Here is a 114,579-nt window from a genome sequence, read left to right on the forward strand (position 1 = left end):
AGCCGCGTACGTCCCTGGCCCGGGCGGCCGGGCTGCCGCTGGGCGAGTCCGGGGGCCTGCTGACGGACCTGTCGATGCGGGTCCGGGGGCACGAGGACATCTGGGCGGGCGGTGACTGCGTGGAGGTGCTGGACCTGGTGGCGGGCCGGCTGCGGCACATCCCGCTGGGCACGCACGCCAACAAGCACGGCCAGGTCATCGGCTCGGGGGCGGGCGGCGGCTACGCGACCTTCCCGGGGGTCGTCGGCACGGCGGTCAGCAAGGTCTGCGACCTGGAGATCGCCCGTACCGGACTGCGCGAGAAGGACGCGCGGGAGGCGGGCTTGCGGTTCGTGACGGCCGCCGTCCGCTCGACGAACACGGCGGGCTACTACCCGGGCGCGGCGCAGATGACGGTCAAGATGCTCGCGGAGCAGCGCACGGGCCGCCTGCTCGGCGTCCAGATCGTCGGCGGGGCGGGCTCGGCGAAGCGGGTGGACATCGCGGCCGTCGCCCTGACGGCGGGCATGACGGTGGAGCAGGTCGTCTCCCTGGACCTGGGCTACGCCCCGCCGTTCTCCCCGGTGTGGGACCCGGTGCTGGTCGCCGCCCGCAAGGCGGTGACCGCGGTGCGGGCGGCGGGCGCCTGAGCCCTGCGGGGCGGGTCCCCTACCCGCCCTTCCACCGTTCCCCGGGGCTGCGCCCCGGACCCCGTTGCGCTCAAACGCCGCGCGGGGGTCTGGCGGCGGAGCCCCCGGGAAACGGCGAGGGCTAGCGCTGCGTCCGGGTGTGGACGTAGTCCACCAGGCGGGTCAGGGCGTCCGGGTCGGTGGTCGGCAGGACGCCGTGGCCGAGGTTGAAGACGTGGCCCTCCAGGCCCGCCGCGGCGGCCAGGACCTCGTCCGCCTTGGCCTGGACGGCCTCGGGGGTGGAGAAGAGGACGGCCGGGTCCAGGTTGCCCTGGAGCGCCTTGCCGGGGCCGACCCGGCGCACGGCCTCGTCCAGCGAGACCCGGTAGTCGACGCCCATGACGTCGGCGCCGGCCTCGCCCATCAGGCCCAGCAGCTCGCCGGTGCCCACGCCGAAGTGGATGCGCGGGACCCCGTAGTGCTCGACGGCGGAGAAGACCTTCGCGGAGGCGGGCATGACCGAGCGGCGGTAGTCCGCCGGGGCGAGCGCGCCGACCCAGGAGTCGAAGAGCTGGACGGCGGAGACGCCGGCCTCGATCTGGACCTTGAGGAAGGCGGAGGTGATCTCGGCGAGGCGGTCGAGCAGCTCGGCCCACAGGCCGGGGTCCCCGTACATGAGGGCCTTGGTGTGCTCGTGGTTCTTGGACGGACCGCCCTCGACGAGGTAGCTCGCGAGGGTGAAGGGCGCGCCGGCGAAGCCGATCAACGGCGTGCCGCCCAGTTCACCCGTGAGCATGCCGATCGCCTCGGTGACGTACGTGACGTCCTCCGGGGTGAGGTCGCGCAGCTGTGCGAGGTCCTCGCGGCGGCGGATCGGCTGGGCGACGACCGGGCCGATGCCCGGCTTGATGTCCAGGTCGACGCCGATGGCCTTCAGCGGGACGACGATGTCCGAGAAGAAGATCGCCGCGTCGACGTTGTGGCGCCGTACGGGCTGCATGGTGATCTCGGTGACCAGGTCGGGGCGCATGCAGGACTCCAGCATGGCCGTGCCCTCGCGCACCTTGCGGTACTCGGGGAGTGAGCGCCCGGCCTGCCTCATGAACCACACGGGGGTGTGGGGTACCGGCTCTCGCCTGCACGCCTTCAGGAAGGCGGAATCGTACGTCTGACTCGGCGGGCCCTGGGGGCGTTCGTTGGCGCTCACGACCCGAATCTTCGCACGTATGAAGAAGTGTCCGGCCCGGCGCGGGTGTCCCTGCGCCGTACGGGCGCTCGTTCCGCCTAGTCTTCCCGGCATGGCTGCGGCTCAGGGACGATTTTCAGATGGCGCCGAGGGTACGGGCGGCGCGAAGGAGAGCTCCGTCCCGCTCCCGTTCCGGCGGGCGGTCGAGGGCTTGCGCAAGGCGCGGCTGCGGCCGGGGATCGAGATCGACCCGACGAAGCCGCCCCAGCGCCTGGCGCCCCACGCCTACGCGCTGGAGGCGGCGGTCGTGGACGGCGAGGACGATCTGGCCGACGGCCGGCTCATCCTGCTCCACGACCCGGCCGGGCACGAGGCCTGGCAGGGCACCTTCCGGCTGGTGACGCTCGTACGGGCGGAGCTGGAGCCGGAGATGGCCGCGGACCCGCTCCTGCCGGAGGTGTGCTGGTCCTGGCTGACGGGGGCGCTGGAGGCGCGCGGGCTGGGGTACGGGGAGGCGAGCGGGACGGTGACCATGGCCGCCTCGCACTACTTCGGCGGGCTCGCGGAGCGCCGTCCGGCCACCCAGATCGAGATCAGGGCCTCGTGGACCCCCCGGGAGGGGGCGGGCGGGGTGCCGGACACCACGGCGCACCTGGCGGCGTGGTGCGAGCTGCTGTGCCAGATCGCCGGGCTGCCGCCGGTGGGGCCGACGGACAACGCGACCGGCGTGGTGTCCCTGCCACAGCGGCGCGGTCCGCACCACCCGTAGCCCCGCCGCCGCTCGGGGCCGTCCGGCCCCCTCGCGCGCGCCCGGATCGGACGCCCGATGTCGTAACGGGGTGTCAGAACGGTGCGCGCCGGGCGGCCTTCTGATCATCGCTTGATCGATCGTGCGTCCGAATTGCCCGAATTGTTACTCACCAAATCGTGATCATTCCCTAAAGCCGGGTGGGTGACGTGCCGAAGGAGTCAGTGACCATCCGAACGGTGCGAACCGGCTTCCCTTCCCCGAGCCGGCCCGTCCCGCCACTCCCCCAGGAGGCCTAGGTGTCCGTTCTTCTCGAGCAGCCCGCAAGCCTGGTCGCCTACCGCCCGAACAAGCCGACGGCCATGGTCGTCGTGGCCGACCCGCGCGTCCGTTCCACGGTGACCCGCCATCTGTGGGCCCTCGGAGTCCGTGACGTGATCGAGGCTTCGTCCATCGCGGAGGCCCGCCCCCGCGTCGGCAGCCCGCGCGACATCTGCGTGGCCGACGTACACCTGCCCGACGGTTCCGGTCTCACCCTGCTCTCCGAGACCCGCGCCGCCGGCTGGCCGAACGGCCTGGCCCTGTCGGCCGCCGATGACATCGGCGCCGTCCGCAACGCCCTCGCGGGCGGAGTGAAGGGCTACGTCGTCACCGGCACCCGGACCAACATCGGACTCCCCACCCGGCCCGGCGCCGCCCCCATCGGCGCCGCCGCCGCCCGTATGCACCGCCGCCCCCCGGGTGCCCCGAGCCACCCGGGCGGCTACCGAGAGCTCTCCGGCCGCGAGGTCGAGGTCCTGCGCCTCGTCGCCGAGGGCCAGTCCAACAAGGCCATCGGCGTCTCGATGGGCCTGTCCGCCCTGACCGTCAAGTCGCACCTCGCCCGGATCGCCCGCAAGCTGGGCACCGGCGACCGGGCCGGAATGGTCGCCGTCGCTCTGCGGACGGGGATCATCCACTGATCCGCCCCGCGGCTCCGGGCGACCCGCCGGGAGCCCCCGGGAACCGGCCGCCCCGCTCCCCCTCGCGCCCGTCGACGGAACGTTCCGGCGACGGGCGCGTCACATACCCGGATACCCTTGACCGGTGACCGACGCCCAAGAGACCGCAGCACACCTGCGCACCACCACCGGGGGCGGCCCCCCGGACGCCGAGGTTCCGTCCGATGGGCAGCCGACGCCGATTCCCTTGCTCGAGCCCCGTGAGGGCATTCCGCCCGTCGTCGCCGACGCCGAGGCCCTCGCCCGGGTCGTCGCGGCCTTCGCCGCCGGCACCGGGCCCGTGGCCGTGGACGCCGAGCGCGCCTCCGGCTACCGCTACGGGCAGCGCGCCTACCTGGTGCAGCTGCGCCGCGAGGGTGCGGGCTCCGCACTGATCGACCCGGTCGGCTGCCCCGACCTGTCGGCGCTGGGCGAAGCCCTCTCCGGGACCGAGTGGATCCTGCACGCCGCCACCCAGGACCTGCCGTGCCTGCGGGACATAGGCATGGTGCCGACCTCGCTGTTCGACACCGAGCTGGCCGGCCGCCTGGCTGGCTTCCCCCGCGTCGGCCTCGGCGCCATGGTCGAGAGCGTGCTCGGCTACGCCCTGGAGAAGGGGCACTCCGCCGTCGACTGGTCGACCCGCCCGCTCCCCGAGCCGTGGCTGCGCTACGCCGCGCTCGACGTGGAGCTGCTGGTGGACCTGCGGGACGCGCTGGAGAAGGAGCTGGACCGGCAGGGCAAGCTGGAGTGGGCCCGCCAGGAATTCGACGCCATCGCCTCGGCCCCGCCCGCCCCGCCCCGCAAGGACCCCTGGCGCCGCACCTCCGGCATGCACAAGGTGCGCCGCCGCCGGCAGATGGCCGTCGTCCGGGAGCTGTGGGAGTCCCGCGACCGCATCGCGCAGCGCCGGGACGTCTCCCCCGGCAAGGTGCTGGGCGACGCGGCGATCGTCGAGGCGGCCCTGGCCCTGCCTTCGAACGTGCACGCCCTGTCGGCGCTTCCCGGGTACGGGCAGCGGATGGGCCGGCGCCAGCTGGACCAGTGGATGGCCGCCGTGGACCGGGCGAAGGCCCTGCCCGAGAGCGAGCTGCCGCAGCCGGGTGCGTCCCCGGCGGGCCCGCCGCCGCCGCGTTCCTGGGCGGACAAGGACCCGGCCGCCGCGGCGCGGCTGTCGGCGGCCCGTGCGGCCGTGTCGGCGCTGGCCGAGCAGCTGAACCTGCCGCAGGAGAACCTGATCACCCCGGACACGGTGCGCCGGCTGTGCTGGGAGCCCCCGCAGCGGCTGGGGCCGGACACGGTCGCCCAGGCCCTCGCGGACCACGGCGCCCGCCCCTGGCAGATCGAGCAGGTCACGCCCGTGCTGGTGACCGCTCTGGCGGCGACCGCCTGATCCCGCTCCACCCCGCGCAGGCCCCCGGCTCCCGAAGCCGGGGGCCTGCGCGTGTTACGGCGCGGGGGTGTAGTCGCCGTCCTCGTCCATCACGAAGCTGCCGCCGGTGTGTCCGTCGATCGCGGTGTGCTTGAGCCACTGGCGGGACAGGTGGTGGACGTGCTTGGACGGTAGTTCCCAGGGGATCTGGTGACCGGCGCAGGCCACCTTGAACATCAGCTTCCGCGGGCCCGGGATGGCTTGGTAGAGCTCGGGTACCGAAAGGAAGGGCACCGTCCCCGGCGGGCTGTTGACCGTCTTGTCGTGCTCCCCGACCGCGATGAGCACCGGCACCTGGTCGCCGAGGATCCCGCGCAGCTTGGCCCCCGTCTTGTTCCAGCCCCACCAGTACGGGTTGCGGTAGCGCAGCACCCCGAGCGGAAGCCCTGCTTCAGGCTGTCCCCAGGTGCTGCCCAGCGGGTCGTTCGCCATGCACGCCGCCCACACCCTCTCGATCATGCCCTCCTCCCGCTGCCTTTCCGCGCAGCCCAGCTCCCTGTCCCATCCGTCCTCGAAGCCGGCCTTCCCGGTGAGGTTCATCGGGAAGCCCCACGTGCCCGCCGGGGTGGACACCGGCATGGGGTACGGCGGGTCCCAGTCGGTTCCGCTCAGGGAGGGCTGGCCTTCCGGCGGGAAGACCGGTGCCAGCAGGAACAGGCTCTGCACGTTCTCCGGATGCTGGATGGCGTACGGGCCGAACACCTGCGCCGCCGCGGACCAGCCCAGCAGGGCGACCTTCTGCAGGTTGTGCCGGTCCTTGATGAACTCGACGACGGTGTGCACCTCGGACCAGTCGCTGCGGGAGTCCCCCAGCTGGTTGGCGTACGTCGCGGGGCAGGTGCTCTGCCCCGGCAGGGGATTGCCGCCGAAGAGGAGCTTCTGGTGCTTGGGATTGGCGTTGCAGGGTTCGTTCATCACCGAGGGCCGGGGTGAGCGGCCGTAACCCTGGAGGTCCATGGCGAAGACGTCGAAGCCCGCGTCGGCCAGGAACAGCATCCAGTTGTACTTGTCGGTGCCCAGGTCGAAGCCGGGCAGCACCGGGACGCTGCGGCCGTGCAGCATCAGCACGGCCTTGCGCTCGGTGCCGGATCTGGTGCCGTCGCGCTCCCGTACGAAGAGGTTGACGGTCTCGCCCTTGTTGAGGGGGAGCTGGGACTCGTGGGGTACCGCGTGGTCGGTGGTGACGACGGCCATGTTCGAACCCTTCCGGTCGGCCCGGCCCGGGAGGACGCCCCGGACCCCGCCAGGATCGGCGGGCCGCCCCGGGGTGTCCGCACGCAGCGCCGCCCGGGGCCCCCAACACCCCGATCGGGTAACCGCCGCCGCTCCAGTCGGACGGGCGCGCGGAAGGGGCGCGCGGGTTCGGGAGTGTGACCTTCGCCGCTGTTCGGGGAGGGGGTGTGCACGCCGGTTACCGGCAAGTAGCATGGCCGGGTGAGCGGGCGCTCAGCCAGTCGGCCGGGCCGCCCCCGCGCAGCAGCGCCATCCCGTACCTGGAGGAGAGCCAACGTGCCTCGTACCGTCAGGGACGTCGTCTTCGTCGACGGCGTCCGCACCCCGTTCGGCAAGGCGGGCCCGAAGGGCATCTACCACGAGACCCGCGCCGACGACCTCGTCGTGAAGGCGATCCGGGAGCTGCTGCGCCGCAACCCGGACCTCGACCCCAAGAAGATCGACGAGGTCGCCATCGCGGCGACCACCCAGATCGGCGACCAGGGCCTGACGCTGGGCCGCACCGCCGGCATCCTCGCGGGCCTGCCGCAGTCCGTCCCGGGCTACTCCATCGACCGCATGTGCGCCGGCGCGCTGACCGCCGTGACCGCCGTCGCGGGCGGTGTGGCCTTCGGTGCGTACGACGTCGCCCTCGCCGGCGGTGTCGAGCACATGGGCCGCCACCCCATGGGCGAGGGCGTCGACCCGAACCCGCGCTTCGTCTCCGAGAAGCTGGTCGACGAGTCCGCCCTGTTCATGGGCATGACCGCCGAGAACCTGCACGACCGGTACCCGACGATCACCAAGCTCCGCGCCGACGAGTACGCCGTGCGCTCGCAGGAGAAGGCCGCCAAGGCGTACGCCGACGGCAAGATCCAGCAGGACCTGGTCCCGATCTCGGTGCGCAACACCAACGAGGCCGCGGGCGAGACCGGCTGGGGCCTGGTCACCTCCGACGAGCCGATGCGCCCGGGCACCACGCTGGAGAACCTGGCCGGCCTGAAGACCCCGTTCCGCACGCACGGCCGGGTCACCGCGGGCAACGCCGCCGGTCTCAACGACGGTGCCACCGCCGCGATCATCGCGTCCGAGGACTTCGCCCGCGAGAACAACCTCCCGGTCAAGATGCGCCTCGTCTCCTACTCCTTCGCGGGTGTCGAGCCGGAGGTCATGGGCTACGGCCCGATCCCGGCCACCGAGAAGGCCCTCGCGCAGGCCGGTCTGACGATCGACGACATCGGCCTGTTCGAGATCAACGAGGCCTTCGCCGTGCAGGTGCTGGCCTTCCTGGAGCACTACGGCATCGCCGACGACGACGCCCGCGTCAACCAGTACGGCGGCGCCATCGCCTTCGGCCACCCGCTGGCCTCCTCCGGCGTCCGCCTGATGACGCAGCTGGCCCGCCAGTTCGAGGAGCAGCCGCACGTCCGTTACGGCCTGACCACCATGTGCGTCGGCTTCGGCATGGGCGCCACGGTCATCTGGGAGAACCCGAACTTCAACGCCGAGGGAGACTCCAAGTGAGCACCACCGCTGAGCTCCTGAAGGGCGCGGCCGAGCTGTTCCCGGACGAGGTCGTCACGTCCGCGCACGTCCGCCACCTGGACCTGCCGTTCGGCGCCGGGCGCTTCGCGCTCGTCACGCTGGACAACGGCTTCGACCACACCAAGCCGACCACCTTCGGCCCGCAGTCCCTCGCCAACCTCAACGCGGCGATCGACCAGGTCGAGCAGGAGGCCCTCGCGGGCTCCATCGTCGGCGCGGGCGTCACCGGCAAGCCGTTCATCTTCGCGGTCGGCGCCGACCTCAAGGGCGTCGAGCTGCTGAAGAAGCACGACGAGGCGCTCGCCATCGGCAAGGGCGGCCACGACGTCTTCAAGCGCCTGTCCGCGCTGGCCGTCCCGACCTTCGCCTACTACAACGGCGCGGCGATGGGCGGCGGTGTCGAGGTCGGTCTGCACTGCTCCTACCGCACCGTCTCGAAGGCCATCCCGGCCTTCTCGCTGCCCGAGGTCTTCCTCGGCCTGGTTCCGGGCTGGGGCGGCTGCGCCATCCTCCCGAACCTGATCGGCGCGGAGCGCGCGGTCTCGGTCATCATCGAGAACTCGCTCAACCAGAACCGCCAGCTGAAGGGCAAGCAGGTCTTCGAGCTCGGCATCGCCGACGCGATCTTCGAGGGCGCCGACTTCCTGGAGCAGTCCCTCATCTGGACCGCGAAGGTCCTGAAGGGCGAGACCGAGGTCGTACGCGCCGAGGTCGACCGCGGCGAGGCCTGGGACGCGGCCGTCGCCAAGGGCCGCTTCGTCGCGGACTCCAAGGTGCACGGCGCCGCTCCGGCCGCCTACCGCGCGCTGGACATCATCGCCGCGGCCAAGGACGGCGACCTCCAGGCCGGCTTCGACGCCGAGGACCAGGCCCTCGCGGACCTGATCATGGGCGGCGAGCTGCGCTCGGGCATCTACGCCTTCAACCTGGTCCAGAAGCGCGCCAAGCGCCCGGCCGGTGCCCCGGACAAGTCGCTGGCCCGTCCGGTCACCAAGGTGGGCGTCGTCGGCGCGGGCCTGATGGCCTCGCAGCTGGCGCTGCTCTTCCTGCGCCGCCTGGAGGTGCCGGTGGTCCTCACCGACATCGACCAGGAGCGTGTGGACAAGGGCGTGGGCTACGTCCACGCCGAGATCCAGAAGCTGCTCGGCAAGGGCCGCATCAACCAGGACAAGGCCAACCGCCTGACCGGCCTGGTGAGCGGCGTCCTGGACAAGGCCGAGGGCTTCGCGGACGCGGACTTCATCATCGAGGCCGTGTTCGAGGAGATGTCCGTCAAGCAGAAGGTGTTCGCGGAGGTCGAGGCGGTCGCCCCGGCACACGCGATCCTCGCCACCAACACCTCCTCGCTGTCGGTGTCGGAGATGGCCTCCAAGCTCCGGCACCCGGAGCGCGTGGTCGGCTTCCACTTCTTCAACCCGGTCGCGATCCTCCCGCTGCTGGAGATCGTCCGCGGTGAGCAGACCGACGACGCCTCGCTGGCCACGGCCTTCGGTGTCGCCAAGAAGCTGAAGAAGACCGCGGTCCTCACCAAGGACGCCCCGGCGTTCGTGGTGAACCGCATCCTGACCCGCTTCATGGGCGAGATCCAGAACGTCATCGACGAGGGCACCCCGGTCGTCACGGCGGAGAAGGCCATCGAGCCGCTCGGCCTGCCGATGTCCCCGCTGGTGCTGCTGGAGCTCGTCGGCCCGGCGATCGGTCTGCACGTCTCCGAGACCCTGAACCGCGCCTTCCCGGAGCGCTTCACCGTCTCCCCGAACCTCGCTGCGGTCGTCAAGGCGGGCAAGCGCGGCTTCTACGTCTACGACTCCGGCAAGCCGGAGCTGGACCCCGAGGTCGCCGCCCTCCTGGTGCAGGGCGAGTCGGTCCTGACCGAGGAGCAGGTCCGCGACCGCGTCCTGGACGCGGTGGCGCAGGAGATCGGTCTGATGCTGGAGGAGGGTGTCGTGGCCGAGGCCCAGGACATCGACCTCTGCCTCATCACCGGTGCAGGCTGGCCCTTCCACCTGGGCGGCATCACCCCGTACCTGGACCGTGAGGGCGTCTCCGAGCGGGTGAACGGCAAGAAGTTCCTCGCGCAGGGTGTCGCCAGCGTCCCGGCGTAACACCTCAGGCAGTACGCAGAACGGCCCGTCCGCACCCCGTGCGGACGGGCCGTTCCCGTTCCCCCCGGCTACCTGCGGCCCAGCCGGCCGGACTTGACCAGGCGCTGGGCGGCCGGCGAGTCCGGGTTGATGCTCAGCGCCCGCTGCGCGGCCTGGCGGCGCAGGTCGTCGCCGGCCTTGCCCAGTTTCGCGGCGGTCTCCGCGATCCGCAGCCACACCAGGGCCCGCCCGCTGTCCGCGGAGATCTCGAAGGCCCGCTTGATCCGCCGCTTGGCCTGGTCGGTCTCCTTGCGGCGGATGTGCGCCTGAGCCATGCCGAGGAGCAGGTCGAGGTTCTCGTGCTCGGCGAGCAGCCGCGCGCCCACCTCCAGGACGCCCCGGTCGTCCTTGGCCTCGACGAGCGAGGCGAAGCCGCTGAGGGTGATGTCGGTGAAGGGCGCGTCGTCCGCGGCGCGTTCCCTGGCGGCGAGGAAGGTCCAGCCCCCACCGCGGCGCCACTTCCAGGTGCGCGGGCCCGGCAGGTCGAGGCGGGTCCGGGTGCGCTCGTTGAAGTGCATGGACAGCTCGGGCCGGCCCTCCCACTGGTCGACGGCGGCGGCCACGTACTCCTCGGCCACCGGACGCAGGAACGCGTACCGCTTGGGCTGCATGCAGTAGCCGACGGCCTGGACGTACGGGGTGACCTCGCCCCGGACGTGCCCGACGTCCAGCACCCGGTCGGCCGGGGCGCCGGTGGGCGCCTCCAGGTCGGGCAGCAGGGCGTGGGTGAGGGTGGCGGGGATGCGGTTGCTGTTGGCGTACGGCCGCATCCGCCGGATGACCTCCAGGGCGCCGATCTGGGCGACGGGGATCCCGTACAGGGCGCGGGCGGTGAACAGGCCGGTGGAGAAGCAGCCGATCACGCGGTGGGGGCGCAGGTACGCGAAGACGGTCTCGGCGAGGACGGGGACGTCGAGCACGAGGAAGGCGACCCCGGCCTCGCGGGCCGCCTCACCGAGGGCGTCGGCGAGGGTGGAGGGCGCGCTGGGGTGGGGTTTGAAGACGACGGAGGTGTGTCCGAGCCGCAGCGCGCTGCGGAACATGCGCAGGTGCAGCTCCTCCTCTTCCTCCTCGGTGAGGATGCCGAGGGGGGAGAGGTACTGGCCCAGCAGGACGGCGGCGTCCGGCCCGGTCCGGGCGAGCTGCGCCGGGATCACCCGGTCGAGGATCGGGCGGCACGCGTGGGTGACCTCGGCCATCAGTTTGAGGACGGCGTCGGTGTGCACGGGCTGCGAGGGGATCCCGTACTCGGTGAGCAGCATCGGCAGCAGGGTGGGGACCAGGTCGAGGTAGAGGACCCGGTCGATCCGGCCGTGGATGCTGCGGGGCAGGTCGTTGCGGGTGGGGCCGTAGCTCATGAGGCCGTCGGCGTACACGGCGAGCGTGGCGTCCGAGAAGATCTTGCAGAGCGTCTGGGCGGGCTTGACCTGGATCGACTCGACGACGAGTTCCAGGGGGCCCGGCCGGATGCCGATCTTCTCCGCCATGACGGTGCGCCACAGGGGGGCGTCCTCGTCGCGGGGGGACCACAGCGCCGGGTGGAACGGGTAGATGAGGTCGTTCCAGTAGACGACGCGGTGGAAGCGCGCGAGGACGGGGGCGGCGCCGGGCATGTGGTGCAGCGGCGTCGCGACCTCGGGGATGTCGACGTTGTTGCACACGAGCAGGATGCGCTCGCGGTCGTCGTGGCCGAGCTGGCCGGCGTCGATGGCGGCGGCCACCGTCATGGCGCCGTAGAGGGTGGAGGCGGCGAATATCCGGGTCATCGGGCGGCGGCGCCCGGGTGCCGGGACATCAGTGCTCTGAGCTTCTTCACGCGTGGGGAGTCCATTCCTTCCAGGGTCCCTTCCAGGACGTCCTGGGGGAGGTCGAAGAGGATCTGCGCGCTCCGTTCCAGCAGCAGACCCCGGGTGAGTTCCTCGTACGACTCGGCGCGGTCCATGTGAATGACGATGAGCGCGCAGAGAGTTCGCATCGCCTTGAAGGAGAGTTCATATCCGCGCGGGTGTCCGGCGAGCTCCTCGAAAATGAGGCGGAAGGCCGGAAGGAAGTCCAGCTGCCGCTCGTCGGGGACCTTGGTGAGGGAAGTGGCCACATCGCGGCGGTAGAAGATGCCGTGGAGGTCGACGACTCCGAAGGACCGGGTCCGCAGGTGCAGCTTGTAGAACCAGGGCCGGTCCTCGGCGGTGCGCAGGCTCTCGTCGAAGAAGAGCGCGCCGGCCTCCAGGAGCCGTTCGCGGTCGTAGATGCCGGCCCAGGACTGCGGGTAGTCCATGAAGGTGGAGGCGTCGACGGGCCCGATGTAGTCCGCGGGATTCAGCGGGAGGGCCCTCGGGGCGAGCGGCGCCGGCACGATCTTGCGTTTCCTGCCGTACACGCGGACGTGGCCGGTGCGCAGGAAATCGACGCCCGACTGACTCATCCAGCCGACCAGCTGCGCCAGATATCCAGGGGCGTACCAGTCGTCGCCGTCGAGGAAGGTGAAGAAGCGTCCGCGGGCCGCGGACAGGCCTATGTTGCGCGTGGCCGAAATTCCCAGGTTGCGCTCGTTGCGGATCAACACGGCGCCGGGAATCGAGGGAACCATCTCCGCCAGGATTTCTGACGTCCCGTCGACGGACCCGTCGTCCACGACGATGAACTCGAAATCCTCCCGGGCGTTGAGCGCCAAGGACTTGAGCGCCGTCCGACAGAACTCCCGGACGTCACACATCGCGACGATTACCGAAAGGGTCACCACCGGAAGCACTCACCTTCTCCCCATTGCCCACACATCCGCCGAAGCCGTGCGGACGGACCGGACATCATGATAGGAGTGCGCGGAGAGGCTCCAGGATCCCCCGGGTGTGACGTACAACTCCCTTGGCCGTCGAAGCCTTTTCGTGACACATAAGGCTCAGGTGAGCATGTAGGGTCTATCGGGCCCGGCGACGATCCCGCCCCTGCCCGCGGCCCGCCGCGGGTACGCCGACGGCAGTTGGGCTCCGCCGACCGACCCGGGAATCACCAAGTGCGCATCCACGTGCTCGCCGACTCCGACACCCGCTGGAAATGGGGCGCGGGGCTGGCGGTGGGCCTGGCACCGGGCAGCGAGGTGCACGCCCACATGCTGCGCGGCCGCAGCACCCCGACGGCGCGCCAGCTGGCGGAGGTCGGCATCACCCCCGCCTCGATCACCGAGGCCACGCTCGCCGCTTTCGCGGCGGCGCCGGAACTCGACGGAGCGGACCTGATCATCCTGGGCACGGTCGGCGGCGCCACCCACGCGGCCCTGCACGCGCTCGCCCACCGGTTCGCCGGGGCGCCCCGGCGGCCGATCCTGATGACCGGTTACGTCGGCGTCGTGTACGAGAAAATGGCCGACGGGCTGCTGCTGCGGGCGGGCGCCGACATCGTCCTCGCCAACAGTCCTTTCGACCGGCGCCGGTTCACCGAGGTGTACGAGCCCCTCGGAATTCCGGTTTCCTGCATCGTGCAGACGGCGCTCCCCTTTCTCGACCAGCGGCCTTACGACCCTAACCGGACCCACGCCGCCCACCCCTATACGGTGTGTTTCGCGGTCCAGCCCTCGGTGCCCGCCGACCGCAGCGGCCGCCTTTACATGCTGCGCCGCGCGATATCCCACGCGAGGCTCCGCCCGGGACGGGACGTACTCGTCAAACTCCGCAGCAAGCCGGGTGAGGCGACCACCCATGTGGAGGCCTACCACTACCAGGTGCTCGCGGAACAGCTGGAAGAACCGCTGCCGCCCAATCTGCATTTCGTGTACGGCAACATGTCGGACACCCTCGACCGTACCGACCTGCTGGTCACGGTCAGTTCCACGGCCGCGCTCGAATCGATGCACCGAGGAATGCCGACCGCCATCCTCAGCGATCTCGGCGTACGGGAGATCCACGGCAACCACTATTTCACCGGTTCCGGCTGCGTCACCGACTGGACCGCGATAGACGAGGGCGCCGCCCCGATCGCGGACGAATCCTGGACGGCCGACCAGGGAATCCGCGCGGTGGACCCGTACGGGGAACTGCGCCGCCGGATCGACGGGTTGCGCGGGCTTCCGCTGCCCCCGATATCCCCCTATTACACGGCCGCGAGCGCCCCCGAGTACGTCGGTACGCTGCTGCGCCGGCGGGGGCTGAACCCGGACGGCTCCCCCGGCGCGGGCGCCGTCGCCGGGCGGGCCGGCGGCCCGATGCGGCGCACCTCGCGCCGCGTGCTGAAGGTCGCCTACCAGTTCGGGGTCCAGCGCGTGGCCCCGAAGATCCAGCAGTGGGGCGGCGTGTGACCGCCCCCGTCATCCCGGCACCCCAGGGGAGAGCCTCGTGAACGTCACCGCCGTCATACCCGCCCGGGGCGGCTCCAAGGGCATCCCGGGCAAGAACACCGCCGAGGTCGGCGGGGTCCCCCTCGTCGCCCGGGCGGTCCTGGCCTGCCGCGGCGCCGCCCACGTGACCCGGGTCGTGGTCTCCACCGACGACGCGGCGATCGCCCGCGCCGCCCGCGCGGCCGGCGCCGAGGTCGTCGACCGTCCCGCGGAGCTGGGCTCGGACCGGGCCTCCAGCGAGTCCGCGCTGCTGCACGCGCTGGACACCCTGGAGGAACGGCACGGAGAGGCGGTGGACGTCCTCGTCTTCGTCCAGTGCACGAGCCCCTTCACCACCCCGCGCGAGGTCGACGAGACCGTGCTGGCCGTCGTCCGCGACGGCGCCGACTCGGCGTTCACCGCCGTGCCCTTCCACGGCTTCCTGTGGGCCACCGAGCCCGCGGACGCCGGGCCCGGACACCGGGCGCACGGGGTGAACCACGACAGCGCGGTGCGGCTGCGCCGCCAGGACCGCACCCCCGAATACCTGGAGTCGGGGGCCGTGTACGCCATGCGCGCCGACGGCTTCCGCCGGCACGGCCACCGCTTCTTCGGCCGGACCCAGCTCGTCCCCACGGCCCCGGAGCGGGCCATCGAGATCGACGAACCGGGCGACCTCGACCGGGCCCGGGCCCTGGCCCCGCTCCTCGACCCGCAGCAGACCCCGGCGGCCCCCTCGTCGCCGACCCCCTCGCAGTACACCGGAAAGGAACTCTGAACAGTGGTGCACAGCAACCGAATCCGCCGCATCGGGAACAAGGAGGTCGGCCCCGGCCGCCCGACCTATGTGATCGGCGAGATCGGCATCAACCACAACGGCGACCTCGAGAAGGCCCTCGCGCTCGTCGACGCGGCCGCCGACGCGGGCTGTGACGCGGTGAAGTTCCAGAAGCGCACCCCCGAGATATGCACCCCGCGCGACCAGTGGGACATCGAGCGGGACACCCCCTGGGGCCGGATGACCTACATCGACTACCGCCACCGGGTCGAGTTCGGGGAGGACGAGTACCGGGCCATCGGCGAGCACTGCGCCGAGCGCGGCATCGACTGGTTCGCCTCCCCCTGGGACACCGAGGCCGTCACCTTCCTGGAGAAGTTCGGCGTGCCGGCCCACAAGGTGGCCTCCGCCTCCCTGACCGACGACGAGCTGCTCCTGGCCCTGCGCGCCACGGGCAAGACGGTCATCCTGTCCACCGGCATGTCCACGCCCCAGCAGATCCGCCACGCGGTGGAGGTGCTGGGCAGCGCGAACGTCGTCCTGCTGCACGCCACCTCGACCTACCCGGCCAAGGCCGAGGAGCTCAACCTGCGCGTGATCAACACGCTCCAGGAGGAGTACCCGAACGTCCCGATCGGCTACTCGGGCCACGAGACGGGCCTGCAGACCACCCTCGCCGCCGTCGCCCTCGGCGCGTGCGCCGTCGAGCGGCACATCACCCTCGACCGCGCCATGTGGGGCTCCGACCAGGCCGCCTCCGTCGAGCCCGGCGGCCTGGCCCGCCTGGTCCGCGACATCCGCACCATCGAGACCGCCCTCGGCGACGGCGTCAAGCGCGTCTACGCCTCCGAACTCGGCCCGATGAAGAAGCTCCGCCGCGTCCAGGGCACCCTGCCCGCCGAGGGCGTGACGGCCTCGGCATGAGCGAAACCCTCGCCCTGGTGGAGAGCCCGGCTCAACTACTGAACGTCCTGGAGTGGGCGTACGTCCACCCGGGCGAGGCAGCGTCCCTCACCATCGCCGTCCTCCAGCCGACGGACCCGCGCTCGCGCGCGCAGGTCCGCCGGCTGTGCCGGTTCGCCTCGCAGTCCAAGGTGGTGTGGCGGCGGTACGAGGTCCGCGCGGGGTACCTGGGGCGGGCCGGCGAGCTGGTCCGGCTCGGCCGGGCCGTCGCGGCCGCCCGCCGGCTGGTGATCGGGGACCTCTTCTCCCGTACGATCCAGCTGCTGCTGCCCCGTTCCAAGGCCCGCGAGGTGGTCGTCGTGGACGACGGGACCGCCACCACGGAGCTGGTCAGCCTGCTGACGTACGGCCGGCAGCTGACGCGCTGGCACCAGGGCGAGCTGAAGCCGTCCGCCAAGGGCGGCGGGCCGGTGAACCGCTGGCTGGCCCGGGAGGACCTGGAGCGCACCACCTTCTTCACGTGCATGCCGGTGGCCGCGCCGCCGGGCACCGAGGTCCGCCCCAACGACTACGCCTGGAGCCGGGCGACCTTCGGCCCCGTGCGCGTGCGGTCCGGCGCCGACCTGGCGGGCAGCTCCCTCGTGGAGACCGGGGTCATCGACGAGGACCGCTACGTCGACGCGGTCGGCTGGATCGCCCGCAGCCGGGCGGCCGGGCGCTACCTGGCGCACCGCAGGGAGAGCCGGCCCAAGCTGGAGCGGATCGCCGGGCTCACCGGCATGGAGATCGTCCACCCCGACCTGCCGCTCGAACTGACCGCGCTGACCGAGCCCATCGGCGAGTCCGTGCTGACCTTCGCGTCCACCGTCGCCTACACCCTGCCCATCGTGCTGGGCGGCTCGCCCGTGCGGGTGGAGCTGTGCGAGATCGACGACGCCTGGATCACCCCCGACACCGCCGAGCGGTCGGTGGACTTCCTGCGCCGGATATCGGCGCTGGCGGTGGACCGCCACCAGCTGTCCAGGATCCCGCCGCAGGCGCGGCGCCGCCCCGACCCCGTCAGAAGCGCTGCCAGCGGCCCAGTGACAGGCCCGAGCTGTCCTTCTGCCGGTTGACCAGCAGTTCGCCCCGGGCGCTGACGCAGGCGATGACGAGCAGGCCCCGGGCGTCCACGGCCAGCGCCGGGGAGTCCAGGCACTCCTCGCCGATCTCGGTCCACCAGAGCCCGGCCGCCTCGTGTTCCGTGGGGTACGCCGCCAGGGCGGTACGGCCGTTGACGGCCCGGTGGGCCAGCACCGTGCAGTCGTAGCCGTCGACCAGCGCGCGGACGGCCGCCACCGCTCCGAGCGCCGGCCCGCCGCCCAGTGCCAGGACCCCGGCGCCCGCGCGGCAGGCGAACACCCCGCTGCCGTCGGCCGCGTGCCAGAAGTGGGTGACGCGGCCCGGCGCCGTCTCCAGCGTGCGCACCGAACCGTCCTGGGCGAGGTACGGGACGTCCTCGCCCCGCTGCAGGGGGCCGCCGGGTGCGCTCTGGGCCCACAGGGAGAGCCCCTTCTCCCCGGGCGCGGCGAGCCAGACCCGGCCCTCGGCGGTCGAGTCGGCGCCGGCGCCCTCGAAGGTCTTGCTGCCCCGCAGGTCCTCCCATGCCGACCAGGTGCCCTTGTGGTCCTGGCGTTTGACGTGGACCCCGCGCCCGGCGTTGCGTACGAAGACGTGGGGGGCGCCGTGGGCGTCCACCGCCACCGCGGGCGGGCCGCCGCGGTGCTCCATCCCGGGCCGCTGGTAGAGGGTGCCGAGGGATTGCCACGGGCCCACGGGGCGGCCGCTCTGGTACTGGACCGCGTGGTGGTAGGTGACGCTCTCGCCGTCCTCGGTCCGGGTGCGGCGCCGGCCGGCGAAGTGGGCGTAGCCGTCCGGGCCCTGGCCGACGGCGAGGTCGGTGAGCCCGTCGGCGGGGAAGAGGTCGGGGCCGCTCCACCCGGGGCCGCCGGGGGCGCGTTCGGTCCAGCGCAGCAGGCCGGCCTCGGCGCGCGCGTAGGCGGTGAGCCGTCCGTCCTTGCCGGCGAGGACCCAACGTCCCGTCAGGGGGCCGAGTGCCACGGTGTTCCAGTCGCGTACGGGGGCCTGACCCGGTCCGGAGGCGTCGCCGAGGGGCTTGGCCGGGCTGCGTCGGGATCGCGTCGCCATGAACCGCAAGCAACCCTTCCGCTTCACCATTCGAACAGAATCAGGATACCCCGGGGCTCCGGGGCGGGTCCCTGCGTCTATCTTGTAGCCCGCGAGATCACCGCGAGATCCCCACCGGATCTCCCCCCACCCGTTCGGAAGGACCGGTCCCCGGGCATGACTTCAGACCCCAGCGCCACGACGACGCCCCGTTCGCGCGCGAGCCGGATCCGGCGCGGGCTCGCCTGGACGGCGGCCGTGCTGGTCCTCGGCGCGGCGGGGTCCGGCTGGTGGGTCTACAGCCACCTCAGCGGGAACATCGACAGCGTCGACCTGGACCGGGCGATCGGTACCGACAACCGGCCCCCGAAGGTGGTGGAGAACGCCCAGAACGTCCTGGTGCTCGGCTCGGACTCGCGGGCCGGGGCCAACGGGGAGCTCGACCACGGTGATGTCAGCGGGGCTCGCTCCGACACCGCGATGCTGGTGCACATACCCGCGGGCCGGGCCCGGGCCACCGCGGTGAGCATCCCGCGCGACACGCTCATCACCCGGCCCGAGTGCAGGGACAAGGACGGCGGGACCGTCCCGGAGGCGAGCCGGGTCATGTTCAACTCCGTCTACGCGCTGGCCGGCCCGGCCTGTGTGGTCAAGACGGTGGAACAGCTCTCCGGCATCCGCGTGGACCATTTCGTCGAGGTGGACTTCGCCGGCTTCAAGGGGCTGGTGGACGCCCTCGGCGGGGTCACGGTCACCCTCGACCAGCCGATGACCGGCGCGAAGGGCGGCCTCAAGCTGGACGCGGGAACGCACCGGCTGAACGGCGCCGACTCGCTGAAGTTCGTACGGACCCGCTACGGCTACGGCGACGGCAGCGACCTCGGACGCATAGGGCTCCAGCAGCAGTTCCTGCTCGCGATGCTGTCCGAGATCAAGAAGCAGGACGCCCTCGGCAATCCGGCGCGGCTCTACAAGCTCGCCGACGCCGGCACCAAGTCACTGACCACCGACTCCGATCTGGCCTCGCTCACCGCGCTGTCGGACTTCGCGCGGAGCATGCAGGGCGTGGACCCGTCCACCATGGAGACCATCATGCTGCCGGTGGCCTACGACAAGGTGGACCGGAACCGGGTCGTCGTCGCGCAGGAGCAGGCCTCCCGGTTGTGGGAGGCCCTGCGCACCGACCAGAAGGTGCCCGCCTCGGCGAAGGACTCCCCCGCCAAGGGCGGCCCGGGCGCCAAGTCCCCGGCGCCCGGGCCGTCCCCCTCGACGGAGTCCTAGGACCGTTCCCTAGGGCCGTGTGCCGGGCCGTGCGGTCTCCCGGGCCGCCTGGCCCAGGCGGCTCATGCGCCTGCCGTACAGGAAGTAGACGACGAAGCCGACGACCATCCAGATGCCGAACCGCAGCCAGGTCTCGGCCGGCAGGTTGAGCATCAGCCAGAGCGAGGCCGCCATGGACAGGATCGGGATCACCGGCACCCAGGGGGTGCGGAAGGCCCGGTGCAGGTCGGGGCGGGTGCGGCGCAGGATGATCACGCCGAGGGCCACCACGACGAAGGCGAACAGGGTGCCGATGTTCACCAGTTCCGCGAGCTTCTCGAGGCTGGTGAACCCCGCGACGACGGCGATGATCACACCCAGCAGCACGGTGGCCCGGTAAGGGGTGCGGTACTTGGGGTGGGTGACCGAGAAGACCCGCGGCAGCAGGCCGTCCCGGCTCATCGCGAAGAACACCCGGGTCTGGCCCAGCAGCAGGATCATGCAGACCGTGATGAGGCCGACGGCGGCGCCGAGGCTGATGGCGCCGGAGAAGAAGGGCTGGTCGACGGCCTTGAAGGCGGCGGCGAGCGGAGCGGTCGGCGACATCTCCCGGTAGTACTGCATCCCGGTGACGACGACCGTCACTGCGACGTAGAGCAGCGTGCAGATGAGCAGCGAGCCCAGGATGCCGCGGGGCATGTCCCGTTGGGGGTTCCTGGTCTCCTCGGCCGCGGTGGCCACGACGTCGAAGCCGATGAAGGCGAAGAAGACGAGGGAGGCCGCGGTGAAGATGCCCATGACGCCGAAGTTGGTGGGCTCGTAGCCGAACAGCAGCTGGACCAGTGGGGCCTTCCAGCCGCTTCCTCCGGGCTGTGGCTCGGCCGGAGGGATGAACGGCGAGTAGTTGTCCGCCTTGATGAAGAACAGGCCGGCGATGATGACCAGCAGCACCACGGTGACCTTGATGGCGACGACGATCGCGGTGATCCGGGCCGACAGCTTCGTCCCGACGACCAGGACCGCGGTCAGCGCCAGGACCAGCAGGAAGGCCAGCAGGTCGAAGGTGCCGCCCCCGTCGGGCCCGGACAGCGCGACGGGCATGTCCCAGCCGAGGTTCGTGTGCATGAGGTGGCGCACGTATCCGGACCAGCCGACCGCCACGACGGCGGTGCCGAGCGCGAATTCGAGCACCAGGTCCCAGCCGATGATCCAGGCGGGCAGTTCGCCGATCGACGCGTACGCGAAGGTGTACGCCGAGCCGGCCACCGGGACGGTGGAGGCGAACTCGGCGTAGCAGAGGGCCGCGAGGGCACAGACGACGCCCGATGCCACGAAGGAGAGGGCGGTGGCGGGTCCGGCGTTGTTGCGGGCCGCGATGCCCGTGAGGACGAAGATGCCGGTACCGATGATGACGCCGACGCCGAAGACCGTCAGGTCCCAGGCGGAGAGCGATTTGCGGAGCGCGTGTTCCGGCTCCTCCGTGTCACGGATGGACTGTTCCACCGTCTTGGTGCGGAAGGGGCTGTTCAGATCCCTGCTCACCGACGCACCTCCCAAGAAGTACGCGAAACGGGCCGGGAGGCCCACCCTTCAAGGGTGATCTCCCGACCCGTGACGTGCAACCGCGCTGCGCGATCCGGACGGACGCGGACTAGTCGACGGCGGCGGCCTGCTCGCTCTCGTAACGGCCGTCCAGCTTCGCGACCAGGCCCGTCACCTGACGGGCGATGTCCGGGGCGGTCAGGCCGATCTCGGCCATGATCTCCTTGCGCAGCGCGTGGTCGAGGAAGCGCTGCGGGATGCCGAAGTCGCGCAGCGGCACGTCGACGCCCGCGTCGCGCAGGGCCTGCGAGACCGCGGCGCCCACTCCGCCGGTGCGGCCGTTGTCCTCGACGGTGACGACGACCCGGTGGCGGTCGGCGAGCGGGGCGAGGGCCTCGTCCACGGGCTTGACCCAGCGGGGGTCGACCACGGTCGAGGAGATGCCCTGCTTGTCGAGCAGGTCGGCGATCTCCAGGCACATCGGCGCGAGCGCTCCGACCGAGACGATGAGTACGTCCGGCCGGGTGACGTCGGGGGCCGGGGTGCGCAGGAGGTCCATGCCGCCGATCCGGCCGACGGCCGGGACGGCCGGGCCGACGACGCCCTTGGAGTAGCGCACGACGGTCGGGGCGTCCTTGACCTCGACGGCCTCCCGCAGCTGGGCGCGCAGCTGTTCGGCGTCGCGCGGGGCGGCCAGGCGCAGGCCGGGGACGACCTGGAGGATGGACATGTCCCACATGCCGTTGTGGGAGGCGCCGTCGTCACCGGTGACGCCGGCCCGGTCCAGGACGAAGGTGACCCCGCACTTGTGCAGGGCGACGTCCATGAGGACCTGGTCGAAGGCGCGGTTGAGGAAGGTGGCGTAGACGGCGAAGACGGGGTGGACGCCGCCGGTGGCGAGGCCCGCGGCCGACGTGGCGCCGTGCTGCTCGGCGATGCCGACGTCGTAGATCCGGTCCGGGAAGGCCTCGGCGAACTTGTGGAGGCCGACCGGGTGGAGCATGGCGGCGGTGATGCCGACGATGTCCTCGCGCTCGTGGCCGAGCTTGACCATCTCGTCGGCGAAGACGGAGGTCCAGCTGGCGGCGGCGGTCTTGACCGGCAGGCCGGTGTCGGGGTGGATGACGCCGACCGCGTGGAAGCGGTCCGCCTCGTGCTCCAGCGCCGGGGTGTAGCCGCGGCCCTTCTGGGTGAGGCAGTGCACGATGACCGGTCCGCTGAACCGCTTGGCCCGCTGGAGGGCGGACTCCAGGGCCTCGATGTCGTGGCCGTCGATGGGGCCGATGTACTTCAGGCCCAGGTCCTCGAACATGCCCTGCGGGGCGATGAAGTCCTTGAGGCCCTTCTTGGCGCCGTGCAGCGTCTCGAAGAGCGGCTTGCCCACGACCGGGGTGCGCTCCAGGAGTTCCTTGCCGCGGGCCAGGAAGCGCTCGTAGCCGTCCGTGGTGCGCAGGGTCGCGAGGTGGTTGGCGAGGCCGCCGATGGTGGGGCCGTAGGAGCGCTCGTTGTCGTTGACGACGATGACGAGCGGCCGGTCCTTCGCGGCGGCGATGTTGTTCAGCGCCTCCCAGGCCATGCCGCCGGTGAGCGCGCCGTCGCCGATGACGGCGGCGACGTGGTGGTCCTCGCGGCGGAGCACCTCGTTGGCCTTGGCGAGGCCGTCGGCCCAGCCCAGCACCGTGGAGGCGTGGGAGTTCTCGATCACGTCGTGGTCGGACTCGGCGCGCGAGGGGTAGCCGGACAGGCCGCCCTTGGAGCGCAGGTTCCCGAAGTCCTGGCGGCCGGTGAGCAGCTTGTGGACGTAGGCCTGGTGGCCGGTGTCGAAGAGGACCTTGTCCTTGGGCGATTCGAAGACCCGGTGCAGGGCGATCGTCAGTTCGACCACGCCGAGGTTGGGGCCGAGGTGCCCGCCGGTCTTGGAGACGGCGTCGACCAGGAAGGACCTGATCTCGGCGGCGAGCTGGTTGAGCTCCTCCTGGCTGAGCCGGTCCAGATCGCGCGGTCCCTTGATGCGGGTCAGCAGCACCCGTGCCTCCTTGCAGTTGCTTGCTGGTCTGTCGAGTCTAATGTTCCGCTCGCGAGGGCGGTCATCGGGCGGTGCCTGGCGGGTCACGCCTTTGTCATACCTGCACCCCCCGCCGCGCAATCACACATCCCAAACGGGCGTATACCAGCACATCCGTACGCGCATACGCACGCACGCGTGCCCGGTGCCACTCGTGGTGGCACCGGGCACTGTGACGGTTCTTACCGCCCGGGGACGGCCCGGGTCGCGCGGTCAGGCGCGGCCGGCCGTCTTCTGGGTCTTGCGGGTGACCGAGTCGATGACCACCGTGGCCAGCAGTACGGCACCGGTGATCATGTACTGGATCGGAGTCGCGATCCCCTCCAGGGCCAGACCGTACTGGATGGAGGTGATGACCATCACGCCGAGGAGGGCGTTCCAGGTCCGGCCGCGGCCGCCGAAGAGGCTGGTGCCGCCGATGACGGCCGCCGCGATGACGTTCATCAGCAGGTCGCCGGCGCCGGCGCTCTGGTTGGCGGCCGCGATCTTGGAGGCCCAGAAGAGGCCGCCGACGGCCGCGAAGGTGCCCGCGATGGCGAAGACCGCGATGCGGATCCCGTTGACGTTGATGCCCGCGCGGCGGGAGGCCTCGACGCTGCCGCCCAGGGCGAAGACGTTGCGGCCGAAGGTGGTGCGGCGCAGGAGGAAGTCCGTGCCGACCAGGGCCACCACGAAGAGCACCAGGGCGAGCGGCAGGCCCTTGTACTGGTTGAACACCACGGCGGGGCCGAACGTGAACAGGGCCAGCAGGCCGGTGCGCAGCAGGATCTCGCTCAGCGGCCGGGAGGGCACCCCGGCGGCTTCGCGGCGGCGGTTGTCGAAGAAGGTGGCGAGGAAGTACGCCACCGTGGCGAGCGCCGCGAGGCCGTAGCCGGCGGCCACGTCCGAGAAGTAGTACGTGGTGAGCTGCCCGACCACGCCCTCGGAGTCGAGGTTGATGGTGCCGTTGCTGCCGAGGATCTGCAGCATCGCGCCGGACCAGAACAGCAGGCCGGACAGGGTGACGGCGAAGGCGGGCGCGCCGATCTTGGCGAAGAAGAAGCCGTGGACCGCGCCGATGAGGGCGCCCCCGCCGACGGCGGCGAGGATCGCGACCCACTCGTTGACGCCGTGGGTGACGGCGAGGACGGCGACGATGGCGCCCGAGACACCGCTGACCGAGCCGACCGAGAGGTCGATCTCGCCGAGCAGCAGCACGAAGATGATGCCGACGGCCATCATGCCGGTGGCGACCATCGTGATCGCGATGTTGGAGAGGTTCTCCGGGGAGAGGAAGTTCGAGTTCAGGCCCTGGAAGATGCTCCAGATGATGATCAGGCCGAGGACGACCGGGATGGAGCCCAGGTCGCCGGCCTTCATCTTGCGGCCGAACTCGCTCAGGTAGCCGGACAGGCCCTGCTCGCGCACGAGCAGGCGCGGGTCGACCACCGGAATGGCGTCCGCCGGGGCGGCGGGGTTGGCCAGCCGGGCCACCTCTTCCGCCGCGGTGTGGTGTTCGGTGCTCACTTGCGGGCCTCCCCGGTGCGGGCCGCCCGGCGGGTCACGGCGTTGTCCGTGGCCCCGGTGATGGCGGAGATGATCTCTTCCTGCGAGGTGTCGGCGACGTTGAAGACACCGTTGTTGCGGCCCAGCCGCAGCACCGCGACCTTGTCGGCGACGGCCTTCACATCGGCCATGTTGTGGCTGATGAGGATGACGGCGTGGCCGCGCTCGCGCAGCCGCTCCACGAGGTCGAGCACCTGTGCGGTCTGCTCGACGCCGAGGGCGGCGGTGGGCTCGTCGAGGATGACGAGCCGGGGCTCGCCCAGCATCGAGCGGGCGATCGCCACGGTCTGGCGCTGGCCGCCGGAGAGCGAGGCGATGGGGATCCGGACACTGGGGATCCGGATGGACAGGGTGGTCAGGAGCTCGCGGGCGCGGCGCTCCATCTCCACCTCGTCGAGGACGCCGAACCGCTTGAGCTCGCGCCCGAGGAAGAGGTTGCCGACGACGTCGATGTTGTCGCACAGCGCGAGGTCCTGGTAGACGGTCGCGATGCCGAGGTTCTGGGCGTCGTGGGGCTTGCCGATGGAGACCGGGCGGCCTTCCCACTCGATGACTCCGTCATCGATGGGGTGCACGCCGGCGATCGTCTTGACCAGCGTGGACTTGCCGGCGCCGTTGTCGCCCACCAGGGCGACGACCTCACCGGAGTGGATCTCGAGTTCTACGTCGGTCAGGGCCTGGACGGCGCCGAACCGCTTCGAGACCCCTCGCAACGCCAGCACGGGCGCAGCGGACACATGAACCATCTCCTTCGCCGCCTGACCGGCGGGGATGTCGTGCAAAAGAGCAGGAGCGGGGCGGATGGGGGGGTAACTGCGAGCGAAAGGGTGAAACGTTTCTGCCCGGCGCCCCGCGGATGGCGGGGTATGAGGGGCGGGGCGCCGGGCAGGGCACGTGGGCCGCCGCGCCGCGGGGGCGGCGGCGGGGCCTTACTTGAGGCCGATGGTGGCGCAGGCGGTCGCGAACTTCTCGGTGCAGATCTCGTCGACCGTGTAGACGCCGTCCTTGACGACGGTGTCCTTGATGTTGGCCTTGGTGAGCGAGACGACCGGGATCAGCACGGACGGAACGCCCTTGGAGGTCGGGCTGTCGATCTTGTTGTTGATGATCCCGTCGATCTTCTCGCCCTTGGCGAGGGCGACGGCCATCTCGGCGGCGGCCGCGGCCTCGGGGGCGTACGGCTTGTAGACGCTCATGAACTGCTCGCCCGCCACGATCCGCTGCACACCGGCGAGCTCGGCGTCCTGGCCGGTGACCGGGGGCAGGGGGGACAGGCCGGCGGCCTTGAGGGCGGTGATGATGCCGCCGGCCATGCCGTCGTTCGCGGAGTAGACGCCGATCACCTTGTCCTTGCCGAGCGCGGTCAGCGCGCCCGCCATGTTGGTGTTGGCGTTCTCCGGCTTCCACTCCTTGGTGTCGTACTCCTTGCCGATGTTCACCTTGCCGTCGAGGACGGAGTGGGCGCCCTTTTTGAACAGCGCGGCGTTCGGGTCGGTGACGGAGCCGTTCATCATGACGATCTGGCCGTCCTTGGCCTTGTCGCCCAGGGCCTCCAGCAGCGCCTTGCCCTGGACCTTGCCGACCTCTTCGTTGTCGAAGGAGGTGTAGGCGTCGATCGGGCCCTCGGCCAGGCGGTCGTAGGCGACGACCGGGATGCCGGCGTCCTTGGCCTTCTTGACCGAGCCCGCGATGGCCTTGGCGTCGACCGCGTCGACGATCAGGACGTTCACCTTGTTGGTGATCATCGTGTCGACCTGCGAGTTCTGCGTGGTCGCGTCCTGCTTGGCGTTGGCGTAGACGACCTCGGCCTTGCCGCCGGTGAGGTCGGCGATCTTCTTCTCGATCAGCGGCTTGTCGAACTTCTCGTAGCGCGCGGTCTGGTTCTCCGGCAGGAGCAGACCGATCTTGACGGCGTCACCGGCCGCGGCGGAGCCGGAGGGCTTCTTCTCGCCGCCCGCTTCCTTGGCGCTGCCACAAGCGGCCAGCGAGACGGCCATGGCGCCGGCGGCGACGGCTACGGCGGCTCTACGCATACGCGTGTTCATTCGTTGAACCTCCCTGACGAGGCCGCAACGTTGCGGCCGAGGTGGATGTGAGTCAACCCCGGCCGCAAGTTTGTCGTCAAGGAGTGAATCCTTAACGAGATGACAACGGTGCCATCCGTTATCTAACTGAAGACATGACGGCGGGGGCTCGCATCCCAAAGCCATTTTCCGTCAAAAGTGTCGAATCGCCCATCTCACTGAGTACGAGGGCCAGCGCGCCGAGTACTTCCGCCCGGCCGCCCAGCGACCCCGTGAGGACCGACAGCTGGCGGGCCGCGCTCGGGATCGCGTACCGGCCCACGGACTCGCGGATCGGCGTCAGGACCAGCTCGCCGGCCTCCGCCAGCGAGCCGCCGAGCACCACCCGGCTCGGGTTCAGGAGGTTGCACAGGCTGGCCACGCCGCTGCCGATGTGCCGGCCCACGTCGGTGATGACCCGGCGGCAGCCCGGGTCCCCGCCGCGGGCCAGCTCGACCACCTTCTCCATCGTCAGGTCGAGCCCGTGGGTGCCCTGGAGCAGGGGCAGGACGTAGCGCGCGGCGGCGAAGGTCTCCAGGCAGCCCCGGTTGCCGCAGCGGCAGACGGGGCCCGACTCGTCGAGGGTGATGTGCCCGATCTCCCCGGCCGTGCCGCCGGGCCCCCGGTAGATCTGGCCGTTGATCACCAGGCCGGCGCCGACACCGCTCGCGACCTTGATGTACGCCAGGTCGCGCACCCCCCGGCCGCTCCCCCAGACGAGCTCCCCCAGCGCGCCGAGGTTCGCGTCGTTGTCCACGTAGACCGGCACGCCCAGGCGCTGTGCGAGCTCCTGGCGCGGGTTGATCCCGGCCCAGCCCGGCAGGATCGCGGTCGAGCCCAGGGTGCCGGACTCCACGTCGATGGGCCCGGGGACGCCGAGGCCGACGCCGATGACCTTGTCCCGGGACACGCCGATGCCCTGGACCAGCCGTCCGACCAGGGACTCCGCCCGGTCGAAGCCGTCCACCCAGGAGGCGTCCACGTCCAGCGGCTCGGCCTCCTCGGCCAGCACCTGGTGCGCGAGGTTGCCCACGGCCACCCGCAGGTGGGTGTGGCCGAAGTCCACGCCGATCACGATGCCCGCGTCCCCGCTGAGCGAGACGCTGCGGGCCCGGCGGCCGCCGGCCGAGGTGTCGGTGACCTCGACGGTCCCGCTCTCCTTCAGCTCACGGACGATGTTGGAGACCGTGGCCGCCGACAGTCCGGTGGTGCGGGCGATCTCCGCCTGGGTCAGCGAGCCGGCGAGGCGCACGGCCCGCACGACCCTCTCCAGGTTCGCGCGGTGCAGCGAGGACTGCGATCCGGGAGTCTGCACGACTCATCCACTCCTGCCTTTAGCGGCGGCGGTGCGCCGCCCCCCGGCCGGTCGTCGCGGCTGCGTGCTCCGAGACCCCGGCGTCTCTCCAACTTGTGAACCTTAAGTCGATCCTTTAGGTATCCAGTCGTCAAGAGCCTGAGGCGGAGCGAACCCGATGATCCTCCCTTTCCCCTCCCCCCGCACGCCGTGACTCTCCTGTCAGGCATACGTCATCCCGTCGGCAGCGGCTACTTGAGCGTCGCGGAGGTCAGCCCGGCCTGGATCTGGCGCTGGAAGGACAGGTAGACCACCAGCATGGGGATCATCGCGATGGTCACGCCGGCGAAGAGGACCGGCAGGTCCGTCTCGTATCCCATCTGGTACTGGAGCTGGATCAGACCCTGGGTGAGCATGTAGCGCTCGGGGTCGGAGCCGCTCTGGGGCTGCATCAGCACGGAGGGCAGGATGTACTGGTTCCACTGGCCCAGGACATTGAATATCCCCACGCTGATCAGGCCGGGCTTGGCCATCGGCAGCATCACCTGGAAGAAGATCCGGGTGTCGGAGGCCCCGTCGATCACCGCCGCCTCGTACACCGCCGTCGGCAGGGTCCGGAAGAAGGAGTGCATGAAGAAGACGGTGAAGGGCATCGAGTAGGCGATGTAGACCAGGATCAGCCCCTGGTACGTGTTGAGCATGTCCAGGCGCTTGACCATGAAGAACAGCGGCACGAGCGCCAGGAAGACGGGGAACATCGCCCCGCTGACGAAGAAGTAGTAGATGATCCGGTTCCCCCGGAAGGGGTAGCGGGCCAGTACGTACGCGGCCATGGAACCGAGCAGCATGGTCAGCGGGACCGAGAAGGCCATCACGATCAGCGTGTGTCCGAAGTAGCCGCCGATGCCCTTGTCCCAGGCCCGGCCGAAGGCGTCGAAGTGCCAATTGGAAGGCCAGCCGAGGGCCGAGGCGCCGATCTGGCTGTCGGTCTTGAACGAGCCGAGGGCCAGCCAGACCAGCGGCAGGACGATCAGGAGCGCCCAGACGGCGAGGAAGCCGTGCGAGAAGACGTTCAGCACCATGCCGTCGGAACGGTGCCTCCCGCCGTCCCGGGCGCGGCCGCCGGCGCCGCCGGACCGCTCGGGCGAGGGCTCGCCCGGCGCCTTGATCACAGTGGACTCTGCGGTCATCGGGGATCTCCTCTCAGAACTCGATGCGCTCGCGGCGGGTGGCGCGCAGCGTGACGATGGAGAGGATCATGGTCAGGGCGAGCATGACCACGCCCATGGCGCAGGCGTATCCGCTCTTGCCGAAGTACAGGAAGTTGCGCATCAGCACCGTCGCCATGACCTCGCTGTGGTGGTCGGGTCCGCCGCCGAACTGGCCCGAGGTCATGGTCGACACCAGGACGAACATGTCCATCGCGGCGATGCCCAGGTAGACCGCGGAGGTCTGCACAGAGTCCCACAGCAGGGGCAGCGTGACCCTGAAGAAGGTCTGGGCGCGCCCCGCGCCGTCGAGCAGGGCGGCCTCGTAGATGTCCTTGGGCACGGACTGCATGGCCGCCGAGAAGAGGACGAGGTAGAAGCCGACGCCGTGCCAGACCACCACCAGCAGCAGGCACCACAGGACGAGGCCGGGCCGGTTGAGCCATTCGACGGGGTCGGCCGGGTCGACGAGCCCGATCCGGGCGAGGAGCCCGTTCAGCAGGCCGCCCTCGTCGCTGCGGTACACCGCTCCGAAGAGCACCGCGAGGATGGCCAGGGAGAGGACCTGCGGGAAGAAGTAGACGATCTTGTAGAAGCCCGATCCCCGCACGCCCCGCACCCCGCCGGCCCCGCTGCGCCCTCCCGCGTTCACCATGAAGGCGAAGAAGAGGGCGAGCAGGATGGTGATGACGGGGACGAACACCAGGAGCAGCAGGTTGTGCCACAGGGCGTCGCGGAAGACCTCGTCCTCCATCAGGGTGGAGTAGTTCTCCAGGCCGACGAAGTCGAAGGTCGGCGACTGCCCCGACCAGTTGGTGAAGGAATAGCCGAACGTCTGGACGTACGGCCAGATGACGAAGGTCAGGTACAGCGCGAGCGGCAGGAGGAGGAAGCCGGCGATGAAGCCGGCCCTTCCCCTGCGCCGGGCTAGGTGGCTCATGGTGTCCGTCCCTGGTGACGCTGCTGGTGGACGCGGGGTCAGCTGCGGTGGTTGTTCTTGGCGTTGGGGTCCTTGGCAGCCTTGTCTACCGCAGCCTGGGCCCGCCTGATCCACTCCTTCGGCTGGATCCGCTGGGCCATCAGCTCATTGGACGCGTTCTGGATGTCGGCGTCCATCTCGCTGTACCAGTCGGGGTAGAGGTAGTTGAAGGTGTTCTCCCCGGCCGCCTTGACCGCGGCGACGGCCGACTGGGTGCCCGGGCGGAGCTTGACGCCCGGGTCGACCCCGTCCTTGACGACGGTGAGCGAGTTGGCCTGCTGGGCGAAGACCGTCGACCATTCGCGGGAGAGCATGGTGCGCAGGAACTCCAGGCCGCCGGCCTTGTTGGCGGCCTTCTCCGGGACGACGAAGGCCTCGTTGGCGCCGGCGCGGATGGCGGTGAAGGGCAGCTTGCTGTCGGCGAGCAGCGGTACCGGCAGGAACTTCATGTCGAAGTCCTCCGGGGTCTGCTTGAGCTGCTCGTTCTCCAGCCAGGAGCCGGAGGGGATGAAGGCCGCCTTGTACTGGTTCCAGGCGGTCTGGGACTCCGTGTGGGTGAGGCCGTTGGTGCCGGGCATGAGGTAGCCCTTCTCGACCACCTCGTAGACCGCCTCGACGGCGGCCAGGGCGGCGGGGTTGCCCTCGAAGGCGTTCGGCTCCAGGTTGTCGATGGCCTTCATGGCCTCCAGACCGCCCTTCTTGGCGATCAGGTCCATGATGACGACATTGATGTAGTACGGGTACTTGCCCTGGTGGGCCAGGCCGCCGATGCCGGCCTCCTTGGCCTTGGCGCAGACGGCCAGGAACTCGTCCCAGGTCTTCGGCTCGGTCCAGCCCTTCTCCTTGAAGAGCTTGCCGGAGTACCAGAGGCCGAAGACGGTGTAGACGTAGTTGAGGGCGACGAACGTGCCGCCCTGGGTGCCCTGTTGGACCGTGCCGGCGATCAGGGTGTCGCGGACCTTCTTGGCCGGGTCGTCGAGCGAGGGGGCGTCGAGGAGCGCGCTCAGGTCGGCGAGCTGGCCGCCCTTGGCGAGGACGTCGATCTTGATCATCTGGGCGCCGGAGTCGTTGAGGACGTCCGGCGGGGTGCCGCCGTTGAAGCGGGGCTGGAGCTTGGCCGCGATCTCCTGGGTGCCCAGGTGGGAGCTGGTGGTGCCCCACTTCTTGTCGAAGGCGGCCTCCCAGGCCTTCGCGTAGTCGTCGCCGAAACCGCCCTTGAAGATGACCACGTCGAGCTTGCCGCCCTTGGCGAGGCCGAACGGGTTCTCCTTGGACACGGCCCCCTTGTCGGGGCCCTTCGTCGTGCCCTCGCCGCCGGAGGCGCAGGCGGACAGGAAGCTCATCGTCGGCACGCTGATCAGTCCGAGCGCTGCGGAACGCTTGATCAGATCACGGCGGCCGAGGCCCTCACCGGTGGATCCCATGCTCATGTCCTCGCCTTCGTCAGGAGGGTGAAGGAGGCCGGAAATCACGGCAGTTGCCGTCCATGCGGGCATCACCGCAGGTCCCCCGGCATCCCCCGGCCCGGGGCCGCTCGTCGCGCGGCGGCCCGGACGCGCACAGGTATAGTCCACTTCCGCTCGGCTGAGCAAGATCGTGCACAAGGATCGTTCCCGGCTTTTCCGAGTTGAGACCTGTCCGTCACCTGGGACCACCCGCCACGAAAAGCGGAAGGGCCGCACCCCCTTGACGGGGGTACGGCCCTATGGTGCCGACAGACGGCGGATCGCTCCGCCTGGCGCGCCCTTAGCCGCGGATGAGGTTCCGCAGGACGTACTGCATGATGCCGCCGTTGCGGTAGTAGTCGGCCTCACCCGGCGTGTCGATGCGGACGACCGCGTCGAAGGAGACACCGGTGTCGGTGGTGACCTTCACCGTGCGCGGGGTGGTGCCGTTGTTCAGCTCCTCCACACCGGTGAAGGAGAAGGTCTCCTCGCCGGTGAGGCCCAGGGAGGCCGCGGTGGCGCCCTCGGGGAACTGCAGGGGCAGGACGCCCATGCCGATCAGGTTCGAGCGGTGGATGCGCTCGTAGGACTCGGCGATGACGGCCTTGACGCCGAGCAGCGCGGTGCCCTTGGCCGCCCAGTCGCGGGACGAGCCGGAGCCGTACTCCTTGCCCGCCAGGATGACCAGCGGGATGCCGGCGGCCTGGTAGTTCTGGGAGGCGTCGTAGATGAAGGAGACCGGCGCGCCCTCGACGGTGAAGTCGCGGGTGAAGCCGCCCTCGGTGCCCGGCGCGATCTGGTTGCGCAGGCGGATGTTGGCGAAGGTGCCGCGGATCATGACCTCGTGGTTGCCGCGGCGGGAACCGTACGAGTTGAAGTCGCGGCGCTCGACGCCGTGCTCGGTGAGGTACTTGCCGGCCGGGGTGTCGGCCTTGATCGCACCGGCCGGGGAGATGTGGTCGGTGGTGACCGAGTCGCCCAGCTTCGCCAGCACGCGGGCGCCGGCGATGTCGGAGACCGGGGTGGTCTCCATCGTCATGCCCTCGAAGTAGGGGGGCTTGCGCACGTAGGTGGACTGCGGGTCCCACTCGAAGGTGTTGCCGGTCGGGATCGACAGCGCCTGCCACTGGACGTCGCCCGCGAAGACGTCCTGGTAGGACTTGTTGAACATGTCCTCGCCGATGGCGTTCGCCACGACGTCGTTGACCTCGGCCTCGGACGGCCAGATGTCCTGGAGGAAGACCGGCTTGCCCTCGGTGTCGGTGCCGATGGCGTCCTTGGTGATGTCCACCTTCATGGAGCCCGCGATGGCGTACGCGACGACCAGCGGCGGGGAGGCCAGGTAGTTCATCTTGACGTCGGGGTTGATGCGGCCCTCGAAGTTGCGGTTGCCCGAGAGCACCGAGGTGACCGCGAGGTCGGCCTCGTTGATCGCCTTCGAGATCTCCTCGTCCAGCGGACCGGAGTTGCCGATGCAGGTGGTGCAGCCGTACCCGACGAGGTTGAAGCCCATCTTGTCGAGGTACGGGGTCAGGCCGGCCTTGTCGAAGTAGTCGGTGACGACCTTCGAACCGGGGGCCAGGGTGGTCTTGACCCACGGCTTGCGGGTCAGGCCCTTCTCGACCGCCTTCTTGGCCACGAGCGCCGCGGCGACCATGACGTAGGGGTTCGAGGTGTTGGTGCAGGAGGTGATCGCGGCGACGGTGACGGCGCCGTGGTCGATCTCGAAGGAGGAGCCGTCGGCCAGGGTCACCAGGGTGGGCTTGGACGGGGCACCGTTCGGGTGGTTCGCCGGGGAGTCGGAGGCCGGGAAGGACTCCTTGCCCGCCTCGTCCACGTCGTCGACGTAGTTGCGCACGTCCAGGGCGAACTGCTCGGCGGCGTTCGCGAGGACGATGCGGTCCTGCGGGCGCTTCGGGCCGGCGATGGAGGGGACGACCGTGGAGAGGTCGAGCTCCAGCTTCTCGGAGAAGTCCGGCTCGGCGGCCGGGTCCAGCCACAGGCCCTGCTCCTTGGCGTACGCCTCGACCAGCGCGACCTGCTGGGCGTCGCGGCCCGTCAGGCGCAGGTACTTCAGCGTCTCGTCGTCGATCGGGAAGATCGCGGCGGTGGAGCCGAACTCCGGCGACATGTTGCCGATGGTGGCGCGGTTCGCGAGGGAGGTGGCGGCGACGCCCTCACCGTAGAACTCGACGAACTTGCCGACGACGCCGTGCTTGCGCAGCATCTCGGTGATGGTCAGCACCAGGTCGGTGGCGGTGGTGCCGGTCGGCAGCTCGCCGGTCAGCTTGAAGCCCACGACGCGCGGGATCAGCATGGAGACCGGCTGGCCGAGCATCGCGGCCTCGGCCTCGATGCCGCCGACGCCCCAGCCCAGCACGCCCAGGCCGTTGACCATGGTGGTGTGCGAGTCGGTGCCGACGAGGGTGTCGGGGTAGGCCTGGCCGTTACGCACCATGACCGTGCGGGCCAGGTGCTCGATGTTGACCTGGTGGACGATGCCGGTGCCCGGGGGGACGACCTTGAACTCGTCGAAGGCGGTCTGGCCCCAGCGCAGGAACTGGTAGCGCTCCTTGTTGCGGCCGTACTCCAGCTCCACGTTCTGGGAGAACGCTTCCTTGGTGCCGAACTTGTCGGCGATGACCGAGTGGTCGATGACCAGCTCGGCCGGGGCCAGCGGGTTGATCTTGGACGGGTCGCCGCCGAGCTCCTTCACGGCCTCACGCATGGTGGCGAGGTCCACGACACAGGGAACGCCGGTGAAGTCCTGCATGATCACGCGGGCCGGCGTGAACTGGATCTCCTGGCTGGGCTGCGCCTGGGAGTCCCAGCCGCCGAGCGCCCGGATGTGGTCGGCGGTGATGTTCGCGCCGTCCTCGGTGCGGAGCAGGTTCTCCAGCAGGACCTTCAGGCTGTAGGGAAGGCGCGCGGCGCCCTCGACCTTGTCCAGCCGGAAGATCTCGTACGACTCGTCGCCCACCTGCAGCGTGCTGCGGGCGTCGAAGCTGTTCGCCGACACGACAGTCTCCTTCATGCATGATTTCGCGCGTATAACCGCAATCCTGCCGCCACGCCCTGGGGCCAATCCGCTAAGGTAGGGCTAAGTTAGGTAACCCTTATCAGCGGGGGCGGCTGCGGAACGCCTTCGGCAGATATCTCGATGTCGAGATAACTCTAGTACATGGCCGCGGCTGGTGGTCAGCACGCCTCCCTCTCGTCACGTCGCGCTGTCCGCTCCCTCGCGCCGGACGGTCCACTCTCGCCATGCCGCGCTCAACGAACGGACGAGATCCGCTGGAGCAGGGCCGCCGGGACGGTGACCGGGGCGGCCGGGGCGGAGGGGCCGCCCGAGCGCACCGGGGCGGCCGGCTCCAGCAGCGCCACGAGGGCCGACACCGCCGCCCCGGCGAGGGCCTCCGGGTGGAGGGTCACGGTGGTCACCGGGGGCCGGGCGTGCGCGTACGCCGGGTCCTCGCTGGCGCAGACCAGCAGCAGGTCCGCCGGCACCGCCAGGCCGTGCCGCGCGGCGGCGGCCAGCACCTGGCGGCCGCCGGGGTCGTACAGGGAGTACACGGCGTCGGCCGCTCCCTCGGCGAAGGCCCGGTCGAAGGCGTGGCCGGGGCCGTCGTGCGGGTCGAAGCGGATCAGCAGCGGCGGCCGGCCCCGCCGCGCGCACCAGTGCTCGTACGCCTCGGTGACGGCACGGGTGTAGTGCTCGTCGCCGAAGCCGCCGTGCAGCGCGATGCGGCGGGCGCCGGACGCCGCGAGGTGGTCGAGGACCTCGCGGGTGGTGGCGGCGTGGTCGTTGTCGACCCAGACGTCGCCGGGACGCGGGTCGGCGGGCCGCCCGTCGAAGACGAGCGGGATGCCCCGGGCGCGCAGGGCGCGCAGCACCGGGTCGTCGCAGGGGCTGTCGAGCAGCAGCATGCCGTCAACGGCGAGGTGGTGCCACGGGGTCCCGGCCCCGCGGTCGGCCGGGAGGGTGGTCAGGGCGTAGCCGCGGGCGTGGGCGGCGGAGGTGGCGGCGGTCAGCCAGCGGGAGAAGTAGGCGACGGCCACGAAGTTCCACGCGGCCCCGGCGAAGGTGGTCACGGCCAGGCCGAGGGTGCGGGTCCGGGGGGCGCGCGGGGCGCCATACCCCAGGCCGGTCGCGACCTCGCGGACCCGGCGGCGGGTGCTCTCGCCGAGGCGGCCGGTGCCGTTGAGGGCGTGCGAGACCGTGGCGGTGGACACCTCCGCGGCGCGGGCGATGTCGGCGAGGGTCGGTCCGGGCGGCACGCGGGCCATCGTACGGAGTGCCGCGGGGCGCGGTGAGGGGGCGGCGCGGGCGGAACGCGGGTGCGGCTCCGAGGTGCGGATTCCGTCGCCGCGGGCGGGTTCTGGTTAAGGGGTTAATCACCCAGTGTCCTGGCCACAGCCAACGGTTTGGAGTGGTCATGACGTCTTCTGTTTCCCGGCGCGGGCTCCTCGCGGCGGCCGGTGCCGCCGGGGCGGGGGGTCTGCTCGGTGCCGGGGCCGGCACCGCCTCGGCGGCGTCCGCAGGACCGGCACGCGGCTCGGCGGCCCTGGTGGTGCGCGGGGCGCGGGTGTTCACGGGCACGCCGGGTAGCGCACCGGTGACGGCGGTGGCGGTCGGCCGCGACGGGCGGATCCTGGCCGCGGGCGGGGACGCCGAGGTACGCCGCCTGGCCGGCCGGGACACCGAGGTCGTCGACGCGCGCGGCGCCACCCTGATGAGCGGGATCCACGACGGGCACGTCCACCCGCTCGGGGCCGGCGACCGCTCGCTGCGGCCGTCACTGGAGGGCGCGCTGACGACGGCGGCCCAGCTGACGGAGATCCTCACGGGCTTCCTCGCCGACACCGGCGGCGCGGGCGCCGAGCCCGACACCTGGCTGGTGGTGGAGGACTGGAACCCGGTCGGGCTGCTGCCCGCCGGCACCCTCCCGCACCACGCGCTGCTGGACGCGCTGCCGACCCGGCGGCCGGTCGTCCTCGTCGGCGGCGACGGGCACAACCTGTGGGCGTCCCAGCGGGCCCTGGACGTCGCGGGCATCACCGCCGCCACGCCCGACCCGCCCGGCGGCCGGATCGTCAAGGGCCCGGACGGGCAGCCGAGCGGCGTACTCAAGGACGACGCGCAGGAGCTGGTGAAGCGGCACGTCCCGGCGCCCACCCGGGCCGAACTGGTCGAGGCCTGCGCGAAGGTGCTGGGACGGGCGGCGGCCTCCGGGGTGACCACGATGATGGACGCGCTCGTGGGGCGGCACGAACTGGAGCTCTACCGGGCGCTCTCCGCCGCCGGCCGGCTGCCGCAGCGGATCGTCCCGGCGATCCGGCTGGACGTGGAGCAGACGAGGGACCCGGCCGGCTCGGTGGCGTACGCGCGGGACCTGGAGCGGGAGTTCCGCGAGGTGGCGGGGCTGCGCTTCGGCACCGTGAAGGTGTTCCTCGACGGGGTCATCGAGTACCCGGCGCAGACGGCCGCGCTGCTGGAGCCGTACCTCGACGGACAGGGCCGCCCCACGGCCAACCGGGGCGAGCTGTACACCTCGGCCGCCGACTACGGGCGGCTGACCGCCGCGTTCAACGGGATCGGCTGGCAGATGCACGCCCACGGCCTGGGCGACCGGGCGGTGCGCACCGCCCTGGACGGATACGAGGCCGCGCGCCGGATCACGGGACGGCGCGACCCCCGCAACGCGATCGCGCACCTCCAGCTCGTCCACCCCGCCGACCTGCGGCGGTTCGCCGAACTCGGGGTGGCCGCCTGCATGCAGCTCCAGTGGGCCGCCGAGGACACCTGGACGATGGAGGCGCTGCTGCCGTACATCGGGCCGGAGCGGCACCGCCGGCTGTACCCGGCACGCAGCCTCGAGCGCGCCGGCGCCCGGCTGACCGGCGGGTCCGACTGGCCGGTGGACGCGCTCCAGGTGTGGAACCAGCTCCGCACCGCGATCGACCGCCAGGGTGATGCCGGCACGGGCGCGCTCCACCCGGAGCTGGAGGCCCTGAGCCGCACCTCCGTCCTGCGGATGCACACCCTGGGCACGGCCTGGCAGCTGCGGCAGGAGGGGCTGACCGGCACGGTGGAGCGGGGCAAGGCGGCGGATCTGGTGCTGCTGGACCGGGATGTGACGCGGTGCCCGGTGGCCGACATCAGCGGGACGCGGGTGCGGATGACGCTGGTCGGCGGCCGGGTGGTGCACGACGCCGACTCGGCGGCGGGCCGGGCGGCGGCGGCCGGACTGGCACGCGCGGCGGCGGGGCCGCGCCCGGCCTCGTACGCCGCGGTGCACGGCGGCCGGCACCGGGCCTGCGGCTGCACGGAGCGCTGAGCGGCGAGGGGGGCCTGCGCGGGGCGTCGAAGGGGCCGCGCCGCGGCCCCCTCACCCCCCGCACCCGCAACCCGGACATAGGCCGCAGAAGGCCATCTGACGTCGAATAACACCCGTTTGGCCCTACCCAATTCGATCACCATCTCATATCTGAGATACGGTGCACCCATGGCAGACGACTACCTCGTACGCATCGGCAAGCTCATCCGTGACGCCCGGCAGCACCGTGGCTGGACACAGAGTCAGCTCGCCGACGCCCTGGGCACCAGCCAGAGTGCCGTCAACCGCATCGAGCGCGGCAACCAGAACATCAGCCTTGAGATGATCGCCCGAATCGGTGAAGCGCTCGACAGCGAGATCGTCTCCCTGGGCTACGCCGGCCCGATGCACCTGCGCGTCGTCGGCGGCCGCCGCCTCTCCGGCGCCATCGACGTCAAGACGAGCAAGAACGCGTGCGTGGCGCTGCTGTGCGCCTCACTGCTCAACAAGGGCCGCACCGTCCTGCGCCGGGTGGCCCGCATCGAAGAGGTCTACCGCCTCCTGGAGGTCCTCAACTCCATCGGCGTCCGCACCCGGTGGATCAACGACGGCGTGGACCTGGAGATCGTCCCGCCGGCCCGCCTCGACATGGACGCCATCGACGCCGACGCGGCCCGCCGCACCCGCAGCATCATCATGTTCCTGGGCCCGCTGCTGCACCGCATGGACCAGTTCCGCCTGCCGTACGCCGGCGGCTGCGACCTCGGCACCCGCACCATCGAGCCCCACATGATCGCCCTGCGCCGCTTCGGCCTGGACATCACCGCGACCGAGGGCATCTACCACGCGAAGGTCGCGGCGGGCGTCTCCCCCGGCCGTCCGATCGTCCTGACCGAGCGCGGGGACACGGTCACCGAGAACGCCCTGCTGGCCGCGGCGCGCCACGACGGCGTCACCGTCATCCGCAACGCCTCCTCGAACTACATGGTCCAGGACCTGTGCTTCTTCCTGGAGGCGCTGGGCGTGAAGGTCGAGGGCATCGGCACCACCACGCTGACCGTCCACGGCGTTCCGGTCATCGACGCCGACGTCGACTACTCCCCCTCCGAGGACCCGGTCGAGGCGATGAGCCTGGTGGCGGCGGCCGTCGTCACCGAGTCGGAGCTGACGATCCGCCGGGTCCCGATCGAGTTCATGGAGATCGAGCTCGCGGTCCTGGAGGAGATGGGCCTCGACCACGACCGCTCGGCGGAGTACGTCGCGGACAACGGCCGCACCCGCCTGGTCGACCTCACGGTCCGCCCCTCCAAGCTCGAAGCCCCGATCGACAAGATCCACCCCATGCCGTTCCCGGGGCTGAACATCGACAACGTCCCGTTCTTCGCCGCCATCGCCGCGGCCGCCCAGGGCCAGACCCTGATCCACGACTGGGTGTACGACAACCGGGCCATCTACCTGACCGACCTCAACCGCCTCGGCGGCCGCCTCCAGCTCCTGGACCCCCACCGCGTCCTGGTCGAGGGCCCCACGCGCTGGCGCGCGGCGGAGATGATGTGCCCGCCGGCCCTGCGCCCGGCGGTGGTCGTGCTCCTGGCCATGATGGCCGCCGAGGGCACCTCGGTGCTGCGCAACGTCTACGTCATCAACCGCGGCTACGAGGAACTGGCGGAACGCCTCAACTCGGTCGGCGCCCAGATCGAGATCTTCCGGGACATCTAAGGAGTCGGAGCCGAGGTGACCGAGCAGGCATTGCGGACACCTCCTCAAGAGTGGCCGCTGACCTGCGAAACACCCGTGTCATACCCGTCGACACCTTCCACCGTCTTCCGTCGGCGCAACTCCCACGATGGCGACGAAGCCCCCGCCCCGGCATACGGTCGGCAAGCGGGGGCGTCGTTTCCGAGATCAGCCGAGGAAGGTCTGACGCCACTCCAGCGGCGACATCGTGAGTGCGGCCTCGGCCAGCTCACGGGCGGACGCCGTCTTGAGGCTGTTCAAGGAGGTGTCGATCCAGTCCTGTACCAGCGTGTTGCCCTGGGCCCGGTATTCCACCGCCTGCACGAGGCACTCCAGCTTGTCCGCGTCCTTGGCCACGATCGCCTCGGGGCTGTCGTTGGCCTCGTACTCCGCTACCACTCGCTGCACCCCGGCCTTGACCGCCGGGTGCGCGCGAGCGACCTGATCGGCGGTTACGGTCTCGTTCGACGCGGCGTCGATGTAGCGGCGGCCGATGTGCGGGATGTCCCCGATCCGGGTCTCTTGGGTGTCGTGGAAGAGGCACATCAGGGCGACCTTCGCCGGGTCGACGCCCTCCATCATGGCCAGGACGGCGCCGACGATGCCCACGCGGAACGAGTGGTCGGCGATCGACTCGGGGTTGTTGTTGCCGGTGAACCACCACCCCGTCCGCTTGGCCTGCTTCATGACGCCCATCTCGAAGATGAACCCGGCCGTGCCCTGGGCGTGCGCCGTCTCGTCTGCCATGTGGTGACCTCCGGTCTCTCAGGTTCGATCACGCAAAACGTAATGCACCGCGCTCAGTTCGTGCCGTGACCTTTCGGAGATCCCCCGCCCGTCCAGTAACCGCCCGGTACGCTCCTCCAGCTCCCGCACGAGCACCCCCGAGGCTCGAGGCAGCCACGGGTGGGCCGTCAGGAGGCCCCAGAGGGTGTGGGCGTACAGGTCCGCGTACCCGGGGGCGTAGTGCAGCCCGTAGGTCAACCCCCGCAGCAGCGTTACCGGGTCCCAGCCGGTCAGGTTCCGGTCGCGCATGAAACCGTCGTCGGCCTGCGGAAGCCGGACGCCACCGAGCCAGTACGCCCAGTAGTTCAGGTTCGCCGCCTCCGCCGTGTCGTCGCCGACCAGCGAGCGCTCGATGAAATCGAGCAGCGGCTGCGGGTCGCCCAGACGGGCCAATGCCGTTGCCGTGGACCGGGCTTCCGCCCAGTGCTCCGACCATCCCCGCCGGCCCAGCCCTCCCCGACGCGCATGCAGGGCGTGCGCCGTCCACGAGACCGCCTCCGGTCCCCGATCGTACGACGCCAGATACAGGGCCTGCCGGTGCAGTAGCACCCCACCCCCCTCGCCGCGCCGGGCCGACTCGGCGGTGTCCCGCAGGTGTTCGAAGAACTGGCCGCGTTCGCCCGCACCCAACAGCGGAGCCGAAGCAGAGGGGCCACGGCGAGGGGCCGGAATCCGCCCCGCCAGGGCGGGCGGCGGCGTACCGGTCAAGGCCCACGCCAACATGTGCGCGGTCTCCCTGGTGTGCACCCAGGACGCCAGCGGATGAAGCCCTGTCCCCTCCGGCGGATCGAGCGCGGCCCCGATGATCTGGTCCGCGTCCATCGCCGGATCCAACAGCCCCACCATGCCCGCGTCCGCGCCCAGAGCCCCGAGACGTCGCCGCAGATTCAGCAGCGCCCCGGCCTTCATGTTCGCCAGTGGGCGCCGGCCGGACTCCCAGCCCTGCAAGGTGCCCAGGTCCACGCCCACGGCCTCCGCCATGGCCGCCTGTGTACGTGGGATGGACTCCCGCGCCAGCCTCAGCACGAAGCCCGCAACCGCTCCTGTGGCCGCACGTCCCCGTGCGGGCGGTGTACCCGCCATGCCCAGCTCCCCGACGACGCTCCGTCCCGCAACACGTACTGCCAGTCAGTCCTATCGCGTCTCCGGCGACCGTACGTTCAAGATGCGGAAACGGACAGCACCCGGAAGGGGGAAAGCCGTTGACGTCCCCCACGCAGCGGGCCGCGGGTCCCGTCCTCGCGCCGTCCTGCGGCCCGCTGCGCCCCCGTCGGAGAGGAGCAAGGCCATGAGCACCACCTCCCTGCCGCGCCGGAAGCCCGGAGCCAGCGGACGCGCCGCCGCCCTACAGGAACCCGCCCCCGGCGCGCCGAGCCGGGCCCTGCGCATCCGCGCGGCCGGCGGCTGGGAGAAGTTCATGCGCCGCACCGCCTTCGAGGGTGGTGACCGTGTCCCGCCCCGAACGTGAGCTCCCGGCCCACGGCGGCGGCAAGGAATGGATCGTCAAAGACCCCTCCCGCCTCGAACGGGGCTGACACCCGCAGGCTCCCGCCCCGCACTCCTACGGCCCGGGGCGGCCAGACTCCCACCTCGACCGGATGCCGCACAGCGGAGCTACGGCAGGTGGGGCACGACCCCGCACCGCAGCGGTGCGGGCTGACCCTTCGTGAAAGGGACGATCTCCCATGACCAACGCACCCCAGGTCAGCAACCTCACGCGACGTTTGGACCACTCGGTCCCGGACGGTGACTTCGCGCCGGAGGTGGCCGTCGAGTCCCTGACCCGGCGCCTGGACCACTCCGTCCCGGACGGGGTGTTCGAGCAGCCGGCGCCCGCCGTCTGACCCCCGACTCGAACCTGATGCCGCCTGAGTGACGGCACGGCGGGCCGGCTCGGAGCCGACAACCGGGCCGGCCCGCATCCTTTCCGCACCCCGGCCAAGGAGAGTCCGCCGTGCAGATCACCGCCACCGTTGAACCCGGCTCGTTCTTCGACCTCGGCCGCCAGGACCCCGCGCTGATCCGGCTGCGGGAGAACGGCGCTGTGAGGGCCCTGCCATTCGCCCTGATGGAACGCCTCATGAAGTCCGGTGTCCCCTACGCCGAGCACGCCCGCGCCCTCGGCAGCGACATCGTCCACGTCTCCGGCAGCGCTTTCGACTGGTTCGACGCCGACCTACCCGGGCAGATCGCCGCCGAGATCAACCTGAGCAACTACGAAATCGTCGAGCACACCGCAGAGCGCCACGCGGCCCTCACCCACGCCCTGGAGCGCCTGGCCACTGTCCACCCCGACGGCTTCGCCCGCGTCCGTGAGTTCGTCCGGGGCCTGCTGTGGGTGGGCCTCAAGCCGGACGTCCGCACCTCCTCGCTGACCAGCTCCAGCGACCCTGTGCTCCCCTACGTCATCGTCTTCTCCGACAAGGCGCGGCACCACATCCCGCCCAACACCGTGAGCGACGAGCCGTCCAGCCTCTTCCTCGCGGAGAACATCCTGCACGAGGGCGTGCACCAGTCCGTCAGCTTCCACGTCCTCCAACACCAGGTCTTCGCCGACGGCTACGACTCCAAGAACTCCCCCAAGATCGAGATCGCCTGGCGCGCGACGCAGGGCGAGGCCCGGAACCAGTTCTGGGAGGTGGACCGGGCCTTCCACGCGACGTGCGTCTACAACCAGCTCCTGCGGTTCCGCCGGACCGAACTCGACCGCGACGACCTCACCGCCTACGAGCGTGCCAACTTCCAGGCCGCGTACGAGGAGGGCATGCCGGCCGTCCGCTACCTGATGGGGCAGCTCGAACTCCTCGGCGAGCACTTCACCGACCACGGCCGGGAGCTGCTGGCCGGCCTGCGCCATCAGACCGACCAGCTGTAGAACTCATCCACCACGACCTCCGGAGGGGCGAGTGCTCCAGCACCTCATCACCCAGGACGAGAACCTGCGCATGGTCCCCACCGACCGGGACATGCTGGCGGCCGCCGCCGCCGGGCTCCGCGAGGAACTCCGGAGCCCGGCCACGGACGCGGACAGGCGGCGCGTGCTGACCCGGTGGACCGGCATCGCCTCGATCGCGCTGGGCGACTACCCCAGCGCCCGCGCCTTCCTGCGGCAGGCCCTTGACCTCGCCACCGCCAGCGGCGGCACCCGCGCGGTCATCGCCACCCAGCTCAACCTCGGCGACGCCTACCGCTACGCCGGAGAGGCACAGACCGCAGACACGCTGTACCGCAACGCCCTGGACACCGCCCGTGCCCGGCAACCCGACCTCCTCGACTTCGCCCTCCAGCACTACGCCAAACACCTCATGGAGGGCGGCGACCTCGACGCCGCCCGAAGCCACCTGCTGGAAGCCCTGCGCCTTCGGCAGGCCAAGGGCGACGCCGAGCTGATCCAGTCCACTCAGGCAGCCGTCGACCGTGTCGAGGTGCTGCTGGACCAGGCCGACGCCGGCGCATGCACGCCCGTTCCCAAGGAATCGAGTCGGTGGAGCAGCAGGTGGACCTCATGGCTTCAGGCCCGCACCTCCACGCACGCACCGGACCGGTGGAGCGTCGACTTCCCCGCCGTCCGGGACGCGGTGCACACCCTCGCCCAGCACGAACGCGGGCACCCTCAGCGTCTACGGGATCAGTTCCCCGTCGAGCTGGTCTCCGCGATGGCCGAGGAGGCGGAGAAGTCCCTGGCCGCCGCCGGCTACCTGCACAACGGGAAGTGGAACGCGGCCGTCGGTGATGCCGCCAACCACTTCGCCAATGAGGCGGACCTGGCCGCAGTCGTCGCCCGGCACACCGGCCTGGAAGTGGAGCAGCCCCACACCGGCGTCTACATCGCCTACCTGGATCAGGGGCAGTTCCTCGACTTCCACCTCGACGAAGTCGGCTTCGGCGAGGCGAACCTGATCCTGTGCCTCACACACGAACGCGCCACCACGGCCCCCACAGGGAGCTGCACCATCTTCATCACCCCCGAGGGATACCGCGCCTGCGACCTCGCGCCTGGGGATGGCGTCGTGTTCGACGGATCGTTCACGCCGCACGGCCGGACGCCCCTCGGCGCCGGGGAGAGCGTCACTCTCGTCAGCTTCGGATTCCGCGCGAGGGACCGAGCACTGCGGACGCTCACCAGCCTTCCGCCGGTGCCGCAGTAGGGGCGGCCGTGAGAAACCCTCTCTCTCACCACCGTTCGAGCTGTTCCTCGGCGGAGAAGATGACGAGGGTTCCAGTATCACCGTGGACGGCGTCACCATCGAGGCCCCCGGGGCCAAGGCCCACGACCGGATCTGAGACCACAGCCGGCGTCCACATCCCAGCAGCGCTTCTCATGATGGCCTCGGTCCTAGAAGTGACGAGGAAGCCCCCGCCCCCGGAGTGCTCCGGGGGCGGGGGCTCCGTCATGTCCGGGAAGCCGAAGACGGAAGCAGCGTCATCAGGAGTCCCAGTGGGCCTGGTAGCGGGTGCGGTAGGGCTCGATGACCGTCTCGGGGTCGAACAGCGCCTTCCGTGCCGCGACGCGGAGCCGAGCCCTGGCGGTGCGCTCCTCCAGGTTCGCCGCCTCGGACAGGGACCCCAAGGCGCAGCAGTACCGCCAGATGTCGAAGGAGCGACGAACCTCCTGCGGCCGGGGGCGCCGGCCTTCCTTTTCGGCGGCGCGGAGTTCGGTGGCGGAGTACCGCAGGGTGCGGATGTCGACCCGGCGCCAGGGGCCGGTGTGCTGGATCCGGTGCCGGTCCAGCCGGTCGTGCTCCTCGCGGCGCTGACGGCCGTACGGGGTGCGTTGATCGGCGGTGTGGTGGGCGGTGCGGGACATGAAGGCCTCCAGCGCGCCCCAGGTCGTTCCTGGATGCGCTACCGGAAACCGGAGGGGTACACCTGGTGCAGGTCCACGCCGCGAGACTAGACCCCACCGGCCCTCGTCGGGTCCCCGCGGGCGGATGAATATGACAAACCCGCTGACTCGGGCGGGGCGGCGCGTCTAGGCTGCGGCGGTTTCCGTTGTTGATCCGGGGGGTCGAGCTGTGTTCCAGCGTCGGGGTGTCGCCGTGGTGGGCCTGGTGGGGGCCGTCGTGCTCCTGCTGGGCGGGTGTGAGGACGGTGCGCCGAAGAGGGGCGCGGCCGGCGGAAAGCCCGGTACGGCGCCGCCGGCGTCCGCCTCGGCCTCGGCCGGTGCTTCCGCGCCGTCGGTGATGCCGGCGGTCGTCGGGCAGAAGTCCGCCGCCGCCGAGGCGCTCGTGCGGCAGGTGGTCAGTACGCCGGTCGAGGCGCGCGGGGCGTACGCGGGCGTCACCCCGGCCAAGGACCACAGTGAGTGGGACGTGTGCTTCCAGACGCCGGGGGCGGGCACCGCGGTCACCGCCGGCACCGCCGTCGAACTGTCCCTCGTCGCGCCCGGCACCTCCTGCCCGGACCGGGCCGGGGCGCCGGCCTCGACGGCTCCGAAGTCCCCGAAGTCCCCGGGGTCCCCGACCGTTCCGGCGCCCGCGGCGACCCCGCCCAAGCCCAAGCCCAAGCCCGCCACGGAGGGACCCACCGACGGGTCCACCGGCGGCAGCGGCGCCGAAGGCGTCTACTACAAGAGCTGCGACGCCGCGAGGGCGGCGGGGGCGGCGCCCATGCGGCGCGGCCAGCCCGGCTACCGCGAGGGCCTCGACCGGGACAAGGACGGCATCGCCTGCGACAAGTAGGCAGCGATGCCCTGCCGGACCGCGGGGTCGATATCCGGCCGCACGACCGGCAGGGCCTCGCCCGGGACGGCCGGGCCGGACAGAATCCCCCCATCGGACGGTTTCGAGGGGGGCGGCCATGGCGGGCGGGACGGGGACCACGGCGGACGGGGTGCGGGTTCCGGGGCTCGAGGGGGTGCCGTTGCTCGGGTCGCTGTTCGACCTGAAGTCGGACTCCCTCGGCACCTATCTGCGGGCCCGGCAGCGGCACGGTGACGTCGTACGGATCAGCGCCGGGCCGCCCGGGCTGCGCGCCGAGCTGTACTGCGTGTTCTCCGCCGAGGGCGCCCAGCGGGTGCTGGCCTCCGAGGCGGCCGACTTCCGCAAGGACAACGCCTTCTACCAGGAGGTCCGGGACTCCTTCGGCAACGGCCTGCTGACCAGCCAGGACGGAGACTACGTACGCCAGCGCAGGCTGCTCCAGCCGCTGTTCACCCGCAAGCGGGTGGACGGCTACGCCGGGGCCGTCGCCGCCGAGACCGAGGGCGTCCTCGCCGCGTGGGCGCAGGCGCGGGACGGCGTCGTCGACGTCTCCGTCGAGATGACGCACCTGGCCCTGCGCGCCGTGTCCCGGATCCTGTTCGGCGCGGACGTCGATGCCACCGCCGACGTCGTGCACCGGTGCTTTCCGGTCATTACCGAGTACGTGCTGCGCCGCGGCTACTCCCCCGCCAACCTCCCGCGCACCTGGCCGACGCCGGGCAACCGGCGGGCGGCCGCCGCGATGGACGAGCTGTACGCCGTCTGCGACGGGATCGTCGCCGAGCGGCGCGGGGCGGCCCCCGGGCCCGCCGGGGGCGAGGACCTGCTGACGCTGATGGCCGGCGCGCGGAGCGCGGACGACGCGACCTTCGACTCCGCCGAACTGCGCGACCAGGTGCTCGTCTTCCTGCTGGCCGGGCACGAGACGACCGCCACCTCGCTCGCCTTCACCCTGCACCTGCTCGGCCGCCACCCCGAGGAGCAGGCCCGGGCGCGGGAGGAGGTGCTGGGCGTGCTGGACGGCGGGCGCACGCCCGGCGCCGCCGACCTGGAACGCCTCCCGTACCTCACCCAGGTGCTCAAGGAGGCCATGCGGCTCTACCCCGCCGCGCCCGTGATCGGCCGCAAGGCCGTCGCCGCCACCGAGATCGGGGGGCACGTCATCCCGGCGGGCGCCGATGTGATCCTGGCCCCCTGGGTGACGCACCGCCACCCCCGGTACTGGAGCGACCCGGAGCGCTTCGACCCCGGCCGTTTCGCGCCGCAGGCCGAGGCCGGCCGGCACCGCTACGCGTGGTTCCCCTTCGGCGGCGGCCCGCGCGCCTGCATCGGGCAGCACTTCTCGATGCTGGAGTCCGTGATCGCGCTGGCGATGCTCCTGCGGACGTACGAGTTCGAGGCCGTGGACACGCGGATCCCGGTGAGTGCCGGGATCACGCTGCGGACGCGGGGACCGGCGCGCTGCCGGATCCGCCGCGTGGAGGTTTAGGCCGTCCCTTTCGGACCGGACCGGGCCCGCAGGTCATCATGGGCCGATGGAAGAGGAGATTCCGGTCCGGCTGTCCCCGTACGTGCGCCGCCCGCCGCGTGCGCTGCTGCCCGGCTCGCCCGCGCGGGAGCGGCTGCGGACCCGGCTCGGCCGGTTCTTCGTCGTCCGCTTCCTGACGGCCCTGCCCGACGACCTGGCCGACGCGGTGGGGGCGCTGCTCGACCCCTTCGAGCGGGTCCTGCGGCTGGCCGGCCGGCTCGCGCACGGGCCCGCGCTGCGCGGCGGCTGGGACAGCGAGGCCGGCCGGTTCGCCCTCGCGGTGTTCGGCTTCCACTGGACGCACTGGCGGGAGGAGACGGCCGGCCCGTACGGGACCCTGACGGTCGACGCCCCCGGGAAGGTCACCGTCCGCCCGCCCTGGGGCCGGGGTGATCCGGCCCGCGAGTCGTACGCCGCCCCGTGCGCGCCGCGCCGCGTCCCCCGGCTCCGGCGCCGCCGGGCGCGGGTGGACCTGGTGTTCGCGGACGGCTCCTGGCTGGCCCTGCGGACGGTGGGCCGGACCGACGGCGCCAGGCTGCGTGAGGCGCTCGGGTAGCGGGGCGGACGCAGGGCAGCCGGACGCAGGGGCGGGTCAGCGGTAGTCGTCGGGGTGGTCCTGCATCCAGGTGTTGATCTCGTCCCGGGTGCCGGTCAGCGTGCTCTGGTGCTTCTTCAGGTTCTCGAAGGTGCGGTCGCCGCCGAGTTCCCTGTCGAGCTTCGCGATCAGGGCGATCGGTTCCGGGAAGTGCCCGGGGCCCTTCGGGTCGGCCTTCATCGAGCGGTCGAGGCGGTGGAGTTCGTCGTAGACCCGGCCGAGGAAGTAGGCGCAGTTGCCCGGGGTGCAGGAGTCGTCCAGGGTCGCCTGGAGTCCGGCGAAGGCGTCGCGGACGCGTTCGGGCGGCGTGGAGGGCAGGCCGTCGCCGAAGTCGACGGAGGGCGGCGCGGTGGGCGTGCCGGCGGGCGCGGGTGCGCCCGTACCGCCGGTGCCGGCGGCCGGGGACGCGGCGCCGGAGCCCTGCGCGGAGGAGGCGGACGGGGCGGGAGACGGGGCCGAGGACGCCTTCGCCCCGTCACCACCGCCGCAGGAGACGGTGAACGCCGCAAGGGTGACGGTCAGTACGGTCGCGGCGGCGCCGCGCAGGCTGGATCGGAACATCGGATTTCCCCCCGGTTTGCGATGAGCCTGTGAGCCTACCGTCCGCGCTCGTCCCGGACGACGGCCGGAGTGTGGTTACCCTGGAGCCGCTCCAGGTCGGAGGGCCGCACCTGGATCGCGCAGAGCGCGATCACCGCTCCGGCCAGCGTGAAGAGGGAGGCCGCCACGAAGGCGGCGCTCACGCCCGAGGCGAGCACCTGGTCGGCCCGGGGCTTGGGCAGCCGGCCGGTGTGCGCGAAGAGGGCCTTCTCCTGGGGGCCCGCGGTGCCGAGGAAGGCCGCCACCTGGCCCTTCGCCTCGTTGCGGCTGACCGTGCCGAAGACGGTGACCAGGATGGACAGCCCGAGCGACCCGCCGACCTGCTGCATGGAGTTGAGCAGCCCCGAGGCCGCGCCGGACTCCCGGTCGGGGACGTCGGACAGGGCCATCAGGGTCAGCGAGACGAACTGCAGTCCCATGCCGGTGCCGAACACCAGGATCGGGCCGAGGATGCTGCCCGCGTAGGTCGAGTGGACGTCGGTGAACGTCAGCCAGCCCAGCCCCGCCGCGCAGCACAGCGCGCCGGCGACCATGAAGGGCTTCGGCCCGAACTTCGGCAGCATCTGTGAGGTCACCCCGGCCGCCAGCGCGACCATGACGCTGACCGGCAGGAAGGCCAGTCCGGCCCGCAGCGGGCTGAAGCCCAGCACGTTCTGCACGAACAGGGTCAGGAAGAAGAACATGCCGAAGATCGAGCAGGCGAGGAAGAGCATGATCCCGTACGTGCCGGCCCGGTTGCGGTCGGCGAACATGTGCAGCGGCGTGATCGGCTGGGGCGAGCGCCGCTCGTTGAGGACGAACAGCATCAGCAGGACCACGGCCGCCGCGAAGGAGCCGAGCGTGAACCCGTCGCGCCAGCCCTCCTGGGAGGCGCGGATGAAGCCGTAGACGAGCGCGACCATGCCGCCGGTGCCGAGCAGCGCGCCGGGGAAGTCGAAGTGTCCCGGGTGGCGTTGCGACTCGCGCAGGACCCTGGCCGCCAGGACGGCGATGAGCAGGGCGATCGGGACGTTCACGAAGAGCACCCAGCGCCAGTCGAGCCATTCGACGAGCACCCCGCCCGCGAGGAGCCCGATCGCGCTGCCGCCCGCGGAGACGGCGGCGAACACGCCGAAGGCGCGGTTGCGGGCCGGGCCTTCGCGGAAGGTGGTGGTGATCAGCGCGAGCGCGGTCGGGGAGGCGATGGCTCCGCCGACGCCCTGGAGGGCGCGGGCGGCCATCAGCTGGCCGGCGTTCTGGGCGAGTCCGCCGAGGAGGGAGGCCAGGCCGAAGAGCAGGATCCCGAAGACGAAGACGCGCTTCCTGCCGAGGATGTCGCCGGTGCGGCCGCCCAGCAGGAGCAGGCCGCCGAAGGTGAGGGTGTAGGCGTTGACGACCCAGGAGAGGCTCTCGGTGGAGAAGTGGAGGGCGGTCTGGATGTGTGGTAGCGCGATGTTCACGATGGTGACGTCGAGCACGACCATGAGCTGGCAGGAGGCAATCACGAACAGGGCCAGCCCGTTTCCGCTCCCTCGGACCGTGCCGTCGGTCCCCGTGGTGTTCGGCAGTGCGTTCGGGTCCACTAGTCGACGCTATGCCCGGGATCCCGCGCCTACCACTCCAATGGGCTATGCCATGTGATATTGCACATGCCACACTGGGATCATGGACCATTTCCTCGGGCTCTCCGCCGACACGGCCCGCTTCACCCACGGCTCCCCCCGCGCCTTCGCCTTCGGCGACGACGGCCGCATCCTCTGGTTCCTGCGCTCCACGGGCCCCACCGACCCCCTCGACGGCCTCTGGGTCCTCGACACCGCCACCGGCGCCGAAACCCTGCTCGCCGACCCCCGCGAGCTGTCCCCCGAGCCGGGCGGACTGCCCGTCGCCGAGCGCCGGCTGCGCGAGCGCACGCGCCTCGTCGCCGCCGGGATCGGCTCGTACGCCCTCTCCGGCGACGGCCGCCGCGCCGTCTTCCCGCTGTACGGACGGCTGTACGAGGTCGCCTGTGACGGCGCCGGGGCCCCCGCCCGGATCCCCGCCGCCGGCCCCGCCCTGGACCCGCGCCCCAACGCCGACGGCTCGCGCACCGCGTACGTCGCCGACGACGCCCTGTACGTCCACCCGGGCGGCCGCGTCAGCCCCGACGACGGGGCCCGCTGGGGCCTCGCGGAGTTCGCCGCCGCCGAGGAACTCGACCGCCCCCGGGGCCACTGGTGGTCCCCCGACGGGGTCACCCTGCTCGCCGCCCGCGTCGACGAGAGCGCCCTCCCGCGCCGCCACTTCACCGACCCGGAACACCCGGAGCTGCCGGCCGAGGACTTCGCGTACCCCGAGGCGGGCGGCCCCAACGCCGACGTGCAGCTGTGGGTGCTCGGCCCCGGCGGCGGCCGGGTACGGCTCGACTGGGACGCCGCCGCGTACCCGTACGTCTCCGACGCGGGCTGGGAGTCGCGGACGGAGATCCTGCTGACCGTCCAAGACCGGCTCCAGCAGAACGTCCTGCTGCTGAGCGCCGACCCGGCCACCGGCCGCACCCGGGAGCTGTCCCGCACCACGCACCCCCGGTGGGTGGACCCGCTGCCCGGCACCCCGGCGCGGCTGCCCGACGGGCGGATGCTGACCGCCGCCGACGCTCCCGGCGGGACCGCGCGCGGCCTCGCCCTCGACGGGAAGCCGCTCACCGGCGAGGGGATACAGGTCCGCCGGGTGGCCGGCGTCCACGAGGGCCGGCTGCTGATCGAGGCCGGGCTGCGCGACCCCTCCGAGCAGCAGGTGCTGCTGCTGGACCCCGACAGCGGGGAGCTCACCCCGCTCGCCGACGGGCCCGGGGTGCACTCCGTGTCCGCCTCGGCCGCCGGGAGCCTGCTGCTGACCCGCGCCGACGCCGACGGGATCCGGCGCGCCGTACGCACCTCCGACGGCCGCGAGCTCAGCCCCGCCGACCTCGCGGCGCCGCTGCCGTACCGGGTGGAGCCGGTCCTGGAACGGGTCACCGAGCACGGCGTCCCCACCGCGCTCGTCCTGCCCCGCGGCCACGTCCCCGGGCGGCGGCTGCCGGTGCTGATGGACAGCTACGGCGGCCCCGGCTACCAGGACGTGTCCGCCGAGCCGCGCCGATGGCAGCACCGGCAGTGGTGGGCCGACCAGGGCTTCGCCGTCGTCACCGTCGACAACCGGGGCACGCCGTACGTCTCGCCCGCCTTCACCCACGCCATGTACCGGGGCTTCTCCGAGGTCACCCTGGAGGACCAGGTCGCGGCGCTGCGGGCGCTCGGCGAACGCCACCGCGACCTCGACCTCGGCCGGGTCGGGATCCGCGGCTGGTCCTACGGCGGCTACCTGTCGGCCATGGCCGTGCTGCGCCGCCCGGACGTCTTCCACGCGGCGGCCGCCGGCGCCGCGCCGACCGACTTCCGCCACTACGACACCGCGTACACCGAGCGCTACCTCGGACTCCCGCAGGAGCACCCCGAGGTGTACGAGCGCGACTCGCTGATCGCCGACGCGCCCGGGCTGACCCGGCCGCTGCTGCTGGTCACGGGCCTGGCCGACGACAACGTCCACCCCTCCCACACCCTGCGCCTGTCCCGCGCCCTCACGGACGCCGGCCGCCCGCACCAGCTGCTGGCACTGCCCGGGGTGACCCACATGACCCCGGGCGGCACCCGGGAGAAGATCATGGCGCTGGAGCTGGAGTTCTTCCGCCGCGAGCTGGGCCTGAGCGGGTGAACGGCTGAGCGGCTGAGCGGCCGCGCACGGACGAGGGGCCCCGCAGACGTCGTCGTCTCCGGGGCCCCTCCCCTTCCCGTGATCCCCCGTCAGCCACCGGGGCCCCGCTGCCTACGCCAGGTGGCACGCCACCTCTCGCGAGGCGACCGGCCGCAACAGCGGCCGCTCGGTGCGGCAGATCTCCTGCGCCACGGGACAGCGCGGATGGAAGGTGCACCCCGGGGGCGGGGCGGCCGGGCTCGGCGGGTCGCCGAGCAGCACGATCCGCTCGCGCCGCCGCTCCGCCGCCGGGTCGGGCAGCGGGACGGCGGACAGCAGCGCCCGGGTGTACGGGTGCTGCGGGTCTTCGTAGAGGGACTTCTTGTCCCCGATCTCGACGATCCGGCCGAGGTACATGACCGCCACCCGGTCGCTCACCCGTTTGACGACCGAGAGGTCGTGCGCGATGAACACGTACGCCAGGCCCAGTTCCGCGCGCAGCCGCTCCATCAGGTTGACGATCTGCGCCTGGACGGAGACGTCGAGGGCGGAGACCGGCTCGTCGGCGATCACCAGTCGGGGGCTGGTGGCCAGCGAGCGGGCGATGCCGATGCGCTGCGCCTGGCCGCCGGAGAACTCGTGCGGGTAGCGGTCGATGTGCTCCGGGATCAGCCCGGTCAGCTCCATCAGTTCGGCGGCCCGGCGGCGGGCGTCCGCCGCGCTCCAGCCCTGCACCAGCAGGGGGTCGGAGATGATCCGGGCGACCGTCTGGCGGGGGTTGAGGGAGGAGTGCGGGTCCTGGAAGACCATCTGGAGGTTCCTGCGCAGCGGCCGCAGCGCCCCTTGGGAGAGCCGGCTGATGTCGCGGCCGTCGAAGGTGATGCTGCCGGAGGTGGGTTCGAGCAGCCGCACCAGCATCCGGCCCGTGGTGGACTTCCCGCAGCCGGACTCGCCGACGAGGCCGAGGGTGCGTCCGGCCTCCAGGTCGAAGGAGATCCCGTCGACGGCCCGCACGGGCGCCGCCCGGCGCCCGGTCAGCGACCGCTTGCCGGGGAAGGTCATGGTCAGGTCCCGTACGGAGAGCAGGGGGCCGGCCGGGGCAGGCTGCGCGGCCTGGTCCTGGCCGGTGGCCGGGGCGGTCATCGGGACACCTCCGGGGCGGGGGCGGAGCCGGCGAAGTGGCAGGCCGCCGAGCGGGCGGGAGAGCCGTACGGGAGCAGCGGCGGGCGCTCGCCCGTACAGCGCTCCCGCTCCGGCGGCGGGCCGGCGGCGGCCCTGGGGCAGCGCGGGGCGAAGGCGCAGCCGGGGGCCGGGTCCAGCAGGGACGGCGGGGAGCCGGGGATGGAGGGCAGCGGGACGTCGTCGGCGCTGTCGAGGCGGGGCAGGGAGTCGAGCAGGCCCCGGGTGTAGGGGTGCGCCGGGTCGGCGAACAGCTCCTCGGCGGGGGCCTGTTCGGCGGCCCGGCCGCCGTACATGACCAGCACCTCGTGGGCGACCCGGGCCACCACCCCCAGGTCGTGGGTGATCATCACGACGCCGAGGCCGCGTTCCTCCTGGAGGCGGGCGATCAGCTCGAGGATCTGCGCCTGGACGGTGACGTCGAGGGCGGTGGTGGGCTCGTCGGCGATCAGCAGCTCGGGCTCGCACGCCAGGGCCATGGCGATCATCGCGCGCTGGCGCATGCCGCCGGAGAACTGGTGCGGGTACTCCCCCGCGCGGCGGGCCGGTTCGGGGATGCCGACCTCGCCGAGCATGTCGACGGCGCGTTTGCGGGCGGCGGCCCGGCCGGCCTTGAAGTGCACCCGGACGTGCTCGGCGATCTGCTCGCCGACGGTGTAGTAGGGGTGCAGGCTGGACAGCGGGTCCTGGAAGATCATGGCCATGCGGCGGCCGCGGACCTTGGCCAGTTCCTTCTCGGGGAGACCGGTGAGCTCCTGCCCCGCGAGGGTGACGGAGCCGCTGACCTCGGCGCCGGTGCGGTGCAGGCCCATGACGGCGAGGGAGGTGACGGACTTGCCGGATCCGGATTCGCCGACGATGCCGAGGGTGCGGCCCGCTTCGACGGTGAAGCCGAGCGAGTCGACGGCGCGCACCGTCCCGCGCGGGGTGCTGAAGGTGACGCGCAGGTCGCGCACTTCGAGCAGCGGGGTGGTCATCAGTACCTCACCCTCGGGTCGACTACGGCGTACAGGAGGTCGACGGCGAGGTTCGCGACGACGATGAAGAAGGCGGCGAGCAGGGTGACCCCGAGGACGACGGGCTGGTCGGAGCTGACGAGCGCCCCGTAGAAGAGCCTGCCGATGCCGGGGAGCCCGAAGATGGACTCGGTGATCACGGCTCCGGCGAGCAGGCCTCCGAGGTCCATGCCGAAGATGGTGAGGATCGGGGTCATCCCCGAGCGCAGCCCGTGTTTGACGACGACGGTGCGTTCGGGCATGCCCTTGGCGCGGGCGGTGCGGATGTACGGCTCGGCCATCGCCTCGATCATGGAGCCGCGGCTCTGGCGGGCGTACATGGCGGCGTAGAGCAGGGCGAGCGCGGTCCAGGGCAGCAGCAGGTTGGACGCCCAGGCCAGCGGGTCGTCGGTGAGGGCCTGGTAGCTCGGGTACGGCAGCAGTCCGGCGACGCGGATGACTCCGTAGATCAGCAGGACGGAGGTGAAGTACACGGGCAGGGAGGCGGCGGCGACCGCGCCGACCATCAGGGCCTTGTCGGTGGCGGTGTCCTTGCGCAGGGCGGCGGTCACTCCGGCGCCCAGGCCCAGCAGGAGCCACAGGGCGGCCGCGCCGACGGCGAGGGAGGCGGAGACCGGGAGCCGGTCCATCAGCAGGTCCCAGACGGGCAGCGAGTTCTCGTACGAGTAGCCCAGGCACGGGAAGTCGCAGCTGACGGCGTACTGGCCGGAGCCGAGGGTGCGGCCGGTGAAGATGCCGGTGAGGAAGTCGGCGAACTGCCGCCACAGGGGCTGGTCGAGCCCCAGGTACGCGCGTACGTCGGCCAGCCGTTCGGCGCTACAGGTCTTGCCGCAGGCGGCGGCGGCCGGGTCGCTGGGCAGGACGTAGAAGATGAGGAAGGTGACGGCGGCGATGGCGAGCAGGACGCCGGCCAGGGCGAGGAGGCGGCGCAGCAGGTAGAGGATCAACTGCGGGCTCCTCTCGGGTCGAGGATGTCGCGCAGGGCGTCGCCGAGGAGGGTGAAGGCGAGCACCGCGAGGAAGAGGAAGACGCTCGGGATGACGAAGTACATCGGGTCGGTCTCGTAGAAGGCCACGGACTCGGCGATCATCTGGCCCCAGGAGGGGGTGGGCGGTCGGACCCCGACGCCGAGGTAGCTGAGTGCCGCCTCGGTGCTGATCATGCCGGGGATGAGCAGGGTGGTGTAGGCGATGACCGGGCCGGAGACGCCCGGGAGGATGTCGCGGGTCAGGATGCGCCAGGCGCTCGCTCCGCCGACGCGGGCGGCATCGACGTACTCGCGGTGCTTGAGGGAGAGGGTCTGGCCGCGGACGACGCGGGCGACGCCGGGCCAGCCGAAGAGCCCGATGACGGCGGTCATGAGGACGATGCGGTTGACGTCCTTCGCCACCGACAGCATCGCGATCATGAAGATCAGCGAGGGGAAGGACATGGTGAGGTCCATCAGCCGGGACAGGACCGCGTCGGTGCGGCCGCCGAAGTAGCCGGCCGCGATGCCCGCGGCGGTTCCGGCGAGGACGACGATGGCGGTGGCGGCGAAGGCGATGAGCAGGGACACCTGCGCGCCGTGGACGACGCGGGCGAAGAGGTCGCGGCCGCTGACGGGTTCGACGCCGAGCCAGTGCTCGGGACCGATCCCGCCGAGGGAGCCGAGGGGCAGGCCGCCGAGGTAGGGGTCGACGGCGGTCTTGTCGAACTCGTCGGGTGACCAGCCGCCGAGGGCGCCCAGCCAGGGGGCGGTGACGGCCATCAGGACGAAGAGGAGGACGACGCAGGCGCTGACGCGGACGGCGGGGCGGCGGCGCAGTTCCCGCCGGGCGAGCTGCCAGGGGCTGCTGCCCGGGGGGAGGCCCTCGGCGGGCGCGGCGGCGGCCGGGGCGTCGGGCGCCGGGGCTCCGGACGCCGGTGCGGTGGTGGTCATGGCGCTGTCGGTTCCCCGCCGCCTCAGCCCTGGCTCTTCGAGGGGTCCTTGAGGCCGACGGTGCCGTAGTCGATGGTGCCGGTCCAGACGGGGTGGCCGTAGGCGCCGGCGATGTTGGTGCCGACGAGCAGCGGCTTGCGCTCCAGCAGGACCGGGACGGCCGGGGCCTTCTTCATGATCTCGGCGTCGAGGTCGATCCAGGCCTGGTTGGCCTGCTTGGCGTCGGCCATGGCGTTGATCTCGTCGATCCGCTTCATGGTGGCCTCGTCGCGGAACTGGGAGTAGTTGCCCTGGTTGCCCTTGTCCTTGACGGTGCGTCCGTCGAAGACAAAGGGGATCCAGGTGGAGCCGGAGGGGTAGTCGGGGCACCAGCCGGTGAGGGTCATGTCGGGGGTGGTGGACAGGTCGCCGATGACGTCGTAATAGGCGCCGGGGTCGACGGTGTCGATGACGACCTCTATCCCGACGCGGGACAGGCCCTGCTGGATGGCCTCGGCCTTGCCCTTGTCGCCGGTGGAGACGGCCAGGGAGACCTTCAGGCCCTCCTTGCCGGCGGCCTTCAGGAGCTCCTTGGCCTTGGCGGGGTCGCCGGACGGCGCGATCCTGAGGGTGTCGGCCTGCTTGCCGCCGGTCAGGGCCGGGGGCAGGTAGGCGGTGGCGATCTCGTTGAGGGCGGGGCCGCCGCCCGCGGTGACCACGGCCTCCTTGTCGACGGCGTACTGCATCGCCTCGCGGACCTTGGGGTCGTTGAAGGGGGCGCGGGAGTTGTTCAGGTGGAGCATCTCGGTACAGCCCTGGGACTCGGCGAGCAGGCGCGCCTTGACGTCGGGCTTGGGCAGCACCTTGGGCGCGCTCTCGGGCCGCATGTCCTGGTACTCGACGGCGGAGGCGTCGGCGCCGTCACCGGCGATGATGCGGTCGTCCACCTGCCCGCCCTTGAGGCCCATCACGACCACGAACCTGTCCGGGTAGGCCTTGCGGACGGCGTCGGTCTTCGGGTCCCAGTGCTCGTTGCGGACGAGGACGAGCTTCTTGTCGCGGTCGTACGTCTCGATCTTGTACGGGCCGGAGGAGAAGGGGCGGGCGTCGTACTGGGTGCCCTTCTCCTGGGACTGGGGGACGGGCGCGAAGGTCGGCAGGGTGGCGGTCGCGGAGAACTCGGCTACGGGCCGCTTGAGTTCGAAGACGATCGTCCGGTCGTCGGGGGTCTTGACGGAGTCGAGGTGCTGCCCCTGGAGGGGGCCCTTGTAGCCCTCGGCGCCCGCGAGGTACTGGGCGGCGTAGTCGGGGCCGCCGGTGAGGTCGGGGGCGAAGGAGCGCTCGACGTTGTACTTGACGTCCTGCGCCTTGATGGGGCTGCCGTCCTCGTACTTCAGGCCGTCCTTGAGGGTGAAGGTCCAGGTGCGGCCGCCGTTGGAGGGGGTGCCGAGGTCGGTGGCGAGGTCGGGGACCAGTTCGCTGCCGGCCTTGCCGGGCTCGGCCTTGAAGGTGACCAGCGTGCGGTAGAGCAGCCGGGTGCCGAAGTCGATGGTGGGCAGCGTCCAGTTGCGGGCGGGGTCGAGGTGGGAGAAGTCCTGGTTGGAGAGGACGGTGAGGGTGCCGCCCTTGGCCGGGGTGCCGCCGAGCACTTTCCCCTCGTTGGCGGCGGCGGGGTTGGATGCGCCGCCGGCCGCGGGGCCCTTCTTGGTGTCGGAGCAGCCCGAGACGCCGAGTACGAGCGTGGCCACCAGGGCGGTGGCGAGGGTGAGCTGGGTGCGCTTGGTCATGGGTCACTCCAGGGAAGGGCCGCGCTTTAGGGTGTGACCGGTAACATAGTAATGTGAAATTGTACTGACAAGAGGTTGCCGCCGCCGTTATCCAGCCGTGTCCAAAAGGGGTGTGTGGAAACGGAGTTGGGCCCGGACCAGAAGGTCCGGGCCCTGGGGCGTACGGGAGCCTCCCGGCGGCGGCGCTCCGGGTGACCCGGGGTCAGAGCCCCGAGCCGAGACCGCCCGGGGTGCGGCCCACCGGTTCATCGCGGCCCTGGGCCCAGAGGGAGCGGACATGGCCGAGGTGGCGCTGCATGCAGGCCTCGGCGGCCTCCGCGTCGCCGGTGAGCATCAGGTCGAGCAGCTCGATGTGCTCCTCGGCGGAGGAGACCAGCTTGCCGGCCTCGTCCAGGCCCGTGAGGCCGTAGAGCCGCGAGCGCTTGCGCAGGTCGCCGACGGTCTCGACCAGGCGCTCGTTGCCCGCGAGGGCCAGCAGGCCGAGGTGGAAGCGCCGGTCGGCCTCCAGGTAGCCGATGAGGTTGTGCTCGCGGGCGCTGCTGACGATCTCCTCCGCGACGGGGCGCAGCCGCTCCAGCTGCTCCACCGTGGCGATCTTGGTGATCTTGCCGATGGTCGGGACCTCGATCATCGTGCGCAGCTCGGTGTACTGGTCGAGGTCGCGCTCGCTGACCTCGGTGATCCGGAAGCCCTTGTTGCGGACCGGTTCCACCAGGCCCTCGCGGGCGAGGTCGAGCATGGCCTCGCGGACCGGGGTGGCCGAGACGCCGAGCTCGGCGGCCAGGCCGGGCGCCGAGTAGACGCTGCCCGGGCGGAGTTCGCCCGCTATCAGGGCCGCCCTGAGGGCGTGGCCGACCTGGTCGCGGAGCCGCTCCTGCGCCTTGATGAGACTGTGCTGCTTCAGGTCACCCATTGCTCTTCCTCCGAGACCCCGCACACCAGCGACGGGCAGGGGAACAGCGTACAATGTCACGTTTCGCTGCTGACCCCGGCTGCCGACCGGTAGATCGCCACCGCCACCGCCAGATCCTCCCAGGCCATGCCGACGCTCTTGAAGAGCTGTGGACGACTCGGCCGGACGGGGCGGGGATGCCGGCCCGCGACCAGGTCGGCGAGGGTGGCGCTGATATGACCGGGTCCGATCGCCCCCTCGGCCTCCGGGACCAGCAGGTCCCCCGCCTCGCGCAGTGCCGCCGCCCGCGACTCCACGTACACCGCCGCACGTCGCACGAGGGCGGTGTCGGTCTCGCGGGCGTCCGGCTCGTGCGAGCCGACGGCGACGACCACCGCTCCCGGGGCGACCTGCCGCCCGTCGAAGAGCGGCTCGCGGGCGGTCGTGCAGCACAGGATCAGGTCGGCCCCCGCCACCTCCTCGGCGCTGCCCGTGCCGGTGCGGGCCGCGACCCCGAGGGTGCGGGCGTGCCCCGCCAGCTTCCGGGCGCCCTCGGCGCGCCGGGCGACGACCACGACCGCCGCCGCCTCCCGGACGGCCAGGGCCGCTTCGAGGTGGCCGTACGCCTGCGGGCCCGAGCCGAAGAGCAGCACCCGCAGCGGCCGTCCGGCCGGGGCCAGGTACCGCAGGGCGAGCGCGGACACCGCCGGGGTGCGCAGGGCGGTCAGGGCCGCGCCGTCGAGCAGGGCCAGCGGGCGCAGGGTGGGGCCGTCCAGCAGGAGGTAGCTGCCGGTGATCCGGGGCAACCCGCGGGCCGGGTTGCCCGGGGCGACCCCCGCGATCTTGACCCCGGCGTACGCGGCCGTGGCGGCCGGCATCAGCAGCAGCTCGCCCCCCGGCACCGCGACGCCGGTGCGCTGCGGGCAGGCCTCCGGGTCCAGGCCGGCGCGCAGGGCGTCGGCCAGGGCGTCGGCGGCCCGCGCCGGGGTGAGCAGGCGGGCCATCTCCCCGGCGCCGAACTGCGGGAGCCCGGCTCCGGCCCCGCCGGCCGGGGCGGGCGGGGCCGTCACAGGAGGAAGCCCGCGCCGAGGGCGTCGTGCGGGTCGGCGGTGAAGACGTGCTCGCCGGTGCGGTAGGCGGTCCCGGTGACCTCGGTGACTCCGTCCGCCAGGATCCTGCCGGTGAAGACCGTGCCGATCACCGACTCGTGGAGCAGGTCCTCCCCCGCGCCGAGCCGGCCGTCCTCCGCCAGCAGCGCGAGCCGGGCCGAGGTGCCGGAGCCGCAGGGCGAGCGGTCGGTCTGCCCGTCGGCGAAGACGGTGACGTTGCGCTGGTGCGGCCCGAACGGCGTGTCGGGCATTTCCTCGTACAGGACCACCCCGTACACCCCGGAGAGCAGCGGGCCGCCGGGGTGCCAGGTCGCGGGGTGGGTGGCCAGTGCGGCCCGGATCTCCCGGCCGGCCCGTACCAGGTCGGGCAGGGCGGCCCGGGTGACCTCCAGGCCGAGGTCGCGGGCGCGGACGGAGGCGTAGCAGGCCCCGGCGTGCGCGATGTCCGCCTCCGCGATGCCCAGGGTGGTGGCCACCGGCACCTTGCGGGCGGCCACCCGGGCCGGGACGTTGCGGAAGGTGACCCCGGTGGTGCGGCCCTGGGCGCGGTGGACGGTGGCGCCGACCCGGCCGGACGGCACGTCGATGCGCACCTGGACGTCGCCGTCGTCGGGGGCCGCGACCCGCCCGGTGTCCACGGCCCAGGCGCCGAGTGCCATGGTGCCGTGGCCACAGGCGGTGGAGTAGCCGTCCTTGTGCCAGAACAGCACCCCGAAGTGGGCCCCGTCGTCGTCCGGGGGCACCACGAACCCGCCGTACATCCCCGCGTGCCCGCGCGGCTCCTGCACCAGCAGGCGCCGTACGTCGTCCAGCGCGCCCCGGCGCGGAGCGGTCCCGCAACCCCCGGGTCCGATGGCGGTGGCGCAGCGTTCGGCGACGGTGTCCCCGGGGACGGGGGGAAGTCCGTCCGAGACGATCCGGAAGGGCTCCCCCGCCGCGTGGTAGTCGGTGGTGCGGACGGTGGTCACAGGAGGAACCCTCCGGGGAAGGGGTCGGCCGGGTCCAGGAAGTACTGGGCCGTGCCGGTGATCCAGGCCCGGCCGGTGACGGTGGGGACGACGGCCGGGTGCCCCGCGACGGTGGTCTCCCCGACGAGCCGGCCGGTGAACTCGGTGCCGATGAAGGACTCGTTGACGAAGTCCGTGCCGAGCGGCAGCAGCCCCCGGGCGTGCAGCTGGGCCATGCGCGCGCTGGTCCCCGTACCGCAGGGCGAGCGGTCGAACCAGCCGGGGTGGATGGCCATGGCGTGCCGGGAGCGGCGGGCGTCGGAGCCGGGGGCGGCGAGGTAGACGTGTTTGATCCCGGCGATGGAGGGGTTCTCGGGGTGGACGGGGCGGTCGGGGCCCGCGTTGACGGCGTCCATGACCGCGAGCCCGGCGGCGATCAGGTCGTCCTTGCGGGCCCGGTCGAAGGGGAGCCCGAGGGCGTCGAGTTCGACGAAGGCGTAGAAGTTCCCGCCGTACGCGAGGTCGTAGGTGACCGTGCCGAAGCCAGGCACCTCGGTCTTCAGGTCGAGGCCGACGCAGAACGAGGGCACGTTGGTGAGGGTGACGGCGGTGGCGGCGCCGTCCTCGACGCGCACGTCCACGCTCACCAGGCCGGCCGGGGTGTCGAGCCGGACGGTGGTGACCGGTTCGACGGCCGGGACCATGCCGGTCTCGACGAGCACCGTGGCCACCCCGATCGTGCCGTGCCCGCACATGGGCAGCAGGCCCGACACCTCGATGTAGAGCACGCCGAAGTCGGCGTCGGGCCGGGTGGGGGGCTGGAGGACGGCTCCGCTCATCGCCGCGTGGCCGCGCGGCTCGTACATGAGCAGGGTGCGGACGTGGTCCATGTGTTCCATGAAGTGGAGCCGTTTGTCGGCCATGGTGGCGCCGGGGATCACCCCGACTCCCCCGGTGATCACCCGGGTGGGCATGCCCTCGGTGTGCGAGTCCACCGCGTGGTAGACGTGGCGCGTGCGCATTCCAGCCCTCCCGGGGGTTAGTTGAGGCCTTCGGCGAGGGCCTTCTCGGTGGCCGCGCGGACGGCCGCCTCGGTCTCCCCGGTGAGCGGGAAGCGCGGCGGGCGGGTGGCGCCGCCGGGGCGTCCGGCCAGGTCCATGGAGAGCTTGATGGCTTGGACGAACTCGGTCTTGGAGTCCCAGCGCAGCAGGGAGTGCAGGGACTTGTACAGCGGCAGGGCGGTGGCGAGGTCGCCGGCGACGGCGGCCCGGTAGAGGGTGGCGCAGGCCTGCGGCAGGGCGTTGGGGTAGCCGGCGATCCAGCCGACCGCGCCGGCGAGGGCGAGTTCGAGGAGGACGTCGTCGGCGCCGATGAGCAGGTCGAGCCCGGGGGCGAGTTCGGCGATCTCGTAGGCGCGCCGGACGTCGCCGCTGAACTCCTTGACGGCGACGATGCTGCCGTCGGCGTGGAGGCGGGCGAGGAGGGAGGGGGTCAGGTCCACCTTGGTGTCGTACGGGTTGTTGTACGCGACGACCGGCAGGCCGGCCCCGGCGACCTGCGCGTAGTGGGCGCGTACGGTCTGCTCGTCGGCGCGGAAGGCGTTCGGGGGCAGGAGCAGGACGGAGCCCGCGCCGGCCTCGGCGGCCTGGTCGGCCCAGCGGCGGGCCTCGTCGCTGCCGTACGCCGCGACGCCGGGCATGACGCGGGCGCCGTCGCCGGCGGCGTCGACGGCGGTGCGGACGACCCGGGCCCGCTCCTCGTCGGTGAGGGTCTGGTACTCGCCGAGGGAGCCGTTGGGGACGACGCCGTCGCAGCCGTTGGCGAGGAGCCAGGCGACGTGTTCGGCGTAGGCGTCGTGGTCGACGCTGAGGTCCGCGCGCAGGGGCAGCGTGGTGGCGACCATGATGCCGTGCCAGGGGCGGGTGCGGGTGTCGGGGCGGGGCGCGGGGGTGGGCGCGTGGGTCATGAGGGGACTCCCTAGTGTGGTGTGTGACATTTTACTAGTGGGTGTGAGGTGGCCACAAGGGTCCGGACGGACCGGATCAGCGGCCGGAGGGGGGAAGTCCGGGATCCGGAGCGGGCGTCGGCTCCAGGCCGGCGAGGTGGCGCAGCGGGACCGGGCAGGACAGCGGACGGCGGTCGGGCGCCGGCGCCTCGCCCGCGAGTGCGGCCACGGCCGGACCGCACATCCGGCCCTGGCACCACCCCATCCCAGCCCGGGTGAGCAGTTTGACCGTACGGGCGTCCCGCGCCCCCAGCTCCGTCACGGCCTCACGGATCCGGCCGGCCGGCACCTCCTCGCAGCGGCACACGTCGGTCTCCTCCCGCAGCCAGCCGGTCCAGCCGGAGCCGGGGCGGTGGGCCGCGCCCATGGCGTCGGCGAAGGCGCGCAGCCGGGCGCGGCGGCGGACGAGGGCGGCGGGGGCGGGCCGTCCGGCGACCGCGTGGGCGGCGATCTCCCCCTCGGTGAGGGCGAGTTCGGCGCCGCCGATGCCGCCGGTCTCGCCGGCGGACCAGATCCCGGGGACGGAGGTGCGCTGCTCCGCGTCCAGTTCCAGGGCGGCCGTGCCGTCGGGGCTGCGGCGGGTCGCACAGCCGAGGCCGGTGGCCAGCTCCAGCTGCGGCACCAGGCCGTGGCCCACGGCGAGGGCGTCGCAGGGGACGCGGCGGGCGGTGCCGGGCAGCGGGCGCCAGTCGTCATCCAGACGGGTGATGGTGACGGCCTCGATCCGGTCGCGGCCGTGCGCCTCGGTGACGGCGTGCCGGGTCAGGAGGCGGATGCCGTGGCGCAGCAGGGCGCCGCCGTACGCGGCGCCCTCGGCGAGCTTCGCCGGGTTGCGGAGCAGGGCGGGGGCGTGCGGGGCGTACGCGGTGTACGCGGCGGCCTCGACCACGGCCGGGACGGTGGCTCCGGCGGCGGCGAGGGAGCCGGCCACGGCGAGCAGGAGGGGGCCCGAGCCGGCCACGACGATGCGCCGGCCGGGCAGGACGAGGCCGCTCTTGAGCATGGCCTGGGCGCCGCCCGCGCCGACGACGCCGGGCAGGGTCCACCCGGGGAAGGGCAGTTGGCGTTCGACGGCGCCGGTGGCCAGGAGGACGTGGCGGGCGCGGAGGGTGGCCGGCTCCTCGTCGGGGCCGTGGCCGGCCACGGCATGGAGGGTCCAGGTTCCGGACGTGGCGGGGAGCACCGTCCAGACGTGGTGCCGGGGGAGGTAGGTGAGCCGGCCCGCCGTCCGGTGGGCGTGCAGGGCGGCTTCACGGGTGGCGAAGGCGCGCCAGCCGTGGTGCAGGGCCTGCGGGCGGGTGGCGCCGAGGGCGGGGGCGGGGTGGCGGTAGTACTGGCCGCCGGGGCGGTCGCCGGCGTCGAGGAGGGTGACGCGCAGGCCGAGTCGGGCGGCGGTGACGGCGGCGGCGAGGCCGGCGGGACCGGCGCCGACGACGGCGAGGTCGGCGGCTTCGCCCGCGGCGGCGGGGCCGGCGGCGTCAGACGGCGAGGTCGGCATGGCCGGTGCCTTCCTGGGTGGTGACGGAGTCCCCGGGGCGGGCGGGGACGAGGCAGGCCCGCTGGTTGGGGCGGCCGTTGACGGTGACGAGGCAGTCGTAGCAGGCGCCGATCCCGCAGAAGGCGCCGCGGGGTGCGCCGCCCCCACGGGTGGTGCGCCAGGCGAGGATCCCGGCGGCCCAGAGGACGGCGGCGACGGACTGGCCCTCCTGGGCCGGGAGTTCGCGGCCGTCGAAGGTGACGGGGAACGCGGCCGCCGGGCTGCCGCCCACCAGCTCGCGGGGGCTGCGCATCAGGGGTCTCCTCGGGGGTGCTCTGCCCGGGCCGGGCGTGGTCAGGGGGCGGCGGCCGCGCGGGCCGCGGACGGCGTCGGGCCGTCCGGGAAGCGGTCGGGGCGGAAGGGGGCGAGGGGCGCCGGGGGTTCGGTGCCGGTGAGGGACGCCGCGATCAGGGCACCGGTCGCCGGGGCCAGGCCGATGCCCGCGCCTTCGTGGCCGCAGGCGTGGAAGAGGCCGGGCACCCGGGGGTCGGGGCCGATCGCCGGGAGGTGGTCGGGGAGGTAGGGGCGGAAGCCGTGGTAGGTGCGGATCGCCTTGGCGTCCGCCAGCACGGGGAACAGGGCGGCCGCCTGGGCCGCCAGGCGGCGCAGGGCCTCCGGGGACAGCGTGCGGTCGAAGCCGACGCGTTCGCGGGTGGCTCCGATGAGGACGGGGCCCGAGGGGGTGCCCTCCACGACCGCCGAGGACTGGAGCGCGGCCGAGTCACTGGCCACGTCGGCGATGTAGTCGGCGGCGTACACCTTGTGGCGGACCACGCGCGGGAGGGGCTCGGTGACCAGGACGAAGCCCCGGCGCGGCAGTACGGGCAGGGCGGTGCCGGCGAGGGAGGCCACGGCGCCCGCCCAGGTGCCCGCCGCGTTGACGACCGCCGGGCTCCGCAGGGTGCGCCGGGAGGTGTGTACGCCCCGCACGGTCCCCGACTCCAGGACGAGGCCGGTGACCTCCTCGCCCAGGTGGAGGGTCGCGCCGGACGCCGACAGGAGACGGGCCGCCGCCTGGGCCGGGTGGACCTGGGCGTCCTGGGGGTAGTGGAAGCCGCCCGCCAGGCCCCGGGCGAGGTGGGGTTCCAGGTCGTGCAGGGCGTCCGGTGCCACCTCGGTGGAGAGGACCCCGGCGGCGCGCTGCCCTTCGGCGAAGTGGCGCAGGGCCTTCAGGGTGGTCTCGTCCGGGGCGACGACCAGGCCGCCCTTCGGCTCGTACTCGACCGCCCGCGGGAGTTGCGCGGCCAGTTCGCGCCAGAGGCGGACCGAGAGGAGGGCCAGGTCCAGTTCGGGGCCCGCCTCCTTGTCGGAGACGAGCAGGTTGCCCTCCCCCGCGCCGGTGGTGCCGCCCGCGACGGGTCCCCGGTCCACCACCGCCACGGACAGGCCGGAGCGGCTCGCGTAGTACGCGCACGCGGCTCCGACGACGCCGGCGCCAATGATCACGACGTCCATGGTCAGTAATATGTCACATTCTTTTGAGGGTGCCTAGGGGAAGCCCGGCCGGTCCCGCCCCCCGTTCGGGTCCGGGACCGGCCGGGGGCGGATCAGCTGCGCAGCGGGCCCTCGCAGCTGTAGGAGGCGGACCCTGCGGTCTTGGTGGCCCAGATCTCCACCGGACCGAAGGAGCAGTTCATGTCGGCCAGGTTGTTGGAGGCCGCACCGGCCCGGTCGAGGATGAAGTAGTCCACCGTCTCGGACATGTCCTTGAAGTTCTGGTCGTCGCTGCGCCAGTTCTTCAGGTTCGCCGTGATCCGGCCGGTGCAGGTGAAGCGGCGCTTGCCCGGGTCGCCGTTCTCCACGCAGTCGGGGGTGTTGTACGTGGCCGCCGCGAAGGAGGACTTCACCGAGGCGAGCGCCGAGTCGCGCAGCCGCTCGTTCGGGGTGAAGACGGTGTTCGGCACGTACAGCTGGTCGACCTTGGCGATCTGGGCGTCCAGGAAGCGGTTGTAGTCGCGCTGGAGGTAGGTGTCCGCACCCGTGCGGTGGCGCCACGCGTCGTAGCCGGCGACGTCGTTGGCGCGCAGGTGGGCGTACATCTCGCGCAGCAGCGAGGGCTTCTCGGTCCACAGGAACTCGAAGAACGTGCCCGCGTAGCTGTAGAAGCGGAAGCCGTCGCCGTCGTAGGTGGCGTTCAGCAGCTGCTCGACGGTCATCCGGGGGCCGCCGCCGGCGGTGTCGTTGATGATGCTCTTGACCAGGGACTTGCGGACGGCGATGCCGTTGTCGCGGGTGGCGCCGTCGAAGAACTCGGCGGTCCCCTCGTCCATGGCGGTCGTGCGGTCGCCCTCGTACCAGGGGCCCTCGCCGAAGAAGCCGGGCACGGCGAAACGGCCGTTGAGGTAGTGCGTGTACTCGTGGCGGAAGAGCTCCTCGAGGGTGAGGGAGGAGTCCTGCGGCACGCGGCGCTGGTAGGTGTAGAAGGTGGCGCCGTTCTCGATGTAGATGCCGCCGTTGTTGGTGCCGTAGCCGGTCAGGATCGGGTGGTAGTTCTCGTAGTCGGCGCGGGAGGCGTAGAGCACGATGTTGAGGGTGGTGTTCGGGTCTCCGGCGAGCGGCTGGTCGGTGCCCAGGACGCGGTGGAACTGGGTCTTGACCTGCTTGCTCGCGTAGTAGAGCTGGTCGACGGTGGCCCGGTCCAGGGCGGTGCGGACCTTGATGGCGCCGTTGTCGTAGGTGTAGGTGTACGGGAAGATCTGCTTCTCGATGTCCTCCTTGCATACCGCGTACGGCTTGCAGGCCCCGTAGACGTTCAGCCAGGAGACGACCTTCGCCCAGGGTTCGCTGCCGAACGCGGACTTGACCGGCTCCAGCATGGCGCCGAGGTCGGCGACCACCTGGTCCCTGAGGCCCTCCACCTGCCCGAAGCGGCCGTACTCGCTGAGGGTGTCGCGCACCACCCAGGCGTTGCCGGTGCCCTTGAGGTGGGTGTAGCCGGCGAAGGCCTTGAAGGCGGCCCGGTACGCGGCGTCCCCCGCGACCGCCGCGTGGAAGGCCGTGTCGTCGTTGCCCGGGTAGACGCCCAGGTAGTTGGTGGAGAGCGCGGCGAGGGCGGCGCCCGCCCAGCCGGCGTCCAGGTGCGTGGCCGGGTGGGCCGGGTCCATGGTGGCCAGGACCTTCTTGATCAGGCCGAGCTGGTACTGGCGCAGGCCCGGGCCGGCGGCGTAGAGGGCCTCGCGCAGGGTGCGGGCGTTGGTGGGGGTGACGTCGAAGGTCCGCGCGGCGTTGCCGAAGTCGTCGATGGCCTTGCGTATCGCGGCGGTGGTGGGGGCGTCGGTGACGTCGATCTCGTCGCGCGAGAAGTCGTGGTAGGCGACGGCGTGCAGGTAGGTGAACATCTCCTCCAGGTGGGAGGAGTTACGGCCGTCGTGGGCGGCGGCCAGGGTGGATATGCGGCGGGAGACGGCCTGGACGTGGGCGTCGGACATGACGGGCGCCAGGCGGGCGTCCCAGGTCCAGATCAGCCCGCGCAGACAGCCGTCGGCGGTGACGGCCTGGTCGCCGAGGAAGTCGGCGAACTGCTCCGGCGTGAGGTTCCTGATCCCGTCGAGGGTGCAGGGGACGCCTCCGGCGACGCTCTTGGCGGTGGGCGCGGACCCGGCGGTCGTGCGGCTCTTCTCCGCGCGTTCGGCACCGCGCGAGGAACCCGGGGCCTCCGCCACCGGCGCGGCGCCGGGCACCCGGCCGTCGGTGACGGCTCCTCCGCCGGGGGCCGGGGCGGGCGCCGGGACCAGCTCCTTGGCGTCGGCCAGGCGGTCGACCTCGTCGAAGGGGTTGGGCGCCGTGGCCGGCGCGGCCGGGGCGCCGGCGGAGAAGGTGGTGGCGGGGGCGCCCCGCTCGGCGGCGGCGGCCTGGGTCACGGCCTGGCCGGCGGTGGCCAGGAGGGTGACCGCGACGGCGGCGGAGAGGAGAGACGTACGCACAGCTCTGGACTGGGACACCGGGAACTCCTGTTGGGAGGGAGGTGGGGGAAGGTGCGTGAACTGCCCTGCGTCACGCGGCGTTTGACGGGGATTAACGTGCCGCGGTGTGAGCTGTAACATAGTAATGTGAAATTGCACTGACAACCCCTGTGCGCACACCAGTTCAGTACTTCTTGAGGGAGCCCCAGTGACCGACACCTCCTCCCGCCTGAACACGGGCAGCCACGACCTGCCGGTATCAGACGAGTTGTCCCGCTTCATGGCGGGGAATTGGGCGCCCTCGCCGTCGGCGGGCACCGCGCGCGCCGCCTCGTACGCCGTCACCCCCGCCCGCCGCGCCCGGCTCTCGGCGCGGTTCCCGGGCGAGCGGCTCCTCGTACCGGCCGGGGAGCTGAAGGTGCGCACGAACGACTGCGACCACCGCTTCCGGCCGCACAGCGCCTACGCCTGGCTGACCGGGCTGACGGGCGAGGACCAGGTCGGCCACGTCCTGGTGCTGGAGCCGTCCGGGCCGCACGGCCACGAGGCGGTGCTGTACGTACGGCCCCGCTCGCCCCGGGCCGACGGCAACGAGGAGTTCTACCGCGACCGGCGCCACGGAGAGTTCTGGGTGGGCCGCCGCCCGGACCTGGCGGAGGCCGAGCGGCTGACCGGCATCCGCTGCGCCCACCTCGACGCCCTCGGGACCCCGCCGGGCCGCGACGCCGCCACCGACCCGGAGCTGGCCACCGCCCTCGCCGAGCTGCGCCTGGTCAAGGACGCCTGGGAGGTGGAGCAGCTCCAGCTCGCCGTCGACCACACGGCGGCCGGCTTCGAGGACGTCGTACGGGCCCTGCCGCGCGCGCTGGCCCACCCGCGCGGGGAGCGCTGGATCGAGGGGGTGTTCGGTCTGCGCGCCCGGGCCGAGGGCAACGGCACGGGCTACGAGACGATCGCCGCGTCGGGCGCCCACGCGTGCGTGCTGCACTGGATCCGCAACGACGGCCGGCTGGACCGGGACGAATTGCTGCTGCTGGACGCGGGCGTGGAGACGGACACCCTCTACACGGCCGACATCACCCGCACGCTCCCGCTGTCGGGCCGGTTCTCCCCCGTGCAGCGGCAGGTCTACGAGCTGGTGCTGGCCGCACAGGAGGCCGGCATGGCGGCGCTGCGGCCGGGGGCGAGCTTCCGGGACTTCCACCGGGCCGGGATGCGGGTCATCGCGGAGGGGCTCACCGAATGGGGCATCCTCAAGGATGCGCGGGGCGACCTGCACCGGCGGTACACCCTGTGCAGCAGCGGGCACATGCTGGGGCTGGACGTCCACGACTGCGCTAAGGCGCGGGCCGAGACATACCTGGACGGGGTGCTGGAGGAAGGCCAGGTCCTGACGGTGGAGCCGGGTCTCTACCTCCAGCCGGACGACGAGACGCTCCCGGCGGAGCTGCGCGGCATCGGCGTGCGCATCGAGGACGACCTGGTCATCACGGCGGACGGCGCCCGCCTGATGTCGGGCGCCCTGCCGCGGACGGTGGCGGGCATCGAGGAGTGGATGGGCTCCCTCCTCGACACCCGCTGACGGACACCCCCTAGGGCAGCACCGCGATGCCGTCCAGTTCCACCTGGGCTTCGGTGTCCCACAGGCGGACCACCCCGATCACCGCCATCGCCGGGTAGTCGCGGCCCGCAAGGCGGCGCCAGACGCGGCCCAGCTCGGCGGCGTGCACGCGGTAGGCCTCCACGTCCACCGCGTACACCGTCACCCGGGCCAGGTCGGACGGGGCCCCGCCGGCCGCCGCGAGGGCGGTCAGCAGGTTGGCCAGGGCGCGCTCGAACTGCTCGGGGAGGGTGTCGCCGACCACCTTCCCCGAGCCGTCCAGCGCGGTCTGGCCGGCCAGGAAGACGATCCGCGAGCCGGCCGCCGCCACGGCGTGGGAGAAGCCCGTGGCCGGGGACAGTTCCGGCGGGTTGAGGCGCTCGGGGCTCATCGCGCCGCCACCCCCCGGTAGAGCTCCTTGGCGATGATGGTGCGCTGCACCTCGCTCGCCCCCTCGTAGATCCTGGGCGCCCGCACCTCCCGGTACAGGTGCTCCAGCAGGTGGCCCCGGCGCAGGGCGGCCGCGCCGTGCAGCTGGACGGCGTGGTCCACCACGTACTGGGCCGTCTCCGTGGCCAGGAGCTTGGCCATGGCCACCCGGCCGGGGACGTCGGCGGCCCCGCTGTCGTACGCGCCCGCCGCCGCGTACACCAGCAGCCGGGCGGCCTCGGTGCGGGTGGCCATCTCCGCCACCCGGTGCGCGACCGCCTGGAGGTCGGCGAGCACCCCGCCGAAGGCGGTACGCCCGGCCGTGTGGGCCAGCGTCGCGTCGAGCGCGGCCCTGGCCATGCCGACCGCGAAGGCGCCCACGCTCGGCCGGAAGAGGTTCAGGGTCTGCATCGCGACGCGGAACCCCTGCCCGGGCTCGCCCAGGACGTCCTCCCGGCCGACCGGCACCCCGTCGAAGGCGAGCGAGCCGATCGGGTGCGGGGAGAGCATCTCCAGGGCCTCGCCGCTGAGCCCCGGCCGGTCCGCCGGGACCAGGAAGGCCGTGATGCCCTTCGCCCCCGGCGCCTCACCCGTCCGGGCGAAGACGGTGTAGAAATCGGCTTCGGGCGCGTTGGAGATCCAGCACTTCGCTCCCTCCAGCCGCCAGCCCGGCCCGTCCTGCGCCGCCGTCAGGGCGAGCGCCGCCGCGTCGGAGCCGGCGCCCGGCTCGCTCAGTGCGAACGCCGCCACGTACCCCCCCGTCCGCACCCCCGGCAGCCACCGCTCCCGCTGGGCCGCGCTGCCCGACCGGAGCACGGGATGCGCCCCGAGCCCCTGGAGCGCCAGGGCCGTTTCCGCCTCGGTGCACCCGTAGGCGAGGGACTCCCGCAGCAGGCACAGCTCCAGCGCACCCGAGCTGAAGACCCGCTCCAGCAGCCCCAGTTCCCCCAGTTCGGCCAGCAAGGGCCGGTTCACCCGGCCGGGCTCGCCCTTCTCGGCGAGCGGCCGCAGCCGGTCGCGCGACAGGGTGCGCAACCGGCCGCACCATTCCTCTTCTTCCGCCCCGAGCGCGAATCCGGCCATCCGAATGCCCCCAAGTCCCGTCGACACTCTTATCGCGTCCTGTTGACTGCCGTCACCATCACGATACGCTCGGAACGCAGTCCGCACGGCCGGCTCCATCCCGAAATCCGGACGTTGCAAGGGGGCGAACCCGCCTTGGAGCTCAAGCCATCCGCTCACGCCGACACCTTTGCCCGTGACCACCTGCCGCCCGCCCACGCCTGGCCGCAGCTCGTCTTCGACCTGCCCGAACTGGCCTACCCGGACCGGCTGAACTGCGGAGCCGAACTGCTCGACGCCACCATCGAGCGGTTCGGACCCGACCGGCCCGCCTTCCGCGACGGCGCGGGCGCCGTGTGGTCGTACGGGCAGCTGCGCGAACGCGTCGACGCCCTCGCCCACGCCCTCACCATCGACCTGGGCGTCGTCCCCGGCAACCGGGTGCTCCTGCGCGGGCCCACCGGCCCCTGGCTCGCCGCCTGCTGGCTGGCGGTGATGAAGGCGGGCGCGGTGGCCGTCACCGTCCTGGCCCAGCAGCGCGCCCAGGAGCTGGCGACGGTCTGCTCGATGGCCCGGGTCGGGCACGCCCTGTGCCATGTGAGCGCCCTCGACGACCTGGCCAGGGCATCGGTGCCCGGGCTGCGGATCACCCCCTACGGCGGCAGGGGCGAGGACGACCTGCTGCGGCTGGCCGAGGCGCACACCACGCCCTACCCCGCGGTCGGGACCTCCGCCGACGACGTCGCCCTGATCGCCTTCACCTCCGGGACCACCGGGCGCCCCAAGGGCTGCATGCACTTCCACCGGGACCTCCTCGCCGTAGCCGACACCTTCTCCCGCAACGTCCTGCGCCCGCGCCCCGACGACGTGTTCGCCGGCAGTCCGCCGCTCGGGTTCACCTTCGGCCTCGGGGGGCTGGTCGTCTTCCCGCTGCGCGCCGGCGCCTGCGCGCTGCTGCTGGAGCAGGCCACGCCCCGCATCCTGCTGCCCGCGCTCGCCGAGCACCGGGTCACGGTGCTGTTCACGGCGCCCACCGCCTACCGGTCGATGCTGGACACCCTCGGCCCGTACGACACGGGGGCCTACGACCTGTCGGCGCTGCGCCGCTGCGTGTCGGCCGGCGAGAACCTGCCCGCCGCCACCTGGCAGGCCTGGTACGAGCGCACCGGTCTGCGGATCATCAACGGCATCGGCGCCACCGAGCTGCTGCACATCTTCATCTCCGCCGCCGACGAGGACATCCGGCCCGGTACCACCGGCCGGGTGGTCCCCGGCTGGCAGGCGCGGGTGGTGGACCCGTCCGGGCGGCCCGTGCCCGACAACGAGCCGGGGCTGCTGGCCGTGCGCGGTCCGGTGGGCTGCCGGTACCTGGCCGACCCCCGGCAGGGCGAGTACGTACGGGGCGGCTGGAACCTGACGGGCGACACCTACGTCCGCGACCCGGAGGGGTACTTCCGCTACGTCGCCCGCGCCGACGACATGATCATCTCCTCGGGCTACAACATCGCGGGCCCGGAGCTCGAAGAGGCCCTGCTGCGCCATCCGGACGTGGTGGAGGCGGCGGTCGTCGGCCGCCCCGACGAGCGGCGGGGCCAGATCGCGGTGGCGTACACCGTCCTGCGGGAGGGAGTAGTGCTGACGGAGGAGGCGCTGCGTACCTTCATGCTGGCGGAGCTGGCCCCCCACAAGTGCCCGCGCTCCTTCGTCTTCCTCCCCTCGCTCCCCCGGACGGCGACCGGCAAACTGCAGCGGTTCCGGCTGCGCGATCTAGAGTGAACCCGTGGTCGAGCAGCACACCCCGCGGTCTTTGATCGTCACTTTCTACGGAGCCTACGGGCGGTCCTTCGAGGGGGCCGTACCGGTCTCGGCGCTGGTCCGCCTGCTGGGCGCGGCCGGTGTCGACGCGCCCTCCGTCCGCTCCTCGGTGTCCCGGCTGAAGCGGCGCGCCTTCCTGGTGCCCGCGAAGGCCCGGGACGGCTCGGCGGCCTATGCGCTCTCCGACGAGGCGCGGCAGCTGCTGGAGGACGGGGACCGGCGGATCTACGGCGCCGAGCCGGTGTCGTCGGAGTGGCTGGTCGCGGTCTTCTCGGTGCCCGAGCAGGAGCGGCACAAGCGGCACCTGCTGCGCTCGCGGCTGGCCCGCCTGGGCTTCGGGGCGGTGGCCCCGGGGGTGTGGATCGCCCCGGCGCAGGTGGCACGGGAGACCGGGCACACGCTGGACCGGCTGCACCTGACGCCGTACGTGGAGCTCTTCCGCGGCGCCCACGCCGGCTTCGCCCCCACCGCCGAGGCGGTGGCCCGCTGGTGGGACCTGGCGGCGCTGGCCAAGCAGCACGAGGAGTTCCTCGACCTGCACGAGCCGGTCCTGCGCGCCCTCCAGTCGGGCCCGGAGCCCACCCCCGAGGCCGCCTACCGGGCCTACCTGCTCGCCCTGGACACCTGGCGCCGGCTGCCCTACGCCGACCCGGGCCTGCCCCGCGAGCTGCTCCCGGCGGACTGGCCGGGCGACCGGGCCGCGGCGGTCTTCGCCGAGCTCCACGCCCGGCTGCGCGACACCGGCGCCCGCTTCGTGCAGCCGTAGCGGTGCGGCGCCCGTCCCCTGGAGGTGCGCCGCCGGGGTGGTGTGCGTGCTGCTCATGGTTCCTCCTCGTTCCGGTGGCCCCACAGCCGGGGGGCCTGCTCCTGCTCGCACTCCCAAGATCCCAGCGGCCCGTGACCCGATCCTCCCCCGCGCGGGGGATCACCTCCCCCACGCGGGGGAGCGCGCGGACCGGGGCCCCCGCACGCCCGCCGACCCCCTCCCACACGGCCGCCACGCACGGCCGCCATGCACACTCGCAGGCCGGGGCGAAAACCCGGTGCGGACCGCTTCCCGGCCCGCCACGATGGGGCATGACATGGACCTTCAGCTCTGATCTGGCGGCCTATCTGGCTGCCGCGCGCCCCGCCGTGGCCGCGCAGCCCGTCGTCAACACCGTCCTGCTGACCGTCACCGACGCCCTGGAGCGGCGCGGCCCGCACGCCTTCGGCCCCGCCGACCCCGTCTTCGGCTGGTGGACCGGGGCCGACGGGCGCGTCGCCGGGGCCCTGCTGCGCACCCCGCCCTTCCCGCTGCTGCTCGGGGCGCTGCCCGCCAAGGCGGTCGGCGCGCTGGCCCGGGTCTTCGCCTCCGAGCCGCTGCTCGCCGGGACCGGCAGCCTGAACGCCCGCCGGGCCGACGCGTCGGCGCTGGCCGGCATCTGGGGGGCGCCGGCCCGCGTCGCGGAGGAGAACCGGCTCTACGTGCTGACCGGGCTCCTCGCCCCGGACCCGGTCCCCGAGGGCCGCGGCCGCCCCGCCGCCGAGGCGGACCTGCCGCTGCTGCTGGAGTGGGTCGGGGCGTTCAACCGGGAGTGCGCGCTGCCCGGCACCCCCTCCGAAGCGGCCCTGCGCGACCGGATCTCCTACGGCGGCTGCCTGCTCTGGGAGCACGGCGGCACCCCGGTGTCCCTGGCCGGGTTCTCCCGCCCGATCGCCGGCGTCTCGCGGATCGGGCCGGTCTACACCCCGCCCGCCGAGCGGGGCCGCGGGTACGCCGCCGGGGTGACGCACGCGGCGAGCGGGGCGGCGTACGCGGCGGGCGCGGAGCGGGTGCTGCTCTTCACCGACCTGGCCAACCCCACCAGCAACGGCCTCTACCAGCGCCTGGGCTACGTCCCGGTCGAGGACCGGGTCGTGCTGGAGGGGCCGGGGGAAGGCGCTCGGCCGGAGTCGGTGACGGTGGGGAACGCCAGGCCCCGGTAGACCTGGTCGAGGACCGTCGCCGGCAGGGCGTCGGCGGTGGCCTTCCCCTCGGGCGACACGGTCAGGTCGGTCCGGATGACGAGGCGGCGCGTCAGCCCTTTCCGGTCGGGGGCTTGCGGCTGCCGGCCCGGTACGGGGCCGGCCAGGGCGCGCCCGGGCCGGCGTACCCCTGTTCGGCGGCCGCGTGCAGCGTCCAGTGCGGGTCGTACAGGTGGGGGCGGCCCAGCGCGCAGAGGTCGGCGCGTCCGGCCAGCAGCAGGGAGTTGACGTCGTCCCAGGAGGAGATCGCGCCGACGGCGATGACGGGGACGCCCAGCGCGTTGCGGATCCGGTCGGCGTAGGGGGTCTGGTACGAGCGCCCGAACTCCGGGGTCTCCTCGGCGACGACCTGTCCGGTGGAGACGTCGACGGCGTCGGCGCCGTGGGCGGCGAAGGCGGCCGCGATCCGTTCGGCCTCCTCCGGGGTGGTGCCGCCGGGCGCCCAGTCGGTGGCGGAGAGCCGGACCGTCATCGGGCGCTCCTCGGGCCAGACCTCGCGGACCGCGTCGAAGACCTCCAGGGGGAAGCGCAGCCGGTTCTCCAGGGTGCCGCCGTAGGCGTCGTCGCGGTGGTTGGTGAGCGGGGAGAGGAACCCGGACAGCAGGTAGCCGTGGGCGCAGTGCAGTTCCAGCAGGTCGAAGCCGCAGTCGGCGGCCCGTAGCGCGGCCGCCGCGAAGTCGGAGCGGATCGCGGCGAGGTCGGCGGCCTCCAGGGCGCGCGGGACGGCGGACACCCCGGGCTTGTACGGCAGCGCGGAGGCGGCGACCAGGGGCCAGTTGCCGTCCGGGAGCGGTTCGTCCATGCCCTCCCACATCAGGCGGGTCGAGCCCTTGCGGCCGGAGTGGCCGAGCTGGACGCCGAGGGCGGTACCGGGCGCGCTGGTGTGGACGAAGTCGGCGATCCGCTTCCAGGCGGCCGCCTGCTCCGCGGTCCACAGGCCGGCGCAGCCGGGGGTGATCCGGCCCTCCGCGCTGACGCACACCATCTCCGTCATGACGAGCCCGGCTCCCCCGAGGGCCCGCCCGCCCAGGTGGACGAGGTGGAAGTCGCCGGGCACGCCCTCGCGGGCGGAGTACACGTCCATCGGCGAGACCACGACGCGGTTGCGCAGGGTGAGCCCGCGCAGGGTGAACGGGGTGAACATGGGCGGGGTTCCCGCCCCGGCCGCGTCCTCGGGGCAACCGAAGTCGCGTTCCACCGCGCGGGTGAACCGCTCGTCGCGCAGCCGGAGGTTGTCGTGGGTGACCCGGCGGCTGCGGGTGAGCAGGTTGAAGGCGAACTGCCGGGCGGGCTGGTCGACGTACCCGGCGAGTTCCTCGAACCAGCGCATGCTGGCGGCCGCGGCGCGCTGGGTGCTGGCCACCGCCGGACGCCGCTCCTCCTCGTAGGCGGCCAGGGCGGAGGGGACGTCCGGCTGCCGGTCCAGGGCTTCGGCGAGGGCGAGGGCGTCCTCGACGGCGAGCTTGGTCCCGGAGCCGATGGAGAAGTGCGCGGTGTGCGCCGCGTCGCCGAGCAGCACCACGTTGCCGTGCGACCAGTGCTCGTTGACGACGGTGCGGAAGCGGGTCCACGCCGAGCGGTTGCCGTGCAGCGGCCGGCCGCGCAGGGCCTCCCCGAACGTCTTGGCGCAGCGGGAGACGGACTCGGCCTCGTCGCACAGGTCGAGGCCCGCGGCCCGCCACACCTCCTCGCGCATCTCCACGATCACCGTGGAGGCGTCGGCCGCGTACGGGTAGCCGTGCAGCTGCATGACGCCGTGCTCGGTCTCCGCGATCTCGAAGCGGAAGGAGTCGAGGGCGAAGTCGGCGGCGAGCCAGATGTAGCGGCAGCGCCCGGGGGTCTCGGTGGGCCGGAAGCGGGCGGCTCCGCGCGCGCGGGTGGCGCTGTGCACTCCGTCCGCGGCGACCACCAGGTCGTACGCGTTCGCCAGTTCGAAGGCGTCGGGCGCCTCGGTGCGGAAGCGCAGGCGGACTCCGAGGGCGGCGCAGCGCTCGTGCAGGATCTCCAGCAGCCGGCGCCGGCCGAGGGCGGCGAAGCCGTGGCCGCCGGAGGTCAGCAGCCGGCCCCGGTGGACGACGTCCACGTCGTCCCAGCGCACGAACTCGGCGGCCAGGGCGGCGTGCACGGCGGTATCGGCCCGTTCGATGCCGCCGAGGGTCTCGTCCGACAGCACCACCCCGAAGCCGAACGTGTCGTCGGGCGCGTTGCGTTCCCACACCTCGACCGCGTGCCCGCGGCGGGCCAGCAGCGCGGCGGCGTAGAGCCCGCCCGGTCCGCCGCCGACGACGGCCGTCCTCATGGCGCTCGCGGACATGGGGCTACCTGCCCTTCCACTCCGGGGGCCGCTTCGCGGTGAACGCGGCGTGGAACTCGGCGTAGTCCTGGCCGTTCATCAGCAGGGCCTGGGTGTTGGCGTCCAGTTCCACGGAGGCGGCCAGGGGCATGTCCAGCTCGGCGGTGAGCAGGGCCTTGGTCTGGGCGTACGCGAGGGCGGGCCCGGCGGCGAGGTGGGCGGCCAGTTCGGCGGCCCGGGCGTCGGCCTTGCCCTCGTCGACCAGCTCGCTGAGCAGGCCGATCCGCTCGGCCTCGGCGGCGCGTACGGGCTCTCCGAGCATCAGGAGCCGGGTGGCGTGGCCGAGGCCCACGACCCGGGGCAGCAGGTAGGCGGCGCCCATGTCCCCGCCGGAGAGGCCGACGCGGGTGAAGAGGAAGGCGAAGCGGGCGGAGGGGTCGGCGATGCGGAAGTCGGCGGCGAGGGCGAGCACCGCTCCGGCGCCGGCGGCCACGCCGTGCACGGCGGCGACGACCGGGAAGGGGCATTCGCGGATCGCGCGCACCACCTGGCCGGTCATCCGGTTGAAGTCGAGGAGCTGGGCGGTGTCCATGTCGAGGGTGGCGCCGATGATCTCGTCCACGTCTCCGCCGGAGCAGAAACCGCGCCCCTCGCCGGCCAGGACGAGGGCGCGGACGGAACGGGTCCGGGACAGTTCGGCGAGCAGATCGCGCAGGTCGGCGTAGGCGCCGAAGGTGAGCGCGTTCAGCTTCTCGGGGCGGTCGAGGGTGACGGTGGCCACGCCGTCCTGCCGGGTCACCCGCAGGTGGCGCCACCGTTCGGTCGCTGGTGTGGAACCGGTGAAGGGGCTCACACGATCGAAGTTATCACCGACTTGTGACTACCGTCAGAGAAACGCGACAAGATGCGTCCGGACGGCGGGCGCACGGGCCGGAAGTCCCCCGGCCCGCCCACCGTGGTCCCGGGCCGCTGCGCCGGGGTGCCCTACGGAGCCACGGTTCCACTTCGTATCGTTGAATACGAGATTTCCTCGCGCCGGTGCGCGCCGCCCCCGGGCGGCAGCCCGGCGCGCCTCGCCCCTCTCCCTCACGGAAGGACGGACCCCGCCGTGCACGACGCCTCCGCCTGGCGGATCGCCCTCCCGCACACGACGGCCGCCGTGCCCCTGGCCCGCGCTCTGGTCCGCACCGCGCTGACCGACGCCGAGCGGGCCCCCGACAGCGACACCGCGGAGCTGCTGACCGCCGAGCTGGTGGCCAACGCCGTCGAGCACACCGCGGGGGGAGCCCCGATCGAGCTGGTCGTGGAGCTGCGGGCGAACGGCTGCCAGGTCGAGGTGCACGACGGCGATCCCGAGCCGCCCGGTGACCTCCTCGCCCGCCCCGGCGCCGGCTTCCCCGACCCCTGGCAGGAGCACGGCCGCGGGCTGCTGCTGATCCGGACCCTCAGCTCCGCCTGCGGCCACCGGCCCACCGCGCGCGGCAAGGCCGTCTGGTTCACCCTGGCGGCGGTCTCGGCGCGGGCGACGACCGCGGAGTCCGCGGCCCCCGCATGACTATGCGGGGGCCGCTCGAGAGTGACCCGTGGGCTAGGCCGTCGGCGCGGCGAGCGTCGCGACGAGCACGGCCTTGATGGTGTGCAGCCGGTTCTCCGCCTCGTCGAAGACGACGGAGTGCGCGGACTCGAACACCTCGTCCGTGACCTCCAGCGAGTCCAGTCCGTGCCGCTCGTGGACCTCCCGGGCCACCTTGGTGCCCAGGTCGTGGTAGGCGGGCAGGCAGTGCAGGAACTTCACGTCCGGGTTACCGGTCGCCCGCAGCACGTCCATCGTGACGGCGTACGGGGCCAGCGCCTCGATCCGCTGGTCCCAGACCTCCTTGGGCTCCCCCATCGACACCCAGACGTCCGTGGCCACGAAGTCGGCCTGCGCCACGCCCTCGGCGACCTCCTCGGTCAGCGTGATCCGCGCCCCGCTGGCCGCGGCCAGCTCCCGGGCCCGCGCCACGACGGCCTCGGCGGGCCAGAACGCCTTCGGCGCGACGATGCGCACGTCCATACCCAGCAGCGCCCCGGTCACCAGGTAGGAGTTGCCCATGTTGAAGCGGGCGTCGCCCAGGTAGGCGAAGGCGGTGCGCTCCAGCGGCTTGGCGCAGTGCTCGGTCATGGTGAGCACGTCGGCGAGCATCTGGGTCGGGTGCCAGTCATCGGTGAGTCCGTTGAAGACGGGCACGCCGGAGAAGGCGGCGAGCTCCTCGACCGCCTGCTGGCTGTCGCCGCGGTACTCGATGCCGTCGAACATCCGGCCGAGCACCCGCGCCGTGTCCCGGACGGACTCCTTGTGGCCGATCTGCGAGCCGGACGGGTCGAGGTAGACGGTGTGGGCGCCCTGGTCGGCGGCGGCGACCTCGAAGGCGCAGCGGGTGCGCGTGGAGGTCTTCTCGAAGATCAGGGCGAGGTTCTTGCCCTGGAGCCGGCGCTGCTCGGTGCCGGCCTTCTTGGCCGCCTTGAGTTCGGCTGCGAGCTCGACGAGGCCGCGGAACTCGGCGGCGGTGAAGTCGAGCTCCTTGAGGAAACTGCGGCCGAAGAGGTCGGTGGCCATGGGACGCTCCAGTGTGCGCTGACAGGGGATGACTGGAAGTCTATACGATCCTCTGTATTGATATACGGCTTCGTGGATCACATCACACGGCGTCGCGCCGCTGCGGCGGACGCATCCCGCTCACCCGGCGTCCCGCTCCACGGGGCAGCTCATGCAGCGCGGTCCGCCGCGGCCCCGCCCCAGCTCGCTGCCCGGGATCTCGATGACCTCGATGCCCTCCTTGCGCAGGTGGGTGTTGGTGGTGACGTTCCGCTCGTAGGCGACGACCACCCCCGGCTCGACGGCCAGCACGTTGCACCCGTCGTCCCACTGCTCGCGCTCGGCGGCGTGCACGTCCTGCGTGGCGGTGAGCACCCGCACCCTGTCCAGGCCGAGGGCCTCGGCGATGGCCCGGTGCATCTGCTCCGGCGGGTGGTCGCTGACCCGCAGCTCGCTCGGGCCGTCGCCCGGGCGGATCGTGTAGGAGCGCAGCATGCCGAGCCCGGCGTACTGAGTGAACGTATCTGCGTCCACCATCGTCATCACCGTGTCCAGATGCATGAAGGCCCGCCGCTTGGGCATGTCCAGGGCCACGATGACCGTCGCCGAGCCGGCCGCGAAGAGGCCCCGGGCGAGCATCTCCACCGCCTGCGGGGTGGTCCGCTCGCTCATCCCGATGAGCACCGCGCCGTTGCCGATGACCAGGACGTCCCCGCCCTCGATGGTCGAGGGGTAGTCCGCCTGGCCCTGCGACCAGTAGTGGAAGGGGCCGGAGCCGGTGAAGAGCGGGTGGTGCCGGTAGATCGCCTCGAAGTGGACCGTCTCGCGCTGGCGGGCGGGCCAGCGCATGGCGTTGATGGACACCCCGTCGTAGATCCAGGCGGAGGTGTCGCGGGTGAACAGGTGGTTGGGCAGCGGTCCCAGCAGGAAGCCGTCCATCTCCAGGGCGTGGAAGCGCACCGAGAGCGGCTCCGCGTGCCGTTCCAGGAACTCCCGCTTGGTCATGCCGCCGACCAGCGCCTCCGCGAGGGCGGCCGAGGACAGCCCGTCGAAGACCGAGCGCAGGTGGTCCGTGGCGAGCGGGCCGTACTCCTTCTCGTCGAAGACCCGGTCCAGTACGAGGTGCCGTGCCTCGGGGATGTCGAGGGCCTCCCGCAGCAGGTCGCCGAAGAGGTGGACGGCGACGCCCCGGTCGCGCAGCACGTCCGCGAAGCCGTCGTGCTCCTGGCGGGCCCGGCGCACCCACAGCACGTCGTCGAAGAGCAGGGCGTCCTTGTTGCTCGGTGTGAGCCGCTTCAGCTCCAGGTCGGGCCGGTGGAGGATGACGCGGCGCAGCCGCCCGGTCTCGGAGTCGACGTGGAATCCCATGCCGTACACGTTCCCAGACCGGGCGGCCTTTTGACCTCGAGTCGGCTTTCCCGGCTCAGCGCAGGCCGAGAAGTGCCGTCGGGGCGCCGACCACTTCCGGGGCGATCAGGCCGAGGTCCGGGGCGGTCAGGTTGGGGAGCCCGAAGTTGCCGCCGTCCGGCATGGTCAGCGGGGCGCCGACGTTCGCGCCCGGGGTGCGGGTGCGCAGGGTGCTCGCCGGGGACTCCAGGGAGCCCACGCCGTCGGTCGCCGGCTCCCCGGCGAGGTTGGGGACCGCGGAGCTGAGCCGGGTGGCCCCGAGGTCGGCGGCGATCGGCACCATCGGGAGCAGTGGGGCCGGCAGCAGGTTCCCCGTGTGGTAGCGCGGCGCCTCCGGGGCACCGACGATCGGCACCGGGACGCCGGTGGCCAGGTGCGGGGCGGCCACACCGAGGGTGGTCTCCACGGCCTCGAGCGGGACACCCACCGGGACCGAGTCGGCTGCGGCGGGGGAGGCCGCGGCGGCCGCGGCCATACAGGTCATGAGCGCCGCAATGCTTCCGCGCGCGGTCATCTTCATAGGTGACGTTCCGTCCTTCCTGGGTCGCGGACACTCCGCTGCCCTGGATGAACGATCCCGCCGCCGCTTTCCCGGGGCTTCCGCGCGAAAGTTCCCCCATACGACCTAATTCCGGGCCGTACGGGGGCCTCCGCTTTACGGCGCGCCTTTACGCGGAGCCCCGCTCGCGGGGCGCGGCCGGCGGGGCGCGGCTCACGGGCTGCGGCTCACGCGCCGCCGCGGGCCGGTGCGGCGGGCCGCGGCGGCCCTGGGTGCGGTGCGGCCTCCGGTGCCCGGGAACCGCAACGGGCTTCACTCAGCGCTGCTTGGGGATGTTCAGCGGGCGGCCGATGTGCCAGTGCGGCTCGCTGCCGCTGTACGGGCACAGGTAGGCGATCCGCTCGTGCTGCCACGGCTGGATGCGGTTCATCTCGCTCGCGGCGTGTTCCGCGGCGGCCTCGTTCGCGAACTGCTTCTTCTCCCCGCACGCCCGGGAGCGGGTGATGCGGCGCCTGGCGGCGGCGCCCGTCCTGCTGGTGCGCTTCATCCCTCCTGCCTATCCCAGCGGGAGCCCCCCAGAAAGGCACTTCACCCGATCGAGTGATAGTCGGCCGGGCACTCTTGCCCGCGTCCCCGGGCGGGCCGGGTCAGGCCAGACGGGCGGCCAGGGCGGCGATGCGGTCCGGGCCGATGCGGCAGCAGCCGCCGATGAGGCGGGCACCCGCCGTGCGCCAGGCCTCGACGGGCCAACGGACCCGCGCGGGAGGGGAGTTCCAGGTCCCGGTGGCCGCGTCCCAGACGGAGCCGTCGTTGGGGTAGGCGACCAGCGGCTTCGCGGTGACGGAGGCGGCGGCCTCCAGAGCGGGCAGCACGTCGGCGGGATCGCAGCAGTTGACGCCGACCGCGATCACCTCGGGGGCGGCCGCCGCCAGGGCGAAGGCCTCCGCGAGGGGCTGTCCGGCCCGGGTACGACCGCCGGCGACGGTGTAGCCGAGCCAGGCGCGGGCTCCCGTCCCGGCCAGGACCCGCAGCAGGGCCTCGGCCTCCTCGGTGTCCGGGACGGTCTCCAGGGCCAGCACGTCCGGACCCGCCGCCAGCAGCGCCCCGATCCGGGGCCGGTGGAAGGCGGCCAGCTCCTCCACCGTGAGGCCGTACCGGCCGCGGTACTCCGAGCCGTCCGCGAGCACCGCCCCGTACGGGCCCACCGAGGCGGCCACCCAGACCTCGTGCCCGGCGGCCCGCGCCGCGTCCGCGGCCACCCGCACCCCGCGCTCCAGCAGGGCGGGGTGCTGCCCGACCTGGTAGCTCGCGGTGATCAGCACCTCGGCGCCGGCCCGGGCGTACGCCGTGTGCGCGGCTTCCACCTGGTCGGGGCGTTCGGCGAGCACCCGGCCCGTCCACATGCCCCCGGACAGGTCGCAGCCCTGGGCGGCGAGCTGGTTGCTCAGCCCGCCGTCCAGGAGTACGGCCCTGCGGGCGAGGGCTCCGGCGAGCGGGCCGGTCGCACGGGGCATCGCCGACCCCCTCCTAGCCGAGCTGGGACAGGACCTGGCTGGAGATCAGCTCCAGGTGGTCCAGGTCGTCGAGGTCGAGGACCTGGAGGTAGACGCGCGAGGAGCCGATGGCGGCGTAGGTGCCGAGCTTCTCGACGACCTCGTCCGGAGAACCGGCGAGGCCGTTGGCCTTCAGTTCGTCCACCTCGCGCCCGATGGCGGCGGCGCGACGGGCGACCTCGGCGTCGTCCTTGCCGACGCACACCACCAGGGCGTTGGAGTAGACGAGCGCGTCCGCCGCGCGCCCGGCCTCGGCGGCGGCCTCCCTGACCCGGGCGAACTGGCGGCGGCTGTCCTCGACCGAGGCGAACGGCATGTTGAACTCGTCCGCGTACCGGGCGGCCAGGCGGGGCGTGCGCCGGGCGCCGTGGCCGCCGATGAGGACGGGCACCTTGGCCTGGGCGGGCTTGGGCAGGGCCGGTGACTTCTCCACCTGGTAGTGGACGCCTCGGTAGTCGAAGACCGCACCGGGCTCGGTGGCCCACAGGCCGGTGACGATGGCCAGCTGCTCCTCCAGCCGGGCCATCCGCTCCGCCGGGAAGGGGATCCCGTAGGCCTTGTGCTCTTCCTCGAACCAGCCTGCGCCCAGGCCGAGTTCCACCCGGCCGCCGGACATCTGGTCGACCTGGGCCACCTGGATCGCGAGCACGCCGGGCAGCCGGAAGGTACCGGCCGTCATCAGCGTGCCCAGCCGGATCCGCCGGGTCTCGCGGGCCAGGCCCGCGAGGGTGATCCAGGCGTCGGTGGGACCCGGCAGGCCGTCGACGGAGCCCATCCGGAGGTAGTGGTCCGAGCGGAAGAACGCGTCGAAGCCGAGGTCTTCGGTGGCCTTGGCGACGGTCAGGAGGGTGTCGTAGTCGGCGCCCTGCTGGGGTTCGGTGAAAATGCGGAGGTCCATGCCTCCCATCCTGCCCTCCCCGCCCCTGCCGGGTGAATCTGCGTCAACCGGGAGGTCCGCCCCCCGCCCCGCCAGTGACCAGCGCCGATGGAGATCGTTGGCTCGGACGGAGCCGGACCGCCCGGCCCGCGCGCCGGCGGCCTTGCGCCGACGCGTCCACCGCCCCCTTCCGCACCGGAGGGGCCAGGGCCGAGGAGGCCGCCATGTCCCACGAGTCCGTGCCCGAGCATCCAGGACAGACCGGACAGGCAGCACACGACCACGCACGCCAGGAGTCCCCGGCCCCCGCCCAGGGCGGCGCGCCGAAGGGCCTGCTCCAGCAGATGGAGGAGCTGATGGCGGCGCTGAACGCCGACCTCTCCCAGCTCGACGCCGACCTCCAGCACTCCGCGGACCGCACTCCTCCGGCCGCGCCGGCGGCCCCGGGCGGCCCCGCGTACGACGGCGGGCTCCGCTCCGACCGCCACTCCGACCGGTCCGTCTGACCGTGCGGGGGTCCCGTCACGCGCGGCGGGACCCCACAGCCGCATGACCGCGCCGCCGCGCCGGCGCGGTGCCGTTCGGCGGCGCACCGCTCCTCCGCCGCCGGACCGCCCGGGCACGGAGCCGCCGAGCCCCGCTATCGCTGGCCCGGCGGGCTCAGCTCACTCCCGACGCCGATCCCCGCTCGCGCACCGACGCCATCCGGCGCAGCAGCGCCCGCACCCGGTCGCTCGACTCGTCCGCCGCGTCGATCGACTCTATGCACTGCCAGTACAGACCCTCGTCGTCCGTCGCGCAGGCCACCCCGACGAGCGCTATGCCGACCTCGCCGAGCAGCTCCTGGAGCCCGAGGAGCGCCTGCCGTACGTCGGCCACGCCGGTCAGCTGCACCGCTCTCGGCGGCTGTTCGGGCGGTCTGCCCTCGGCGTACAGGGCCGCGCGGTCGATGACCCCGCAGCCCCTGCCGCCGGCTTCCCCCAGTCCCCCCGCCTCCGCTCTCAGCTCCGGCGGTCCGGTGACCGCCAGCCAGCTCCCGATGCCGTGCGCGAGCGCCTGGGCCTGCCAGGCCTCGCCCACGATGTCCCATGCCGCCCCGCTCCGTGCCAGCGCGTGCCGGCCGGCCGCGATGAGCCGTACCGCATCCATATGCCGTCCCCCGTCCGCACGACATCCCGCCGTTCTCCACTACCCAGAGTGAAGGCAACGAGCCAGTAAAGCCAGGGGTATTCGGAAATCTGTGGACACAAACATGGTTGTGGACGACGCCATCACTCCGAAGAGTGACGATCTGGTGTCGAAGTGCCGGTTACCGGGAAGCGGTGCTCGTTCCTCTCGATCTTCGCCGCCAGCGCATCCAGCACATCCACCCCGAGAACCTCACAGAACTGCAGCAGATACGCCATCACGTCGGCCACCTCGTCCGCCACCCTCTGTGCGCTTTCCGGCTTTTCCATGACCGCCGCCGACTGTTCCGGTGTCAGCCACTGGAAGATCTCGACCAGTTCGGAGGCCTCCACGCTCAGGGCCACGGCCAGGTTCTTGGGCGTGTGGTACGGGGCCCAGTCCCGGGCTGCGGCGAAATCGGCCAGCCGTCGCTGGAGCCGGTAGAGCCGTTCGCCGTCCGGCTGAGCGGGACCGTCGCCCGCGGGTGCAGCGTTCATGGGGACAGGTCTACCACCGAGACGCCGGGAAGAGCCCGCCCGGTTCCCGCGGTGTCCTCGCCGACCGATGCCACCAGCCGGATGTGACCGCGCCCGCCGGACAGCAGGGCCAGCCGCAGCAACTCGGCCGCCTGCCGCCGGTCCAGGCCGCGGTCGAGGCCGTCGGCGAGCACGGTGAGGGCCTGGCGGGCGGAGAGCAGTTCGGCGGCCGGGTCCACGGCCAGCACCCCGGGCCCGGTGAGCAGGACGAGTGCCAGTGCCAGGAAGCGCAGTTCGCCCGCGCCGAGCCGGCCGAGGCCGGTGGCGGGGCGGGCGGGGCCCCGGTCGAGCACGGCCGTCACGAGCCCGGTGCCGTCGGCGGCCGCCCGTACGTCCAGTCCCGCCACCGGCCCGGCGCACCCGGCCCGCGCCGCCCCGGCCAGCAGCGCGTGGCGGGTGCCGCACTCGTGCCGGGTCCGGCGGAGCACGTCGGCGAGGTTGCCGCAGTCGGTCCGCAGCCGACCTTCCCCGGGCGGGACGGGCTCCCGCATGCGGCCGGGGCGCGGATCGCAGGGGAACACCGAGCGCAGTGCGACCACCACCTGCTCGGCGGCGGCCAGGACCCGGCGCTGCCCCGCGGTGGACCCGGCGACGCGCAGCGGCAGCAGGACGGTGCCGAGCCGGTCGTCGGGCAGCGCGGCGCGGGTCCGGCCGACGGTGCCGCCGGTGAACCAGGCGGCCTCGACGGTGCGTCGGCGCGGGTCGCGCAGGGCGGTGGCGAGCAGGATCCGGCCGTCCTGGGAGAGCCGTTCGCCGGCGATGCGCAGCACGGGCTCGGCCTGGACCGCGAGGTCGAGGCGGACGGGGCCGGCCGGGCCGTCCACCGTGCAGCCGATGTGGAAGCCGCGCCGCCCGCCGCGGTCGGGGAGGGCCCGCTCGGGCACCCGGGACACGGGGTCGGGGAAGACCTCGCCCAGGGTGGCCCCGGAGGCGAGGGCGGCCAGGGCCTCGTAAGCGGCCAGGGCCTGGGACTTGCCGCTGCCGCTGGGGCCGGTGAAGAGCGTCACGGGGCCCAGCGGGAACACCGCCGCCCGGTGCGCCCCGAAGGCGGACAGTCGCAACTCGGTCACGGCGGGCCGGACCGGACCGGCCCCGGTCCCGGAGGGGGTGGCGGCGCCGGCAGTCGGCGGCGTAGCGGGAGCGCCTCCGCCGGCGGAGGCGCCCTCCGACGCGGACCCGGACACCGGAGCGCAACCCGGCGCCGGCGCGGGCTCGGCGGCCTCCGGCGGCTCCGCGGCTCGGGCGGGTTCCGCGGCTCCGGCGGCGGGCTCGGCGGGCTCCGGGCTTCCGGCGACGGGCTCGGTGGGCTCCGGGGGCTCCGGGGCTCCGGCGGGCTCGGCCGGTTCCGGGGGCTCCGGGGCTCCGGCGGGCCCGGCCGCGTCCGCGGCTCCGGCCAGGTCCGGTAACGGGGTGTCAGCAGCGGCCGTGCGGGGGTGCGGTGCGTCGGCGGGGGCGGCGGGTGGGCCGGGCCTCACCGCGTCCAGGGTGGCGTCCATGGCCGGACGGTACGGTCCGCCGGGGGCGGCGGGCGCCCGCCGAACCGTTCCGCCGCCGCGACCTTCCTACGATCGGGGGACGGCCGCCGCCGCGATCCCCTCGACCTCGGTCCCGACCGGCGCCAGCAGGAAGACGTTGCGGTCGACCCGGTGCATGCCGCTGCCCAGGCCGAAGACCACGCCGCTGCTGAAGTCGAGGATGCGCTTGGCCACTTCGCTGTCCGCGCCGGTGAGGTCCAGCAGTACGGGGATCTGCGCGATCAGGTACTCCGCCACCTCCCGCGCGTCGGCGAAGATCTGAACCCGGATCACCACGAAGCGCCGCTGTTCCGCCGCGGCCGCCCCGGGGGCCTTGGGGATGGTGCGGTGGTCCACCCGGGAGGGCCATTCGTTGCGACTGCGCAGGGGTACCACCTGCGCGAGCCCCTCCCACTGCTCGTCGGTGACGTCGTACCTGCTCACCGGGCCGCCTCGGCCGTGCGCTTCATGTGCATCCCCCTATCCTCTCGTGTTTCACCCGTTCAGCCCAACACCGACACGGAGCACGTAGGGTCGCCGCCATGACCAATGGCGACGAGGTCCGCACGTTACGCGACACCGAGGGCGCCGGTCCCGCCCGGCACGCCGCGCCCGGGCGCGGTGGGCGGCTCCCGCACCCCCGGCAGCGCGAGGACGCCATCCGCAACCGCGCGCAGATCCTCGCGGCCGCCGAGCAGTTGTTCACCGAGGGGGACCCCCGCGGCGTGACGATGGACCACATAGCCAAGGCGGCCGGCGTGGGGCGGGCCACGCTCTACCGGCGCTTCCCCGATCCCGCCTCCGTGGCCGCCGCCCTCCTCGAGGAGCACGAGCGGATCCTGCGGGGGCGCCTCGCTTTCGGCCCGCCCCCGCTGGGGCCCGGCGCTCCCCCGGCGCAGCGGCTCGCGGCGTTCTACTCGGCGGCCCTGGAGCACCTGGAGCGACACCTTCCACTGGCGCTGGTCACCGGGCCGGGCCCGGCCCTGTTCACGTGCGGCATGTACCGCCACTGGCGCGAGCACGTCCGCGTCGTACTGGTGGAGGCCGGCGCCGCCGATCCCGACGTCAGCGTGGACGCCCTGCTGAGCCCGCTGTCCCCGGAGGTCTACCAGTTCCAGCGGCACACCCTCGGCTTCGCGCCCGCACGGATCGCCGAGACGCTGGGCCGGCTGGCCCGCGGGGTACTCCCCGACCGACACATCAGTTAGGTTAGCCTTACCTGAGTCACTTCGCCGAGGGAGAGATCCGCATGCGCCTGACCGGTGCCCCCGCCGCCCCGCCCGCCGCGCCCACCGGGGCCGAACGGGTCCGCTCCGTCCTGGCCGCCGCGCACTCGATGACGGTGGTGATCGACGGGGTGCGCCACGAGGTCCGCGACCTCGAGGGCGGCGACGTGCTCGGCCGGCTGCACCTCCACCCCGCCGCGCCCGCCGCCGGTGACCCCGACCCGCTGCCGGGCGGTGCCGCGCCCGCCGTCCGGCTGGAGTTCACCGACGTCGCCCCGACGCCCGTACGCGACCGGGTGCGCGCCCGCGTCACCGTCCTGGGCCGGCTGCTGACGCCCTGGGCCGGCGAGGGTTCCGCCCCGGGGGCCACCGCCTGCGTGGAGTACGGCCGGGCGGTCCTGGAGACCGCGCGGGGGACCTCGTACATCGGGCTGGAGGAACTGGACGGGGCCCGGCCCGACCCGCTGGCCCCGTACGAGGCGGGCATGCTCACCCACCTCCTGGACGACCACCCCGAGCTGGTGACCCTGCTGCTGCGGCTGGCGCGCCCCCTGCCCTCGGCCGCCGTCGTCCGCGCGCTGCCGCTGGCCCTGGACCGGTACGGGATCACCCTGCGCCTGGAGGAGCGCGCCGGCCACCGCGACGTGCGGCTGCCCTTCCCCTCCGTCCTCGACGAGGCCGGCCAGGCGGGCGTCCAGATCCAGGCCCTGCTCAGCGCGGCCCGGCGGCGCTCGCACCGCAACTCGCTCCCCGCCTGAGGACCGCTCGAGCCCGCCGGTGAACCGGAATACCGTCCGCCAGTCCTCTCGTTGCGCCGTACATGAAGGCAATCACCTACAGCGGCTACGGAACCCCCGCCTCCTTACGGCTCGTTGAGGTACCCGAACCCAGGGTCGGTCCGGGAGAGGTCCTCATCCGGGTCAAGGCCGCCGGGGTCAACCCGGTGGACTGGAAGCTCGCGGCCGGGTTCCTCGGCCACGTCCTCGAGGTCCGCCACCCCGTCATCCCCGGCTGGGACGTCTCCGGCGTCGTCGAGGCCGTCGGGCCCGACACCGACGACTACGCCGTGGGCGACGAGGTCTACGGCTACGTCCGCAAGGAGTGGGTGCAGCTGGGCACGTACGCCGAGCTGGTCTCCGCTCCCGTCCGCACCCTCGCCCGCAAGCCCCGCACGCTGACCTTCGAGGAGGCCGCGGGCCTCCCCCTCGCCGGGCTCACCTCCTATCAGGCGGTCACCCGCGCCGGCGTCACGGCCGGCCAGACCGTCGTCATCCACTCGGCGGCCGGCGGAGTCGGCTCGCTGGGCGTGCAGATCGCGGTCTCCCTCGGCGCCCGGGTCATCGGCACGGCGGGCGCCCACCACCACGCCTACCTGCGCGCCCTGGGCGCGGAACCGGTCACCTACGGGGACGGCGTGGAGGACCGGATCCGGGCCCTGGCCCCCGAAGGGGCGGACGTGGGGCTCGACTTCCACGGCGAGGGCGGGGTCGAGCTGCTCCAGTCGGTCGTCCGGCCGGGCGGTCCGGTGATCTCCGTCGCCGACAACGACGCCGGGGCCAAGGGCGCCCGGCACATCTGGGCGCGGGCCTCCAGCGCCGACCTCACCGCTCTCGGGGAGCTCGCCGACGCGGGCCGGCTCGCCGTCCGGGTCGGGCACGTGCTGCCGCTGGAGGAGGCCGCCGAGGCGTGGGCCCTGAGCGCCGCCGGCCGGACCCGGGGGAAGATCGTCCTCACGGTCTGACCCGGGCGCGCGGCGGTCCGGCACGTGTACGCGGGCCCCGGGGCTCCGGGGGCCCGCGTACGTGCTCGCCCCCTACCGGGTGTACCGGTTGGCGGGGCGCGGGAGGCCGTAGTTCTCGCGCAGGGTGCGTCCCGCGTACTCGGTGCGGAAGAGGCCGCGCGCCTGGAGGATCGGTACCACCTGGTCGACGAAGTCGGTGAGGCCGGTGGGAAGGACGGGCGGCATGATGTTGAAGCCGTCGGCGGCGCCCCGGGTGAACCACTCCTCCAGCTGGTCGGCGATCTGCTCGGGGGTGCCGGCGAAGACGCGGTGGCCGCGGCCGGCGCCGAGACGGGCGATCAGTTCGCGCAGGGTCAGGCCGTCGCGGCGGGCGATCTCGGCGACGAGCGTGAAGCGGCTCTTGTTGCCGTTGATGTCCCGCTCCTCGGGGAGGTCGGGCAGCGGGCCGTCGAGGTCGGCGCCGGAGAGGTCGGTGCCGAGCATCCCGGAGAGCTGGGCGAGCCCGTACTCGGGGACCTGGAGGTCGGTGAGCTCCTGCTCCAGGGCCTTCGCCTCGGCCTCGGTGGAGCCGATGAGGGGGGCGATGCCGGGCAGGACGAGCAGGTCGTCCTCGGTGCGGCCGTGGCGGGCCAGGCGTGACTTGAGGTCCTTGTAGAAGGTCTGGCCGTCGGCGAGGGTCTGCTGGGCGGTGAAGACGGCCTCGGCGTACCGGGCCGCGAACTCCTTGCCGGGCTCGGAGGATCCGGCCTGTACGAGCAGCGGGTGGCCCTGCGGGGAGCGGGGCACGTTGAGCGGTCCGGCGACGGCGAAGTGCTCGCCGCGGTGCGCGGCGGGGTGGAGCCTGTCGGTGTCGGCGTAGATGCCGCGCTCCTTGTCGAGGACGATCGCGTCGTCCTCCCAGCTGTCCCAGAGCTTGGTGGCGACGTCGAGGAACTCGTGGGCGCGCTCGTAGCGCAGGCCGTGCTCCAGGTGTTCGTCGCGGTTGAAGTTGCGGGCCTCGTCGACGGTGGCGGAGGTGACGATGTTCCAGCCGGCGCGACCGCCGCTGATGTGGTCGAGGGAGGCGAACGCGCGGGCGAGGTGGTAGGGCTCGTCGAAGGTGGTGGAGGCGGTGGCGATCAGGCCGATGTGCTCGGTGACGGCGGCGATGGCGGAGAGCAGGGTGAGCGGCTCGAACCCGCCGAGGGCGTTGTGGCGGGCCTTGCCCCAGAGGGCCAGGCCGTCCGCGAAGAAGATCGAGTCCAGCCGTCCGCGTTCGGCGGTGCGGGCCAGCTCCTGGAAGTAGCGCACGTCGGTGATGCGCTCGGGGCTGGCGGCCGGGTGCCGCCAGGCGGCGTCGTGGTGGCCGGCGTTCATCAGGAAGGCGTTGAGGTGGAGGGTGCGGGGTGCGGGCATGTTCGTTCCCTGGGTCGGGCGGGCGGGACGGGGGGCCTGGCGGGCCCGGCGGTCAGGCGGTCAGGCGGTCAGGCGGTCAGGCGGTCAGGCGGTCAGGCGGTCAGGCGGGGACACGCCAGAGGCTGAGGCGGCGTTCGACCGTGACCAGCAGCTGGTTGAAGGCCACGCCGATCGCCGAGATCGTGACGATCCCCGCGTACATCTGCGGAATGGCGAAGTTGAACTGCGAGGCGTTGATCAGGTACCCGAGCCCCGCCTTGGCGCCGACCATCTCGGCGGCCACCAGGACCAGGATCGAGACCGCTCCCGCGAGCCGGATGCCGGTGAAGACCGCGGGGACGGAGGCCGGGAGGATCACCTTCTGGAAGAGCCGGGGCGTGGAGAGGTCCATCGACCGGGCCAGCCGGATCAGGGTGGGGTCGGCGTTCCCGACCGCGCTGATGGTGTTCAGCAGGACGGGCCAGACGCAGGCGTAGACGACGATCGACACCTTCGAGGTCTCGCCGATGCCGAGGAGCAGGACGAAGACGGGGAGCAGGGCGAGGGCCGCCGTGTTGCGGAACAGTTCCAGCAGCGGGCCGAGGAACGCGGCGACGGGCCGGTACCAGCCGATCAGCAGGCCGAGCGGGACCGCCACCGCCACGGCGATGGCGAAGCCGCCGAAGGAGCGGGTGAGGCTGGCCCGGGTGTGCTCGCCCAGCTGCCCGTCGCCGAGCAGCTCCCACCAGGCCCGGGCCACCTCGCTGACCGGGGGCAGGAAGGTGGCGTCGACCAGGCCGAGGCGCGGTGCGGTCTCCCACAGCGCGAGCAGGACGAGGACGGCGGCCGAGCGGAGCAGGCCGGCCCGCAGCCACCGCAGGACGGCCCGGGCCCGGGCCGGGCGGCGCGGGGGCGCCTCCGGGGCGGGGGCCTCGGCCGCCGGGGCCTCGGCCGCGGGGGCCGGCGGGGCCGGTGCCGGGCGCGCGGGTTCCCGTACGTCCGGCCCGGGCCGGGTCGGGGCGGGGGTGTGGGTGCTCATGCGGCGGCCTCTTCCTTCTCCAGTTGCTGGGCGCGGGCCACCTCGTCGTGGAGCAGGCTCCAGATCTCGTGGCGGTAGCGGGCGAACTCCGGGCTGGAGCGCGGGTCCTCGCCGGTGGACGCGGCGGGCCGGTCGCCGAGGGAGACCGGGACGACCTCCTTGACGCGGCCGGGGCGGGAGGTGATGACGGCCACCCGCTGCCCGAGGTAGACGGCCTCCTCGATGCCGTGCGTGATGAACACGACCGTCTTGCCGGTGCGCTGCCAGATGCGCCGCAGCTCGTCCTGGAGGGACTCGCGGGTCTGCGCGTCCAGCGCGGCGAAGGGCTCGTCCATCAGCAGCACGTCCGGGTCGTACGCCAGCGACCGGGCGATCGCGACCCGCTGGCGCATGCCTCCGGAGAGCTCGTGGGGGTGGCGGTCCTCGAACCCGCCGAGACCGACCAGGTCGAGGAACTCCCGGGCGCGCTCCGCGCGTTGGCGGCGGGGGACGCCGGTGGCCTCCAGGCCGAACTCGACGTTGCCGAGCGCGGTGCGCCAGGGCAGCAGGGCGTACTGCTGGAAGACGGTGCCCCGGTCCGGTCCGGGTCCGGTGACGGGCGCGCCGTCGAGCAGGACGCGTCCGGAGGTGGGGCGGGTCAGCCCGCCGAGCAGGTCGAGGAGGGTCGACTTGCCGCAGCCGCTGGGGCCCACGACGACCAGGAACTCGCCGGATCCGATCTCCAGGTCGATGCCGTCGAGAGCGGTGAACTCGGCGCCTTTCCCACCCCCCTTGACCGGGAACGTCTTGGTCACGGACTCGAACACGATCTTGGCCATGCCGGTTCAGCCCTTCCCCTGGCCGTTGAACTCGTTGGTGTACAGGTCAGCGGCCTTGAGCCGGCCGGGTTTGACCTCGCCGCGCTCGCCGAGCCAGTCCAGCCACAGCTGGAACTCCTTGTCCTCGATGCGCCCGTACTGCCCGGCGACGCCGTAGGAGCGCCAGTAGCGGAGGGTGGCGGTGTCCTCGTTGCGGCCGCGCTTCTTGACGATCTCGGTCTGACGGGCGACGACCTCCTCGTGCGGGGTGGTCCGCGACCATTCGATGGCCTTGCCGACCCCGGTCACGAAGGTGCGGACGGTGTCCGGGTTCTCCTTCACGAACTGCTTCGTCATCACGTACGAGCCGGCGCTGAACGCGCCGAGCAGGTCGAAGTCGCTGAACAGCGGCCTGATGCCGCCGGCCGCGAGGGCCTTGTCGCGCAGGACGCCGCCCAGCACGCCGACGTCGATCTGCTTCTGCCGCAGCACCTGCTCGGTGTTGACGGGCGGTACGACCAGCGCCTCGACCCTGGCGGCGTCGGCCTTGGAGATGCCGTTGCGGCTCAGGTAGATGTCCAGGAGGGCCTGGGCGTGCGCGCCCAGGGTGTTCATGCCGACCTTCTTGCCGAGGAGGTCGCGGGCGGAGCGGAGGGGGCTGTCCTCCAGGACGTAGTAGCCGCTGTAGGCATCCCGGTCGACGCCGTAGTAGGAGATGACGGAGGTGATCGGGGCGTTGCCCGCGGCGAGTTTGACGATCGCGCCGTTGAAGGCCCCGCCGAAGTGGATCTGGCCGGTGGCGGCGGACTGGATGTCCTGGGGTCCGCTGATGGTGTTGCCGACCCATTCCAGCCGGAGGTCCCCGAGGTAGCCGAGGTCGGCGGCCAGCTCGGGGAGCGTGACGGCGCCGACGTTGCCCTGGTACTTGAGGGTGGTGACCTGTCCTCCGGAGCGGCGGCCGCCTCCGGTGGCGGTGGCCGTGCCGCAGCTCACGGCGGCCGCCGAGATGCCGAGCAGGGTGAGGAACTGGCGCCGGGAGCGGGTGGTCGTGACGGGTGCTGCGGGCATGGCGTGGTCCTTGCGGTTACGGGGTGGGGGCGAGGGCGGCAGCCGGGCGCAGGGCCCCGGCGAACTCGTCGACGGCCTGGAAGAGGTCGAGCTCGGCTTCGGGCCGCAGCCGGTCGGGGCCGGCTCCGCGTTCGACCGAGGAGTCGAGGACGAACCGCCCGGCGGTGACGTGCCGGGCGCCGAGGGCGGCGAGGACCGGGCGCAGGGCGTAGTCGATGGTCAGCACGTGGGCGAGGCTGCCGCCGGTGGCGAGGGGCAGAATCGTCTTCCCGGCCAGGCCGTCCTGCGGGAGCAGGTCGAGGAAGGCCTTGAGCAGCCCGGTGTACGAGGCCTTGTAGACCGGGGTCGCGATGACCAGGCCGTCGGCTTCGGCGACGGCTTCCAGGGCGCGCCGGATCTCCGGCTCCCCGCGCCGGGCGGAGAGCAGGTCGGCGGCGGGGAGGGTGCGTACGGGGAGGCGGGCGGTCTCGAACCCGGCGTGCGACAGGCGCCGCAGCACGTGCTCGGCGACGACGTCGGTGCGGGAGTGGGCGGAGGGGCTGCCGGTGAGGGCGAGGAGCTTGGGCACGGGGTGTTCCGTTCTGGCGGTCAGGCGGTGGTGGTGGAGGCTCCGGACGGGATGCCGAAGGAGGGGTCGGGGACGGACTCCGGGCTGATCAGCCGGGACGGCACCCCGTCGGGGCCGACCGGGACCTCGCCGTCGACGGTGACCCGGCGCAGGGTGCGCTCGTGGTCGTCGGAGTCGTCGACGCCGTAGTGCTGGGTGGCGCGGTTGTCCCAGATCGCGACGTCGCCGGTCCGCCACTGCCAGCGGACGGTGTTCTCGGGGCTCTCGATGTGCGCCTGGAAGAGGTCGAGGAGCGTACGGCTGTCACGGCCGGTCAGGCCCTGGATCCGCTGGACGAAGTTGCCGAGCAGCAGGGTGCGTTCCCCGGTCTCGGGGTGGACGCGGACCACCGGGTGCTCGGTGAGGAAGGCGGTCGAGGTGAACACCTCGCGGTACTGCGCGAGGGCTTCGGGCAGGGCGTCGGGCCTGAGGGCGGCGTAGTCGTACTCGTTGGAGTGGAGGGCGCGCAGACCGTCGGCGAGGGCGCGCAGCGGTTCGGGGAGGTGGGAGTAGGCGGTGGCGGTGTTGGCCCAGAGGGTGTTGCCGCCGTACGGGGGGACGGTGACGGCGCGGAGGATGGAGAAGGCGGGGTAGGCGGGGACGAAGGTGACGTCGGTGTGCCACTGGTTGGCGCGGGCGCCGTGGTGGGAGTCGATGCCGAGGGCGTACCGGCCGTCGGCGGAGGGGACGGTGGGATGCGCGACGGGCGTCCCGAGCAGCCGGGCGAAGGCCTCGTGGCCGGCCTCGTCGAGGTGGTCCTGGCCGCGGAAGAAGACGACCTTGTGGGCGAGGAGGGCGGCACGGATCTCGGCGACGGTCTCGGGCGCGAGGGCGCCGCCGAGCCGTACGCCGCCGATCTCGGCCCCGATGCGGCCGCCGAGGCGGGTGACGGTGATGGTGGCGGTGGTGACAGTGGTGGCGGTGACCGTGGTCATGAGGACTCCCGGGAGCGGAGGAAACGTGGGGGCGCACCCGCGGGTGCCCGCTCCCGGCTGCGCGGAAGGGGGCGCCGGCGGGGCGCAAGGGTGTGGACGAATCGGCGGATACCGCCGGGTGGCGCGGGACGGCTCAGCGGAGAGCGGTGACGCGGAGGCCGGGGCGGCACAGGGCCGGGCGGCTCGGGGTGCTCAGGCCCCGATGAGGGCCGGACAGCGGCCCGGACACGCGGCCGCAGCGGTGCGGGGGCCGGAGGTGTGGAGCCGCGGGGCGAGGTGCGCGTTCGCGGTCATGGGTCGGAGCCTGTCAGCGCCCCCGCCGGGGGTCAACCCCGGCCGGGGGGTCCCGCGGGGTACGGGTGCATGCCAGCTGACCTGGCCTTTCGCCCTGGCGGGCGGCCGAAAACGCCTGGCCGGATTTCACGGGCCCGCAACGCGGCCGCCATGCCGGCGGCCTCGCGGGGCCGGGTGTGCCGCTACGCGGGCCGCACCCCCTGCCCACCCCCTGCCCGCCCTGCGCCGCTCCCTGAGGCCGCGCCCCGCATCCCCTGACGTTCCGCCCCGGACCCCACTCCCCGAACGCCCGCGGGGCCGGTTCCGGCCTCGTGCGTTGCGGAAGGGACGGGGGAGGGCCCGGGGCTCATGTGCGAGGGGGAGATCACATCCGATGGTTCTGGTCTCGGTTGAGCGGCCCCCCCTAGCATTCGAGCCATGACGGTCCTGCCTGACGACGGGCTCTCCCTGGCCGCCGAATTTCCTGACGCGACACATGAGCAGTGGCAACGCCTCGTCGAAGGCGTACTGCGCAAGTCGGGCAAGGAAGTATCCGGCGAGGCAGCGGAAGCAGCGCTGTCCACCACGCTCGAGGACGGGCTCACCACCCGCCCCCTGTACACGGCGCGCCCCGACACGGACGGCCCCGACACCGGTTTCCCCGGGTTCGCGCCCTTCGTACGGGGCGGCACCCCCGAGGGCACCAGCGCCTCCGGGTGGGACGTGCGCCAGCGCCTCGCGGGCAGTGATCCGGTACGGGTCAACGAGGCGGCCCTCGCCGACCTCGAGAACGGCACCACCTCCCTGTGGCTGACCGTCGGCCACGGCGGCATCCCGGTCGGGGGTCTGGGCCGGGCCCTCGACGGGGTCTACCTCGACCTCGCGCCGGTCACCCTCGACGCGGGCGCCGCGTACGCCGACGCCGCGCGGGCGTTGCTCGCCCTGTACACGGAGCGGGGCATCAGCCCCGAGGCCGCCCGCGCCGCGCTCGGCATCGACCCGCTGGGCCACGAGGCCCGCACCGGCGAGGCCCTGGACCCCTCGCCCGCCGTCGAGCTGGCCCGCGAGGCGGCCGCGTCCTGGCCGGGCGTGCGCGCCCTGACCGTCGACGCCCTGCCCTACCACGAGGCGGGCGGCTCGGCCGCCGAGGAGCTGGGGCTGTCCCTGGCCACCGGGGTCGCGTACCTGCGCGCCCTGACGGAGGGCGGACTGAGCGCCGAAGCCGCCTTCGGGCAGCTGGAGTTCCGCTACTCGGCGACCGCCGACCAGTTCCTGACCATCGCCAAGCTGCGGGCCGCACGCCGCCTGTGGGCCCGGGTCGCCGAGGCCTGCGGCGCCCCGGAGGCGGGCGCCCAGCGGCAGCACGCCGTCACCTCGCCGGTGATGATGACCCGCCGCGACCCGTGGGTGAACATGCTGCGGACCACCGTCGCCTGCATGGCGGCGGGGGTGGGCGGCGCGGACTCCGTCACCGTGCTCCCCTTCGACAGCGAACTGGGCCTGCCGGACGCCTTCGCGCGCCGCATCGCCCGCAACACCTCGACCATCCTGCTGGAGGAGTCGCACCTGGCCCGGGTGATCGACCCGGCGGGCGGCTCGTACTACGTGGAGCAGCTGACCGACGAACTGGCCCACGCGGCCTGGGAGTTCTTCCAGACCGTCGAGCGGGCGGGCGGCCAGGCCGCCGCGCTGCGCTCGGGCATGGTCGCGGAGCGGCTCGCGGCCACCTGGGCGGCGCGCTCGAAGAAGCTGGCCACCCGCCGCGAACCGGTGACCGGGGTCAGCGAGTTCCCGCTGCTGTCGGAGAAGCCCGTGGTCCGCGAGCCGCTGCCCGCGGCGCCGTCCGGCGGCCTGCCCCGGGTGCGGCGCGACGAGGCGTACGAGGCGCTGCGCGCCCGCAGCGACGCGCACCTGGAGGCCACCGGCGCCCGCCCGAGGATCTTCCTCGCCGCGCTGGGCCCGGCGTCCGCGCACACCGCGCGCGCCACCTTCGCCTCGAACCTGTTCCAGGCGGGCGGCATCGAGCCCGTGCACGACCCGGTGTCCGTGGACGCCGCGAGCGCCGCCGAGGCGTACGCGGCGAGCGGCGCGGACGGCGTGGCGGTGCTGTGTTCCGGCGACGCGCTGTACGCGGAGCAGGCAGAGGCGGTGGCCGCCGCCCTGCGCGGGGCCGGCGCGACGACCGTGTTCCTCGCGGGCAAGCCCGGCACCTGCGCCGACGCCGTGGACGAGTACGTGTTCGCCGGCTGCGACGCGGTCGCCGTGCTGTCCTCCGTACTCGACCGGATGGGAGTCGCCCAGTGAGCATCCCCGATTTCTCCGAGCTCGCCCTCGGCACGGCCCCGAGCGGTGCCACCGAGGACCAGTGGCGGGCCGCGGTGAAGGAATCCACCGGGACCGCCACCGGCGACCTGCTGTGGGAGACGCCCGAGGGCATCGGCGTGCAGCCGCTGTACACCGGGCGGGACCTGGAGGGCCTGGACTTCCTGGGCACCTACCCGGGCATGGCGCCGTACCTGCGGGGCCCCTACCCGACGATGTACGTCAACCAGCCCTGGACGATCCGGCAGTACGCCGGCTTCTCCACGGCCGAGGAGTCCAACGCCTTCTACCGGCGCAACCTGGCGTCCGGCCAGAAGGGCCTGTCGGTGGCGTTCGACCTGCCGACGCACCGGGGCTACGACAGCGACCACCCGCGCGTGACGGGCGACGTCGGCATGGCCGGCGTGGCGATCGACTCGATCTACGACATGCGCCAGCTCTTCGACGGCATCCCGCTGGACAAGATGTCGGTGTCGATGACGATGAACGGCGCGGTGCTGCCGGTCCTCGCGCTCTACATCGTGGCGGCGGAGGAGCAGGGCGTCTCCCCCGACAAGCTCGCCGGGACCATCCAGAACGACATCCTCAAGGAGTTCATGGTCCGCAACACCTACATCTATCCGCCGAAGCCCTCGATGCGGATCATCTCCGACATCTTCTCCTTCACCTCGCAGAAGATGCCGCGCTACAACTCCATCTCCATCTCCGGGTACCACATCCAGGAGGCGGGGGCCACGGCCGACCTGGAGCTGGCGTACACCCTCGCGGACGGCGTGGAGTACCTGCGGGCCGGCCAGGGCGCCGGGCTGGACGTGGACGCCTTCGCCCCGCGCCTGTCGTTCTTCTGGGCGATCGGCATGAACTTCTTCATGGAGGTCGCCAAGCTGCGCGCGGCCCGCCTGCTGTGGGCGAAGCTGGTCAGCCAGTTCGACCCGAAGAACGGCAAGTCGCTGTCGCTGCGCACGCATTCGCAGACCTCCGGCTGGTCGCTGACCGCGCAGGACGTCTTCAACAACGTGACCCGTACGTGTATCGAGGCGATGGCGGCGACCCAGGGGCACACGCAGTCGCTGCACACCAACGCCCTCGACGAGGCCCTCGCCCTGCCGACGGACTTCTCGGCGCGCATCGCCCGCAACACCCAGCTGCTGCTCCAGCAGGAGTCGGGGACCTGCCGGTCGATCGACCCGTGGGGCGGCAGCGCGTACGTGGAGAAGCTGACGTACGACCTGGCGCGTCGGGCCTGGCAGCACATCCAGGAGGTCGAGGCGGCCGGCGGCATGGCGCAGGCCATCGACGCGGGCATCCCGAAGCTGCGCGTGGAGGAGGCCGCCGCCCGTACGCAGGCGCGCATCGACTCCGGCCGCCAGCCGGTGATCGGCGTGAACAAGTACCGGGTGGAGAACGACGAGCAGATCGACGTGCTCGTGGTCGACAACTCCTCGGTGCGCGCCCAGCAGATCGCCAAGCTGCGCCGGCTGCGCGAGGAGCGCGACGAGTCCCGCACCCAGGACGCGCTGCGCGCGCTGACGAACGCCGCCGAGCGCGGGGCCGGCCAGGGCCTGGAGGGCAACCTCCTCGCGCTGGCGGTGGACGCGGCGCGGGCCAAGGCGACCGTCGGTGAGATCTCGGACGCACTCGAGAAGGTGTACGGGCGGCACGCGAGCCAGATCCGTACGATCTCCGGTGTGTACCGCACCGAAGCAGGCGAGTCCCCGTCCGTGGAGCGCACCCGTGCGCTCGTCGACCGGTTCGAGGAGGCGGAGGGCCGCCGTCCGCGCATCCTGGTCGCCAAGATGGGCCAGGACGGCCACGACCGCGGCCAGAAGGTGATCGCGACGGCCTTCGCCGACCTGGGCTTCGACGTGGACGTCGGCCCGCTGTTCCAGACCCCCGCGGAGGTGGCCCGCCAGGCCGTCGAGGCGGACGTCCACGTGGTGGGCGTCTCGTCGCTGGCGGCCGGCCACCTGACCCTCGTCCCGGCGCTGCGCGAGCAGCTGGCGGAGGAGGGGCGCGAGGACATCATGATCGTGGTGGGCGGGGTCATCCCGCCGGCCGACGTCCCGACCCTGCTGGAGATGGGCGCGACGGCGGTGTTCCCGCCGGGCACGGTCATCCCCGACGCGGCCCACGACCTGGTGACGCGGCTGGCCGCGGATCTGGGCCACGAGCTGTAGGCGGGGGCCGGACATGCCCCCGAAGATCGACGTCGACGTGTACGTGAAGGGCGTGCTCGACGGGAAGCGCGCGCACGTCGCGCGCGCCATCACCCTGGTCGAGTCCACCCGGGCGGACCACCGCGCCCTGGCGCAGCGGCTGCTGACGGAGCTGCTGCCCCACGCGGGCAGGGCGCGCCGGATCGGCATCAGCGGGGTGCCGGGGGTGGGCAAGTCCACCTTCATCGACGCGTTCGGCACGATGCTGACGGGCCTCGGGCACCGGGTCGCCGTCCTCGCGGTGGACCCGTCCTCGACCCGTACGGGCGGCTCCATCCTGGGCGACAAGACCCGGATGGAGCGGCTGGCCGTGGACCCGGCCGCCTTCGTGCGGCCCTCGCCGTCGGCGGGGACCCTGGGCGGGGTCGCCAAGGCCACGCGCGAGTCGATGATCGTCATGGAGGCGGCGGGCTACGACGTGGTCCTCGTGGAGACGGTCGGCGTCGGCCAGTCGGAGACGACGGTGGCGGGAATGGTGGACTCCTTCCTGCTGCTGTCGCTGGCCCGTACGGGCGACCAGCTCCAGGGCATCAAGAAGGGCGTCCTGGAACTGGCGGACGTCCTCGCGGTGAACAAGGCGGACGGCCCGCACGAGCGCGACGCGAAGGCCGCCGCCCGGGAGCTCTCGGGCGCACTGCGCCTGATGCACCCGGCGGACGCCGCGTGGACCCCGCCGGTGCTGACGTGCAGCGCGCGCGAGTCGGCGGGCCTGGACGAGGTGTGGAACCGGCTGGAGCAGCACCGGACGGTCCTGGAGACGGGCGGCCGGCTGGCGGCGAAGCGGGCCGCGCAGCAGGTGGAGTGGACCTGGTCGATGGTCCGCGACGAACTGTTGGAGCGGCTGCGGGCGGACCCGGCGGTACGGGAGCTGGCCCCTTCGCTGGAAGCGGCGGTCCGGGCGGGTACGGTCACCGCGACGTCGGCGGCGGACCGGATCCTGGGGGCGTTCGGGGGCTGACCCGGCCCGCGTGCGGGCCGGGTCGCCGGGGCCGCACGCGGGTCAGCCGTCGGTCGGGGAGCAGCCCAGGGACACGTGCTGGAGCAGGTCGGTGCCGCGGAGACGGCCTCGGTCCGCTTCGATGAAGATCTCCTCCAGTTCCGTCAGATCCGCCAGGGGTGTGATGTCGATGTTCCCCTCCGCGCTGAGATCTCCGACGAACTGGCAGAACGTCAGCCGGGGAAAGAGGGCCGGCAGCCGCTGGATGGCCCTCCGGAGGGCTCCGTCCCCGGTGCTGGAGAGGTGCAGACTGATCACACTCGGCAGGATCGCGTCCGCCGGGAGCGTGTCGAGCGACGCGGCGGGCACCGTGAGGGAGTCAAGGGGCAGGGCGCGGATCTCCTGCCAGTCGGCGTCCGACACCGGAGCGGACGCCGGGTTGAGCGCCAGGTGGCGGAGTTCGGAGAAGGTCCCGAGCCCCTCGATCGCGTGCGTCCTGGCGACCCCTCCGGAGACGGAGAGGGCGCTCAGGGGGGCGTTCGGGGGGAGGTCCCGCACGGTCCAGGCCATGCCGACGGGACCGTCGATGCTGAGGGTCCGCAACTTTCCCAGCTCTGTCATCGCACGCAGGTCGAAGTCCGTCCGGGAGGTGCTGATGTTCAGCTGCTCGATCGGCAGCCCTCCCATCGCGGAGAGGTCCGCCAGGTTCGGGCAGTCGTGGAGGGAGAGGCCACGCGGAGCGGTCTCCGCCGTCAGGAACGTCAGATCGGCCGCGGGAAAGCGCAGGAGCACAAGATGGGTGGGGCGACAGCCGTCGAGGAAGTCCGCCAGGGCTTCCGAGGACACACCCCGCCTCACGTCCAGGTTGGCCGGACGGAGCCCGATGCGCTCCAGCTGCTCCAGTTGCTCATCGGACTGGACGGTGTAGAGGAGGCCGCCCGGCTCCAGGCGGGCGATGATCTCGTCCGCGTAGTCGCCGAGGTCGAAGCGCGACCATGCCCATACGAGCTGGGAACGGACGGGCGTGAAGGGATGCCGGGCGAACTGGGCGAGGAAGGGAACCGCGGCCGGCGACGCGACGTGTGAGGCGGTGATCACCACGTGGTGGGCGTCCCCCGGGGTGAGACTCGCGGGGCCCGGGAGCAGCCCCAGGACCAGGGGGCCGACCTCGGCCAGGGCTCGGGCCTCCTCCTGGTCCCGTGGCGGAATGAGGGTGGCCGCGCGCGATTCCACCTCCGCGCGCACGTCCGGGGCGAGGGCGGTGGCGTGTTCCAGGCAGGCGGCGGCGAGCAGGTAGACGCGCGCCCTGGTGCGCCGGTCGGTGGAGCGGTCGCCCAGGGCGAGCAGGTCCCGGAAGACCGTCACGCGTTCGCCGGGCCGGGCGAGGGCGACCGCCATGCGGATGACGTCCTCCCACTGGTCGTCGGCGGCGTGAGCGGTCAGCAGGCCGAAGTCGCCGTCCTCGACGGCGGCGCGGGCGCCGAGGAAGTCCTGGAAGGTGCGGTGGACGAAGTCGACCGTGCCGGGGGCCGGTTCGCGGAGCAGGCCGCTGCGCTGGAGGAAGTGCTCGAAGACCTCCGGCGCCTCCCCCAGGGCCGCCGCCTCGGGGACGGCGGGGAGGGCGCGGGCGATGATGCCCTCGGCCCTGGAACGGTCCATCTCCGTACGGCCGTTCTTGATCAGCCAGTACGCGAGGCGCTGGAGCAGGTCGAGCTGCGGCTCCTCGCGGAGGTCCGGGACGCGCATGTCGCGCTCACGGTCGCGGCGGCTGAGCAGCATGGAGAGCGCGGCCTCGTAGAGGTCCTTGCGGCCGTGCGGGAGATAGCCCCGCCGGTCCCGGTGGAGGGCGCAGATCAGGCCGCACATCAGGGGGTTGGTGGCGAGACGGCCGAGGTCGGGCCCCAGGCGGACGGCGGTGAGCAGCTGGGTCTCGTACGAATCCAGCTCCTCGTCCTCGTCCGTGCCCCGACGGGCCGCGGCATGCCAGCGCTTGATGAAGGTGGCGATCTCGGCGGGGCCCATCGCGGAGAGGGCCAGCTCGGTGAAACCCTCCTCGGCGAGCCAGTCCATGCCGACGGCGGAGGGGCGGGAGGTGAGGAGCCAGCGGTTGTTGCCGTCGTACAGGTCCATGAGGTCGCGCAGCCAGGTGCGGGTGCGGCCGCGCTCGCGGTCGGGGACCTCGTCGATGCCGTCGATCAGGACCAGCCCGCGTCCGGCGGCGAGGACGCGGTGCGCCCAGCCCTCGGGCTGGCTCCCGCCGAGCGCGCAGCCGGCGGCCGTGAGGAAGTCACGGGGCTCGGGAAGCCGCCCCCCGTGGCGGGTCAGCGTGCGCAGCGGCAGCACGAAGGGGATCCGGTCCTCCAGGTACGCCATCTGCGGCGGGAGGTCCTGTCGGGCGGCGGATACGGCCAGCCACTGCACGAGGGTGGTCTTGCCGGAGCCGGCCTCGCCGCGCAGCAGGACCCTGGAGCTGCGGGCGAGAGCCTCGTCCGCGCGCTGCGGGCCCTCGGCGAGCGCTCGCAGAATCCACTCGGCCCGGGCCGGGTCGACGGGGCCGTCGACGGCGAACACGCCCGAAGGCGCGTCGGCTCCGGCATCCGGGTCCAGGTCGCTCGCCGGAATCATCCGCATCCCCGGCCGCACCGACGCCTCCAGGCTCAGGTACGCCGCGTCCAGCGGCCACCGGGTCGGGGAGTTGCCCAGGTCGATGCCGTAGATGGTGAGCTTCGCGTGCCTGCGCGCCACGTACGGGAGGTACTCCTCCTCGAACGCGGCGTCCCGCGCGCCCGGGAGGGGGTCCCGGCGGATCAGTTCGTCCACCTTGGCCGTCAGCTCCGCGATGCCGCGCGTCTGTGCCACCAGGGCGTGGGCGATAAAGGTGGAGCGCTGCGTGAAGAAGTGCAGGATGTGCAGGCAGGCGGCGTCGAGCAGGCGCTCGTAGAAATACGTGGCGTCGGCGCTCAGTTCGCGCTCCGGCCGGTCGGCGGCGTCCCGTAGCGCGCGGGCGAACGCGGCGGCGCCGAGCCGGACCGCGTCCACGTCGCTGATCGTGAGGTCGCCGAGGGCGTGCAGCGTGGCGGCGAGAGCGTCGGCGACGGCCTGTTGTTCGTCGGATGCGACGGGGCGTTCGCCCGTGCGCAGGGCCTGGCGGACCAGCTTCGCCGCCAGGGTGCGCAGGTCGGACTCCGTCAGGGAGCGCTTCTCGCCGGTGAAGGAGACGTAGCCGGAGATCCGGATCGGCTTGTCGACGAGGCCGGCTCCCGGGCCTTCGGCGACGAAGAGCTTCCTGACGAGCGGGCCGATGGCGGCCGAGGCCAGCCGCGTGCCGATGATCCCGGGCTCCATGTCTGCGTCCCCCCGCGGCGTCATGTCCGTTGCGGAGATCCTATGGGGCCCGGGGCCCGGGGCGCGGCCGCCCGGGAGACTACGCGTCGACCAGGGCCGGGTCGGGGGTGCCGAGGGCCGCGCGCAGGGCCCGGGTCCGGGCGGCGGGGTCGGTGGCGGACAGGAGCGCCGCGAGCACCGCGATACGGGCCTGGCCGGCGCGCAGCGTGCCGGTCGGGACGGCTCCGGCGGCGACGAGGTCGACCGCTCCGCCGTGCGTGTAGATCTCGGTGACCGGCCCGGCCGCGACCCGGGTGGTGAGGGCGACGAGCACGCCCCGGGCGATGGCGGCCCGTACGGCTTCGACGATCTCGGGGGTGGCGTTGCCCGCGCCGGTGCCGACGAGGACGATGCCCTGGGCTCCGGCCTCGACGGCGGCGTTCAGCAGCAGCGGGTCGCCGTCGGCGTGGTGCATCACCATGTCCACGCGCGGCGGCAGCTCCGGCATGGCGGGCAGCGCGAGCGGGGCGGGGCGCTCGGCCTGGCGCAGTACCGTGACCTTGCCGAAGCCGATCTTCCCGAGCAGTTCCTTGGAGGGGTCGGCGAACGCGTCCAGGGCCACCGCCTGGGTCTTGACCGTGCCGCGGGCGGCGTGCACCCGGCCCGCGAAGGTGATCAGTACGCCCAGGCCGCGCGTGGTCGCGGCGGTGAGCAGGGCGTCGTAGAGGTTGCCGGGGCCGTCGCCGTCGGCGGAGCCCATGGGCAGCTGCGAGCCGGTGAAGACGACGCTGCGCGCGTCGTGGTGGTGCAGGTCGACCAGGAAGGCCGACTCCTCCAGGGTGTCGGTGCCGTGGGTGACGACGATGCCGTCGACGCCGGGGTCGGCGAGGACCTCGTGGACGGTGCGCAGCAGGGTCAGCTGGTGGGCGGTGGTCAGGCGGGGGCTGTTCACGCTGAACAGGTCGACGACCTCGACGGTGATGCCCTCGGGCAGCGGGGCGGTGGCCATGACCTCGCGTCCGTCCGCCTCGGCGGCGAAGCCCGAACCCGTCCACCGGCTGGCTATCGTCCCGCCGGTGCTGATGACGACGATGCGCCCCATGGCCACCCTTCCGTTTGCGCGTGCGGACCCCCGGACGGGGTTCGTACAGATTTTCTGGAGAGGGCAATGATAGTGAGATCTACGCGCAATGCGATTGCGCGTTTCAGCCCCCCTGTAACAAACGCTGCGTGATAATTGCGCGATGGACGCGATTGACCGTGAAATCTTGCGCGAGCTTCAGAGCGACGGCCGGCTCAGCAACCAGGAGCTCGCCCAGCGCGTGGGCCTGACCCCCTCCCCGTGCATGCGCCGCGTGCGGCAGCTGGAACAGGACGGGGTGATCCAGGGCTACCGGGCGGTGATCGACCCGGAGGCGGTCGGGCGCGGCTTCGAGGTGCTGGTGTCGGTGGAGGTCCGCCGGGACCGGGAGGCCGTCGAGGCCTTCGAGGCGGCCCTCCAGGACATCCCCGACGTCGTCGAGGCCTACCGCCTCTTCGGCAGCCCCGGCTGCCTGCTGCGCATCGCGGTCGCGGACCTGCGCGCGTACGAGCGGCTGTGGATCGAGCGGCTGACGGCGCTCTCGGGGGTCACCGAGGTCAACTCCCAGATCATCATGAAGCGGATCAAGGAGCCCACGGGCCTGCCCGTCTGACCGGGCGTCAACCGCGCGGCCGGCGGATATCGGTGTGCCCCCGGGGCCGGACGCCGGGCGATAACCCGCCAATAAGGCTCCCGCATAGCTTCTGGAATCCAGAACGGACGCTCATACCAGAAGGGGGTGCCGCATGGACTTCCGGCTGCTCGGGCCGATCGAGGCCAAACGGGGAGGCGGCGCTACGATCCCGCTCTCCGGTTCGAAGGTGCACACGGTGCTCGCCGCGCTGCTGCTGTCCGAGGGACGCGTGGTCTCCGATGCCCGGCTCAGCGCGCTCCTGTGGGGGTGGGACCCGCCGGCCACGGCGAGCGCGCAGATCTACACGTACATGTCGAGGCTGCGCAAGCACCTCGGTGAGGAGATCGAGATCGTCCGGCGCCAGCCCGGCTACGTGCTGCGGGCGCCCGGGGCGTGGATCGACCTGCACGAGTTCACCCGGCTCGACCGGCTGGGCCGTGAGGCCCTCGCCGAGCGGCGCTTCGAGGAGGCCGGCTCGCTGCTGCGCGACGCGCTGGACCTGTGGCGGGGCACCGCGCTGGCCAACGCGACCGAGCAGATGATCGAGGCCGAGCTGCCCCCGCTGGAGGAGGCGCGGATGCTCGCGCTCGAGAGCCGGATCGAGGCCGACCTGGCCGTCGGCCGGCACGAGCAGGTCACCGCCGAACTGACCGGGCTGGTCGCCGAGCACCCCGTACGGGAACGCCTGCGCGCCCAGCTGATGACGGCCCTGTACCGCTGCGGGCGGCAGGCCGACGCGCTGCACACCTACTACGAGGGGCGGGCGGTCCTCGCCGACCAGCTGGGCGTGGACCCGGGCGAGGCGCTGGGCTCCACCTACCAGGCGGTGCTGGGCGGTGGCCTGGGCTTGGCCTCGGCCGCCCCCGCGCCGTCCGCCGCGGACGGCGCCCCGGCGGTCGCGGCCCCGGCCTCGGGCCGGGCCGGCGCGCCCTCGACGCTGCCGGCGCCCTACGGGGAGTTCACCGGCCGGCGCACCGAACTGGCCGCGCTGCGCGAGCGGCTGACCCGCGACGACGGCCGCCCGCGCCGGCTGCTGGTCACCGGCATGGCCGGGGTGGGCAAGACGGCGCTGGCAGTGCGCGCGGCCCAGGACTGTGCCGCGCGGTACCCCGACGGACAGCTGTACGTGGAGCTGTGCCACCCGGACGGCGCTCCGAAGGAGCCCGCCGAGGTGCTGGTCCGGCTGCTGCGGGCCCTCGGGGAGCCGCCGCCGGCCGCCGCCGCTCAGGACCTGGAGGAACTGGTGCGGCTGTACCGGACCCGGACCTCGGGCGCCCGGCTGCTGCTCGTCCTGGACGGCGCGATCGGCGACCGGCAGGTGGCCCCGCTGCTGCCGGGCGGCCCCGAGTCGGCGGTGCTGATCACCAGCCAGGCCCGGCTGGCGCGGGTGGCGGGCGCGGACACCACCGCGCTGACGCCGCTCGGCGACGACGAGGCCCTGGAGCTGCTGGCCTCGCTGGCCGGCCGGGACCGGCTGGAGGCGGACCCGGACGGGGCCGACGACCTGGTCGCGTACTGCGCGGGGCTGCCGCTGGCCCTGTCGGTGACCGGTGCCCGGCTCGCGGCGCGCCCGCACTGGCCGGTCTCGCGCATGGCGGCCCGGCTCGCCGATCCCGACGTCCGGCTGGGCGAGCTGGCGTACGGCGACGTGAGCGTGCGCGAGGCGCTGGTGCACTGCGTACGCCGGCTGGGCGGACCCGAGCTGGCCGCGCTGACCGGGCTGGCCGACTGGGACGGGGAACCCTTCTCCGCCCAGTACGCGGCGCTGGTGCTGGGCTCGGCGGAGGAGGAGGCGGAGTCCGCGCTGGACGCCCTGGTGGACTGCGCCCTGATGGAGCTGTCCGGGCTGGACGCCCAGGGCAGGCCGCTGTACCGGTGCAACGACCTGGTGCGGCTGCTGGCGGCGTCGCTGACCACGCGGGACGCCTTCCCCTCCGCGGTGCGGTGAGCGGGCCGGCCGGGCGCCGGGGCGGCCCCCACGCTCACCAGGAGCTGTGGGAGCGGTGCTGGAAGGTGCCGGCCGGCCGCAGGGCGGGCTCGATGGTCTCCCGCACGATCGTCCACACGTCGCCGACGACCCGCTCGCGCGGCGGGCGGGGCGACTGGGAGAGCGCGTCGGCGGCGATGGCCCAGGCCGACGCGACGGCGGCGGTGGCCCGTACCTCGGCGGAGGGCTTCGCGGCCTTCGCCCGGGCCCGGCCCACGTCGATGCGGAACGCGAGTTCGGCGGCCTGGGCGAGCTGGACCCCGCGGATGAACCGGGTGACGGGGAGCGCGAAGACGGCCGGTGACAGCGGGTGTTCGTAGACCCGGCGGACCCAGGTGGAGAACCGCATCCGCTCCCGCTCCTCCCAGCCGCCGCGCGCGGCCGGGCCCGGGTCGTCCTGCTCGACGGCCTCCGCGATCTGCGTGAAGTACGCGTCCAGGTCCTGCCGGGTCAGGCCGAGCAGCCGGCCGGGGGCGGCGAAGGACGGGTCGCCGGCCGGGGAGCCGGAGGACGGCCGGCCGTGGAGGGCGTCGTCGGCGATCAGCTCGTCGACGGGGAGGAAGGACTCGATGGTCATGGCGCTACGGGCCTTTCGCTGAGGCGGTACCGGGACGGTCGGCTGGGGACGGGGAGCGTGGCGGGTTCAGAGGGCGGTCGTGCGGTCGGTGTGGTGGTGGACCGGGCCGTGCGCGGCGGGTCCCGCCGGGCGGGCCAGCGCCACGGCGACGCCCTCGAAGACCGGGAGGTCCTCGACGGTCCAGGCGGTGGTCCGGCCGCGGTGGGTGTGGGTGACCCGGACCGGGCCGCTGCGGGCCGGATGGGTTTCCAGCAGGCCCAGTTCGACGCCGGAGAGGCCGAGGCCGGTGGCCTTGACCACGGCCTCCTTGCGGGTCCAGATCCGGTGGAAGGCCGCGTCCCGGCCGGGGCCGGGCGGCAGTGCGCCCAGGTGGGCGCGTTCGGCGGGGGTCAGGTCGGGATCGGTGGTCGCCGAGCCGCGGACCGGGCGCAGGGCCTCGGCGTCGATGCCGATCGCGGGCCCCGCGCCGAGCACGAAGACCCCGCAGCCGTTCGTCCGGCTCATGCTGAGGGCGAGCGGCACCGACGGGACGACGAGCCGGGGCGGACCGTGACTGGCGTCGCCGCAGCCGGGACAATCGTCCCGGCCGAGCGCGATGTCCCGGGGTTCGAGGGCGAACAGCGCCCCGAGGGCCCGGCGGGCGGCGGCGCGGGAGCGGACGAAGGCCGCGGCGTCGCGTTCGGCGGGCAGGGACAGCGCCCGCCGGAACTCTTCGGTGTCCAGCAGCGGCAGGTCGGCCGGATCGGTCTGCTCCGGCGGACGCCACCACCAGACGTGGGCCTCCCCCTGGGCGCCGAGGGCGCCGGCCGCGGCCATCGCCGCGCCGTGGGCGGGATCCTCTTCTCTCAATGCCATGAAAATCCTCCCCTCTTCTCCCCCGTCGGATGGTGCGGGACCTGCGGCTGAACTCGGGGTCGACCCGGTACAAAGCCGCCCCATAAGCATTCGGCGGGCAACTATGTCCCGCCTATACCTATTTCCCCGGACCGTGCGGGAGCGTTTTCCATAGGAATGGGATAGAGCACGTCCGGAAACTGACTCGGGTCAAGGCTCGTCTACCCGAGGAATTCCTCCATGCCCCGTACCCGGGAACACACCCTCACTCTTTCCGCGACCGGTACGACGCCGGACGCCGTCACCCTCACGGACGCCGAGCGCGACGGGCTGAGCGCCCTGGCCGCGGAGGTGCTCGAGTCCACTCCGGCACTGATCGACGATCCGGCATGGCTGGACACCGTCCGGGACGCCTCGGCGATGCTGCCGCGCACGGTCCTCACGGCGCTGCGCCGGTTCCGTCACGACGCCGGCCCGGACGCGGTGCTGCTGCTGCGCAACGTTCCGGTGGTGGCGAACGACCCGCTGCCGGAGACCCCGGCGGTGCCCGGTTCCGTGGAACGGGTGCCGGCCGTGGCGTCGGCCCTGGTCACGGCGGCGATGCTGCAGCTCGGGGAGGTCATCGCCTACCGCAGCGAAAAGACCGGCGCCCTGGTCCAGAACGTCGTTCCGGTGCCGGGGAGCGAGAATTCGCAGAGCAATGCAGGATCGGTTCTTCTGGAACTCCACGTCGAGAACGCCTTCCATGACAACAAGCCCGACTACGTGGGCCTGCTGTGCGTGCGCGAGGACCCGACGGGTGACGCGAAACTGTGCACGTCCTCGATCCGGCGGGCCCTTCCGCTGCTTTCCGGGCACACGGTCTCGGTCCTGGCCGCGCCGCGGTTCCTCACCGAGCCGCCGCCGTCTTTCGGCGACCTGAATTCCGTCACTCCGGCGCACCCGATCCTGGTCGGGGACCCCGAGGACCCGAACATCCTGGTGGACTTCGCCGCGACGCACCCGCTGGACGACGAGGCGGCGGACGCCATGGGCGAACTGCGCGAGGCGCTCATGCGGACGATGTCGGCCCTGGCCCTGCGGGTCGGTGACCTCGCGGTGGTGGACAACCGGCTCGCCGTGCACGGCAGGACCTCCTTCACCCCTCGTTACGACGGCCAGGACCGCTGGCTCCACCGGGTCTACGCGCACCTGGACCACCGGCGCAGCCGCGTGGACCGCAAGGGCGGCGGGGCGGTGCTCAACTGACGCCCGCCCCGCACGCACCCAAGGCCGGAGGGCCGGCCCCCACCAGGGGGCCGGCCCTCCGGCCGTCGAGCCGTTACTGGCGCGAGCCGATGACGTCCGCGGGGCGGCCCGTCAGGGCGAGACGGCCCGGGACCAGCGTGGCCAGGACGGTGAGGACCGCCGCGAAGCCCAGCACCCCGAGGTACATCCAGGGGTCGATGGACGGGGACGCGGAGCCCGTCATCCCGACGCTGAAGGCGGTGAGCACCGCGAAGGCGATGCCCGTGCCCAGCACGGCGGAGATGATGACCACCAGGGCGCACTCGATCCGGAGCATGCCCATCACCTGGCGGCGCGTGGTGCCGACGAGCTGGAGCAGGGCGAACTCGCGGATCCGGTCGGAGACCGACATGGCCAGCGTGTTGACCACGGCGATCGCGGTGAAGGCGATGATCAGGCCCATGGCCACGTAGTTGACCTCGGCGTTGGACTGCTGGACCTCGGCCTGGAGGTCCTCGACCTGGTCCCGGTCGAGCACCCCGACGCCGGGCAGCGGCCCCACGGCCTTCTGCAGCTCGGCGCGGCCGGGCTTGCCCTCGCCGGCGGTCTTGACCAGCAGCGAGGAGGCCAGCGGGTTGTCGACGTGCTTGACGACCAGCTCGTGGGACATGGTCAGGTCGCCGAAGCCGAGCCCGCGGTCGTAGACGGCCGCCACGGTCAGCTCGGTCTCGGTGCCGTCGCCCAGGGTCAGCTTGAGCTTGTCCCCCGGCTTCTTGCCCAGGTTGTCGGCCGCGACGTCGCTCAGCGCGACCGACCGCGCCCCGAAGCCGTCCAGGGTGCCGGCGCTGACGCCCGGGTCCCAGGTGCGGGTCAGGCCCTCGGTGGAGACGCCCTGCGCCGGGTACTTCTCCAGGCCGACGCGCACGGAGGTGCGTACGACCTCGGTCACCGCCGACACGCCGGGGACCCGGCGCAGGCTGTCCGCGGCCTGCGCGGGCACGCCGGGGCCGGCCGAGCCGACGACCCAGTCCGCCTTGTTGCCGGCCTTGGCCTGGGCGGTGGCGGCCGCGCCCATGGTGGTCTGGACGAAGAACACCGTGCAGGCCATGCCGATCAGCAGGGCGAGCGGGGTGACGGCCGCGGACAGCCGCTTGGTGTTGGCGCGGGCGTTGGCCGTGGCCAGGTAGCCGCCGACCCGGGAGGCCTTGAGCGGGACACCGAGGACGGCGACCGCGATCCGGGCGATCAGCGGCCCCAGCAGCGAGACCGCCACCGCGAGGACGACGACCGACAGGAAGGTCACCGGGGTCGAGGCCGGCTCGCTGCGCAGCGCCGCGAGGACCACGAGGAGGACGACACCGCCGGCCAGGAACGCGGCGCCGGCGCCGAGCCGGCCCCAGGCGAAGTTCCGCTGCTCCATGGCCGCCTCGGACAGGGCCTCGGCGGGACGGATGCGGGCGGTGCGGCGGGCGGAGATCCGCGCGGCCGCCCAGGCGCCCAGCAGGGCCGCGCCGATGGCCGCGAAGAACGGGAAGACGCTGAAGGTGACTTCGAGGGTGTCGGGGATCGCCTTGAAGCCGACGAACTTGCCGTGCAGCCAGTAGGCGATGGGCAGGCCCGTGACCGAGCCGAGCACACCGGCGAGCGCGCCGACGATCAGTGCCTCGCGGCCGATGAGCTGGCGGACCTGCTTGGGCGTCGCCGCGATGGCGCGCAGCAGGGCCAGTTCGCGGTAGCGCTGCTGGATGGACAGGGCGAAGGTGCCGACGACCACGAGGATCGCGACGAGCAGGGAGGTGCCGCCGATGGCGCCGCCCATGGAGACGAGCTTGATCCGGGCCTTGGCCGCGTCGAGGAACTCGACCGGTCCGCGCTCGCCGCCGGTGACCACCTGGGCGCCGGTGCCGGCGAGGGCCTTCTCGACCTGCGCGGCGAGGTCCGCGGTGGACACGCCGGGCTTGGCGAGCACGCCGACCACCGCGGCCTGGCCTTCGCGGCCCGACAGCCGCTCGGCCTCGGCGTCCGAGAAGAACAGCGAGGTCTGCTGCTCCAGGTCGCCGCCGGCGGGCGCCGCGATGCCGCTGACCCGGTACGTGCGCGGGGAGCCGGTGGCCTGGACGGTCAGCTCGGTGCCGGGCTTGATGCCGGCCCGGCGGGCCAGTTCGCGGTCGACGACGACCTCGTCGGCGCCGGCCGGGGCGGCGCCCTCGGCCAGGGTGAAGGGGGTCAGGGCCGCGGAGGTCCAGGAGTGGCCGTAGGAGGGCTTGCCGTCGACGCCGGGGACGACCTGCCCCTTGGGGCTGACCGCGTACGCCGGGAAGGTGATCTCCGGCAGTGCGGCCTGGACGCCGGGCAGCGAGCCGAGGGTGGCGGCGGTGTCGGCGGGGAGCCAGACGCGCTCGCCG

General features: G+C 72.9%; 95 protein-coding genes and 1 pseudogene (2 of these 96 cut by a window edge). 36 read left to right on the forward strand and 60 right to left on the reverse strand.

Features of this window, described 5'->3' with window-relative positions; genetic code table 11:
• Positions 1 to 629 carry the 3' portion of an FAD-dependent oxidoreductase gene (locus ACZ501_RS23560; RefSeq protein ID WP_361603583.1) on the forward strand. The gene continues 754 nt to the left of window position 1, outside the view, so only the last 629 of its 1,383 coding nucleotides appear in the window; its start codon lies off the left edge, out of view; its stop codon occupies positions 627 to 629.
• A 121-nt stretch (positions 630 to 750) separates the two neighbouring features.
• Here the strand turns inward: ACZ501_RS23560 and hemE are convergent, their stop codons facing one another.
• Positions 751 to 1,815 (reverse strand): uroporphyrinogen decarboxylase, encoded by a 1,065-nt coding sequence (gene hemE / locus ACZ501_RS23565; RefSeq protein WP_468797819.1) that lies wholly within the window; start codon positions 1,813 to 1,815, stop codon positions 751 to 753.
• 91 nt (positions 1,816 to 1,906) lie between these two features.
• On the opposite strand from hemE, the gene ACZ501_RS23570 reads away from it, so the two are divergent.
• From ACZ501_RS23570 to ACZ501_RS23580, 3 genes are all read left to right on the forward strand, one after another.
• A complete protein-coding gene (locus ACZ501_RS23570) occupies positions 1,907 to 2,563 on the forward strand; it encodes a DUF3000 domain-containing protein (RefSeq protein ID WP_361603589.1) in 657 nt (218 codons plus the stop codon).
• Positions 2,564 to 2,841: 278 nt separating this feature from the next.
• The gene (locus ACZ501_RS23575) at positions 2,842 to 3,504 is read left to right on the forward strand and encodes a helix-turn-helix transcriptional regulator (RefSeq protein WP_007267191.1); all 663 of its coding nucleotides are present in this window, start codon (positions 2,842 to 2,844) and stop codon (positions 3,502 to 3,504) included.
• A gap of 124 nt (positions 3,505 to 3,628) precedes the next feature.
• Entirely contained in the window at positions 3,629 to 4,915 is a 1,287-nt protein-coding gene (locus ACZ501_RS23580) for a ribonuclease D (RefSeq protein ID WP_362455301.1), read from the forward strand.
• Positions 4,916 to 4,969: 54 nt separating this feature from the next.
• On the opposite strand, the gene ACZ501_RS23585 is transcribed toward ACZ501_RS23580, so the two are convergent.
• Positions 4,970 to 6,148 carry an alpha/beta fold hydrolase gene (locus tag ACZ501_RS23585; protein ID WP_468797822.1) on the reverse strand — a complete coding sequence of 393 codons (1,179 nt, stop codon included), beginning with the start codon at positions 6,146 to 6,148 and terminating at the stop codon, positions 4,970 to 4,972.
• A 315-nt stretch (positions 6,149 to 6,463) separates the two neighbouring features.
• Here ACZ501_RS23585 and ACZ501_RS23590 point away from each other — a divergent pair, with 315 nt between their 5' ends.
• Entirely contained in the window at positions 6,464 to 7,690 is a 1,227-nt protein-coding gene (locus ACZ501_RS23590; protein WP_007267189.1) for a thiolase family protein, read from the forward strand.
• The gene (locus ACZ501_RS23595; protein WP_468797825.1) at positions 7,687 to 9,816 is read left to right on the forward strand and encodes a 3-hydroxyacyl-CoA dehydrogenase NAD-binding domain-containing protein; all 2,130 of its coding nucleotides are present in this window, start codon (positions 7,687 to 7,689) and stop codon (positions 9,814 to 9,816) included. The genes ACZ501_RS23590 and ACZ501_RS23595 overlap by 4 nt, the downstream gene beginning before the upstream one ends.
• Before the next feature lie 68 nt (positions 9,817 to 9,884).
• Here the strand turns inward: ACZ501_RS23595 and ACZ501_RS23600 are convergent, their stop codons facing one another.
• Both ACZ501_RS23600 and ACZ501_RS23605 read right to left on the reverse strand, forming a co-directional pair.
• Positions 9,885 to 11,621 carry a polysialyltransferase family glycosyltransferase gene (locus ACZ501_RS23600; RefSeq protein ID WP_361596276.1) on the reverse strand — a complete coding sequence of 579 codons (1,737 nt, stop codon included), beginning with the start codon at positions 11,619 to 11,621 and terminating at the stop codon, positions 9,885 to 9,887.
• Entirely contained in the window at positions 11,618 to 12,592 is a 975-nt protein-coding gene (locus tag ACZ501_RS23605; protein WP_361596279.1) for a glycosyltransferase family 2 protein, read from the reverse strand. Before ACZ501_RS23605 ends, ACZ501_RS23600 begins: the two co-directional genes overlap by 4 nt.
• Before the next feature lie 273 nt (positions 12,593 to 12,865).
• Here ACZ501_RS23605 and ACZ501_RS23610 point away from each other — a divergent pair, with 273 nt between their 5' ends.
• From ACZ501_RS23610 to ACZ501_RS23625, 4 genes and pseudogenes are all read left to right on the forward strand, one after another.
• Complete coding sequence (locus ACZ501_RS23610) at positions 12,866 to 14,143, forward strand: DUF6716 putative glycosyltransferase (protein WP_361596282.1); 1,278 nt, start codon at positions 12,866 to 12,868, stop codon at positions 14,141 to 14,143.
• A 37-nt stretch (positions 14,144 to 14,180) separates the two neighbouring features.
• A pseudogene (locus ACZ501_RS23615) lies at positions 14,181 to 14,894 on the forward strand (acylneuraminate cytidylyltransferase family protein); the annotation flags it as partial.
• A 48-nt stretch (positions 14,895 to 14,942) separates the two neighbouring features.
• The gene (locus ACZ501_RS23620) at positions 14,943 to 15,863 is read left to right on the forward strand and encodes an N-acetylneuraminate synthase family protein (protein ID WP_468797828.1); all 921 of its coding nucleotides are present in this window, start codon (positions 14,943 to 14,945) and stop codon (positions 15,861 to 15,863) included.
• Positions 15,860 to 16,957: a hypothetical protein gene (locus ACZ501_RS23625; RefSeq protein ID WP_361596288.1), complete on the forward strand. Its 1,098-nt coding sequence runs from the start codon at positions 15,860 to 15,862 to the stop codon at positions 16,955 to 16,957. The genes ACZ501_RS23620 and ACZ501_RS23625 overlap by 4 nt, the downstream gene beginning before the upstream one ends.
• Here ACZ501_RS23625 and ACZ501_RS23630 read toward each other — a convergent pair.
• Positions 16,902 to 18,029 carry a PLL family lectin gene (locus tag ACZ501_RS23630; RefSeq protein ID WP_361596291.1) on the reverse strand — a complete coding sequence of 376 codons (1,128 nt, stop codon included), beginning with the start codon at positions 18,027 to 18,029 and terminating at the stop codon, positions 16,902 to 16,904. The two genes, ACZ501_RS23625 and ACZ501_RS23630, sit on opposite strands and share 56 nt — an antisense overlap.
• A gap of 156 nt (positions 18,030 to 18,185) precedes the next feature.
• On the opposite strand from ACZ501_RS23630, the gene ACZ501_RS23635 reads away from it, so the two are divergent.
• Positions 18,186 to 19,289, forward strand: a complete 1,104-nt coding sequence (locus ACZ501_RS23635) for an LCP family protein (protein WP_468797831.1) — start codon at positions 18,186 to 18,188, stop codon at positions 19,287 to 19,289.
• 9 nt (positions 19,290 to 19,298) lie between these two features.
• Here ACZ501_RS23635 and ACZ501_RS23640 read toward each other — a convergent pair whose 3' ends face one another.
• The 11 genes from ACZ501_RS23640 to ACZ501_RS23690 all read right to left on the reverse strand — a co-directional run bounded on the left by ACZ501_RS23640 (position 19,299) and on the right by ACZ501_RS23690 (position 35,696).
• Positions 19,299 to 20,810 (reverse strand): amino acid permease, encoded by a 1,512-nt coding sequence (locus ACZ501_RS23640; protein ID WP_361596297.1) that lies wholly within the window; start codon positions 20,808 to 20,810, stop codon positions 19,299 to 19,301.
• 109 nt (positions 20,811 to 20,919) lie between these two features.
• Positions 20,920 to 22,836, reverse strand: coding sequence for a 1-deoxy-D-xylulose-5-phosphate synthase (gene dxs, locus ACZ501_RS23645; RefSeq protein ID WP_468797834.1), 1,917 nt, complete (start codon positions 22,834 to 22,836; stop codon positions 20,920 to 20,922).
• Positions 22,837 to 23,088: 252 nt separating this feature from the next.
• Positions 23,089 to 24,381 carry a sugar ABC transporter permease gene (locus ACZ501_RS23650; protein WP_468797837.1) on the reverse strand — a complete coding sequence of 431 codons (1,293 nt, stop codon included), beginning with the start codon at positions 24,379 to 24,381 and terminating at the stop codon, positions 23,089 to 23,091.
• Positions 24,378 to 25,166: an ATP-binding cassette domain-containing protein gene (locus tag ACZ501_RS23655; RefSeq protein ID WP_361596304.1), complete on the reverse strand. Its 789-nt coding sequence runs from the start codon at positions 25,164 to 25,166 to the stop codon at positions 24,378 to 24,380. The genes ACZ501_RS23650 and ACZ501_RS23655 overlap by 4 nt, the downstream gene beginning before the upstream one ends.
• A 183-nt stretch (positions 25,167 to 25,349) precedes the next feature.
• Positions 25,350 to 26,465, reverse strand: a complete 1,116-nt coding sequence (locus tag ACZ501_RS23660) for a sugar ABC transporter substrate-binding protein (protein ID WP_361596307.1) — start codon at positions 26,463 to 26,465, stop codon at positions 25,350 to 25,352.
• Between the two features lie 118 nt (positions 26,466 to 26,583).
• A complete protein-coding gene (locus ACZ501_RS23665) occupies positions 26,584 to 27,798 on the reverse strand; it encodes an ROK family transcriptional regulator (RefSeq protein WP_361596310.1) in 1,215 nt (404 codons plus the stop codon).
• 230 nt (positions 27,799 to 28,028) lie between these two features.
• Positions 28,029 to 28,967, reverse strand: a complete 939-nt coding sequence (locus tag ACZ501_RS23670) for a carbohydrate ABC transporter permease (RefSeq protein WP_468797840.1) — start codon at positions 28,965 to 28,967, stop codon at positions 28,029 to 28,031.
• A 13-nt stretch (positions 28,968 to 28,980) separates the two neighbouring features.
• Positions 28,981 to 29,925: a carbohydrate ABC transporter permease gene (locus ACZ501_RS23675; RefSeq protein ID WP_361596316.1), complete on the reverse strand. Its 945-nt coding sequence runs from the start codon at positions 29,923 to 29,925 to the stop codon at positions 28,981 to 28,983.
• 38 nt (positions 29,926 to 29,963) lie between these two features.
• Positions 29,964 to 31,388, reverse strand: coding sequence for an N-acetylglucosamine/diacetylchitobiose ABC transporter substrate-binding protein (ngcE, locus tag ACZ501_RS23680; protein ID WP_468798160.1), 1,425 nt, complete (start codon positions 31,386 to 31,388; stop codon positions 29,964 to 29,966).
• Positions 31,389 to 31,710: 322 nt separating this feature from the next.
• Positions 31,711 to 34,428, reverse strand: a complete 2,718-nt coding sequence (gene acnA / locus ACZ501_RS23685; RefSeq protein WP_468797843.1) for an aconitate hydratase AcnA — start codon at positions 34,426 to 34,428, stop codon at positions 31,711 to 31,713.
• 254 nt (positions 34,429 to 34,682) lie between these two features.
• On the reverse strand, positions 34,683 to 35,696 hold the full coding sequence (locus ACZ501_RS23690) for a LacI family DNA-binding transcriptional regulator (protein ID WP_468797846.1): 1,014 nt from the start codon (positions 35,694 to 35,696) through the stop codon (positions 34,683 to 34,685).
• Between the two features lie 149 nt (positions 35,697 to 35,845).
• Between ACZ501_RS23690 and ACZ501_RS23695 the strand changes: the two genes are divergently transcribed.
• Together ACZ501_RS23695 and ACZ501_RS23700 are read left to right on the forward strand one after the other, a co-directional pair.
• The gene (locus ACZ501_RS23695) at positions 35,846 to 37,747 is read left to right on the forward strand and encodes an amidohydrolase (RefSeq protein WP_361596328.1); all 1,902 of its coding nucleotides are present in this window, start codon (positions 35,846 to 35,848) and stop codon (positions 37,745 to 37,747) included.
• A 168-nt stretch (positions 37,748 to 37,915) separates the two neighbouring features.
• Positions 37,916 to 39,445, forward strand: coding sequence for a helix-turn-helix domain-containing protein (locus ACZ501_RS23700; protein WP_361596331.1), 1,530 nt, complete (start codon positions 37,916 to 37,918; stop codon positions 39,443 to 39,445).
• Between the two features lie 186 nt (positions 39,446 to 39,631).
• On the opposite strand, the gene ACZ501_RS23705 is transcribed toward ACZ501_RS23700, so the two are convergent.
• Together ACZ501_RS23705 and ACZ501_RS23710 are read right to left on the reverse strand one after the other, a co-directional pair.
• Positions 39,632 to 40,210 (reverse strand): HD domain-containing protein, encoded by a 579-nt coding sequence (locus tag ACZ501_RS23705; protein WP_361596334.1) that lies wholly within the window; start codon positions 40,208 to 40,210, stop codon positions 39,632 to 39,634.
• Between the two features lie 18 nt (positions 40,211 to 40,228).
• Complete coding sequence (locus ACZ501_RS23710) at positions 40,229 to 41,230, reverse strand: XRE family transcriptional regulator (RefSeq protein WP_361596337.1); 1,002 nt, start codon at positions 41,228 to 41,230, stop codon at positions 40,229 to 40,231.
• Between the two features lie 307 nt (positions 41,231 to 41,537).
• Between ACZ501_RS23710 and ACZ501_RS23715 the strand changes: the two genes are divergently transcribed.
• From ACZ501_RS23715 to ACZ501_RS23730, 4 genes are all read left to right on the forward strand, one after another.
• Positions 41,538 to 41,717 (forward strand): hypothetical protein, encoded by a 180-nt coding sequence (locus ACZ501_RS23715; protein WP_468797849.1) that lies wholly within the window; start codon positions 41,538 to 41,540, stop codon positions 41,715 to 41,717.
• A 217-nt stretch (positions 41,718 to 41,934) separates the two neighbouring features.
• On the forward strand, positions 41,935 to 42,093 hold the full coding sequence (locus tag ACZ501_RS23720; RefSeq protein WP_468797852.1) for a hypothetical protein: 159 nt from the start codon (positions 41,935 to 41,937) through the stop codon (positions 42,091 to 42,093).
• 110 nt (positions 42,094 to 42,203) lie between these two features.
• Positions 42,204 to 43,124 (forward strand): hypothetical protein, encoded by a 921-nt coding sequence (locus tag ACZ501_RS23725; RefSeq protein WP_361596343.1) that lies wholly within the window; start codon positions 42,204 to 42,206, stop codon positions 43,122 to 43,124.
• Positions 43,125 to 43,155: 31 nt separating this feature from the next.
• Positions 43,156 to 44,397 carry a tetratricopeptide repeat protein gene (locus ACZ501_RS23730; RefSeq protein ID WP_361596346.1) on the forward strand — a complete coding sequence of 414 codons (1,242 nt, stop codon included), beginning with the start codon at positions 43,156 to 43,158 and terminating at the stop codon, positions 44,395 to 44,397.
• 278 nt (positions 44,398 to 44,675) lie between these two features.
• Here ACZ501_RS23730 and ACZ501_RS23735 read toward each other — a convergent pair whose 3' ends face one another.
• Positions 44,676 to 45,056: a hypothetical protein gene (locus ACZ501_RS23735; RefSeq protein ID WP_468797855.1), complete on the reverse strand. Its 381-nt coding sequence runs from the start codon at positions 45,054 to 45,056 to the stop codon at positions 44,676 to 44,678.
• 208 nt (positions 45,057 to 45,264) lie between these two features.
• On the opposite strand from ACZ501_RS23735, the gene ACZ501_RS23740 reads away from it, so the two are divergent.
• From ACZ501_RS23740 to ACZ501_RS23750, 3 genes are all read left to right on the forward strand, one after another.
• A complete protein-coding gene (locus ACZ501_RS23740) occupies positions 45,265 to 45,930 on the forward strand; it encodes an excalibur calcium-binding domain-containing protein (protein ID WP_468797858.1) in 666 nt (221 codons plus the stop codon).
• 118 nt (positions 45,931 to 46,048) lie between these two features.
• A complete protein-coding gene (locus ACZ501_RS23745) occupies positions 46,049 to 47,440 on the forward strand; it encodes a cytochrome P450 (RefSeq protein WP_468797861.1) in 1,392 nt (463 codons plus the stop codon).
• A gap of 46 nt (positions 47,441 to 47,486) precedes the next feature.
• The gene (locus ACZ501_RS23750; protein ID WP_361596358.1) at positions 47,487 to 48,035 is read left to right on the forward strand and encodes a hypothetical protein; all 549 of its coding nucleotides are present in this window, start codon (positions 47,487 to 47,489) and stop codon (positions 48,033 to 48,035) included.
• A 36-nt stretch (positions 48,036 to 48,071) separates the two neighbouring features.
• Here ACZ501_RS23750 and ACZ501_RS23755 read toward each other — a convergent pair whose 3' ends face one another.
• Positions 48,072 to 48,635, reverse strand: a complete 564-nt coding sequence (locus ACZ501_RS23755) for a hypothetical protein (protein WP_361596361.1) — start codon at positions 48,633 to 48,635, stop codon at positions 48,072 to 48,074.
• A 35-nt stretch (positions 48,636 to 48,670) separates the two neighbouring features.
• Complete coding sequence (locus ACZ501_RS23760) at positions 48,671 to 50,236, reverse strand: MFS transporter (protein ID WP_468797864.1); 1,566 nt, start codon at positions 50,234 to 50,236, stop codon at positions 48,671 to 48,673.
• Positions 50,237 to 50,318: 82 nt separating this feature from the next.
• Here ACZ501_RS23760 and ACZ501_RS23765 point away from each other — a divergent pair, with 82 nt between their 5' ends.
• The gene (locus ACZ501_RS23765) at positions 50,319 to 52,385 is read left to right on the forward strand and encodes a S9 family peptidase (RefSeq protein WP_468797867.1); all 2,067 of its coding nucleotides are present in this window, start codon (positions 50,319 to 50,321) and stop codon (positions 52,383 to 52,385) included.
• A gap of 111 nt (positions 52,386 to 52,496) precedes the next feature.
• Here the strand turns inward: ACZ501_RS23765 and ACZ501_RS23770 are convergent, their stop codons facing one another.
• The 14 genes from ACZ501_RS23770 to ACZ501_RS23835 form a co-directional block, all read right to left on the reverse strand.
• Positions 52,497 to 53,507 carry an ABC transporter ATP-binding protein gene (locus ACZ501_RS23770; protein WP_468797870.1) on the reverse strand — a complete coding sequence of 337 codons (1,011 nt, stop codon included), beginning with the start codon at positions 53,505 to 53,507 and terminating at the stop codon, positions 52,497 to 52,499.
• Positions 53,504 to 54,520, reverse strand: a complete 1,017-nt coding sequence (locus tag ACZ501_RS23775) for an ABC transporter ATP-binding protein (protein ID WP_361596369.1) — start codon at positions 54,518 to 54,520, stop codon at positions 53,504 to 53,506. The genes ACZ501_RS23770 and ACZ501_RS23775 overlap by 4 nt, the downstream gene beginning before the upstream one ends.
• On the reverse strand, positions 54,520 to 55,506 hold the full coding sequence (locus ACZ501_RS23780) for an ABC transporter permease (protein WP_361596372.1): 987 nt from the start codon (positions 55,504 to 55,506) through the stop codon (positions 54,520 to 54,522). The genes ACZ501_RS23775 and ACZ501_RS23780 overlap by 1 nt, the downstream gene beginning before the upstream one ends.
• Positions 55,503 to 56,480, reverse strand: a complete 978-nt coding sequence (locus tag ACZ501_RS23785; RefSeq protein WP_468797873.1) for an ABC transporter permease — start codon at positions 56,478 to 56,480, stop codon at positions 55,503 to 55,505. Before ACZ501_RS23785 ends, ACZ501_RS23780 begins: the two co-directional genes overlap by 4 nt.
• 23 nt (positions 56,481 to 56,503) lie before the next feature.
• Positions 56,504 to 58,246 (reverse strand): ABC transporter substrate-binding protein, encoded by a 1,743-nt coding sequence (locus ACZ501_RS23790; RefSeq protein WP_361596378.1) that lies wholly within the window; start codon positions 58,244 to 58,246, stop codon positions 56,504 to 56,506.
• Between the two features lie 202 nt (positions 58,247 to 58,448).
• Positions 58,449 to 59,159 (reverse strand): GntR family transcriptional regulator, encoded by a 711-nt coding sequence (locus ACZ501_RS23795; RefSeq protein WP_361596381.1) that lies wholly within the window; start codon positions 59,157 to 59,159, stop codon positions 58,449 to 58,451.
• A 56-nt stretch (positions 59,160 to 59,215) separates the two neighbouring features.
• Positions 59,216 to 60,142, reverse strand: coding sequence for an ornithine cyclodeaminase family protein (locus tag ACZ501_RS23800; protein ID WP_468798163.1), 927 nt, complete (start codon positions 60,140 to 60,142; stop codon positions 59,216 to 59,218).
• Positions 60,143 to 60,204: 62 nt separating this feature from the next.
• On the reverse strand, positions 60,205 to 61,215 hold the full coding sequence (locus ACZ501_RS23805) for a proline racemase family protein (protein ID WP_468797876.1): 1,011 nt from the start codon (positions 61,213 to 61,215) through the stop codon (positions 60,205 to 60,207).
• A complete protein-coding gene (locus ACZ501_RS23810) occupies positions 61,212 to 62,216 on the reverse strand; it encodes a proline racemase family protein (RefSeq protein ID WP_361596390.1) in 1,005 nt (334 codons plus the stop codon). Before ACZ501_RS23810 ends, ACZ501_RS23805 begins: the two co-directional genes overlap by 4 nt.
• A gap of 17 nt (positions 62,217 to 62,233) precedes the next feature.
• Positions 62,234 to 63,160 (reverse strand): dihydrodipicolinate synthase family protein, encoded by a 927-nt coding sequence (locus ACZ501_RS23815; protein ID WP_361596393.1) that lies wholly within the window; start codon positions 63,158 to 63,160, stop codon positions 62,234 to 62,236.
• 76 nt (positions 63,161 to 63,236) lie between these two features.
• On the reverse strand, positions 63,237 to 64,697 hold the full coding sequence (locus ACZ501_RS23820) for an FAD/NAD(P)-dependent oxidoreductase (protein WP_468797879.1): 1,461 nt from the start codon (positions 64,695 to 64,697) through the stop codon (positions 63,237 to 63,239).
• Positions 64,678 to 64,989, reverse strand: a complete 312-nt coding sequence (locus ACZ501_RS23825; protein ID WP_468797882.1) for a (2Fe-2S)-binding protein — start codon at positions 64,987 to 64,989, stop codon at positions 64,678 to 64,680. The genes ACZ501_RS23820 and ACZ501_RS23825 overlap by 20 nt, the downstream gene beginning before the upstream one ends.
• Positions 64,990 to 65,030: 41 nt before the next feature.
• Positions 65,031 to 66,191: an NAD(P)/FAD-dependent oxidoreductase gene (locus ACZ501_RS23830; protein ID WP_468797885.1), complete on the reverse strand. Its 1,161-nt coding sequence runs from the start codon at positions 66,189 to 66,191 to the stop codon at positions 65,031 to 65,033.
• A 92-nt stretch (positions 66,192 to 66,283) separates the two neighbouring features.
• Complete coding sequence (locus tag ACZ501_RS23835; protein ID WP_468797888.1) at positions 66,284 to 68,677, reverse strand: collagenase; 2,394 nt, start codon at positions 68,675 to 68,677, stop codon at positions 66,284 to 66,286.
• Positions 68,678 to 68,846: 169 nt separating this feature from the next.
• Between ACZ501_RS23835 and ACZ501_RS23840 the strand changes: the two genes are divergently transcribed.
• Complete coding sequence (locus ACZ501_RS23840) at positions 68,847 to 70,220, forward strand: aminopeptidase P family protein (protein WP_361596405.1); 1,374 nt, start codon at positions 68,847 to 68,849, stop codon at positions 70,218 to 70,220.
• A 10-nt stretch (positions 70,221 to 70,230) separates the two neighbouring features.
• On the opposite strand, the gene ACZ501_RS23845 is transcribed toward ACZ501_RS23840, so the two are convergent.
• Together ACZ501_RS23845 and ACZ501_RS23850 are read right to left on the reverse strand one after the other, a co-directional pair.
• A complete protein-coding gene (locus tag ACZ501_RS23845) occupies positions 70,231 to 70,629 on the reverse strand; it encodes a RidA family protein (protein WP_361596408.1) in 399 nt (132 codons plus the stop codon).
• Positions 70,626 to 71,750, reverse strand: a complete 1,125-nt coding sequence (locus tag ACZ501_RS23850; RefSeq protein ID WP_468797891.1) for an acyl-CoA dehydrogenase family protein — start codon at positions 71,748 to 71,750, stop codon at positions 70,626 to 70,628. Before ACZ501_RS23850 ends, ACZ501_RS23845 begins: the two co-directional genes overlap by 4 nt.
• A gap of 135 nt (positions 71,751 to 71,885) precedes the next feature.
• Here ACZ501_RS23850 and ACZ501_RS23855 point away from each other — a divergent pair, with 135 nt between their 5' ends.
• From ACZ501_RS23855 to ACZ501_RS23865, 3 genes are all read left to right on the forward strand, one after another.
• Positions 71,886 to 73,505: an AMP-binding protein gene (locus ACZ501_RS23855; protein WP_468797894.1), complete on the forward strand. Its 1,620-nt coding sequence runs from the start codon at positions 71,886 to 71,888 to the stop codon at positions 73,503 to 73,505.
• Positions 73,506 to 73,509: 4 nt separating this feature from the next.
• Complete coding sequence (locus ACZ501_RS23860) at positions 73,510 to 74,310, forward strand: PaaX family transcriptional regulator (RefSeq protein WP_361596417.1); 801 nt, start codon at positions 73,510 to 73,512, stop codon at positions 74,308 to 74,310.
• A gap of 311 nt (positions 74,311 to 74,621) precedes the next feature.
• Positions 74,622 to 75,512, forward strand: coding sequence for a GNAT family N-acetyltransferase (locus tag ACZ501_RS23865; protein WP_468797897.1), 891 nt, complete (start codon positions 74,622 to 74,624; stop codon positions 75,510 to 75,512).
• A 91-nt stretch (positions 75,513 to 75,603) separates the two neighbouring features.
• On the opposite strand, the gene ACZ501_RS23870 is transcribed toward ACZ501_RS23865, so the two are convergent.
• Together ACZ501_RS23870 and ACZ501_RS23875 are read right to left on the reverse strand one after the other, a co-directional pair.
• Positions 75,604 to 77,865, reverse strand: coding sequence for a bifunctional salicylyl-CoA 5-hydroxylase/oxidoreductase (locus ACZ501_RS23870; protein ID WP_362455265.1), 2,262 nt, complete (start codon positions 77,863 to 77,865; stop codon positions 75,604 to 75,606).
• Positions 77,866 to 77,869: 4 nt separating this feature from the next.
• Entirely contained in the window at positions 77,870 to 78,697 is an 828-nt protein-coding gene (locus tag ACZ501_RS23875) for an enoyl-CoA hydratase family protein (protein ID WP_361596426.1), read from the reverse strand.
• Positions 78,698 to 78,952: 255 nt separating this feature from the next.
• On the opposite strand from ACZ501_RS23875, the gene ACZ501_RS23880 reads away from it, so the two are divergent.
• Positions 78,953 to 79,399 carry an ATP-binding protein gene (locus ACZ501_RS23880; RefSeq protein WP_468797900.1) on the forward strand — a complete coding sequence of 149 codons (447 nt, stop codon included), beginning with the start codon at positions 78,953 to 78,955 and terminating at the stop codon, positions 79,397 to 79,399.
• A gap of 33 nt (positions 79,400 to 79,432) precedes the next feature.
• Here the strand turns inward: ACZ501_RS23880 and argF are convergent, their stop codons facing one another.
• From argF to ACZ501_RS23910, 6 genes are all read right to left on the reverse strand, one after another.
• Positions 79,433 to 80,443, reverse strand: coding sequence for an ornithine carbamoyltransferase (gene argF / locus ACZ501_RS23885; RefSeq protein ID WP_468797903.1), 1,011 nt, complete (start codon positions 80,441 to 80,443; stop codon positions 79,433 to 79,435).
• A gap of 120 nt (positions 80,444 to 80,563) precedes the next feature.
• On the reverse strand, positions 80,564 to 81,790 hold the full coding sequence (locus ACZ501_RS23890; RefSeq protein WP_361596435.1) for an arginine deiminase: 1,227 nt from the start codon (positions 81,788 to 81,790) through the stop codon (positions 80,564 to 80,566).
• Positions 81,791 to 81,845: 55 nt separating this feature from the next.
• On the reverse strand, positions 81,846 to 82,343 hold the full coding sequence (locus ACZ501_RS23895; protein ID WP_468797906.1) for a hypothetical protein: 498 nt from the start codon (positions 82,341 to 82,343) through the stop codon (positions 81,846 to 81,848).
• A gap of 301 nt (positions 82,344 to 82,644) precedes the next feature.
• A complete protein-coding gene (locus tag ACZ501_RS23900; RefSeq protein WP_361596441.1) occupies positions 82,645 to 82,875 on the reverse strand; it encodes a hypothetical protein in 231 nt (76 codons plus the stop codon).
• A gap of 100 nt (positions 82,876 to 82,975) precedes the next feature.
• Complete coding sequence (mmuM, locus tag ACZ501_RS23905) at positions 82,976 to 83,842, reverse strand: homocysteine S-methyltransferase (RefSeq protein WP_468797909.1); 867 nt, start codon at positions 83,840 to 83,842, stop codon at positions 82,976 to 82,978.
• A gap of 13 nt (positions 83,843 to 83,855) precedes the next feature.
• Entirely contained in the window at positions 83,856 to 84,779 is a 924-nt protein-coding gene (locus ACZ501_RS23910; RefSeq protein ID WP_468797912.1) for an LLM class F420-dependent oxidoreductase, read from the reverse strand.
• Between the two features lie 203 nt (positions 84,780 to 84,982).
• On the opposite strand from ACZ501_RS23910, the gene ACZ501_RS23915 reads away from it, so the two are divergent.
• Positions 84,983 to 85,264, forward strand: coding sequence for a hypothetical protein (locus ACZ501_RS23915; RefSeq protein ID WP_361596450.1), 282 nt, complete (start codon positions 84,983 to 84,985; stop codon positions 85,262 to 85,264).
• 154 nt (positions 85,265 to 85,418) lie between these two features.
• Here the strand turns inward: ACZ501_RS23915 and ACZ501_RS23920 are convergent, their stop codons facing one another.
• The 4 genes from ACZ501_RS23920 to ACZ501_RS23935 form a co-directional block, all read right to left on the reverse strand.
• A complete protein-coding gene (locus ACZ501_RS23920) occupies positions 85,419 to 85,907 on the reverse strand; it encodes a DUF6099 family protein (protein ID WP_361596453.1) in 489 nt (162 codons plus the stop codon).
• 122 nt (positions 85,908 to 86,029) lie between these two features.
• On the reverse strand, positions 86,030 to 86,422 hold the full coding sequence (locus ACZ501_RS23925; RefSeq protein ID WP_361596456.1) for a nucleotide pyrophosphohydrolase: 393 nt from the start codon (positions 86,420 to 86,422) through the stop codon (positions 86,030 to 86,032).
• Positions 86,419 to 87,645, reverse strand: a complete 1,227-nt coding sequence (locus tag ACZ501_RS23930; RefSeq protein ID WP_468798166.1) for an AAA family ATPase — start codon at positions 87,643 to 87,645, stop codon at positions 86,419 to 86,421. Before ACZ501_RS23930 ends, ACZ501_RS23925 begins: the two co-directional genes overlap by 4 nt.
• Before the next feature lie 378 nt (positions 87,646 to 88,023).
• Positions 88,024 to 88,419, reverse strand: coding sequence for a cell division protein SepF (locus ACZ501_RS23935; protein ID WP_125606022.1), 396 nt, complete (start codon positions 88,417 to 88,419; stop codon positions 88,024 to 88,026).
• Between the two features lie 98 nt (positions 88,420 to 88,517).
• Here ACZ501_RS23935 and ACZ501_RS23940 point away from each other — a divergent pair, with 98 nt between their 5' ends.
• The 3 genes from ACZ501_RS23940 (at position 88,518) to ACZ501_RS23950 (ending at position 90,942) form a co-directional block, all read left to right on the forward strand.
• Entirely contained in the window at positions 88,518 to 89,183 is a 666-nt protein-coding gene (locus tag ACZ501_RS23940; protein WP_361596463.1) for a TetR/AcrR family transcriptional regulator, read from the forward strand.
• A gap of 41 nt (positions 89,184 to 89,224) precedes the next feature.
• On the forward strand, positions 89,225 to 89,959 hold the full coding sequence (locus ACZ501_RS23945) for a DUF2470 domain-containing protein (protein ID WP_468797915.1): 735 nt from the start codon (positions 89,225 to 89,227) through the stop codon (positions 89,957 to 89,959).
• A 62-nt stretch (positions 89,960 to 90,021) separates the two neighbouring features.
• A complete protein-coding gene (locus ACZ501_RS23950) occupies positions 90,022 to 90,942 on the forward strand; it encodes an NADP-dependent oxidoreductase (protein ID WP_361596469.1) in 921 nt (306 codons plus the stop codon).
• A gap of 72 nt (positions 90,943 to 91,014) precedes the next feature.
• On the opposite strand, the gene ACZ501_RS23955 is transcribed toward ACZ501_RS23950, so the two are convergent.
• The 6 genes from ACZ501_RS23955 to ACZ501_RS23980 form a co-directional block, all read right to left on the reverse strand.
• Positions 91,015 to 92,337, reverse strand: coding sequence for an LLM class flavin-dependent oxidoreductase (locus ACZ501_RS23955; RefSeq protein ID WP_468797918.1), 1,323 nt, complete (start codon positions 92,335 to 92,337; stop codon positions 91,015 to 91,017).
• A gap of 100 nt (positions 92,338 to 92,437) precedes the next feature.
• Entirely contained in the window at positions 92,438 to 93,355 is a 918-nt protein-coding gene (locus ACZ501_RS23960) for an ABC transporter permease (protein ID WP_361596475.1), read from the reverse strand.
• Positions 93,352 to 94,173, reverse strand: a complete 822-nt coding sequence (locus ACZ501_RS23965; RefSeq protein ID WP_361596478.1) for an ABC transporter ATP-binding protein — start codon at positions 94,171 to 94,173, stop codon at positions 93,352 to 93,354. Before ACZ501_RS23965 ends, ACZ501_RS23960 begins: the two co-directional genes overlap by 4 nt.
• Before the next feature lie 6 nt (positions 94,174 to 94,179).
• Positions 94,180 to 95,220 (reverse strand): ABC transporter substrate-binding protein, encoded by a 1,041-nt coding sequence (locus ACZ501_RS23970; RefSeq protein WP_361596481.1) that lies wholly within the window; start codon positions 95,218 to 95,220, stop codon positions 94,180 to 94,182.
• Between the two features lie 16 nt (positions 95,221 to 95,236).
• The gene (ssuE, locus tag ACZ501_RS23975) at positions 95,237 to 95,788 is read right to left on the reverse strand and encodes an NADPH-dependent FMN reductase (protein ID WP_468797921.1); all 552 of its coding nucleotides are present in this window, start codon (positions 95,786 to 95,788) and stop codon (positions 95,237 to 95,239) included.
• Positions 95,789 to 95,808: 20 nt separating this feature from the next.
• Complete coding sequence (locus tag ACZ501_RS23980) at positions 95,809 to 96,762, reverse strand: TauD/TfdA dioxygenase family protein (RefSeq protein WP_361596487.1); 954 nt, start codon at positions 96,760 to 96,762, stop codon at positions 95,809 to 95,811.
• Between the two features lie 711 nt (positions 96,763 to 97,473).
• Between ACZ501_RS23980 and ACZ501_RS23985 the strand changes: the two genes are divergently transcribed.
• From ACZ501_RS23985 to meaB, 3 genes are read left to right on the forward strand one after another with little or no spacing between them, the layout of a single operon-like run.
• On the forward strand, positions 97,474 to 99,339 hold the full coding sequence (locus tag ACZ501_RS23985; protein ID WP_361596490.1) for a methylmalonyl-CoA mutase family protein: 1,866 nt from the start codon (positions 97,474 to 97,476) through the stop codon (positions 99,337 to 99,339).
• Positions 99,336 to 101,534 (forward strand): methylmalonyl-CoA mutase, encoded by a 2,199-nt coding sequence (gene scpA / locus ACZ501_RS23990; protein WP_362455252.1) that lies wholly within the window; start codon positions 99,336 to 99,338, stop codon positions 101,532 to 101,534. Before ACZ501_RS23985 ends, scpA begins: the two co-directional genes overlap by 4 nt.
• A gap of 13 nt (positions 101,535 to 101,547) precedes the next feature.
• Positions 101,548 to 102,531: a methylmalonyl Co-A mutase-associated GTPase MeaB gene (meaB, locus tag ACZ501_RS23995; RefSeq protein WP_361596496.1), complete on the forward strand. Its 984-nt coding sequence runs from the start codon at positions 101,548 to 101,550 to the stop codon at positions 102,529 to 102,531.
• Positions 102,532 to 102,573: 42 nt separating this feature from the next.
• Here the strand turns inward: meaB and ACZ501_RS24000 are convergent, their stop codons facing one another.
• On the reverse strand, positions 102,574 to 105,855 hold the full coding sequence (locus ACZ501_RS24000; protein ID WP_468797924.1) for an NACHT domain-containing protein: 3,282 nt from the start codon (positions 105,853 to 105,855) through the stop codon (positions 102,574 to 102,576).
• A 79-nt stretch (positions 105,856 to 105,934) separates the two neighbouring features.
• Positions 105,935 to 106,936 (reverse strand): asparaginase, encoded by a 1,002-nt coding sequence (locus tag ACZ501_RS24005; protein ID WP_468797927.1) that lies wholly within the window; start codon positions 106,934 to 106,936, stop codon positions 105,935 to 105,937.
• Between the two features lie 142 nt (positions 106,937 to 107,078).
• Here ACZ501_RS24005 and ACZ501_RS24010 point away from each other — a divergent pair, with 142 nt between their 5' ends.
• Together ACZ501_RS24010 and ACZ501_RS24015 are read left to right on the forward strand one after the other, a co-directional pair.
• The gene (locus ACZ501_RS24010; RefSeq protein ID WP_361596505.1) at positions 107,079 to 107,528 is read left to right on the forward strand and encodes an Lrp/AsnC family transcriptional regulator; all 450 of its coding nucleotides are present in this window, start codon (positions 107,079 to 107,081) and stop codon (positions 107,526 to 107,528) included.
• A 133-nt stretch (positions 107,529 to 107,661) separates the two neighbouring features.
• Entirely contained in the window at positions 107,662 to 109,497 is a 1,836-nt protein-coding gene (locus tag ACZ501_RS24015) for an AfsR/SARP family transcriptional regulator (protein WP_468797930.1), read from the forward strand.
• A gap of 34 nt (positions 109,498 to 109,531) precedes the next feature.
• Here the strand turns inward: ACZ501_RS24015 and ACZ501_RS24020 are convergent, their stop codons facing one another.
• The gene (locus ACZ501_RS24020; protein ID WP_468797932.1) at positions 109,532 to 110,113 is read right to left on the reverse strand and encodes a hypothetical protein; all 582 of its coding nucleotides are present in this window, start codon (positions 110,111 to 110,113) and stop codon (positions 109,532 to 109,534) included.
• 66 nt (positions 110,114 to 110,179) lie between these two features.
• The gene (locus ACZ501_RS24025) at positions 110,180 to 110,968 is read right to left on the reverse strand and encodes a 4'-phosphopantetheinyl transferase family protein (protein WP_468797935.1); all 789 of its coding nucleotides are present in this window, start codon (positions 110,966 to 110,968) and stop codon (positions 110,180 to 110,182) included.
• Between the two features lie 219 nt (positions 110,969 to 111,187).
• Between ACZ501_RS24025 and ACZ501_RS24030 the strand changes: the two genes are divergently transcribed.
• Positions 111,188 to 112,195, forward strand: a complete 1,008-nt coding sequence (locus ACZ501_RS24030) for a TauD/TfdA family dioxygenase (RefSeq protein ID WP_468797938.1) — start codon at positions 111,188 to 111,190, stop codon at positions 112,193 to 112,195.
• A 73-nt stretch (positions 112,196 to 112,268) separates the two neighbouring features.
• Here ACZ501_RS24030 and ACZ501_RS24035 read toward each other — a convergent pair whose 3' ends face one another.
• On the reverse strand, positions 112,269 to 114,579 hold the 3' portion of the coding sequence (locus ACZ501_RS24035) for an FtsX-like permease family protein (RefSeq protein ID WP_361596520.1). It continues 251 nt past the right edge of the window; the window shows 2,311 of its 2,562 coding nt (coding positions 252-2,562); the start codon falls outside the window, past its right edge; it ends in the stop codon at positions 112,269 to 112,271.

It is taken from the genome of Streptomyces sp. NPDC034085 (genome assembly GCF_055575555.1).

Bases quoted from the DNA above. Each gene is read 5' to 3' on its own strand.
- ACZ501_RS23850 (WP_468797891.1), bottom strand. From the start codon at position 71,750: ATGGCCGGATTCGCGCTCGGGGCGGAAGAAGAGGAATGGTGCGGCCGG.
- ACZ501_RS23845 (WP_361596408.1), bottom strand. From the start codon at position 70,629: ATGAGCCCCGAGCGCCTCAACCCGCCGGAACTGTCCCCGGCCACGGGC.
- ACZ501_RS23940 (WP_361596463.1), top strand. From the start codon at position 88,518: ATGACCAATGGCGACGAGGTCCGCACGTTACGCGACACCGAGGGCGCC.
- ACZ501_RS23795 (WP_361596381.1), bottom strand. From the start codon at position 59,159: ATGGGTGACCTGAAGCAGCACAGTCTCATCAAGGCGCAGGAGCGGCTC.
- ACZ501_RS23670 (WP_468797840.1), bottom strand. From the start codon at position 28,967: ATGACCGCAGAGTCCACTGTGATCAAGGCGCCGGGCGAGCCCTCGCCC.
- ACZ501_RS23630 (WP_361596291.1), bottom strand. From the start codon at position 18,029: ATGGCGACGCGATCCCGACGCAGCCCGGCCAAGCCCCTCGGCGACGCC.
- ACZ501_RS24020 (WP_468797932.1), bottom strand. From the start codon at position 110,113: ATGACCATCGAGTCCTTCCTCCCCGTCGACGAGCTGATCGCCGACGAC.
- ACZ501_RS23825 (WP_468797882.1), bottom strand. From the start codon at position 64,989: ATGCGCAGCCCCCGCGAGCTGGTGGGCGGCAGCCCGGCGGCCGCGTTC.
- argF (WP_468797903.1), bottom strand. From the start codon at position 80,443: ATGGCCACCGACCTCTTCGGCCGCAGTTTCCTCAAGGAGCTCGACTTC.
- ACZ501_RS23820 (WP_468797879.1), bottom strand. From the start codon at position 64,697: ATGCCGACCTCGCCGTCTGACGCCGCCGGCCCCGCCGCCGCGGGCGAA.
- ACZ501_RS23720 (WP_468797852.1), top strand. From the start codon at position 41,935: ATGACCAACGCACCCCAGGTCAGCAACCTCACGCGACGTTTGGACCAC.
- mmuM (WP_468797909.1), bottom strand. From the start codon at position 83,842: ATGCCCCGTGCGACCGGCCCGCTCGCCGGAGCCCTCGCCCGCAGGGCC.
- ACZ501_RS23895 (WP_468797906.1), bottom strand. From the start codon at position 82,343: ATGACCGCGCGCGGAAGCATTGCGGCGCTCATGACCTGTATGGCCGCG.
- ACZ501_RS23655 (WP_361596304.1), bottom strand. From the start codon at position 25,166: ATGGTTCATGTGTCCGCTGCGCCCGTGCTGGCGTTGCGAGGGGTCTCG.
- ACZ501_RS23600 (WP_361596276.1), bottom strand. From the start codon at position 11,621: ATGACCCGGATATTCGCCGCCTCCACCCTCTACGGCGCCATGACGGTG.
- ACZ501_RS23710 (WP_361596337.1), bottom strand. From the start codon at position 41,230: ATGGCGGAGGCCGTGGGCGTGGACCTGGGCACCTTGCAGGGCTGGGAG.
- ACZ501_RS23910 (WP_468797912.1), bottom strand. From the start codon at position 84,779: ATGGACCTCCGCATTTTCACCGAACCCCAGCAGGGCGCCGACTACGAC.
- ACZ501_RS23635 (WP_468797831.1), top strand. From the start codon at position 18,186: ATGACTTCAGACCCCAGCGCCACGACGACGCCCCGTTCGCGCGCGAGC.
- ACZ501_RS23585 (WP_468797822.1), bottom strand. From the start codon at position 6,148: ATGGCCGTCGTCACCACCGACCACGCGGTACCCCACGAGTCCCAGCTC.
- ACZ501_RS23925 (WP_361596456.1), bottom strand. From the start codon at position 86,422: ATGAACGCTGCACCCGCGGGCGACGGTCCCGCTCAGCCGGACGGCGAA.
- ACZ501_RS23830 (WP_468797885.1), bottom strand. From the start codon at position 66,191: ATGGACGTCGTGATCATTGGCGCCGGCGTCGTCGGAGCCGCGTGCGCG.
- ACZ501_RS23865 (WP_468797897.1), top strand. From the start codon at position 74,622: ATGACATGGACCTTCAGCTCTGATCTGGCGGCCTATCTGGCTGCCGCG.
- ACZ501_RS23970 (WP_361596481.1), bottom strand. From the start codon at position 95,220: ATGCCCGCAGCACCCGTCACGACCACCCGCTCCCGGCGCCAGTTCCTC.
- ACZ501_RS23915 (WP_361596450.1), top strand. From the start codon at position 84,983: ATGTCCCACGAGTCCGTGCCCGAGCATCCAGGACAGACCGGACAGGCA.
- ACZ501_RS24015 (WP_468797930.1), top strand. From the start codon at position 107,662: ATGGACTTCCGGCTGCTCGGGCCGATCGAGGCCAAACGGGGAGGCGGC.
- ACZ501_RS23785 (WP_468797873.1), bottom strand. From the start codon at position 56,480: ATGACCACCACCGCACCGGCGTCCGGAGCCCCGGCGCCCGACGCCCCG.
- ACZ501_RS23735 (WP_468797855.1), bottom strand. From the start codon at position 45,056: ATGTCCCGCACCGCCCACCACACCGCCGATCAACGCACCCCGTACGGC.
- ACZ501_RS23900 (WP_361596441.1), bottom strand. From the start codon at position 82,875: ATGAAGCGCACCAGCAGGACGGGCGCCGCCGCCAGGCGCCGCATCACC.
- ACZ501_RS23705 (WP_361596334.1), bottom strand. From the start codon at position 40,210: ATGGCAGACGAGACGGCGCACGCCCAGGGCACGGCCGGGTTCATCTTC.
- ACZ501_RS23945 (WP_468797915.1), top strand. From the start codon at position 89,225: ATGCGCCTGACCGGTGCCCCCGCCGCCCCGCCCGCCGCGCCCACCGGG.
- ACZ501_RS23775 (WP_361596369.1), bottom strand. From the start codon at position 54,520: ATGACCACCCCGCTGCTCGAAGTGCGCGACCTGCGCGTCACCTTCAGC.
- ACZ501_RS23810 (WP_361596390.1), bottom strand. From the start codon at position 62,216: ATGCGCACGCGCCACGTCTACCACGCGGTGGACTCGCACACCGAGGGC.
- ACZ501_RS24025 (WP_468797935.1), bottom strand. From the start codon at position 110,968: ATGGCATTGAGAGAAGAGGATCCCGCCCACGGCGCGGCGATGGCCGCG.
- ACZ501_RS23750 (WP_361596358.1), top strand. From the start codon at position 47,487: ATGGAAGAGGAGATTCCGGTCCGGCTGTCCCCGTACGTGCGCCGCCCG.
- ACZ501_RS23870 (WP_362455265.1), bottom strand. From the start codon at position 77,865: ATGTCCGCGAGCGCCATGAGGACGGCCGTCGTCGGCGGCGGACCGGGC.
- ACZ501_RS24030 (WP_468797938.1), top strand. From the start codon at position 111,188: ATGCCCCGTACCCGGGAACACACCCTCACTCTTTCCGCGACCGGTACG.
- ACZ501_RS23965 (WP_361596478.1), bottom strand. From the start codon at position 94,173: ATGGCCAAGATCGTGTTCGAGTCCGTGACCAAGACGTTCCCGGTCAAG.
- ACZ501_RS23920 (WP_361596453.1), bottom strand. From the start codon at position 85,907: ATGGATGCGGTACGGCTCATCGCGGCCGGCCGGCACGCGCTGGCACGG.
- ACZ501_RS23715 (WP_468797849.1), top strand. From the start codon at position 41,538: ATGAGCACCACCTCCCTGCCGCGCCGGAAGCCCGGAGCCAGCGGACGC.
- ACZ501_RS23980 (WP_361596487.1), bottom strand. From the start codon at position 96,762: ATGACCACGGTCACCGCCACCACTGTCACCACCGCCACCATCACCGTC.
- ACZ501_RS23700 (WP_361596331.1), top strand. From the start codon at position 37,916: ATGGCAGACGACTACCTCGTACGCATCGGCAAGCTCATCCGTGACGCC.
- ACZ501_RS23955 (WP_468797918.1), bottom strand. From the start codon at position 92,337: ATGCCCGCACCCCGCACCCTCCACCTCAACGCCTTCCTGATGAACGCC.
- ACZ501_RS23815 (WP_361596393.1), bottom strand. From the start codon at position 63,160: ATGACCCACGCGCCCACCCCCGCGCCCCGCCCCGACACCCGCACCCGC.
- ACZ501_RS23890 (WP_361596435.1), bottom strand. From the start codon at position 81,790: ATGGGATTCCACGTCGACTCCGAGACCGGGCGGCTGCGCCGCGTCATC.
- ACZ501_RS23770 (WP_468797870.1), bottom strand. From the start codon at position 53,507: ATGACCGCCCCGGCCACCGGCCAGGACCAGGCCGCGCAGCCTGCCCCG.
- ACZ501_RS23790 (WP_361596378.1), bottom strand. From the start codon at position 58,246: ATGACCAAGCGCACCCAGCTCACCCTCGCCACCGCCCTGGTGGCCACG.
- ACZ501_RS23675 (WP_361596316.1), bottom strand. From the start codon at position 29,925: ATGAGCCACCTAGCCCGGCGCAGGGGAAGGGCCGGCTTCATCGCCGGC.
- ACZ501_RS23625 (WP_361596288.1), top strand. From the start codon at position 15,860: ATGAGCGAAACCCTCGCCCTGGTGGAGAGCCCGGCTCAACTACTGAAC.
- ACZ501_RS23765 (WP_468797867.1), top strand. From the start codon at position 50,319: ATGGACCATTTCCTCGGGCTCTCCGCCGACACGGCCCGCTTCACCCAC.
- ACZ501_RS24005 (WP_468797927.1), bottom strand. From the start codon at position 106,936: ATGGGGCGCATCGTCGTCATCAGCACCGGCGGGACGATAGCCAGCCGG.
- ACZ501_RS24000 (WP_468797924.1), bottom strand. From the start codon at position 105,855: ATGGAGCCCGGGATCATCGGCACGCGGCTGGCCTCGGCCGCCATCGGC.
- ACZ501_RS23745 (WP_468797861.1), top strand. From the start codon at position 46,049: ATGGCGGGCGGGACGGGGACCACGGCGGACGGGGTGCGGGTTCCGGGG.
- ACZ501_RS23950 (WP_361596469.1), top strand. From the start codon at position 90,022: ATGAAGGCAATCACCTACAGCGGCTACGGAACCCCCGCCTCCTTACGG.
- ngcE (WP_468798160.1), bottom strand. From the start codon at position 31,388: ATGGGATCCACCGGTGAGGGCCTCGGCCGCCGTGATCTGATCAAGCGT.
- meaB (WP_361596496.1), top strand. From the start codon at position 101,548: ATGCCCCCGAAGATCGACGTCGACGTGTACGTGAAGGGCGTGCTCGAC.
- ACZ501_RS23695 (WP_361596328.1), top strand. From the start codon at position 35,846: ATGACGTCTTCTGTTTCCCGGCGCGGGCTCCTCGCGGCGGCCGGTGCC.
- ACZ501_RS23800 (WP_468798163.1), bottom strand. From the start codon at position 60,142: ATGGCCCGCCTGCTCACCCCGGCGCGGGCCGCCGACGCCCTGGCCGAC.
- ACZ501_RS23690 (WP_468797846.1), bottom strand. From the start codon at position 35,696: ATGGCCCGCGTGCCGCCCGGACCGACCCTCGCCGACATCGCCCGCGCC.
- ACZ501_RS23570 (WP_361603589.1), top strand. From the start codon at position 1,907: ATGGCTGCGGCTCAGGGACGATTTTCAGATGGCGCCGAGGGTACGGGC.
- ACZ501_RS23985 (WP_361596490.1), top strand. From the start codon at position 97,474: ATGACGGTCCTGCCTGACGACGGGCTCTCCCTGGCCGCCGAATTTCCT.
- ACZ501_RS24010 (WP_361596505.1), top strand. From the start codon at position 107,079: ATGGACGCGATTGACCGTGAAATCTTGCGCGAGCTTCAGAGCGACGGC.
- ACZ501_RS23755 (WP_361596361.1), bottom strand. From the start codon at position 48,635: ATGTTCCGATCCAGCCTGCGCGGCGCCGCCGCGACCGTACTGACCGTC.
- ACZ501_RS23960 (WP_361596475.1), bottom strand. From the start codon at position 93,355: ATGAGCACCCACACCCCCGCCCCGACCCGGCCCGGGCCGGACGTACGG.
- ACZ501_RS23660 (WP_361596307.1), bottom strand. From the start codon at position 26,465: ATGAACACGCGTATGCGTAGAGCCGCCGTAGCCGTCGCCGCCGGCGCC.